Source organism: Solibacillus sp. FSL W7-1324 (assembly GCF_038008025.1).
Taxonomy (GTDB): domain Bacteria; phylum Bacillota; class Bacilli; order Bacillales_A; family Planococcaceae; genus Solibacillus.
In genome coordinates this window covers 1-112,500 of sequence record NZ_JBBOYH010000001.1, presented here as the reverse complement: position 1 = coordinate 112,500, position 112,500 = coordinate 1, and the positions used below count along the sequence as shown (strand labels likewise).

Genomic DNA, 112,500 nt, shown 5'->3' with positions numbered 1-112,500 from the left:
GAACCGCTGACCTCCTGCGTGCAAGGCAGGCGCTCTCCCAGCTGAGCTAAGGCCCCATAAATGATGGTCGGAATGACAGGATTCGAACCTACGACCCCTTGGTCCCAAACCAAGTGCTCTACCAAGCTGAGCTACATTCCGAAATAATATGGCGCGCCCGGCAGGAGTCGAACCCACAACCTTCTGATCCGTAGTCAGACGCTCTATCCAATTGAGCTACGGGCGCATATTGTTTATTGTAAAGATGGTGCCGAGGGCCGGAATCGAACCGGCACGGTGATCACTCACCGCAGGATTTTAAGTCCTGTGCGTCTGCCAGTTCCGCCACCCCGGCATTTTTTGGAGCGGAAGACGAGGTTCGAACTCGCGACCCCCACCTTGGCAAGGTGGTGTTCTACCACTGAACTACTTCCGCAAAATGCTTAAGATATTTTTTACTCTGACAGTAATATGAAATTAAAATGGTGCGGGTGAAGGGAGTCGAACCCCCACGCCTTGCGGCGCTAGATCCTAAGTCTAGTGCGTCTGCCAATTCCGCCACACCCGCTAAGCAGTATAAAATATAAACTGGTGAGCCATGAAGGACTCGAACCTTCGACCCTCTGATTAAAAGTCAGATGCTCTACCAACTGAGCTAATGGCTCTCTAAATGGTGCCGGCGAAAGGAGTCGAACCCTCGACCTACTGATTACAAGTCAGTTGCTCTACCAACTGAGCTACACCGGCATTTAGAAATGGTGGAGGATGACGGGCTCGAACCGCCGACCCCCTGCTTGTAAGGCAGGTGCTCTCCCAGCTGAGCTAATCCTCCTGGGTAATACAGCCTAGCGACGTCCTACTCTCACAGGGGGAAGCCCCCAACTACCATCGGCGCTAAAGAGCTTAACTTCCGTGTTCGGTATGGGAACGGGTGTGACCTCTTTGCTATCATCACTAGACTATTTTCTTTAAAAGACATTATTCATTATAACATACTTTTCTTATACGTCAAGTACTTTTTTAATGAATTTCATTCTTTCAAAACTGGATAAACGTTTCATTGAGTTGTGCAATAAAATGTGGTTAAGTCCTCGACCGATTAGTATTCGTCAGCTGCATGCGTCACCGCACTTCCACCTCGAACCTATCTACCTGATCGTCTTTCAGGGGTCTTACTTACTTGCGTAATGGGAAATCTCATCTTGAGGGGGGCTTCATGCTTAGATGCTTTCAGCACTTATCCCGTCCATACATAGCTACCCAGCGATGCCTTTGGCAAGACAACTGGTACACCAGCGGTATGTCCATCCCGGTCCTCTCGTACTAAGGACAGCTCCTCTCAAATTTCCTACGCCCACGACGGATAGGGACCGAACTGTCTCACGACGTTCTGAACCCAGCTCGCGTACCGCTTTAATGGGCGAACAGCCCAACCCTTGGGACCGACTACAGCCCCAGGATGCGATGAGCCGACATCGAGGTGCCAAACCTCCCCGTCGATGTGGACTCTTGGGGGAGATAAGCCTGTTATCCCCGGGGTAGCTTTTATCCGTTGAGCGATGGCCCTTCCATGCGGAACCACCGGATCACTAAGCCCGTCTTTCGACCCTGCTCGACTTGTAGGTCTCGCAGTCAAGCTCCCTTATGCCTTTACACTCTACGAATGATTTCCAACCATTCTGAGGGAACCTTTGGGCGCCTCCGTTACTCTTTAGGAGGCGACCGCCCCAGTCAAACTGTCCGCCTGACACTGTCTCCTACCCCGCTAAGGGGCATGGGTTAGAAGTTCAATACAACCAGGGTAGTATCCCACCGACGCCTCCTTCGAAGCTGGCGCTCCGAGATCTCTGGCTCCTACCTATCCTGTACAAGTTGTACCAAAATTCAATATCAGGCTACAGTAAAGCTCCACGGGGTCTTTCCGTCCTGTCGCGGGTAACCTGCATCTTCACAGGTACTATAATTTCACCGAGTCTCTCGTTGAGACAGTGCCCAGATCGTTACGCCTTTCGTGCGGGTCGGAACTTACCCGACAAGGAATTTCGCTACCTTAGGACCGTTATAGTTACGGCCGCCGTTTACTGGGGCTTCAATTCACAGCTTCGCTTGCGCTAACCGCTCCTCTTAACCTTCCAGCACCGGGCAGGCGTCAGCCCCTATACGTCACCTTACGGTTTTGCAGAGACCTGTGTTTTTGCTAAACAGTCGCCTGGGCCTATTCACTGCGGCTTCTCTAGGCTATGCACCCAAAGAAGCACCCCTTCTCCCGAAGTTACGGGGTCATTTTGCCGAGTTCCTTAACGAGAGTTCTCTCGCACACCTTAGGATTCTCTCCTCGACTACCTGTGTCGGTTTGCGGTACGGGCACCTCTCACCTCGATAGAGGCTTTTCTTGGCAGTGTGAAATCAGGAACTTCGCTCATACGAGCTCGTCATCACAGCTCAACGTTAAAGTATGCGGATTTGCCTACATACACGCCTTACTGCTTGAACACGCGCAACCAACGGCGTGCTTACCCTATCCTACTGCGTCCCCCCATTTCTCAAACGGTGAGGAGGTGGTACAGGAATATCAACCTGTTGTCCATCGCCTACGCCTATCGGCCTCGGCTTAGGTCCCGACTAACCCTGAGCGGACGAGCCTTCCTCAGGAAACCTTAGTCATACGGTGCATGGGATTCTCACCCATGTTTCGCTACTCATACCGGCATTCTCACTTCTAACCGCTCCACCAGTCCTTCCGGTCTGACTTCAACGCTGTTAGAACGCTCTCCTACCACGCATACTCAAAGTATGCATCCACAGCTTCGGTGAATCGTTTAGCCCCGATACATTTTCGGCGCAGCGTCACTCGACCAGTGAGCTATTACGCACTCTTTAAATGATGGCTGCTTCTAAGCCAACATCCTGGTTGTCTAAGCAACGCCACATCCTTTTCCACTTAACGATTACTTGGGGACCTTAGCTGGTGGTCTGGGCTGTTTCCCTCTTGACTACGGATCTTATCACTCGCAGTCTGACTCCCGTGTATAAATATCCGGCATTCGGAGTTTGTCTGAATTCGGTAAAGCGAGATGCCCCCCTAGTCCAAACAGTGCTCTACCTCCGGTATTCTCAATCACGAGGCTAGCCCTAAAGCTATTTCGGAGAGAACCAGCTATCTCCAGGTTCGATTGGAATTTCTCCGCTACCCACACCTCATCCCCGCACTTTTCAACGTGCGTGGGTTCGGGCCTCCAGTGAGTGTTACCTCACCTTCACCCTGGACATGGGTAGATCACCTGGTTTCGGGTCTACGACCACGTACTAATTCGCCCTATTCAGACTCGCTTTCGCTGCGGCTCCGTCTTCTCAACTTAACCTCGCACGTAATCGTAACTCGCCGGTTCATTCTACAAAAGGCACGCTATCACCCATTAACGGGCTCTAACTACTTGTAGGCACACGGTTTCAGGATCTATTTCACTCCCCTTCCGGGGTGCTTTTCACCTTTCCCTCACGGTACTGGTTCACTATCGGTCACTAGGTAGTATTTAGCCTTGGGAGATGGTCCTCCCGGATTCCGACGGAATTTCACGTGTTCCGCCGTACTCAGGATCCACTCTGGAGGGAATGAACTTTTGACTACAGGGCTTTTACCTCGTTTCGCGGACCTTTCCAAGTCGCTTCGTCTAGTTCATTCTTTTGTAACTCCGTATAGAGTGTCCTACAACCCCAAAGAGCAAGCTCTTTGGTTTGGGCTCTTCCCGTTTCGCTCGCCGCTACTCAGGGAATCGAATTTTCTTTCTGTTCCTGCAGGTACTTAGATGTTTCAGTTCTCTGCGTCTGTCTTCGACACGCTATGAATTCACGTGAAGATACTATCCGATTAAAGATAGTGGGTTCCCCCATTCGGAAATCCCCGGATCAAAGCTTACTTACAGCTCCCCGAGGCATATCGGTGTTAGTGCCGTCCTTCATCGACTCCTAGTGCCAAGGCATCCACCGTGCGCCCTTATTAACTTAACCAAAAGTTAACACTTGGAACGAGTCCAAGATTTAAGTTTACACGTCAATTGCTTGACTTGTTTAAATATCTATAAAATAGAAATTTGATTTATTGCTTTCAATGTCGTTTTATCCAGTTTTCAAAGAACAAAGCAGCTGACTTCAATCACATCGTGACAAAGCTTCACTGATTTTGCTTCATGCAGCTTTGCGACGAAAGCGCAAGCGTCAGGAGCAAGGTTTTGAAGTATTCCATTCAATTAAGAATGAACCTTCAAAACTGAACAGCAAACGTTAATGTTTCATTCCCCAAGGGAATGATTCCGAAAAATCCTTAGAAAGGAGGTGATCCAGCCGCACCTTCCGATACGGCTACCTTGTTACGACTTCACCCCAATCATCTATCCCACCTTCGGCGGCTGGCTCCAAAAGGTTACCTCACCGACTTCGGGTGTTACAAACTCTCGTGGTGTGACGGGCGGTGTGTACAAGGCCCGGGAACGTATTCACCGCGGCATGCTGATCCGCGATTACTAGCGATTCCGGCTTCATGTAGGCGAGTTGCAGCCTACAATCCGAACTGAGAACGGTTTTATCGGATTAGCTCCCCCTCGCGGGTTGGCAACCGTTTGTACCGTCCATTGTAGCACGTGTGTAGCCCAGGTCATAAGGGGCATGATGATTTGACGTCATCCCCACCTTCCTCCGGTTTATCACCGGCAGTCTCCTTAGAGTGCCCAACTGAATGATGGCAACTAAGAATAAGGGTTGCGCTCGTTGCGGGACTTAACCCAACATCTCACGACACGAGCTGACGACAACCATGCACCACCTGTCACCGTTGCCCCCGAAGGGGAAACTATGTCTCCATAGTGGTCACCGGGATGTCAAGACCTGGTAAGGTTCTTCGCGTTGCTTCGAATTAAACCACATGCTCCACCGCTTGTGCGGGCCCCCGTCAATTCCTTTGAGTTTCAGTCTTGCGACCGTACTCCCCAGGCGGAGTGCTTAATGCGTTAGCTGCAGCACTGAGGGGCGGAAACCCCCCAACACTTAGCACTCATCGTTTACGGCGTGGACTACCAGGGTATCTAATCCTGTTTGCTCCCCACGCTTTCGCGCCTCAGTGTCAGTTACAGACCAGACAGTCGCCTTCGCCACTGGTGTTCCTCCAAATCTCTACGCATTTCACCGCTACACTTGGAATTCCACTATCCTCTTCTGCACTCAAGTTCCCCAGTTTCCAATGACCCTCCCCGGTTGAGCCGGGGGCTTTCACATCAGACTTAAGGAACCACCTGCGCGCGCTTTACGCCCAATAATTCCGGACAACGCTTGCCACCTACGTATTACCGCGGCTGCTGGCACGTAGTTAGCCGTGGCTTTCTAACAAGGTACCGTCAAGGTAGCGCCAGTTACTACGCTACTTGTTCTTCCCTTGCAACAGAGTTTTACGAACCGAAATCCTTCTTCACTCACGCGGCGTTGCTCCATCAGACTTTCGTCCATTGTGGAAGATTCCCTACTGCTGCCTCCCGTAGGAGTCTGGGCCGTGTCTCAGTCCCAGTGTGGCCGATCACCCTCTCAGGTCGGCTACGCATCGTTGCCTTGGTGAGCCGTTACCTCACCAACTAGCTAATGCGCCGCGGGTCCATCTTATAGTGACAGCGAGATGCCGTCTTTCAACTTCAAAACATGTGTTAAAAAGTGTTATTCGGTATTAGCCCCGGTTTCCCGGAGTTATCCCAATCTATAAGGTAGGTTACCCACGTGTTACTCACCCGTCCGCCGCTAAAATTTTAAAGGTGCAAGCACCAATAAAATTTCCGCTCGACTTGCATGTATTAGGCACGCCGCCAGCGTTCGTCCTGAGCCAGGATCAAACTCTCCATAAAAGTAGTTTGAAAGCTCATTTGCTTTGCTAGCGATCCAACTTCGTTAGAAGTTGAAATCTATTGTTTGCTTCATTTAAGAAGCTTGTTTCATTAACGTTGCTTGTTCAGTTTTCAAGGTTCATTGTGTTGTCGTTGTGACAACTTTTATATCTTACCATTTACATAAGGTGAATGTCAACAACTTTTTTAAAAAGTTTTTAATTCATTTTTTCGATGTAAATTTAGTAACTTTTTTACTTTATCACTCTAAAGTCGAAAAGTAAAGATGTTTGTAATTTTTTGCGTCACGTTTTAGCGACAAGAAATAATATACCACCCTCACAACTATATTGCAATAGTTATTTCAAAAAAATATTACTTTTATCAAATTCTATATCCCTTCCCTTGATTCCTTTTAATTAATATAGAGTGGAATGCCTAACAGCTTCCCCATCTTTATATTTTTCTATACCTCTAACTGCCAACACACTCTCGCAGTCGCTCACAAACAAATAATAATGCCTTTCTTTCTATAATAAAGAAAAGAGCCCTGCGAATAACGCTGGACTCTTTTAAAATTAAACTTATTTCGCTGTATGACGCATTGTCGGGAATAATAAAACATCACGAATTGATGGTGAATTCGTCAATAGCATTACTAAGCGGTCGATACCGATACCTAAACCACCAGTTGGCGGCATACCGTATTCTAATGCTTCGATGAAATCATTATCCATTTCATGTGCTTCATCATTACCTGCTTCTTTCTCGGCCATTTGAGCTTCAAAGCGCTCGCGTTGATCGATTGGATCATTTAATTCTGTGAAGGCATTTGCATGCTCACGACGAACGATAAATAGCTCAAAACGGTCTGTGAAGCGTGGGTCTTCAGGATTTTTCTTCGCTAACGGAGAAATTTCCACTGGGTGACCTGTTACGAATGTAGGTTGTACTAATGTTTCTTCTACTTTTTGTTCAAAGAACTCATTAATGATGTGTCCCACTTCGTGCGTATCTTTAATTTCCACACCGTGTTCAGCAGCGAGTTTACGTGCTTCTTCTACAGTCATTGGTGCCCAGAAGTCTACACCTGTTGCTTCTTTAACTGCATCTACCATGTGTACGCGTTTCCAGCCAACACCTAATTCAATTGTATCTTCACCATATTGTACAGATGTTGTGCCAAGTACGTCTTGAGCCACATGTGCAATAAGGTTTTCTGTTAAATCCATAATATCGTTATAGTCTGCATATGCTTCATATAATTCAATCATTGTAAATTCCGGATTGTGACGAGTTGAAATACCTTCGTTACGGAATACACGGCCGATTTCATATACTTTCTCCAAGCCACCAACGATTAAGCGTTTTAAATGCAGCTCAATTGCGATACGCATATATAATTCCATATCCAATGCATTGTGATGTGTAATAAACGGACGAGCCGCCGCACCGCCTGCAATTGTATGCAGCATTGGTGTTTCCACTTCCAAATAACCATTGTTATCTAAATAGTTACGGATTGCGCGAATGATTTTTGAACGTTGGATGAATGTTGTTTTCGACTCATCATTTGTCATTAAGTCAACATAGCGTTGACGGTAACGTTGTTCTACATCTGTAAGACCGTGGAATTTATCAGGTAATGGGCGTAACGCTTTTGTTAGGAAAGTGAACGCTGTCGCTTTAACAGATAACTCTCCTACTTGTGTACGGAATACTTTACCTTTTACCCCTACGATATCTCCAAGATCTGCTTTGTTGAATAATTCATATGCTTCTTCACCGATTGCATCTTTACGTACATAAATTTGGATTTGGCCAGCTAAGTCCTGGATATGCGCAAAACCTGCTTTACCTTTACCGCGCTTTGTCATAATACGTCCAGCGATTACAACTTCGCGTGGGTTTTCTTCTAATTGCTCTTTATCAAATTGCTCATTTTCTGCAATAACTTCGTTCGATAAATGTGTGCGTTCAAAACGGCTGCCGAATGGGTCCATACCGTTTTCGCGAATATCTGTCATCTTCTGGCGTCTCACCAAAAGTTGGTCGTTTAATTCTTCGATATTTGACACGTATTTCACTCCTTAATGTTTTTGCGCTCCAAAACGGCACAATAGTCCATAATGTTTCCATTGTACAGCATTTCTTTTAGTGATTCACCTGTTTCGAATTAATTTTAAATATCAGATAATTCTGTTAAGCGAATTTCCTTTACATAATAAAAAGGCATCATAAGCTGATGCCTTTTACTACTGTTTATACTATAACCGCTTCTTCTTCGTATTCATCTGCAACACTGTTTAATAGAATACGTAATTCCTGCTCAGTCTCAGTTAGATTGATGGCATTACGGATTTTCCCGTTTCCGCGAATTCCTTTTAAATACCATGATGCATGTTTACGCATTTCTCTTACCGCTACTTTTTCACCTTTAAGTGCTTTTAAGCGTTCAAAATGTAGTAAACAAACGTCCATTTTTTCACGGATTGAAGGCTCTGGAATTTGAATACCTGATTCCAAGTATTTCACCGTTTGATAGATCATCCACGGATTCCCTAAAGCAGCACGACCAATCATAACGGCATCTGCATTCGTATGTTCCAGAATGCGCTTTGCATCTTCCGGTGTTTCCACGTCTCCATTTGCGATAAACGGGATGCTAATATTTTTCTTCACTTCAGCTAAGACATCCCAGTTTGCCTTACCTTCATACATTTGCACACGTGTTCGGCCGTGCATGGCAATTGCAGATGCACCTGCACGTTCTGCTGCTTGGGCATTTTCTACAGCGAATACACGCTCTTCATCCCATCCGATACGCATTTTTACCGAAACCGGTTTATCAACTGCATCGACAACAGCTGAAACCATCTCGTAAATTTTGTTCGGATCAAGAAGCCATTTTGCGCCGGCTTCACATTTAATAATTTTGTTTACAGGACATCCCATATTGATATCGATAATATCGGCTGTTGTATGTTTATCTACAAACTTTGCTGCCTCTACTAAATTTTCTTTGTCTCCTCCGAAAATTTGCAGTGTCATCGGATTTTCGCGCTCATCGATATAAAGCATGTCCAATGTTTTTTTGTTGCGGATATTCAACGCTTTATCACTGATCATTTCCGCGTATACTAACCCTGCTCCAAACTCTTTTACAGTTAAACGGAAAGCCGAGTTGCAAATTCCGGCCATCGGGGCAAGAACGACACGGTTATCCATAATAATATCGCCTATTTGGAATGGCTTTTGGTCGATGTTTGACACCTTTTTGTTCCCTCCACTAGGTTATTCACCTTTTAATTCGTTTATATCTATTTGTAATACATCTGCAATTGTTTGAAGTTGTTCTTCTGAGGCAATTTTCTCGCCTCGTTCAATACGCCCTAAAATGGTTACAGATATACCTATATGTTTTGCAAATTCGGTTTGCTGAATTCGTTTCAATTTTCGAAAGGCCCGAATTCTGCGACCGTATTGATTTTCTTCCACAGATTGACGCCTTCTTTCTCTATATCAAGTGCATGTAACGCTTTTTGCACGCCTACAAGCATATCATAGTTTTGCGTCATAATCTCTTCTAACGGTACAAGCACGAATGCACGCTCATACATACGAGGATGTGGAACCGTTAAATTTTCTGTTTCATACTGTTCTTGACCATACAGCAAAATGTCCAAATCGATAATTCGCGGTCCCCAACGGAATTCACGAATACGACCAAGATCATTTTCGATTTTTTGGCATTGCGCTAGAAGCTCGTAAGCATTTAGCTCTGTTTCAAGAGCGACGGCAATATTTAAAAAATCGGCCTGATCTGTATAGCCTACTGCTGCTGTTTCATAAATTGAAGAAATCGCTGTTACTTTAATCGCCTCTTGTGCAATGAGCAGTTTCACCGCGGCCTGTAAGTTTTGCTCACGCTCACCGATATTCGTACCAATCGATAAATACGCTGTCGTCGTCATACGAATTGCCCTCTTGTAATTTCGACTGCGACTTCTTTATAATGCCCCGGAATTGGAGGATCAGGCTTAATAATTTCGACGCGGCATCCAAAAATCTGATCTTCATACTGCGTTAAAATACTCGAAGCAACTTTTTCGGCAACCGCTTCAATTAACTTATACGGTTTCCCTTCAATCACTTCTTTACAAATATCATAAACGCCAACATAGCTTACCGTATGATCCAGCTCATCTGTCTCACCAGCAAGCTTCATATCAACAGCAAGCGAAACATTAGCACGAAAGCGTTGTCCTAATACGTTTTCTTCCGGTAATACACCGTGATAACCAAAAAACTGCATTTCTTTTAAATGAATGTAATCCATTGCAAACTCCTTAATGTCTCGGTGCCAATTCACCTTGTACTTCAAATTTCCCTACAAGTGCATCCATCATTTTCACTGTCCGCGCCACTTCCTTCACATCATGAACACGCATCATATGGCAGCCTTTTTGAACACCAAATGCACAAGTAGCGGCTGTCCCTTCCACTCGTTCCTCAACAGGTAATTCTAAAATTGATCCAATCATACGCTTGCGTGATGTCGCAAGCAATACCGGATATCCTAATGCAACGAGCTCATCGAGGCGCTGCATCGTTTCAATACTTTCACTTAGACTCTTCACAAAACCGATGCCCGGATCAAGGAAAATATGCTCATCACGTACTCCTGCTGCTTTTGCAATTGCAATGCTTTCCTGCATATCGGCCATATATTCGGCAAAGTAGTTATCATACTGATCTGATAGGCGGTTATGCATTAAAATGATCGGCACATCAAGTTCCGCTGCAACATTTGCCATTTCCGGATCTGCCTTTGCGCCCCATATGTCATTAATAATATGTGCACCTGCTTCAATTGCAGCCCGCGCTACATTGGATTTATACGTATCAATGGAGAGAATCGCAGGTACTTCTTTTAAAAGCGCTCGAATTACCGGTACGACACGTGCAATCTCTTCCTCATCGGAAATTCGTATATAGCCTGGGCGTGTTGATTCCCCGCCGACATCGATAATTTTCGCTCCATCTGCCACCATTTTTTTCGCCTGGGCAACAGCTTTTTCAACCGAATTGAACTTGCCGCCATCCGAAAATGAGTCTGGTGTTACATTTAAAATGCCCATCACGAACGTTTCTTTGCGAAAATCCAGTTCAATCCCATTTAATGTGAGTACTTTATAGTTTTCTAACATGACGGTCTCCTAAAAGCGTAATGATTTTCTGTAAATAACTTTGATGCAGCTTTTTATAAAGTCTGCCTTCGCTGCCGGCAAACTGTACCTTTCCTATACAAGAAATCGGTACAAGCTCCTGTACAGCCGTTGTAATAAAGCATTCATCCGCCTGTTCCAACTCCCATGCCATAAAGCGTCCTTCCCGCACCGGGATTTGGAGTTCAGCAGCGAGTTGAATGACTATTTTTCGGGTAATGCCCGGTAAAATGCCTAAATTAGTAGAAGGCGTATATAGTATACCATCTTTTATCCAAAAGACATTTGACGTAATGCCTTCTGCGACAACACCGTCCTGGTCGGTAAAGAAACCTTCCTGTGCAGCTAAACTTGTTAACTCTAAACGTGCCCGAACATTATTGCCGTAATGATGACTTTTATAGCGGATCTGTTGTTCAGGGGTATTCCGCACTGTTTTCAGCCAGACTGCTTCTTTTTCTTTACCACGTACCATATTCGGCAGTTCTTTACGAAACAGAATAACGGTTGGTTCAGTATATTCTGATGGGGCAAGTCCAATCGGATGTACACCAGCCGATACATTTAAACGAAAATACCCTTCTTTGCCGTCCTGTGCATTGAGCTTTTCAATGACTTCTCCTATGTCCTCTAGCGTATACGGAAAATGAATACGGTATTCTTTTAACGCTTCCAGCAGGCGGCTGAAATGTTCGCTCAAATAGATAGCCTTCCCTTCATATGTCCGAAACGTTTCAAAAAAACCAAGTCCATATAAAAAACCATGATCGAACGGGGAAATTTTCAATTCCTGCTCATCGATATACTGGCCATTCATCCAACAAAGCATTACCCATTCCTCCTAACAATACGTCTCAATAAATGTTCGTAACAGCTGCTTGCCGTCTTCAGTCATAATTGACTCCGGATGATATTGAACTCCTTCAATCGGATATTGTTTATGACGCAGACCCATAATTTCGCCTTCCTCTGTCCATGCCGTCACTTCGAGGCAGTCCGGTAATGTTGTAGGCTCTACAATCAGTGAATGGTATCGCGTTGCTAAAAACGGGTTCGCATTCTTTCTGTGCAGCCCCACTCCATTATGAAGAACAGGCGAAGTTTTTCCGTGCATCAATCTTTCCGCGCGTACTACATCACCGCCAAATACTTGTGCAATTGCCTGATGACCTAAGCACACACCTAAAATCGGAAGCTTCCCTGCGAAATGTTCGATAATGGATAGACTTTCTCCGGCATCATTTGGTGTACAAGGCCCTGGGGAAATAACAAGCATCATCGGTTGGAGCCTTTCAATTTCTTCTACTGTAATTTCGTCATTGCGCTTTACGACCAGTTCATGACCGAACTCACCGAAGTATTGCACTAAGTTATATGTAAACGAATCATAGTTATCAACCATTAAAATCATTTGCTCACCTCTTCTGCCATTGCTTTTGCCTGCCACATTGCTCTTGCTTTATTCATCGACTCAATATACTCGTTTTCCGGAATCGAATCGATGACTATTCCGGCACCCGCCTGAATGTATGCAATACCATCCTGAATATACGCTGTACGGATAACGATATTTAATTCCAGATCGCCTGTATAGCCAATCCAGCCGATCGATCCTGTGTATAGACCACGGCGTACCGGCTCAAGCTCTTCAATAATTTCCATCGTACGGATCTTCGGTGCTCCTGTAATCGTTCCACCCGGGAACATCGCCCGAATGACATCCGCATTTGTTTTTCCTTGCGCAATTTCCCCTCGAACATTCGAAACGATATGCATCACATGTGAATAATGCTCAATCACCATGAACTCATTTACTTCTACCGTTCCGTATTTGCTCACCCTTCCTAGATCATTGCGCTCCAGATCAACGAGCATGACATGTTCTGCACGTTCTTTTTCATGTTCGATAAGCTCATTGGCCAACGCCAAATCCTGTTCCTCCGATGATCCGCGCGGGCGTGTACCTGCAATCGGTCTTGTCGAAAGCTCAGTCCCTTTACGTTTTACGAGCAACTCCGGAGAACCGCTCACTACCGCAAAATCCTCGCTTTCAATATAAGCCATATACGGTGAAGGATTGAAAGAACGAACCGCCTCATACACCGCAATTGGTGCTGACGAAAGCTTTTTCGCCTGTCGCACAGACAAATTCACCTGGAACACATCGCCTTGTCCAATATAATGCTGAATTTTATGTATCGCAGTTTCAAATGCATCTCCGCTGAATGAAACTTGAAGTTCCGCCTCATCCTGCTGCATATTTTTTGCAGTTTCCTGATTAAAATGGCGCTTTTTCAAGCCGGTTTCGGCATGCTGCTGCCAATCTGTTTGCCATGAAAGTAAATCAACTTCACTAGTAGAGAATTTCATCAATGTCACTTCGCCCGTTTGGACATTATGTACTGCCCAATGATCGAACAAGTAAAAATAAAGATCCGGTACTTTTAAATCGTCTTCTGTCACATTTGGAAGCAACTCAATTGTGCGCGCATAATCATATGAAATAAATCCAATGGCTCCACCTTGAAAATCAGGAAGTGCCGGATTCGCTTCAAGCTTGTACTCGGCGATCACTTTTTCCAGCTCCGCGAGTGCTTCACCTGTTTTCAGCTCTGTCTCCCCACTTTTCCAAGTCAGCTCAAGACCTTGTGCCACTGACTTTGCCGTTGCGATTGGTTGCCATGCAGCGATTGAATAATGCCCTCCACGACCGCTTTCCAAAAACGCTCGTTGTTTTTCCGTTGTCGTCTGTTCCTGGAAACTATAATAAAATTCATCGTTTGTCATGTAAAATGTATGTGTTTCTAGTTGTTGCATCAATTTACACCTGCTTTGCCTTTTTCTTAATTAAACTCGATAACGCTGTAAAAATCCATTTTTAACTTAGCAGTTCCAAAGAAAAAAAGCCATTTTACGAGAGTGATTCTCGCAAAATGGCTTTTAAAAATCTGTTAGACAAATTTTAATTAGTCTTCAAATTGGTATAAAGGTGTTGATAAGTAGCGCTCACCGTTTGATGGGATAATCGCTAATACGTTTTTGCCTTTACCTAAACGTTTTGCTGTTTCGATTGCTGCGTAAATTGCTGCACCTGAAGAAATACCAGCTAAAATACCTTCTTCGCGTGCTACTTTACGTGCATATTCGAAAGCTGTTTCGTTTTCAACCGGTAATACAGAATCATATACTTCTGTGTTTAATACGTCCGGAATGAAACCTGCACCAATACCTTGGATTTTGTGTGGGCCAGGGTTACCGCCTGAAAGAATTGGAGAATCTTTAGGCTCAACAGCGATAATTTCGATTTCAGGGAATTTATTTTTCAATACTTCGCCTGCACCAGTAATTGTACCGCCAGTACCTACACCAGCAACAAATGCATCTAATTTTAAGCCTTCTTGCTCGAATGCTTCCGCAATTTCAGGACCTGTTGTTAAACGGTGAATTTCTGCGTTTGCTTCGTTTTTGAATTGTTGTGGCAAGAAGTAACCTTCTGATTTAGATAATTCTTCTGCTTTTGCAATTGCACCTTTCATACCTTCTGGACCTGGTGTTAATACTAAATCAGCACCATAAGCACGTAAAAGGTTGCGGCGCTCTAATGACATTGTTTCAGGCATTACTAAAACTGCTTTGTAGCCTTTAGCTGCAGCAATCATTGCTAGACCGATACCAGTGTTACCAGAAGTCGGCTCGATGATTGTACCACCTGGCTTTAATGTGCCGTCTTTTTCTGCTGCTTCAACCATAGCTAAAGCTAAGCGGTCTTTTACTGAAGAACCTGGGTTAAAGTATTCAAGTTTTACGTAAACTGTACCTTCATTTTCACTTGTTGCATTGTTTAATTTTACGATTGGTGTGCGACCTACTAAGTCCGCCACTGAATTTGCTAATTTACTCATTTTATCCATTCCTCTCCAAATCCCTACCAATTCAATAGGTTTTACTTAATTTGTATCTTATCAATTTTTGATGCTACTTGTCAATTAATTGAAACGATATTTTTGGAAAATTTCTGACTATTTCAGTTTATTTAATAAAAAAGGCATGGACAGCAAAATTGATTTCCATTCCGGGGACGCTTTCCGGGGGCACGGCCTGAGCCTGTAGTCTCAGGCTCGCGCTATTCCCCCAGGAGTCGCCCCTCCATTCCAATCAATTTTAAAAAGTAGCAGTTTCTCAATAAAAGTTCCCCTTTCACTAAAAACTTCAACTTCTGTCCTTGCCCGCCTTCAATCTTGCGTTAGTTTTTTGATTCTCCGTAGAACCATGTCGCATCAAATTCTGCCCAGAAAGCTTCCGGTGTAATCGATGGCGGCAGCTGCTCTAAAGCGAGCTGGCGTTTTACATGCCCTTCTACTTCATCAAAGCTGAATGACTGCCCTTCCATGTTCTCTGTCACGGTAACAATCGCATAGCGCCCATCGCTTAATACAAATGGTTTGGAAGTTTCTTTTTCCTTCAGTTTTTCCACTTCCGGTAAAATTGCCGGATCGACTGCCGATTGACTTGATGAAATAAAGCCAATATCGCCGCCTAAACTAGCCGAAGCTGTATCCAGTGAATGTTCGCGTGCCAAAACTGCAAAATCAGAGCCGTCCTTCAGCTCTTTTTCCACCCGCTCCGCGTCCTCTTTTGAATTCACGATTATGATACTAGTACGGTGGGTAGTCGGAATATTATAAATCGATTTATTGTCTTCATAATATTTTTTGGCTTCGTCCTCTTTTACTACAATATCATTTGTCAGTACTTTATCCAGAATAAGCTGTGCCCGCATTTTTTGGCGCAGTTGTTCTGGAGATAAACTATGTAAAGATGTATCGTTTGAATCTTGTGCCGAGCGTAATAAAGCAATTTCCAAATCTATTTCTTCTTCTTTTACTTCGAGCTTATATTTTTTGGCCGCTTTTTCCATAACAGCTTCATTTACTAAGCTCTGCAATGTTTCTTTTCCGTATCGGTTTTCCATTTCAGTAAGCCATTGTTGGCGTGTAATCGGTTCTCCCTCGACGGCAGCAATACTTTCGCCGCCGCCATCTGCTTTTTCTGATGTTTTTTCATCAGATGGGAGTAACCATAGCACAAACCAAAATAGATTTCCGACCAATAATATTAGTAATAACAGCAACGTAGGTTTTGTTTTTAAGCGTCGTTGTGTGTACGGTAAATTTTGTGTTGGTTGTGGTGTTTGGTGTAAATTACGATTGGATTTCATTCACAAAGCCTTCAAGTTCACTTTTATCGAAGTGGTACTTTTCTAAACAGAAGTGGCATTGCGCTTCTGCCTGACCATCTTCGTCAATCATTTCCTGAATTTCACCGACACCTAAACTGATAATTGCCGCACCAAAACGCTCTTTTGAACATTGACATTGGAACTGTACAGGCATTGACGAAAGGATTTGAACATTTCCTTCTCCTAATACCGCCTCTAAAATTTGCTCAGGTGAATATCCTTTTTCAATCATTTTTGATACAGGCTCAATTGAAGACAAACGTTTTTCGATTGCTTCGATCGTTTCTTCTTCACAGCCCGGCATTAATTGAATGATAAAGCCACCTGCAGCCAGAATTGTATTATCCGGATTTACCAGTACACCTAAACCTACTGATGAAGGTACCTGTTCAGATGAAGCGAAGTAATATGTGAAGTCTTCAGCGATTTCTCCTGAGACAATTGGTGTTTGACCTGAGAACATATCACGTAAACCTAAGTCTTTAACAACTGTCAGTGCCCCTTCAGAACCGACACCTGCACGTACATCAAGTTTTCCTTGTCCATTTAATTCAAAGTGAACATGCGGGTTTGTAACGAAGCCACGCACATCTCCTTTGGCATCTGCATCGATAACCATTGGACCGATTGGACCGTTTCCTTCGATTTTTACCGTAATTTTGTCGTCCCCTTTTAACATTGCACCCATCATTACAGATGCTGTCATTGAACGACCTAGCGCAGCAGATACAACCGGCCATGTATTATGACGGCGTTGTGCTTCTCCTACAGTTTCAGTTGTATTTGTTGCAAATGCACGAACTTGTCCGTCATATGCAATCCCTCTTACTAAGTAGTCTTTCATGTTGAAATTCCTCTTTTCTATTGATTTCTTTTATAAATCGTCGCTAGTCCCTTGAGTGTCAAAAATGGATCGACGACATCAATCATCTGGGTTTCATTCGCGATTAATTTTGCCAGCCCGCCAGTTGCTATAACGAGAGGCTCTTCTTTACTTTGAGCCTTCATACGACTGACGATGCCTTCTACTTGTCCTAAAAAACCGTAAAAAACACCTGCTTGCATAGCGGCTACCGTATTTTTTGCCACAACTTGCGATGTATGGGCAATTTCTATGCGGGGCAGCTTGGCAGCACGCGTATAGAGCGCCTCTGTTGAAATGGCAATGCCGGGTGCAATGGCCCCCCCTGCATAATCACCGCGCTCATTAATATAGCAATACGTGATTGCAGTACCAAAGTCGATAATAATCAGCGGTCTGCCACTATATTGCTGTAATGCAGCAACCGCATTCACAATACGGTCTGACCCTACTTCACGCGGATTTTCATACTTTATATTCAAGCCTGTTTTTACACCGGGCCCTACAATTAAAGGCTGGATATTGAAATATTTTTTACACATTAATTCAAGTGCAAACATGATAGGTGGCACAACTGAGGATATAATAATCCCTTTTACTTGTTCAAATGAAATGCCTTCATGAGCAAAAAATGCCTTAAACTGCATCGCATATTCATCTTCAGTTTTTCGTATGTTTGTTTCTGTCCGCCAATGATGGATAAGTTTATCCTGATGATAAATTCCTAAAATAATATTGGAGTTACCTGCATTCATTACTAAAATCACAAGTGGCACCTACTTTTCCTGTACTGAAAAAAATCATACCATATTTGGCCATCTACTATACAGTATTCAGTATTTTTAGCCGGCAATCCTTCCCTTTCAACAACATCCATTGATTTCCTGAGAGGGCAGATGCATTTCGCAACTTATTACGAAGAAAAAACTGACTATCTCCTTTTCCCAGGAAATAGTCAGTTTCGTTGTATTATTTTAAACGGTCTTCATCGATGCCTTGCGGGCGATCATCTGACGCGTCTTTCGGTAAATCTTCAACTGTCGGTGATTTCTTTTCACCTTGAACTTCGTTATTGATTGAAACATTACCAGCAGTTTCAATTGTTGGTGTTGCTTCATTTTTTTCATTTGGAAGCTCTGATTCTACTACCACCTCTTCAGGAGGTAATATACCGTGATCGCGTAAATGTTCGATTTGCTGTGCATTTAACGTTTCTTTTTCAATTAACGTGTTAGCGATTAAATCTAGTAAATCACGACGCTCGGTTAAAATACGTTTCGTACGAGCATATTGCTCATCCACGATACGCTGAACTTCTTTATCAATTTCGTATGCTACTGTATCAGAATAGTTTTGGTCTGAACCGAAGTCACGACCTAGGAACGGATTACCACCTTGGTTTGAACCGTATTGAACAGCACCAAGACTATTGCTCATTCCGTATTCTGTTACCATTGCACGCGCAATACTCGTTACTTTCTGGAAGTCATTATGTGCACCTGTTGATACTTCGCCAAGTACAATTTCCTCCGCAACACGTCCGCCAAGTAATCCGGCGATACGGTCAAGTAACTCTTGCTTCGTTGTGAAGAAACGCTCTTCTTTCGGTAACATGATGGCATAACCACCAGCTTGGCCACGAGGGACAATTGTTACTTTATGAACAGTATCAGCTTCATCCAATTCAAGACCGACAACTACGTGACCGGCTTCATGGAATGCAACAAGCTTTTTCTCTTTTGGAGAGTACACACGGCTTGCTTTTGCAGGACCGGCAATTACGCGGTCGGAAGCTTCATCAATATCTGCCATGTTAATCATTTTTTTGTTTTTACGAGCTGCTACAAGAGCTGCTTCGTTTAACAAGTTTTCTAAATCCGCACCTGAGAAGCCTGGTGTACGTTGTGCAACAGCAGCCAGATCAACTGTATCTGATAATGGCTTATTGCGTGCATGTACTTTAAGGATTGCTTCACGGCCTTTTACATCTGGGTGACCAACCGTAATTTGACGGTCAAAACGACCAGGACGTAATAATGCTTTATCTAGAATATCCGGGCGGTTTGTTGCAGCGATGATAATAATACCTTCGTTTGCACCGAAACCATCCATTTCAACTAGTAATTGGTTTAATGTTTGTTCACGCTCATCGTGTCCACCACCAAGACCTGCACCACGTTGACGACCTACTGCATCAATTTCATCGATGAAAATGATACATGGGGCATTTTTCTTAGCATTTTCAAATAAGTCACGAACACGAGATGCACCGACACCGACGAACATCTCTACGAAGTCAGAACCTGAGATCGAGAAGAATGGTACGCCCGCTTCACCGGCAACAGCACGTGCAAGTAATGTTTTACCCGTACCTGGAGGACCTACTAATAGAATCCCTTTTGGAATACGTGCACCGATATCAGTGAATTTACGGTGATCTTTTAAGAAATCTACTACTTCAACAAGTTCTTGTTTCTCTTCGTCGGCACCTGCCACGTCATTGAAACGAACTTTTTTCTTCGTGTCATCAAATAATTTTGCTTTTGATTTCCCGAAGTTCATCACCTTATTACCGCCACCTTGCGATTGGCTTAGTAAGAAGAAGAATAAAATAATAATGATGACAAATGGAATAATGCTCGTAAGGAATGTTACGAATCCACTTGTTTGTGGTTGTTCTAAAATTTCCAGTCCTGGATATTCGCCATTTGCAACTTGTTCTTCAATTTGCAAAATACGGTCTACAGAAGTTTGGTCATTTTGTAAAACGTTTACTGTGAAAGTTTCGCCATCTTCAGCGCCTTTCATCTGACCTACGATTTTATACACGCCTCTTTCAGGCTGTATTTCCATAGAAGCAATCTCATTGCTCTCTAAAGCCTCAAAAAACGCATAGTAATCAAGGTTTTCAGTTGTCTTTTTTCCACCATTAAATGTTCCAAAAATCCCGATGATCACGAGAAATATTAGTAAATAAAATATGGTGTATCGAAATATTCGATTCATCCCCAGCCTCCTCACAACGTTACAGAAAAACTATAAGTAAAATCTTAACATACGTTGAAATTTTCATACAATAAAAAGCACCGCACATTTTAATCGTTGAAACGAATTATGACAAAATCCGTCTTTTTACTATTTATGTCTGGATGTTTACCTCAAAATGAAGGTTTGTACAATCTAGAAAATATTAAAATGAGTATACTTCACGTTTTAAAATTCCAATGTAAGGTAAGTTACGATATTTCTCTGCGTAATCTAAGCCGTAGCCTACAACAAAACCGTCCGGTACTTCAAAGCCAACAACATCTGCATTCAATTCCACTTTACGGCCAGATGGCTTGTCCAGTAATGTTACGATTTTAATCGATTTTGCTTTACGGTATTTAAATAAATCTACTAAATAGCTTAATGTTAAACCACTGTCGATAATGTCTTCAATAATAATGACATCGCGACCTTCCACACTTGTATTCAAGTCTTTAAGAATTTTTACTTCCCCAGATGAAACGGTTGCATTCCCATATGAAGTAACATCCATGAAGTCCAATTCTATATAAGAATCGAAACGTTTCATTAGATCCGTCATAAATGGCATTGCACCTTTTAACACTCCGACAGCTAATGGGAACATATCTTTATATTCCTCTGTCAGTTGAGCACCAAGCTCTTTAATACGTTCCTGAATTTGTTCTTCTGTAATCATAATTTTTTCGATGTCATTTTGAATCATGAGTAGATTCCTCCTTTTATTGTTCAAACTTTCTAAAGACGTTCATTGCTATCGACAATAAGCACCATATCATGCACTGCCGACTTTACATTAGAAAATTTATTGTTAACGCGTACAGCTACTATCGCTAAAAGGTCATCATCAGCATCGACTAACAATGGCCAGCTAGCTCTTTTTGTTAAAGGAATCTTGTCATCAATAAAAACTCGAGATACTTTTTTCTGATGCTGCATACCTTGTAGCAAAATACGATCCCCTTGTTTTGGAGCTCTTACGTATAGTGGGAACGATACTGATGATGCGGCGAAAAAGTGATGCGGATACTTTTGCAGTAAGTCCTCATCACATCGTGCAAGTTCCCCAATATAGATGCGCATCGTTCCAAGTACACACCACTGATTCAACGTGATTTGTTGAACTGATGTTAGCAGATCTTGCTGCTTGTACTCAAATACAACTTCATCGTATTGTTGACGCGCAATAAAATTCTCCGGTAAATCAAGTGCACGACTTCCATTCGACGTTGAGAATAACGCCAAAATCGTCGTACAAAGTGCATAGCTTTGAATCGTATTTGAATCGTTATAAAGATAACTTAATAGTATTAAAATGAGCCTCCTTTGTAAAGCAAGCGGCTCTTTTTGTAATGCCGAAACTTTTACTTTATAACAATTTTTGTCGGCTTTATGAAAAAGCTTTGGAAAACGCTCTCCTGCAAGCTCCATTAAATACGAATCATCATCTGAAAGCTGCTGTGCAATGTGGACTGCATGTTGGGAAACAAGGGGGTTTTCTTCCTTCAAAACTGGTACAACATTGTGACGGTAACGGTTACGGGTATAGTCATCCTTAGCATTGCTCGGATCTTCACGGTATAAATGACCTTTACTATGTAAATATTCCCCAATTTCGTCTTTTGTAACCATCAAAAAAGGTCTGATTAATGTAAATTGTTGAAATTTACGTGACGGTAAAATTCCTTTCAACCCGTTTAGTGAACTCGCTTTCGTCAAGGCCATTAACATTGATTCCAACTGATCGTCCGCATGATGTGCCGTTACTAGTTTTGAAAACTTATGTTTATGCATGACGGTTTCAAAGAAATGATAGCGTTCCTTCCGGCAAATTGCCTGAATATTTCCTCCTTCCGCTTTGTGGATTTCTGCAATGGGTATCGCACAGCTATAGAATGGAATCGCCCAGTCACTGCATGCTTTCTCAACAAATTGGCGGTCTTCGGCAGATTGCTCGCCGCGCAGCATATGGTCTACATGCGCCACGGCGAGTTCAATTTTAAAATAGTGCCGGAAATGATAAAAAAAAGAAAGAAGCGCCATTGAATCAACGCCTCCTGAACAAGCAATTAGTAGTCTGTCTCCGCTTTTTATAAGCTCTTGCTCTTTTATATAAGCTAATACTTGATGTTCTAAAGTGTGCATTTACTCACCTCATATTACATTTCAATGTGTGATTGCTGGTCTGAATACTTGCCACGGTTTTATTACATGCTGCAAACGGAATAACATCACAGTGCAATCATCAGCAATTGGGTATCTTTGTTTAAATTGCATCATGACATCATATAGGACAACCTGGATGGAAGCACCATTTTCCAGCCCTTGACGAATCAGCCTGATAAATAATTGCTCCTGTGCATCCCATTGTGCAGATGGTGAAAATAACCCGTCCGAAATCATTAAAATAACATCCTCTGACAATAGTTGTGTCATTTCCGTATCAACTGCAAAGTTTGGTAAAAAACCAATCGGTGCACTTGTACTTTCGATCTTGAATAAATCGTTCCCTCTTAACACATAGGTCGTCATGCCTCCCGCTTTCCAACACCATAAGTGGCCGAACTGTAAATCGACAAGTGCAAAATCCATTGTTGCATACATGTCCGAATCGTTTTTCAGCGACATCACATAATGCATTGTGTGCATTGCTGTTTCAGGGTCCATATTGTAAGTAAGACAATCCTGCATCATTTGAATTAAACGTTCACTTTCTCGATTCGCCCTTACATTTGTCCCCATTCCATCGGACAGCATAATCGCCATTAGCCCCGGATGGATCGGGAATACACGGTAGGAATCACCGGAAATTGCATGGTTTGCATGGGAATACGTATATATATCATACTCCAACTGATAACGAATTGCTGAAGTAAACTTAATTTGACGATAAAAAATAGGCGAGTGCTGCTCGTAAATCTGTTCACCTTTTAATGGTTCATGCAAATATTCAAACAGTTGCTGTTCTAGCTGCTGGATAACGACATGTGCATCCCGATGATCTGCGACATAACACACGAACTCCCGGTTCCCTATTTCATTTTTTATCCACTGAATATGTAAACAGTGAATATCATTTTCTTTTAAAAATTGCTGCATCTCCCCATCCATTTCAGATGTGCCGATTTCTAGTCGCTGGCTGTTTAATAGTTTTTCAAAGTGGCTGCTTAAATCACGAAGCTGTAAGGCAATCATCTTTTTGCCATGATAGAACTGTCTTTCCATATGCTCTTTGTGTAAAGCTGACTCTAGTTCTTCCAGCAATTTAGAAGATTTGATGCATTTCCCTTTCAGCTGCTCTTCCACCCGAATCCAGCTGACCGGTTTCGTGCTTCTTTTCGCTAAACGCCACGAATCGATAATTCCCTCCATCTCCCCTTTTCTCCCCCAGCATTCTTCATATTTGAAACAGCTGGAGCAAATTAGAAACGGTTCTGCAGTTGTCTTATTTTTCGCCTTATTTTGTGTGAAATGATCGAATACAAGCTCTTTCATAAAGGAAACAAATTGCTGAAATTGCTTAAGCTGCACTTCCACTACTTCATTGCGGTTCACCTGAATGACACTGACTGTAGTTTGTTTATAGTACATTTTGCAGTATTCAAGTATATTTTTCGGTAACAGCAGGAAAATGATGGCCCCTGTAAGCATCGACATAAAATAAATACTATCAATCGGTAATGTCGCATCATAAAAGAAGAAAAAAATACTCGGCAAAAAACTAAATATCGCCACAATATAACGTCCCTGATTTTGTACAAAAGCAGCGACCAGTCCTGTACAGGCATATAAAATCATCATACCTGTGAATGATAAGTTTGCTAAACCGATAAAAAAGCCAAGAGATAATGAAAAGATGACTGTAGCACCAACCGTCGAGGAATAGGCTACAAGGCAAATGAGGAAGTGAAGGACGATCAGCGCCATTGAAAAGTAGAAAAGAGTCAAGTTTTCCATGCCGATCAGCATACCGGCCAAAACGACAATAATTGCCGTAATTTTTTCTCTTGTCCACTCAATGTTTCCATTTTCTTTACTTGGCATTGTCAAAATACGCATAAAGAATAGAATTGAAACCGCAAATAAACATTCATATACGATATAAAATAATGTCATGACAGATGGCATACCACTATGAAGTAGCATTTGCCACGCTAGTTGAACAGCTATAATGGTAGTCCCTAGCAAAAAATACGGGGAAATTTTTATAAACTTAAACCGTACGAGACATTCCATGAAGAAAAGCTGCACTAAAACAACCGCTGCTTGTCCAAAGCCTAGAAAGAGGGTTCCAAGTATTCCCCCTAGTAAAGCGCTCTTCTGAAATGAGACAAATCTCGTTCGAATAACTAGCCAAAAAGGTAAAAATAACGGAGTAACAGCTTCAAAGAAGACTGCCTGAGCAAAACAAAAAGCTGCAAACGCTATAACACTCGCTATTATTATTCTCGATTTTTCTTTATATAAGAATAAGTTTAAGTTTAGTGTTTGAAACTCATTTTGATTATTTAATGTCACCATTTTTACTATCACCTTTTCTTTTTAACGCTATTATATAAAGCTGAAAAAGTGAATTTTGTCTGTTTGTAGGATTGGCGCCAAAAAATTGTTCGACTGTTTTTTTACGGGAATATGCGCGTTTTTTCACTTTTTTTATTAGTAATTGCAAAAAATAATAAGCAGTAATTTTCAGTGTAGTTTGGTAGAGGAAATATTAAAAAAATAGTGTTGACACTCTATAGACTGCAATGTATTATTAGTTTTGTTGTTAATTTTGGCGGTGTAGCTCAGTTGGCTAGAGCACTCGGTTCATACCCGAAAGGTCGTGGGTTCGACTCCCTCTGCCGCCACCATTTATAGGCCCGTTGGTCAAGTGGTTAAGACACCGCCCTTTCACGGCGGTAACACGGGTTCGAATCCCGTACGGGTCATCTCAAAAGCTGTTTAGGAACATTGTCTTCCTAGGCGGCTTTTATTTTGCCCTTTTCCTTGCTTTGTAAATTACTGACACACTTTCTTTCTAATCCTTTATACTTATTGTATAGGAGGAGGCGTTTTCTTTGGTGCAGAACTTTACATATTTAGCTTTTCTTTGCGGCATTAGCATGCTTCTAGTTGTTGGAGGCGTCTTATTGACAAACTTGCCGCTCCCATTACAAATAATTATGATTGCAATCGGATTAATTGGCGGTATTTTTTGCTTTGTTACCCTTATTCGGGTACTCATCAAGCATAATGCCGAAAAAGAATGATTTAATCATGAGCCCCATTTCACAAGAAAAAGCGATGGATTGTAAGAATTACTCTTACAATCCATCGCTTTATCATCTATTTGACACTTTTTCTACGTTCAAACAGCCAGCAAAATTATCCTCTGCGAGCTCCACGGCCACCGCGCTTAGACTCAGTTGCACGCTTTAATGTAGTTAAACGCTCATCGCTATCTTTTAAGAAACGCGCCATCTTCTGTTCAAAGTTCTCTTTTGGTTGACGATCATTACGATCGTTAGAACGGTTGTTTTCGCGACGAGGACGCTGTGGACGCTCTGGTCGCTCAGCTTGAGGCTTTGCTTTACGAATTGAAAGACCGATCTTTCCATCCGCTTCAACATTCATCACTTTAACTTCGACTTCATCGCCTACTTTAAGATGCTCGTTAATATCTTTTACATAGTTATCTGCCACTTCACTGATGTGAACTAAACCTGTTTTACCATCTGGAAGCTCGACGAATGCACCGAAATTTGTGATGCCTGTTACCTTACCTTGTACTTTGCTGCCTACTTCAATTGACATAAAAAAAATGCTCCTCCTTAAATTTTAAGAGACTCTTCGATTGAAAAGCCATTTATCAATTATAATGAAACTTTTGTTGAATAGCTTCTTCTCTAATTATAGCTAACATAAAAAGAGTGTCAACAAGACACTCTACCTAAAGGCAATAAATACCAGGAATTTTAGCTTAATATTACCATGCTGACTGGTTTTTTATTAAATTTCAAAGTCACATTTTTCTTTGGATAACGATTAATACATTATTCTTTGTCATCTTCAGGCTTGTCTTTATTTTCTTTGTCCGATTTATTCGGTATTGTGAAAATAATTTCGCCCTCTTCAGAAAGGAAAAATTCTTTTCTTGCAAGCTTCGCAATATACTCATCATCTTCCAGCTTCGCAATCTGCAAATTTAATAGCTCTTGTCTGTGAAGCGCTTCTTCCAATCGTTCTTCAACCGCGGCTTTCGTTTCTTCCTTTGCGGCGAGGCGTTCACTCTGGACCATGTTTGCTTTTACTAATGCGGCAATTACTACAGTGGCTAAAATGAAAAATACTGCTAATCTTCTGCGACGACGTACAGCAATTTTTGCTTTAATTTGAGCTTTTGCTTGCGGATTTGAGCGGACATAGTCGTTATTCAACGACTGGACATTATGGTTATGTAGCTCTTCTTGCACATTTTTTCTTCCCATTTCCGTCTCCTCCCTCACAATCAATAGTTGTTATCATTATACGAGTTCATTGCTGTGTTTTAAAGTTTTTTAACAAATATTTCTTGAAAAACTTAATAAAGGGACGGCAAATAAATAATATAATCCCTATTATTAATTTTATAATATTTTTAACAAGCTTTATTACAACATGTCCAATAAAAAAAACCGGCTTCACAAATAAATTTATACACACTCTTCCAACAAAGCGGATAATTTTTTGGAACAGCAATTCATATGTTGCAATTCCGGCGATTTGGGCAAGTGGATCAACTACCCGCCATTGCCCTCCTTTTACTAAAAATAATAAATAAAACGTAGTAACCCCTAATATTAACCAGACTATCCATTCTAAAATCCAGGTAATACGTCGAATATTTTTTAGAGGGATACGATTTACATTAATTCGGATACAATCGATAATTGCACCTACAGCAACTCCGCTTATAAACATGACAAGAATGCTTATAAGCTGCGCACTCATCATCATCCAAACAATTTATGAAGGAAACTTTTCGATAAGCCACTCTCGCTTTCATCGTATTGGAATTGCTTCACTTCCCCTTCTAACGTTAGTAATCCCTTGTCCACGTCTAAATGAACAATACGCAGTTCCTCTCCACGAATCAATAAATGACCCTGTGATGTATTCACATAAAATTCTTCCTGATCAAATCGCTCGATACTTTTAACAGATGTCATGTCCATCCGTTTACGATTACGTACCGTTACTAAGTGATCCCCAGACGAAATGGTATAGCGCGCGCTTTCTTGATGAATAGTCAATGCAAGTCCCCCTTTGAGCTTATAGTTGTACACTATATGCAACAACGGAAAGAAGCATGACTTAAAAAGTTGGTCATGCCCTATTCTTATTCTTCATCATCTATAAATTCAGGTTCAACTTTCTCTAAACGCTCTTCTTTTATTATTGTAAACATTTTTAATGCATCTTCTTTTTTCACATTTTCACGAATCTCTTCGACACGTGCTGTAACGATTTTTTGACCGAAACGAATTGCCAGCTCATCGCCTACTTTTACAGTACTGCTTGCTTTTGCCACTTTATCATTAATTGTAATACGGCCTTGTACCGCTACTTCTTTCGCTAATGTACGGCGTTTAATTAAACGTGAAACTTTTAAAAATTTATCTAAGCGCATTCCATTACTCCCCTTTTTCCAGTTGTTTTGCTTCATTCCAAAAAGCATCCAGCTGTTCTAATGTAAAATCTTCGAACGACTTGCCGCTCTTTGCTACACTTTGCTCGACGAAATGAAAACGGCGGGCAAATTTTTCATTGGCATGCAGCATCGCTTCTTCAGGTGAAATTTTATAAAAGCGTGCGATGTTCACAAGTGTGAATAATACATCTCCGAATTCATCGGTACGGCTTATTTCGTTACCTTGCGTTATTTCTTCGCGGAATTCTTGCCATTCTTCCGTAAACTTCTCCCATGCATCATCAGCATTCGGCCAATCAAAACCGACTGTCGCCGCTTTTTTCTGGTAGTTGTATGAGGTTTGAAGCGATGAGTACGGACTATATTCGTTCTTTAATAATGGTTCGTCATCTGCATGCCCTTTTTCCTGCTTTTTAATTGCTTCCCAATTGGCTGTTACAGTTTCCGCATCCTCTGCCGTCACATCCCCAAATACATGCGGGTGACGTCGAATCATTTTTTCGCTAACCGATGCAAGCACTTCTTCCAATGTGAAATAACCGTTATCTTCCCCGATTTGTGCATGTAGAAACACTTGTAAAAGGACATCGCCAAGCTCTTCCACCATAGCAAAGTCATCTTCGGCATCGACCGCTGCTAAAAATTCATGCGCTTCTTCCAGTAAGTATTTCTTCAATGATTCATGCGTCTGTTTCTGATCCCAAGGACAGCCGTCTGGGCCGCGCAACGTGGCAATGATTTGTCGGAATGTTGTCCAGTCCCTTAATGCTTCCTCATCAGATTGAACAGGCGGCACATATACTGTCGTCAAATTATTGATTTCTGCTGCCTGATCAAGCTCATAAAGCGGGACAGTACGCAATGATTCCTGTGAAGATCCCGCTGCCGTAACAATCGTTACCGGGTAGTCATCGCGGTACTTCTCCATCAATGTAAGCTTTACTTCTGATGCACTGAACGAATCGTACACCTGAGCAATCAAAATATGCTGACGCATGTTCATATCATTGATAGACATGCTTGTCCCGTCCAATAGCTGAAACCCTTCTATCGGATCAATCTTTAAAGCCCCGAATATCGGGTCCAAAAAGCTTTGTCCGCCCTCAATTACAAGGCTGATCTGTCCGCTTTGGTCCGCTTCAATTAAGTGCTGGACAGTCTGCTCTGCTACGAGCGGATGACCTGGAACAGCATACATAATGTCCTCTTGTGCTACAGCTTCAATAAGACGCTTTGCAATTTCTTCATAAACGGGACCGAACGAGCCATGCTTAATATACACATCATCAAAGCTCGTAAACTCGATTCCTTCCATTTTTAAGTCCTGTATGACAGGATGATCCTCTGTTCGTACATATATTTTTTTGGCTGCTTTAATTTTTTTGTAAACACCCATTTGCATTTGTTCAAAATCGGCTGCTCCTAAACCGATAACAGTTAATTGATTCAAGTTATACACCTACTTCTTTCGATTTAACATTAATTGATAGGCAGCCATTCTCCTGCCGAGCGGGATTAAGAACCAATCCTTTTCTGTTAAGACACGCATTTTTGCGACTGCTGTAATGAAGGCACCTGCGCCGAGCACGACGAGCACACCACTGTAAATAAGTGCATCAAATCGACTGAACAGGCCGGTAAACAAGCTATTTAAGCTGTAAACAGCACCTTGTACGACAACGGTCATGACGAGACAGGCAATGGCCAGTTTTTTATAAAACGTACGATTCGCCAGGCGGATCGCCGTCAGTTTTTTTAAATAAATGATAAGTGCGGCAGCTGTAAAAATCAGTCCGATATTACTTGCTATTGCCGCGCCCAGCACATCATAATGCGGGATTAAAATAATGTTCCCTAAAAATTTTAATATGATTCCAAGCCCTAAAAAAATGGCAGGCCCTTTTAATTTACTATAGCCTTGTAAAATTGCTGTAAACGTTAAAATAATCGATAACGGAATAATTTGAAACGAATATAGCTTCAATACATTGGAATAGGCATCCGTCTTGAACAGCATTTGATTTACATATGGCATAACTAGTATTAATCCAAGTGCCGCAGCAACTCCAAATATAAGGGAGCTCCGGAAAGTCAATTGAATAAACGGCTTGGCGCCACGACCATTAGGCTGATTTGCCTTTAATGCGACGAGCGGCACAATGGCCAGCGATAAAGAAGTTGCAATAACGATTCCCAGCTGGACAAGCGGTTGACCGCGGTCATAAATTCCTTTCACTTCCATCGCTTCAAGGACAGGCATTCCCGCGTGGACAAGCATTTTATATATCGTAAAGGAATCTACAAGTTGAAAGCACAACAATAACAGCGCACTCATGCTGATTGCGATACTGTATAATGTCACCTCTTTTAAAATTGGCCAAACTTTCACTCGGACTATTTTTCCTGAAGGTACATACTGTCTTTTCAAAAAGTAGAGCAACAGGATAATACCCGCTATTTCTCCGATAACTGTACCGAGCATCGCCATTTTCCCTGCAGCATAAACAGATTGCGTATATTGCAGCAAAACAATCGTTCCGACTAATATTATCGATACCCGGATCATTTGTTCGAACACTTGGGCATAGGCAACAGGCTGCATCTTACTTTCCGATTGGAAGTTGCCCTTTAAAACTGCAAGAAGCGGCATACATAACGTAATAAATGAGCCAACTTGCAATAACCCCGCTAGCTGAGGATCTTCCATCAAATTTGCTAAAGGCTGTGCACCAAAAAATAAAAGACAGAAAAAAATAAGGGCCAATGCTGTTAAATAGTAAAAAATAATGCGTGATACAGACCGTTTCTCCTCATATGTACCGCCACGTCCTTCAATATCTGCGAGCATTTTGGAAATAGCAACAGCAAACCCGCTTGATGTCCATACGACAAAAAACGAGATAAAAGGATACACTTGCTGATACACATAAAATCCTTGATCACCTACTAAGTTTTGATAAGGAACCCGGTAGATGGCACTTAATATTTTTACTAAAAGGGCCGCTACAGTCAGAAGAAGAGCGCCCTTCATATAATTTTTCATACCATAGCTTTGCGAAGTCATTCTATTTCCTTCCTCTATTTCATACAATGTACTAATTATATCATGAAAACCATTTGCTAATTTTACTCGAGGAATTAAAAAAACGCCCATTACTATGGACGTTTTGAAGTGATTTTAGTTTTCCATTTGTTTTGCTAAAAAATGAGCTGCTGTTTCAGCAGTTTTTTGCTCTACTTCACCGATGAAATGGGCCCGTGATATTAAATAAATAGCACCAATCGGATCTCCATTCGAAACTATCGGTACGATGCAATACGATTTCACTTGTTCATACTGTCCTGCTACAAGTTCAATCGACATCTCCAGCTTTTCACTTACAGGTGACCTGTTTTTAATAATATCTTCTGCAAACACAGTTAAACGTCTCGCAACATAATCTTTTTTCGAAACGCCTGCAACAGCAATTACTTCATCTCGGTCACTTATTAATGTCGGGGTACCTAATGTTTCAAATAATGATTCCGCATATTGTTGTGCGAATTCGCCTAAATCATTAATCGGCGAGTATTTTTTTAAAATCACTTCTCCTTCGCGGTCCGTATAAATTTCAAGGGGATCCCCTTCCCGGATGCGAAGCGTTCTTCTAATTTCTTTTGGGATAACAACACGACCTAAATCATCGATGCGGCGAACTATTCCTGTTGCTTTCATCGTTCATGTTCCCTCACTTTCCATCAATTCACAGCATGATGCTCCTAGTATGGAAAGAAATACATGAAACTATGCATTGTTCGAGACGGATAAAATAATTTTTCTCTATGCAGGAACAAACATGATGATTTACCTAATTTTCTGTAAATGGATATAGGAAATTACAACGTTTTCATTCATATTATGTTTTATTTTTGTAAAAAAGGCTATTAACAAAATAAACAGGTTTTTTTGGAGGTGCAATAATGGTAAGAGTTGATCCTATTACATCAACACCTGATGCATATCGTCAGCAGCAATATTATGCAGGAACTCATTTAGCTTATTACCCTGATTTATCGAAAGAACGTGCAACAGCTATTTCAAAATTTGAAAATGGCATTTTTAAGCGTTACCTTGAAAAGTCAAATGGTCAGCGCGATTTAGTATTTGCCTCCACTACAAGAGAAAAACAGTTTTTAGAAAAGCGTGAAGAGCATCATAATCGCGAAGAACTGCTCCAACGCTTAAATTATTCGAACGGAGTACATTATAGTGTGCAACAATCTTTCCTGTGATTCATTTATTGTATCCAAAATAAAAGAGAGGAAATGTTAAAAGTCCAATACTTTTAAGATTCCCTCTCTTTTTTTATGATTCTTTTTTGGCAGCTGCGATAATTTGCATCATTTTTTCTACTACTTCAAATGGCAGGTGATTGCCGCATTTATTGTAATCTACTGTAATGACTAACTGTGTTCCTTCCATCCCAAAGCCGACCGCACGACCAAACTCCATTGATTGCTCAACGATTTGTGCACCGTTAGTATTGGCCGTTCCTTCTTCTGAAAGAATAATAGATACAACTTGCTGCTTTTCTTTTATTGAAAGCACATTCGCTTCTTTAGCCCAAACTTTCATACGGGCCACACGCATCAGACGCTCTGTTTCAACCGGTAAATCTCCAAAGCGATCTTGCAGTTCATCGATAATTTCCAGATAATCCTCTATACGTTCCATCGCTTTAATCCGCTTATACATTTGGATTTTTTGGTAGCCATCCGGAATGTACGCATCCGGAATGTACGCATCAACATGCAGCATAATCTCGACATCCTGCTTCTCTTCTCTCTTCACACCCGTGCGACGCTCTTCAACGGCTTCTTCCAGCATTTGCGAGTACAGATCAAAACCGATTGAATCGATAAAGCCATGCTGCTGAGCACCAAGTAAATTCCCGGCACCACGAATCGATAAGTCACGCATTGCAATTTTGAAACCTGACCCTAATTCCGTAAATTCTTTTACTGCCTGCAGACGCTGCTCCGCCACTTCAGTAAGAACTTTATCACGCTCATACATAAAATATGCATAGGCAATACGATTTGAACGCCCTACACGTCCTCGCAGCTGATACAGCTGGGAAAGTCCCATACGATCCGCATCATGGACAATTAAAGTATTTACATTTGGAATATCTACACCTGTTTCAATAATCGTTGTTGTGACAAGTACATCATACTCACCTTCGATAAACGATAAAATAACCGATTCAAGCTTCGCCTCCGTCATTTTCCCGTGCGCAAAGGCAACTCGTGCATCCGGAACAAGCATCTGAATTTCTTCTACTCTTCTTGTAATATCCTCTACACGATTATATAAATAGAACACTTGTCCGCCACGCGCCATTTCACGTTCAATTGCTTCACGTACAAGGGCTCCGTTATGCTCCATTACATATGTTTGTACAGGGAAACGGTTTTGTGGTGGTGTTTCGATAACAGACAAGTCACGCACCCCTACCATCGACATATGCAGTGTACGCGGAATTGGCGTTGCTGTTAATGTCAGTACATCGACATTCGTTCGAAGCTGCTTAATCTTCTCTTTATGTGTAACACCGAAACGCTGCTCCTCATCGACGATAAGCAGTCCTAAATCCTGATATACTACATCCTTCGATAAAATACGGTGCGTACCGATCACCATATCCACTGTACCTTCTTTTAAGCCTTTTAATGTCTCTGTTTGCTGCTTTTTCGTGCGGAAACGACTAAGTAGCCCTACATTGATCGCATAGTCTTCAAAGCGCTTTGAAATCGTTTCATAGTGCTGTTGTGCCAAAATCGTAGTCGGCACTAAAAAAGCCACTTGCTTCCCATCTAAAATAGCTTTAAATGCAGCACGAATAGCAACTTCCGTCTTTCCGTATCCTACATCACCGCAAACGAGGCGATCCATTGGACGTTCCCGTTCCATATCCTTTTTCACTTCAGCAATAGTACGTAATTGATCTTCTGTTTCCTCATACGGGAAAGCCGCCTCGAAACTTCGTTGTTCATCCGAATCCGGAGAAAAGGCATAACCTTTTTCTGCTTCCCGTTTTGCATAAAGTTTGATTAAATCATCTGCAATATCCTGTACTGCATTCGAAACTTTCTTATGTGTTTTCTTCCATTCCGTGCCGCCGAGTTTATGAAGTTTCGGTTCTTTTTCACCGGATGGTACATAACGCTGAATCAGTTCGATTTGATCGACAGGTACATATAACTTATCATCTTCACGGTATCGTACATGCAAATAATCTTGATGTGTACCATTCACAACAAGTGTTTCAATACCAATATATTTTCCGATCCCATGATGTACGTGAACAACATAGTCGCCTGATTTAATTTCTGTATATGATTTGATCCGCTCAGCATTTGTCATTTGCTGCGGGCGTGATTTTTTCTTTGCCTGCTGTTTAAAGAGCTCATCATCCGTAACAACCGCTATTTTCTGTAATGGCAGCTCAAAACCTGACGACAATGGCGTATTAACTAAATAAATACCCGGTGCATCGGCATAACCGATTGTTGACGCGATATGGTAGTCATTCAGTAAATTCTGCATCGCCTTTATCCGGCTTTCCGAACTCGCTGTAAATAATACAATGAACTTGTCGTTTGACCAACGTTCGATCTCATTTTGCAGCAAAGCAATTTGACCGTGGAATTGCTGCATCGGTTTACATGAAATGTTGATCGTCTTTTTAAGTGTGATGCCGGCAAATGTTCTTGTGAATAATGCGAAATACATTTTCTGCTGTTTCAGCATTGAAAGTACTTCTTTTAATGAATAGGATGGCTTTACATCATGAAGCATTTTGCCGCCTTCAATCAATGAAATAAACCATTCATTTTCTTCACGTTCCCAGGCTTCCATCACTTCCTGAATACGGCCGAGTTCATCAAATAAAACAAGACCATCTTCTTTAAAGTAATCGCCTAAAAAATACTGCTTCTCAAATAAGAGCGAGCCATATTTTGCGATATGATCCGGCAGATGACCAAGCCTCAGCAGATCAATATCATGCTGAATATTTTGCATGAGCAATTCCTGTGTTTCCTTTTTACGCACTTTTTTTAAACTAGCAGCCAATGATTCTTCCAGACGTTCTGCAAGTTTTATACGCTCTTCTTTCGTTAAAAGAAGTTCTGCGGCAGGGAAAATTTTAATTTCATTTAATTTTTCAATTGAGCGCTGATTGTCGGCAGAAAAAGTACGGATTGAATCCACTTCTGTATCAAACAACTCGATACGGATTGGGTCTTGTGCGTATGGTGGATAAATATCCATAATTCCGCCGCGCATCGCAAACTCACCTGGCGTTGTAACCATTTCACTTCTCGTATAACCCATTTCAACAAGCTTATCCAACCAAATAGTGATGTCGACATCCTGACCAATGGAGGTGTTAAGTTCGTAACCAAGCCATTTTTCGGGTGAGCTTAGAATGCTGCGCATACCTGCAGCCGGAATAATATAGATTCCGCGCTCCTGATTGACTAAACGGCCTATTGTAGCGATACGCTGTGCACGCAGCTCATGGGAAGACGTCGTCATATTTGCAGCGATAAACTCCTCGGCAGGATAATAATGAACATGCCCTTCACCAACTAATGCAGTCAAATCATCTACTAACTTTTGTGCCTGCAATAGATTTGAGGACACGATATAAATCGATTTATTTGTCTCTTGATAGATTGTATGGATCAATGCAGGTCTTGCGCTTCCCGTTAGTCCGGTAATAAGATGATCGTTTGCTTGACCCTTTTGAATATGGTCTATCATATTATCAATCTGTTTATCTTTTTTAAATATTTGATGTATCGTATCCACGTCTAGTCCCCCTTCTCTTTTTCGATAATTGAAAACGTAAATGGAAAAAGCCTTGGCGCAGTTTATGCGACCAAAGCAACTCCTCTACTGTAACCATCTTTTTAACGCATAGTAATCGGGAAACTGACGCAATGATTCTTCACAATGCTCACAAATGCTGTAAACGGTCGTTTCTCCCCGTTCATTTTTTTTGATGAATTCATCGATTTCACCTATTTCAAACAGATGAAGCTTTTGAACCGTTTCTTCTGCATCGAAAGGCAAAGTACCAATCTCTACCTCACAATGTCTACAGCGGTAGCGTACAGGCATCTCCCATGGCCTCCTTTAAACACTTATGTATATTAAAGTCTAACCATTTTTTGATTAAATTATGCGCCGTTAAATTTATTCATAACTTCTAAGAACGGCTTTGTTAAAGCTGTTTCCACAGCATCACAGCTCTTTTCGACAGCTTCTTTTACAATTGGCTGATCCTCTTTTGAAAATTTGGCCAATACGTAATCCGCAACTTTCATACCAGCTGGCGGACGGCTTACTCCGACACGGATTCGGTTAAATTCCTGTGTTCCCAAGTGCTGAATTAATGACTTAATTCCGTTATGTCCACCGGCACTTCCTTTGCCGCGTAATCTTAACTTACCCGTTTCCAGATCTAAATCATCATAAATAACAATAATATCTTCAATTTCTATATCAAAATAATCCATTAGAGGTCTAACACATTCTCCTGATAAATTCATATATGTTAATGGCTTCAATAAAATGACTTTTCCTTCAGGACGATGAACTGTTGCATACATACCATTAAATTTAGTTTGGTTTAATGGTGCATTCCATCGATCGGCTAATTCATCAATCACATCAAAACCTATATTATGGCGTGTATGTTCATATGGTTTTCCCGGATTTCCTAAACCAATAATTAATTTCACTAGTAATCGCATCCTTTTTCTCTAATCGCCTTTATTTTATCATATATCCTTCTGAAAAGTATGTATCGTCCCCTAGTATTGAGCCAATGATCTTGCACGCATTTTCCTTACAATGTACAGCAACAAAAATCCTACTGCTGCGAAAAAGCGAACGGCTGTCGACAAATACATCGCTGTTTCCATCGAGTAGGTTTCCAGCAGCCAAATTCCGATTTGCGGAGAAGAAAAGGCGATGACGGCAAGCAGCACATTGTAAGTTGTAATACAATATGTGCGGACTTCCTGCGGTGAATTTTCCAGCAATAAATTAAATAATATTAAAACCGTCCCTGAAACAAACAGCCCTGAAAGAAAGGACATCGCGGCTAAATAATACAGGTTAGTCGATAAAACCATCAGCAATGGCGCTGTCGACATACCAAAAGCAACCCAGACGAACACACTCATATTGCCATATTTTTGCGACCATTTACGCCAAAGCGAAAATGAAAAGATTTGTGCAATCATATTGGCGACATTGAACATACTAATCCAAAAAATTGTTGCTTCCGCATAACGGACATTATAAATATTGAAAACACCCCATGCCATTTGCCAGCCAAAGTTAAATACAAGTGCAACAATTAAAAACAGGACATATTTATTGTTTTTAAATATTGACCAATCCATTGCGCGTTTCTTTTCTGTATTCAGTTCACGCTCCGGTTCATCATGCTTTAGCAAAAAGTAAAGTTCCACAATTCCGACTGCAAATGTAAACATGAACAGTATTTGATAAGCTATCCTGTTGGAGGTCATGTCTTTCATGACAATGCCGATTGTTAATGTAACGAATAAACCTACGACTGTCAGCAAGCGATTGCGATCACTGAAAAACTGAGCTCGCCGTGATTCTTCAATAATATTCCCGATAAAAGACTGCCAGCCCATATTAGCCATCGTATTCGGGACGCTCATCGCTGCAATCAGACCAAGCAGCAACCATGAACCAAAACTTCCCGGCACATAACTGATGAAGGCAATTAACAGAAAAACAAAGCGTGCTGCCAATACAGAGAAAGCAACAAGCCTTTTTTGCTCGAATGCACGGTTTAATAAAATGGCAGCCGGCAATGTCATAAGCAGTGTAATTAGCGGTGGCAAGGAACTGATCAATCCCACTTGATAGTTCGTCGCACCAAGAATCGTCATTGCAAAAATCGGGATATAGCTGTTTGAAGTATTTTGTGCAACAGCAGATGCCATCCCGTGATAAATACTCATTTTTTCATTATGTGTTCTCATAAAGACCTCTAATTATTCATAATATTTACTCATCTCCATCTTATTATACTTATTTTCTTTCGGATGTCGAAGTATTTTTTCGGCATTAAAAAACCGCTCTATATAATAGAGCGGCCTGTCCAATTGCTTAATCTTCTCTACCTGGTTTTTCAGGCGATAATTTTTCTCCCGTTGCATCAAGATCATCGGCTGTTACATTCTCTGCATCTGCATCAACATCTTCAACTGGTGCTGCTGGCGGTGTTACCGTTGCTAATGTAAAGTCATCATTATCTACAATCGTAAACGCTGTAAATTGATCACGCACATTACCCACAGATAACGATTCACCAACTGCTAATTCGGATACATCGATTTCAACTGTGTCTGGAATTTCACTTGGATTCACTTTAATTTTCAATGTATGGTTAGGTTGAGTAATGACTCCACCTTCTTTAACACCAACTGAAGTTCCGATTAATGCGATTGGAACATCCACCTCAAGTTCTTCTTTCATATTGATAGCAAGGAAGTCAACGTGCTTCACATGTCCTTTTAGTGCATCACGTTGGATATCAGTAAGTACTGCATTTACTCTTTTCCCGCCTACTTCAATTTTAAACACGCTTGTTGAACCATATGTTTGTACTGCTTTAGCAGTATCTCTATAATCCAACGAAATTGGTGTTGTCTCAGTTTCATAGCCATAAAGCACACCTGCCAATTGGCCTTCATTTCTAAGTTGGGTTAATATCGAACGTTTCCCAGTTTCTCGCTTAGTTGCTTGTAATACTGTAGTCATATTCCATCGTCCCCCTTAATTAATTATACAAAGGTACATTTACCCTACCCTTGTCTACACTAAACATATTAAATTGTCAGATTTTTTGCAAATATTTGCATATAGGGAAAATAGGACATAAAAAAACCAGCTTAGGAAATAAAATTCCTAAGCTGGTTTGCAATCGATTAGTCAAATAATGTACTAACAGATTTGTTTTCGTAAATACGTGAGATTGCATCTGCCATTAATTTCGCAACTGATAGTTGTTGAATTTTTGGAGATAATTTTTCTTCAGATAATTGAATAGTGTTTGTTACAACTAATTCCTTAATAGGAGAATTTTCAATACGCTCAATTGCCGGACCTGATAATACAGGGTGTGAACAACATGCGTAAACTTCTTTAGCACCGCTCTTAATTAATGCCTCTGCACCAATCGTAATCGTACCTGCCGTATCGATAATATCATCGATTAAAATACATACTTTACCTTCTACATTACCAACAATGTTCATTACTTCTGCCACGTTCGGTTTTGGACGACGCTTATCGATAATAGCGATCGGAGCTTTTAAGCGCTCTGCTAATTTACGCGCACGAGTTACACCACCATGGTCTGGAGAAACAATAACCAATTCCTCTTCATTGAAACCTTTTGTTCCGAAATGTTCAGCAAGTAGTGGTACAGCCACTAAATGGTCGATTAAAATATCAAAGAAACCTTGAATTTGAGGTGCATGTAAATCCAATACGATTACACGAGTTGCACCGGCAGTTTCAAGTAAGTTTGCTACTAATTTAGCAGTGATTGGTTCACGCGCTTTTGCTTTACGGTCTTGACGTGCATAGCCATAGTAAGGCATAACAACGTTTACTGTACGAGCAGACGCACGTTTAACAGCATCAATCATAATTAAAAGTTCCATTAAATGCTCATTTACAGGTGCAGAAGTAGATTGAACGATAAATACATCCATTCCTCGAATACTTTCTTCAATGCTAATTTGGACTTCTCCATCACTGAAGTGTTTAACGGATGATTTCCCTAGTTCTAGACCCATTTCATCAGCAATCTCTTTGGCAAGTGGATTGTTAGAATTTAATGAGAAGATTTTTAATTTTGAGTCAGCGTATTGATACGGCATGATGGCCTCCTGTATTTTAGTTAATTTTATTTTGAATTTAATTTACTCACATAGCCTAATTTATTTTCCTGACGAGCACGTGCAATTGCCAATGCATCTTCCGGAACTTCTTTAGTAATTGTCGATCCTGCTGCAATGAAAGAACCTTTTTTCAATGTTACCGGAGCAACTAAGTTCGAATTACATCCAATGAATACATCGTCTTCAATAATTGTTTTATATTTGTTCTTACCGTCATAGTTAACAGTGATTGAACCGCAGCCAATATTTACGTTACTGCCGACTTCTGCATCGCCAATATAGCTTAAATGAGACACTTTCGTATCATCACCTAGCGTACTCTTCTTCACTTCAACGAAATTACCGATTTTTACATGGTTTCCTAATGAAGATTCCGGACGTAAATGTGCAAACGGACCTACTGCTGTTTCACTGCCGACTTGGCTGTTTAGCACAACTGAACTATGAATCGTTGTCGCATTGCCAATTTGACTGTCAACAATATGACTATTTGGACCAATTTTACAATCTTCGCCAATAACCGTTTTTCCTTCAATGATCACTCCAGGTAGAAGAACCGTATCACTTCCGATTACCGCGTCTGCACTAATATGTGTAGAAATCGGATTTATAATCGTTACACCATTGCGCATATGACGTTCATTAATACGTGCACGCATAAGCTCCTCTGCCTGAGACAGAGCAAAACGGTCATTTACGCCAAGTGTTTCATCAAAGTTTTCTGTTACATAAGCGGCAACTGTTTCACCTTGCTTTTGTAAAATTTCAATAACATCAGGTAAATAGAATTCACCTTGTGCATTTTCATTTTTAACGAGCTTAAGTGCTTCAAACAGTGCTTCATTATCAAAGCAGTATGTGCCTGTATTAATTTCTTTCACAAGCTGCTGTTCAGAAGTAGCATCCTTTTGTTCAACAATTTGTGACACTTGTCCATGTTCGTTACGTAAAATACGGCCATAGCCAGTCGGATCATCTGTAACCGCTGTCAAAATAGTTGCTTTTGCATTTTGTGATGCATGTTCATCAAGCAGTGCCTGCATTGTTTCAGGGCGAATTAAAGGAGTATCACCACATACTACAAGTGTAGTTCCGCTAAGTCCGCTTAAAATCGGCTCAGCTTGCTGAACTGCATGCGCTGTACCTAGTTGTTCTTCTTGTAAAACATACTCACTCTTATTTCCTAGTGTTTCTTTTACCAGCTCTGCACCATGTCCTACAACAGTTACGACACGCTCAACATTTAATGAGCTGATATGATCGATTACATGTTCCACCATAGGCTTTCCGCATACTGGGTGAAGCACTTTATATAATTTGGACTTCATTCGTGTACCTTGACCAGCCGCTAGCACGACCGCAAAAATATTCGTCATATTACAAGTCCTCCAATTTAGCTCATTTTCTCTTATGACTATAAAGCAATTTCATAATCTTTTCAAGGTATTCAGACTTGACAAATGTTTGAATTTAAAATATCTATAGTAGTTTGACACATTTTCTTTTGTGTACTAATTCAGCAAAAAATTACGTTAAAAAGTAAATAATCAGTATATTTTCGATCTTATTGTAGTTTTTACTTTTCTGTTATAGAACATTTCTGTCTATAAAAATTCACAAAAAAAAGAGCCCCCTCATATGAGTGACCCTAATTAACATTAAACATTCACTTCTTCAAGCTCCAAAGTTCCCTCTGTGTTTTCTTCAGCAGATGCATGGAAAGCTTCCAAAACGATTTCTTGAATTTTATTGCGCGTATTCGAATTAATCGGATGTGCAATATCACGGAATTCGCCGTCTGGTGTTCTTTTGCTAGGCATCGCTACAAATAAACCAGTATTCCCGTCAATTACACGAATGTCATGAATAACAAACTCATCATCTAGCGTAATTGAGGCAATTGCACGCATACGTCCTTCTGTTTGAACACGTCGTAATCTTACGTCAGTTACTTCCATTATTTATACCCCCTGTAGTTTGATTTGTAATTTTTAGTATTCGGGATGAAAAACTATAATCCTTCTATCATCCATTAAATTTCTAAAAATACATCATTTATCAATAGAATACAATATAATGTAATTTTTTTCTATCTACAATTTTTATAATTATTAAAATAAACTAAATATTCTACTTATTTATAAAGATTTTCTTAATAACTGCTATAAATAGAGTCAAAATATTTTTCCAATAAAAAAAATCCACGTCTTTTCTATAATTAGAAAGTCGCGGATTTAAGCTATAAACAATATAAGAATGAAGAATTTATTATTTTACTAATGCAATAACTTCAATTTCAACTTTTACGTCTTTTGGTAAACGAGCAACTTCTACTGCCGAACGAGCTGGCTTGTGCTCACCAAAATGACTTGCATACACTTCATTCATTATAGCGAAATCATTCATGTCTTTCATAAACACTGTTGTTTTTACAACTTGGTTTAAAGAAGAGCCGGCTGCTGCTAAAACAGCTTTTAAGTTTTCGAATACTTGATTTGTCTGTACTTCGATATCGCCATCTACAAGTTCCCCTGAAGCTGTCAGTGGAATTTGGCCTGAAGAATAAAACATGTTATTTACTACAATACCTTGTGCATATGGACCGATTGCTGCTGGTGCATTTGTTGTTGAAACAGTTTTCATTTTAATTTCTCTCCTTTTGAAAAAAATTACCTTCACTTAATGCAATTGTGCGATCTTTCTCATTTACTTCCTTCAGTTTTACTAAAGAATAGTAATCATCCACTAATGTAACATCAGCATGCTGTGCTTCTACTAATACCGCGATACCTGCCAACTCACATTCGAATTCTTCCAGTAGGTTCTTCATACCATTCATCGTGCCGCCGACTTTCATAAAATCATCGGTAATTAAAACACGCTGGCCACTTTTCATACTGCGTTTTGATAAAACCATCGTTTGAATACGACGAGAAGACCCTGATACATAATTAATACTCACTGTTGAACCTTCCGTCACTTTGCTGTCACGACGTACAACAACAACCGGCACATTCAAATGTCTTGCAATCGCATGTGCAATTGAAATTCCCTTTGTCGCTACCGTCATAATGACATCAATTTGACGATCTGCAAACACGCTCGCAAATACTTTACCTACACGGTTCATCAATTCCGGATTCCCTAATAGATCCGTCATAAATAAATAGCCGCCAGGTAATAGTCGATCGGATTGACTAAGTTCTCCCATAAATTCCCCAATTATATCACGAACTTCTTGTTCCGCCATTTTAGGGATATATTTAACACCGCCTGCTGCACCAGGTACGGTAATTAAAAGCCCAATTCCTTTTTCTTCGAATGTTTCCTTTACAATTGTTAAATCTTCACTGATTGAAGACTTTGCAGAACTGTAAAGCTCAGAAAAATAAGTTAGCGGGATCAACTGATGCGGATGCTCAAGCAGATAATAAGTCATATCTACAAGGCGTTCACTGCGCTTCCATTTCATGCGACCCTCTCCTAAACATTAATAATTAAAATACGAATATTTAATAGTCAAATTACCATAATTATACGTATTTATGCAAGTGGATTTCGTTCCCCTAACATACGTACTACATAAACTTCCTCACAAAAACCACGTAATCCATTATAAATTCGGCTAACACGTGCTTCATTTTCCACCAGCCCAAATACTGTCGGACCACTGCCGCTCATTAGTACCGCGTCGGCACCAAAGCGCTGCATTTGCTCTTTAATTGTTATAACTTCCGGATGAAGCTTAAATGTTACAGTTTCCAAAACATTTCCAAGTGAATTGCACATTAGTTCATAATCTTCGGTTTCTATTGCTTTAATCATTTCTTTCGTGTTCGGGTGCTGTAGACCTTCAATATTCAATCCACCATATACATCCGCTGTCGATACGCCAATTTTCGGCTTGGCCAAAACGACCCAGCAAGTTGGAGGTGCAGATAGTTCTTTAATCTTTTCCCCGCGTCCTGTCGCTAAAGCTGTACCGCCATAGACGCAGAACGATACGTCAGAACCGATTTTCGCTCCATGTTCTGCAAGCTCGTCCAACGTTAAATTTAGTTCCCACAACTCATTTAACCCGCGCAATGTAGCCGCTGCATCGCTGCTTCCACCCGCTAGACCCGCAGCTATAGGAATTTGCTTCTCGATTGAAATCGTTACGCCATCTTTAATACCGTATGTATTTTTTAAAAGCTCTGCTGCCTGGTATGCAAAATTCCGCTGATCATCCGGAACAAAATTATCGGTTGAAACGATTTTAATTTGACCGTCTGCTCGTGATTCCAGTCCAATTCGATCCGCCAAATCGACCGTTGTCATAATCATTTCCACTTCATGATAATTATCCGGACGTTTATAAAGCACATCGAGTGTTAAGTTGATTTTTGCGGGTGCTTTTACGTATAACATTGAAAATTCCTCCTACTGTATAAGGCACGCATAATATGTAATACGCGATTAAAATTCTATTGCCCCTATTTTACCATACGGGAGCCTTGTATTATGCACGAAAACATTCACTTTTCTTCGCAAATTATCGTAAAAAAACGCATGCCGGGCAATACAGTAGTAAGACATTCTAAGTATTAGGTAATTTCATTTCCTCACATCAAAATAACACCACCGTAAGCGAGAACCTACGATGGTGCCATCTTTGTGTCAACTTATTTTTGGTTGTTTTGCGATTGTTTAGCCAAGCCTTCCTGAGCCATTTCAACCGCACGTTTTACCATGTTTCCTGCATCACGAGCTCTAATTCCGCCCCAACCTTCACGTTGAACTACGTCATAAAATCCAAGTTCTTTTGCAATCTCTTCCTTTAGACGACTGGACATAATTTTTTGTCTTGCCATGCAAAAAACCTCCTTTTCGTTGACGCTTTTAGCATGTGCAAAAAAGAAAAAAACACTCACTTTAAATGAGCGCTTTTTTAAAAATATTAAAATAAGTACTAGAAAAACTATTTGATGGTAGCTACAGCATCATCTAAAAAAGTAATCTCTACTGCTTCGGTAAGTATATCTGTGTAACTGTAAGATACGCGTTTACACGCATTATCTTCCTGCTTTAGTTCAATAACGAACACTGCATGGTAAGTGTCACTTAAGACGCCTTCGCATTCAATTGTTTTCTTGCGACCACCATTTGCTTTTAATTGCAAACGTTTACCCAAATGACTATCCAATGATTTTTTAATGTCTGCTAACGTTTTTGGCATTTTCGCATACACCTCACTGTAAAACAGTATACCATGATGTAGATAATATGTCAATAAAATATAATATTTTATCACCGTGATACAGAGTCGTCAACTTTTTTCTTAAGATTTCTTAAAAATTTTTAATGTGAAATTCACTTTATTGTCGTACACAAAAATTAGGATGTAAGCAGTCCGCTAATTTGCCAAATTCTTGAATTGACAATGTTTCACCACGACGTGATGGTTCAATTCCGGCTTCTTCCAATGCTTGAAGGATAAGCTCTTTATTTTGCTTACCATTAACAAGTCCATTTTGTAAATTATTTAAAATTGTTTTACGACGTTGTGCAAATGACGCTCGGGATACTTCAAATAAGAAGTCCTCATCAATTACTTTTACTGGAGGGTTTTCATGTTTGATTAAGCGGATTACCGCCGAGTCCACATTTGGCTGTGGCATAAATACCGTTTTCGGCACAACCATCGCAATTTCCGCTGTTACGTAATACTGAATGGCAATCGATAAAGAGCCATATGCCTTCGTACCCGGTTTTGCGGTAATACGATCCGCCACTTCTTTCTGCATCATCACGACAAAGCCGCGAATCGGTAAGCGATCATTTAATAACTTCATTAAAATTGGTGTTGTTACATAGTAAGGTAAATTAGCCACGACCATAATATCTTCAATACCTGGCATTTCTTCTGCGATTACTTGTGCAACATCCGCTTTTAAAATATCTGAATGGACAATCTTTACATTGTCATAAGGGCTCAATGTATCTTCCAGAACAGGTAAAAGGCGTTGGTCGATTTCAAATGATACAACCTTCTTTGCTTCGCGCGCCAAATGCTCTGTCAAAGCCCCTATACCAGGTCCAACTTCAATCGCTCCACTGTTTTCCGTTAAATTAGCGTGACTGACAATATTACGTAAAATATTCGGGTCGATTAAGAAGTTCTGTCCTAAGCTCTTTTTAAATGAAAATCCGTATTTTTCTAAAATTTCTTTTGTACGTACCGGTGTAGCAATGTCTTTATGCATGCGTATCCTCCTGATCTAATTGCGAAATGGCCTCTGCAAACTGCTCAATTGTTATTTGAAACATCATCAGTCTTTTGTGAAGCTGTTTACCGTTTGTCATGCCTATATTTAAAATTTCACCTAACTGGTCCCGGCGTTTTTTGGATTGCGGGTGGCCTATCAGTTTGGCTGTCATTAAATCTTCCAGTGTAATTTTCTCTTCGATTTGTGAATCCGCTAATGTATAGACATTGCTTAATGCTTCACGGATGTCCTCATCATTTGCGTGTTCAATCCCTAAACCTTTGCCGTTTTTGGCGATTGTTTTCGCCTTTGCTAAAAACGCATGCTTCACACCTGGTATCCGCTCTTCTATAATTGCGCGAATACGGCGGCCCGGGTAATCAGGGTCCGTAAATACAATGACGCCTCTCTTTTTCTGGGCATGTGCAATACGGCGCAATACTTCATCAGAGATTGCAGAACCGTTTGTTTCTATAGTATCTGCTCCTGTCGCACGCTTAATCGCTGTTGTATCGTCTTTTCCTTCAACAACAATAATCTCTTGTATATCCAAGAAACGTTCCTCATTTCTAACATAGTCTTTCGCTATTTTACCACAGATCGCACTTTGTTACCGCTGTGCTAACTTCAAGAACAAAAGTGCTCAAGCGCCCGTTTAGCTCCGAGTGGGCAAAACGCCACATCCATGTGGCATGCCCCCAATGACTCACGTCGTGTGAGCCGCAAGACTAGGAGAGCCGGACGCAAAAGTAAACGCTCCACCCCTTTTGCACGAGGGACCGAAATGGTGCGAGGAGCTGGCGCTTTAGCCTAGACGGGGACAAAACTTTCTTACAAAGTTATAACCATTGCTAAAATCTAGATTTCCTTCACAATGAAAAAAGCTCCCTCGCCATCAGTCAAAAAGCGAGAAAGCCGATATACATTTTGGATTGTTGAACATACAAAACAGCTGAATAAACAATTATGCCTCGGCATGATTGTATTCAGATTTCCCTTGAAGAATAGCAAGTCGGTCAGCTTTTATCACAAAAAATATGTGTTTAGTGACTTCCATCACTTTCTCAAAGGTTCTTCCACTTCAGCTTGAAATTGCAAAAAATCATTTAGTTCAATACTTTAATACGAACTTTTTTACGTCCCCAGCTTTTTGCTTTGGACGTTGTCGGTACTAAAACATCAATTTTTTTACCTTTTATAGCTCCGCCTGTATCAGCAGCTACAGCATTCCCGTAGCCTTCAACCCATACTTTTGTTCCTAATGGAATAACTTTTGGGTCTACTGCAATAACTTTCATATCCGGATTTGCGCGCAGGTTAAGACCTGCTGCCGAAATACCTGAGCAGCCTGCACAATTTGGTGTATATGCTGTTGCAGTTACATAAAACTCTTTCCCTGAACTTGGTTCACTAGATCGGGAAACATTTGCAGTGACAACTTTTGTCCCTACAGATACAACTTTTGTTTTTGGTTTTTCAACTACTTTTTCAGAAGCAAGCTTTTTCGATACGACTTTACCATTCTCTTTAACGATAGAATATGTGCGTTCTACTTTACCTTTTTTACCTTCTGAAACAACCTTTTCTTTGCCCTTTAATAAAGAAGAATCATTTTTCTTTTCAATTGCGAAATCTACTGATTCTTCCACTACATCGGTAACCTTTTCTACGCGAACAACTGCGATTTTATCGTTTGGAGTGATAACTTCCTCCAAACCTTTGTCGACCCGATCCGATTCTCCTAATTGAACCTCTTGTTGTTTTAAAAAGTTAGCGACCGTAGTCGAAGTGGACCATACTTGTCTCTCTTTTTTGCCATCGACAAGCGTTAACTGAAACGCTTTTTGAATATCGATTTTGTTATCGGCTCCTACTTCTGTATCTAAGCTTTGTGATACAAGATCATGCTCTGTTACTTCAATATTTGCTTCTTCCAAAATGTTCTTCACTACATTTTCAGTTGTCCAAACTTTAGACTGATTTCCATCAACTGAAATTACTACTTCTTTTGCCTGTTCCCATTCTATTGACATTCCACTATCAATACTGGTACTCAGTGAGGGTGATACTTTATCGTATTTTGTATAATCTATATTTTGAGCTGTCAGTAGCTCATCAACCGTAGTTGCGTGTGTATAAATTTTTGTGGTTTCTCCGTCAACTGTTAACGTGACAGGAGTTTTAGTTCCATGGTATAGAACAAATGCAATTACAGATACAAACAGGACTACAGAAAGAATTCGGACCCCTGTTTGCTTACTCCTCAATGATCCTAAGAACTGGCTTTTCATGGATTGATTTGACATGAAAATAACGCCTCCTTAATACAAAGTTGGATTATACGTACTAGTTTTCTTACTGTCAATAAAAAAGAATTTATCAAAAATTGGGCATTTTGCTTGAACTCGTACTGCAACTAGTATTGGAGGCGACTTATCATCTTAAAGCTTTTGCACTTAGAAAAACAATCCTAACGTAAAAATCCGAAATTAATTTCTACTGTTTTTTAGAGTTTTTCATCATTGAATTTTAAAGAAGCGCTTGGCATTTTCCGTAGTTTTTTTAGCAACTTCTTCCACAGGCAATTCCTTCAGGCGAGCAATTTCCTCTGCCACCAATGTAACGAATGCCGGTTCATTTCGTTTTCCTCGAAATGGATGCGGAGCTAAATACGGCGCATCTGTTTCAATCAGCAAATGTTCCAGTGGAATTTCTGCCGCGACTTCTTTTGGCTGACGTGCATTTTTAAATGTTACCGGTCCCCCAAGACTAATCATGAAATTCATGTTTATACATTCGCGAGCTGTTTCAACACTACCGCCGAAACAATGCATAATCCCGCCCACAGCTGCTGCATCTTCTTCTTTTAAAATCTGCACAACATCTCCTGTTGCGTCACGATTATGAATAATAATTGGCAATTCGAGCTTTTTTGCTAATTGAATCTGCTTACGGAACCAATACTGCTGTATATCTTTCGGAGATTTATCCCAGTAATAATCCAAACCAGTCTCACCGATTCCAACAACTTTAGGGTGCTGCGCAAGCTGTTCGATCCAGTTTAAAAACTCATCTGTACAATCAACTGCATCTACCGGGTGCCAACCGATTACTGCGTAAATAAAATCATAATCCTCTATTAGTTGCATCGCACGCTCTATCGTTTTTTTATCGAAGCCGATTACAACCATCCTTTCAACATTTGCAGCAATAGCACGGTCTATAACTTCCTGTAAATCTTCATCATACTGATCTGCGTTTAAATGGACATGTGTATCTATAAATGTTTTCATCTTCATTTCTCCTATCGTGTATTGTACTCATAGATCATATTTCTTAGTTTTCAGTATTATTACATATAGATTACAAAATACTCTTTTATTATTGTTTACATATTATAAAACGATAACCATTATCCCAGTAATCCACTTATCATCCTTTTTCATCCAAAATTAAATTATATTTATATAATTTATTATTATATATTATTAAGTAAATGAAAAAGTCTGCTGAACTTTTCGGGTCCAACAGACTGTTTTCACATTACTTTACTTGTGCACCATTTGCTAATTTCGGATCAACAGTAGCCAATGTTAAAACTCCGTCATGTGAGCCTGCTAAAATCATCCCTTGAGATAATTCGCCGCGTAATGTAACAGGTTTTAAATTTGCAACGACAATTACCTTTTTACCGATAAGTTCTTCCGGTTTGTAATGCTCTGCAATACCCGATACAACTTGACGTTGTTCATAACCTAAATCAACCTGAAGCTTTAATAATTTCTTGGCTTTCGCAACTGGTTCACATGCTACTACTGTTGCAACACGTAAATCTACTTTCATGAAATCGTCAATTGTAATTTCTTCTGTATCCGGTGCTTCAACCGTTGTTGTTTCCTCTTCCTGTACTGTTTTTACAGAGCTCTGCATTTGCTCACGAATGTAAGCAACTTCCACTTCTGTATCAAGACGCGGGAAAATTGGTGTTCCTTTTTCAGCAACTTTTATGTTTTTCGGAATAACATTGCCGAATGTTTCAATTGTGTCCCAATGTAATGATTTTTCATCAAGACCTAATTGTTCAATAATTTGTTTTGGCGCATTTGTCATAAATGGCTGAATCATCACTGCAATATGACGTAAGCTTTCTGCCAAATTGTTCATAACAGCGGCAAGTTTATTTTTGTCAGATTCCTCTTTTGCCAATACCCATGGAGAAGTTTCATCAATATATTTATTTGTGCGTGAAACTAATGACCATATTTCAGAAAGTACGACACTAAACTGCATTTTTTCCATACTTTCTTCATATTTAACACGTACATTTTCAGCATGTTCTTTTAATGCTGCATCATATTGTGTTGCTTCCAAGTTTTCAGTAGGAATTACCCCATCGAAATACTTATTCATCATGGAAACTGTTCTATTTAAAAGATTTCCTAAATCGTTTGCCAAGTCGAAATTTGTACGCTCAACAAATGATTCAGGTGAAAATACGCCATCTTGACCAAATGGCAGCTCACGCAATAAGAAATAACGTGTTGCATCTAAACCATATCGCTCGATTAACATTTCCGGATACACGACATTCCCTTTAGATTTCGACATTTTTCCGTCTTTCATCATAATGAAACCGTGTGCAAAAATTTTCTTAGGTAAGGGTAAATCCAATGCCATTAAGAAAATCGGCCAGTAAATTGTATGGAAACGAACAATATCTTTCCCTACTACATGGACATCTGCCGGCCAGTATTTATTGAATAGTTCTTCATTGTCAGAACCGTATCCTAATGAAGTAATATAGTTCGATAATGCATCGACCCATACGTAAATAACGTGTTTCGGATTCCCTGGTACTTTAATTCCCCAGTCAAATGAAGTACGTGAAACAGATAAATCTTCCAGACCCGGTTTAATGAAGTTATTGATCATTTCATTTTTGCGAGATTCCGGCTCGATAAACTCTAAATTATTTTCATAATAAGCAAGCAGGCGGTCTGCGTATTTCTTCATATTAAAGAAATATGACTCTTCTTTAACTTTTTGCACATCTCGTCCACAATCCGGGCACTTTCCATCGACTAATTGCGTCTCAGTATAGTAGGACTCGCAAGGGACACAATAAAGTCCTTCATATTCACCTTTGTAAATGTCGCCGTTGTCCAAAAACTTCTGGAAAATTTTCTCTACAGAATCTTTATGACGTGATTCAGTGGTTTGAATAAAGTCATTATAGGAAATATCCATAGTATTCCATAATTTTTTGGCACCTTCAGCAATTTCATTTACATAATCTTGTGGATGCATATTTGCTTCCTGTGCTTTTTCTTGAATTTTTTGTCCGTGTTCATCCATGCCTGTTAAAAAGCGGACATCAAATCCTTTTAAACGCTTATATCGCGCTATTGCATCAGATGCAACTGTCGTATATGCAGTACCGATATGGAATTTTCCACTCGGGTAATAAATTGGGGTTGTTATATAGAATGTTTGTTGTTCACTCACGAAAGTGCCTCCATTTGTTTGTTAAGTATAAGTCTTATTCTAACGAAGTACGAAAATTGTTTCAATGAAAGTTTATCGGAATTCAGATTTGTCGAAAAATCAAAACTAAATATTGGGAAATGGTTAAATCTTTCCGACTATTCACAATTTTCTATGGTAATTTTTTTTTATAATTTCCTTAAAAAGTACAAATATGACAAAAAAGTTCCTTAAATGAAGGAAATATGAATGCTAAATTATTGACGTTTATGGTATTAGTTGGTATGATTTTAACTAGATCAGGATGATGTCGAATTTTGACGAATTTAAATAACTTTTTTATATAGGAGGAAATATTAATATGAAATCAACAGGTATCGTACGTAAAGTAGACGAATTAGGACGTGTAGTTATTCCAATCGAATTACGCCGTACATTAGGTATTGCTGAAAAAGACGCTTTAGAAATTTATGTGGATGACGACAAAATCATCTTAAAAAAATACATGCCTAATATGACATGTGCAGTAACTGGTGAAGTTTCTGATGAAAACATGCGTTTAGTAGGCGGTAAATTAATCTTGTCTTCTGAAGGTGCCGAAGCACTAATGAAAGAAATTCAAGAAAACTTAAAAAAATAATACCACTTACTTAAATAACTGAAGCGGCTACGCGTTTACTAAATTAAGTAAAGTAAAGTATTATATTACCAAATAAAAAAAGCGTTGAAAAGTATGTTGACTTTTCAACGCTTTTTTATTGATGGTATGCCTGATAAACGTCACGTTTCGGTAAATTGCGTAATTTGGCCACTTCTTTAATGGCTTCTTTTGAAGAAATTTGAGTTTCTTCTATTATATAAGTAACATGGTCTTCCAATGACATAGACGTCCAGTACGCTTCTTCTTCTTCATCGACCTCACCGGAAGTATTCCCTTCCAGCACGATGCAGAACTCACCGCGTATTTCATTTTCATTTGCCCAAATGATCGCTTCGTCTATTGTACCTCGTAAAAACTCTTCAAATTTCTTTGTTAATTCCCGTGCCAGGGTAATTTTGCGGTCACCTAATACGAGTTGTAAGTCTTTCAATGTCTCCTTCAAACGATGTGGCGCTTCATAAAAGATCAGCGTCTCTTCACGTTTCGACAATTTTTCCAACTGTTCTCGGCGTTCCTTTTTATTTCGTTTTAAAAATCCGAAGAAATAAAATGGCTGTGGAGAAAGTCCTGATGCAATCAAAGCGGTTAAAGCGGCATTGGCTCCAGGGATTGGTACAACAGCAAACCCTTCCGCGACTGCTTTTACGACAATATCCGCACCAGGATCCGAAATACATGGTAAACCTGCATCACTTACTAACGCAATGGATTTTCCTTCTTGTAAATAGCCCAGCAGTTTCTCTCCGCCTACTTCAATATTATGTTCATGATAACTAATAAGCGGTGTTTGAATATCGAAATAATTACATAGCTTTTTCGTATTGCGCGTATCTTCTGCAGCAATAATATCGACTTCTTTTAATATACGCAGTGCACGCATCGTCATATCTTCTAAATTGCCAATAGGTGTCGCTACTAAGTATAGGCAGCTTCCTTGTTCGTGCTGGCTACTTTTTTGTGAGTTCATCTGTAGCACTCCTTATATACTTTATTTTTTGGGGACGCTTTAATTGTTTAAAGGCATATTCCGCGGACATGGCCTGCTGTTTTGTTTCAAATGTTTCAAAATAAATACATGTTACCGGTCCGCGTGCCCGTGTATATTTTGCCCCTTTACCTGCATTATGTGCTGCAATTCGCTTTTCTAAATTATTCGTATAGCCTGCATATAGTGATGCATCACTGCACTCTACCACATAAAAGTAATGTTTATTTTCCTTCTCCATATAATAGTGCCCTCACTTCTGGCGTATACTCATTGTTATCCTCATATACGTATAATGGTGGCAATACTTTCAAGTCCGGCTTTCCGTCTTTAATTGCTTCAATCAACAATGTATTCGCTTCTTTTCCGCGTTTCGGATAAACAAACTGAATACGCTTCGGCTCCAGACGATTTGCACGCATCGCACTAACAATATCCAAAAGCCTGCCTGGTCTGTGTACAAAGGCTGCCTTTCCACCTTGTTTTAATAGACGGCTTGTTGCTTCGACTGCTTCATCAAGTGTTAAATAAAGCTCGTGTCTAGCAATCGCATAGTGCTCGCTCGTATTTTTTTCACTTAATTCATGTGCCAAAAAATAAGGAGGGTTACATGTGACAGCATCATATTTTTCAATACCAAGTGTACCAGGTGCATCTTTTACATCACCTAGCTGCATGTCGATCTGTTGTGCCAAGTCATTGTATGCAATGCTGCGTGTTGCCATATCATGCAACCGCGGCTGCAGTTCTACACCTGTAATTTTTGCATTTGTCCGCGCACTCAAAAAAAGAGGAATTACCCCATTGCCTGAACATAAATCAATAATATGTCCTTTATTTTTTGGGACTTGTACAAAACGCGCCAGCAATACTGCATCCAATGAGAACGAAAAGACAGACGGGCTTTGAATAATCCGTAAATCTTCCGCCAGTAAATAATCTAATCGTTCATCATCCTTCAACCATTGTTCCACTATTAAATCCTCCACTTAACGGCTATTTTAATCAGCCTTTTCTAAACAAAAGACTGATATCTACTTTAGCAGATTCAGCCTTTTGTTTTAACCATTTTGTTTATTTAAAAATGATAGACAGAACAAACAATCTTCACCTTTACGTGAGCTTCCAAAATGCACATGACATACGTGGAAACCTTCATTATAAAGCCTTGCTAAATTATCGTACCCTTCGCCAATATCTACTGGTTCTTTTTTCAGCTCTTCTACTACTCGTTTACTTGCAGTTGCTTCATTCGCTAATAATTCTTCTAAGCGCGTACGTAGGTGAAGGTTTTCTGTTTGAAGCGTCTGATGCTCCTCCATCATATGCGCAACAAATTGCTTAAGTGCGCTAAATTGCTGTTGCATTGATTCAAGCTGTTGTTCGAACTCCATAACAGTATCCAAAAAATTACGGTCCTTCACTCAAGCCACCCCATTAATTCTATCTATATCAGATTTTTCTCATATTGCATAAGCTCTTCAAGCGTATATTCAACCATACGCTCCTGCTTCGTCAAATATACTTGAATGAGTCGCTCTAATACATTTAATCCGACGACTTTGCCTTCGCCTTCTGGTGTCATTGATAAATCACCGATGTCTGGCATACCTTCTTTTGCAATTTCATAATCATCATTTTCGTATTTTAGACAACACATTAAACGTCCGCATAAACCGGAGATTTTTGTCGGATTCAGCGATAAATTCTGGTCCTTTGCCATTTTAATCGACACCGGCTCAAAATCACCTAAAAATGTCGAACAGCAAAGCATTCTTCCACATGGACCAATCCCGCCAAGCAGTTTCGCTTCATCACGAACACCAATTTGACGTAGCTCGATTCGCGTACGGAACACACTAGCTAAATCCTTTACTAATTCCCGGAAATCTACACGTCCTTCTGCTGTAAAATAAAAAATAATTTTATTACGATCAAATGTATATTCAACGTCAACGAGCTTCATATCCAACGAATGCTCCACAATTTTCGTATTCGCTAACTCAAAGGCACGCTTTGACTCAATAGTGTTTTCTTCTACCTGGAAACGATCACGTTCATTGGCTGGGCGAACTACTTGTTTTAATGGTAAAACAACATCATTTTCCCCGACTTGTCGCATTGGTACAACGACCTTGCCATATTCAATTCCCCGCGCAGTTTCTACGATTACATATTCGCCAACTTCCAAAATATAAGCGGCTGGATCAAAATAATATATTTTACCCGCTTTTTTAAAGCGAACTCCGACTACATTATACAAATGTATACCCCTCCTGAAGATTCAGCATAAGCTGTTCCATCAATAACGTACGATTCATATTACGATTTAAATTCGTGCGGGCCTGCAAAATAGACTGCATTTGTCGTGACAGCTTTTCATATGTCAATACGAGCGCCATTTCATTAAATCGTTGATACATATCGGGATACGTGCACTTTGCTTGCTGATTCGCTTTAATCGCTACAATATCGCGGTACGCAAACAGCAGCAAATCCAGTGCTAGCTCCATATCTTCTTTTTCTTTGAAGAGTGGTAGCCATTCTTCATGAATATATAATAGTGCTTCATGAACATTTTGATGAACAATCTCTACTAATTTTAACACTGTTTTTCGTGCAAGTACAAATTGCTCATCATTTGCAAGTGCAATAGCTGTTTCAAGATCATTTGTCACCATGCTTGTTGTCGATGCCATTGAATTTGTAATTCCCTGTTCTACTAGCTGATCGAGCAGCGTAGTACGAGGTGCTTTAGCAAATTTAATGTGCTGACAACGAGAACGAATCGTCGGAATGATAGATTGAATTTGCTCAGTTAATAAAATTGCCACGACCTGTCCGTCCGGTTCTTCTAAAAACTTTAAAAGCATATTAGCAGAAGCAATGTTTAATTTATCTGCATGGTGCAGCACATAAATTTTCTTGCCTTCCTCTACACCTGTCATCTTCATTTCAGCAACTAAATCTCTTATTTGATCAATTTTAATAAATTGTCCATCAGGCTCTACTTGCCAAATATTCGGATGATTTCCCGAATCGACCCGTCTGCAATTTCGACATGTTTCACATGGAACATTTTCTGACAAATTTCCGCAAAGAAGAAGTTTCATAAAAAAAGAGACGACATCACGTTTGCCCGTACCTTTTTCACCATCAAATATATAGGCATGTGCTAAACGATCTTTATCTACAATTGTTTGTAGTTGCTTCATCACTACAGGTTGCAGCTTTGTAAGCTCTTCAATAGTTCGTGTCAATTCCCTCACCTTTTTCATTTCCTGCTTCTATTTATTTGAATGCCCTATGTACAATTCAAACAATATATATTCTGCCTGGAAAAATGCCCGTGTCTAGTGCACATCAAAGACACGGGCATTTATTACATATACAGATTTATTAAAAGTCCCTTAATCTCGCCAATTTTCGCTAATAACTCAATAGACTCTTTTTCTTCATTTAAAATATCTTCTGCCAATTCGACAAGATGCTCATCAATTGTTTCGACAATTTTTAAGCGGCGGCCTTCACCAAATCGGTTCCATGTATGTGATTGCTTCGTCTCAAGTCCATAATCTACAGCTTCCTGCAAAAAACGTTTCACAAGCATTTTAAAGCGTGCCAATTCACGTAAATTCCGTGATCGTGCTACACGGTCTCCCGCTGTAGAAATATCGCCCATTAATCTTGTGAGCTGCTCTGACTGCATTTTCGACTCTTGCTTTACAATCATGTCACCAAAGCGATTGCCGTTTTGATTTGCCGGACGCAAATCATTGCGATTCGCATTTAAATTTGTGCGGAGATCTTGATTAATCTTCATTTACCATTCGCCTCCAAAAAAATAACGCCCCACTATACTTACTACCGAACTCGGTTGTATACGCGCAAGTCATGTTGGCTGCGCAAATTTACCAATACCGACTGGGGCTTCAATTTCCTTCAGTCTGTTGAAAGAAATTAAAAATGATGGAATTGTTCGATTGGTAATACAAATACAATCGCTCCTCCAACTTCAACTTCAACAGGGTACGGGATGTAAGAATCTGCGTTACCCCCCATTGGAGATACAGGAGCAACCATTTGCTCACGTGACCGGCAATTTTCACGAATAATATCTAATAACTTCGGAATTAAAGAATCATCCGTACCTATTAAAAATGTCGTATTCCCCGATCGTAAAAATCCACCTGTACTCGCTAATTTTGTCGCACGATAGTTGTTTTTCGTTAATGCATTCGATAAGCGGTTGCTATCTTGATCTTGCACTACTGCTACTACTAACTTCATCCGTACTCACCCCTTCATTGAATTGGTTCCTCTATTATATCATAAATAAAAGGTACACTTCATTTACTTTTACCCTAATAGCGGATTTAAAATCCCCCATACTTCTTCTACCACCATCTCGATAGGCTGGTCGGCATTCACCATTTTAAAACGGTTAGGGTATCGTCTCATCGCTTCCTCGTACCCTTCATATACTTTTTTATGAAATGCCAGACCTTCCGTATCCAATCTGTTAATTTCATCGCTGCGTGTCGCATGAATTCGTGCTAATCCTTTTTCAGGTGCAATATTAAAGAAAATCGTTATATCCGGAAGACGCTTTCCTATCGCAAATTCATTAATGGCAAGTACATCATCAACTCCGATTTCCCGTGCATAGCCCTGATATGCCAATGATGAGTCAATAAATCGATCGCATAGTACATGCTTTCCTTGTTCCAATGCAGGCATAATTTTTTCGTAGAAGTGCTGTGCCCGTGCTGCAGCATATAATAATGCTTCTGTTCGCTCATGCATTTTTGTATGTGCCGGGTCTAAAACAACGGCCCGGATTTTCTCAGCGATTTCAATCCCGCCTGGCTCACGTGTTAGTAATGCCTCAATACGCTTTTCTTTTAAACGCTCGCCAACTGCCTTTAATACACTCGTTTTTCCGGCACCTTCCCCGCCTTCAAACGTAATAAATAAATTCCTTTGCATTTTTATATTCTCCCTGCATCTATATTATGACTTGTATTAATTTCTCCTGTAATCTATGATCTCCCTGGAACATTGCCCCGATGGCAAGCAGCTCCTCTAACTGGCCAATTTGTACTCCCGTAATTTTTTCACCTTGTACAAGTAATGGAATTCCAGGAGGATACGGAATAAGTGTTGTAGCTGCAATACGTCCGATAGCTCGGTTGTAGGGAATCCATTCTTTTTCTGCCTTCTCTATTTCATCAAAGCTATACTGAGGTTGTGTAATAGCCGTCGTTTCGAAGCTTTCGATTTCATTTGTATTTTCAATGGTTGGAAACTTTTTTAAATGTGTATATGCCTCTTTCATACGGTTACATATATCCGCAATTGAATAAGAGTCTCCCTGCTTTAACAACGGTAAAATTAAAAGTACTTGTTTTGCATCTGCCAATTCTACATATACATGAAATTTCTCTAATGCCTCTTTTAATTGAAATCCTGTATAACCCGGAGCACGGACTAATAGTTTTAATGAATCGTTTACCTCTATAACCTGTAAATCTGTAGAAGTTGTCAAAGATTCAATCAATTGCTTGCGCTTCTCCATGAGATACGCATAATCAGTTTCCGTATAATTCGCCACATAACTTCTTGCATCATCTAGGGAAGCTAACAGTAAATACGACGGACTACTCGATTGTAACATACGTAAATAACGGTTTACTTTCTGCTCACTTACTAATGATGATTTCATATGTAAAAAGGAAGCCATGGTCATAGCAGGTAATGTTTTATGTGCGGACTGGACAACAATATCTGCACCTAACCCCAGTGCCGATGCGGGCAGCTTCTCAGATACAGTTAAGTGGGCTCCATGTGCCTCATCAACTAGAACAGGAATGTTATATACGTGACACAATTCAATTTGTTTTGCCAAATCATCTGCTGTTACACCGTAATACGTCGGATACGTAAAAATAGCGGCTTTCGCATTGGGATAGCTCGCTACCGCTTGCTCTAATGTTTTAAAATCAATACAACCTGCTGTCTGACTTTTTATATCCCATTTTGGTGAAACATATACAGGGTTCACTCCTACAAGTTCCAATGCATGAAAAATAGATTTATGTGCATTTCTTTGAACAAGTACTGTATCTCCCTTTTCACATGTTGCATAGATCATAGCCAAATTTCCAACTGTTGAGCCATTCACTAAAAAGAAACTACGACTTGCTCCATATGTTGATGCGAGAAGCTGCTCTGCCTGTTGAATGGCTTCTTCTGGATGATGGAAGTCATCCAGTCCTGTCAGTTCGGTTACATCGTACTTTAATGCCTGTTTTATTTCGTTGGGTAAATTCGAAAGCAACCCATATTTGTGTCCAGGCACATGAAAAGATTGCGGATCATCCGCAACAAACTTTTTTAATGCTTGAACGATTGGTCGATCATTGTTCACCACGTTCACCTCATTTTCATTGTCCTTCTATTATAAGATGCATCCGTCTTTCAGACCACCATTGGCGTTGGAATTACGACTATTAGTAACTGCATCCATCATTGCTTCTAGGCTTTCATTTCCCCAATACTCAATGACAACAAAACCCTTTTTTGAACAAATTATAATGGTTACTTTCTGCAGTAAAATAATATATAGTATTAGCTTTTAAACAAAACAAAAAACCCACTGATTTCTCAGTGGGTTTACATGTGCGAAGCGACGTCCTACTCTCACAGGGGGAAGCCCCCAACTACCATCGGCGCTAAAGAGCTTAACTTCCGTGTTCGGTATGGGAACGGGTGTGACCTCTTTGCCATCATCACTTCACTATAGTGGGCTTTAAAAACCCTTGAAAAGAATTTTCATTCTTTCAAAACTGGATAAACGTTTCATTGAGTTGTGCAATAAAATGTGGTTAAGTCCTCGACCGATTAGTATTCGTCAGCTGCATGCGTCACCGCACTTCCACCTCGAACCTATCTACCTGATCGTCTTTCAGGGGTCTTACTTACTTGCGTAATGGGAAATCTCATCTTGAGGGGGGCTTCATGCTTAGATGCTTTCAGCACTTATCCCGTCCATACATAGCTACCCAGCGATGCCTTTGGCAAGACAACTGGTACACCAGCGGTATGTCCATCCCGGTCCTCTCGTACTAAGGACAGCTCCTCTCAAATTTCCTACGCCCACGACGGATAGGGACCGAACTGTCTCACGACGTTCTGAACCCAGCTCGCGTACCGCTTTAATGGGCGAACAGCCCAACCCTTGGGACCGACTACAGCCCCAGGATGCGATGAGCCGACATCGAGGTGCCAAACCTCCCCGTCGATGTGGACTCTTGGGGGAGATAAGCCTGTTATCCCCGGGGTAGCTTTTATCCGTTGAGCGATGGCCCTTCCATGCGGAACCACCGGATCACTAAGCCCGTCTTTCGACCCTGCTCGACTTGTAGGTCTCGCAGTCAAGCTCCCTTATGCCTTTACACTCTACGAATGATTTCCAACCATTCTGAGGGAACCTTTGGGCGCCTCCGTTACTCTTTAGGAGGCGACCGCCCCAGTCAAACTGTCCGCCTGACACTGTCTCCTACCCCGCTAAGGGGCATGGGTTAGAAGTTCAATACAACCAGGGTAGTATCCCACCGACGCCTCCTTCGAAGCTGGCGCTCCGAGATCTCTGGCTCCTACCTATCCTGTACAAGTTGTACCAAAATTCAATATCAGGCTACAGTAAAGCTCCACGGGGTCTTTCCGTCCTGTCGCGGGTAACCTGCATCTTCACAGGTACTATAATTTCACCGAGTCTCTCGTTGAGACAGTGCCCAGATCGTTACGCCTTTCGTGCGGGTCGGAACTTACCCGACAAGGAATTTCGCTACCTTAGGACCGTTATAGTTACGGCCGCCGTTTACTGGGGCTTCAATTCACAGCTTCGCTTGCGCTAACCGCTCCTCTTAACCTTCCAGCACCGGGCAGGCGTCAGCCCCTATACGTCACCTTACGGTTTTGCAGAGACCTGTGTTTTTGCTAAACAGTCGCCTGGGCCTATTCACTGCGGCTTCTCTAGGCTATGCACCCAAAGAAGCACCCCTTCTCCCGAAGTTACGGGGTCATTTTGCCGAGTTCCTTAACGAGAGTTCTCTCGCACACCTTAGGATTCTCTCCTCGACTACCTGTGTCGGTTTGCGGTACGGGCACCTCTCACCTCGATAGAGGCTTTTCTTGGCAGTGTGAAATCAGGAACTTCGCTCATACGAGCTCGTCATCACAGCTCAACGTTAAAGTATGCGGATTTGCCTACATACACGCCTTACTGCTTGAACACGCGCAACCAACGGCGTGCTTACCCTATCCTACTGCGTCCCCCCATTTCTCAAACGGTGAGGAGGTGGTACAGGAATATCAACCTGTTGTCCATCGCCTACGCCTATCGGCCTCGGCTTAGGTCCCGACTAACCCTGAGCGGACGAGCCTTCCTCAGGAAACCTTAGTCATACGGTGCATGGGATTCTCACCCATGTTTCGCTACTCATACCGGCATTCTCACTTCTAACCGCTCCACCAGTCCTTCCGGTCTGACTTCAACGCTGTTAGAACGCTCTCCTACCACGCATACTCAAAGTATGCATCCACAGCTTCGGTGAATCGTTTAGCCCCGATACATTTTCGGCGCAGCGTCACTCGACCAGTGAGCTATTACGCACTCTTTAAATGATGGCTGCTTCTAAGCCAACATCCTGGTTGTCTAAGCAACGCCACATCCTTTTCCACTTAACGATTACTTGGGGACCTTAGCTGGTGGTCTGGGCTGTTTCCCTCTTGACTACGGATCTTATCACTCGCAGTCTGACTCCCGTGTATAAATATCCGGCATTCGGAGTTTGTCTGAATTCGGTAAAGCGAGATGCCCCCCTAGTCCAAACAGTGCTCTACCTCCGGTATTCTCAATCACGAGGCTAGCCCTAAAGCTATTTCGGAGAGAACCAGCTATCTCCAGGTTCGATTGGAATTTCTCCGCTACCCACACCTCATCCCCGCACTTTTCAACGTGCGTGGGTTCGGGCCTCCAGTGAGTGTTACCTCACCTTCACCCTGGACATGGGTAGATCACCTGGTTTCGGGTCTACGACCACGTACTAATTCGCCCTATTCAGACTCGCTTTCGCTGCGGCTCCGTCTTCTCAACTTAACCTCGCACGTAATCGTAACTCGCCGGTTCATTCTACAAAAGGCACGCTATCACCCATTAACGGGCTCTAACTACTTGTAGGCACACGGTTTCAGGATCTATTTCACTCCCCTTCCGGGGTGCTTTTCACCTTTCCCTCACGGTACTGGTTCACTATCGGTCACTAGGTAGTATTTAGCCTTGGGAGATGGTCCTCCCGGATTCCGACGGAATTTCACGTGTTCCGCCGTACTCAGGATCCACTCTGGAGGGAATGAACTTTTGACTACAGGGCTTTTACCTCGTTTCGCGGACCTTTCCAAGTCGCTTCGTCTAGTTCATTCTTTTGTAACTCCGTATAGAGTGTCCTACAACCCCAAAGAGCAAGCTCTTTGGTTTGGGCTCTTCCCGTTTCGCTCGCCGCTACTCAGGGAATCGAATTTTCTTTCTGTTCCTGCAGGTACTTAGATGTTTCAGTTCTCTGCGTCTGTCTTCGACACGCTATGAATTCACGTGAAGATACTATCCGATTAAAGATAGTGGGTTCCCCCATTCGGAAATCCCCGGATCAAAGCTTACTTACAGCTCCCCGAGGCATATCGGTGTTAGTGCCGTCCTTCATCGACTCCTAGTGCCAAGGCATCCACCGTGCGCCCTTATTAACTTAACCAAAAGTTAACACTTGGAACGAGTCCAAGATTTAAGTTTACACGTCAATTGCTTGACTTGTTTAAAAATCTATAAAATAGAAATTTGATTTATTGCTTTCAATGTCGTTTTATCCAGTTTTCAAAGAACAAATGTTTTGAAGTATTTCATTCATTTAAGAATGAACCTTCAAAACTGAACAGCAAACGTTAATGTTTCATTCCCCGAGGGAATGATTCCGAAAAATCCTTAGAAAGGAGGTGATCCAGCCGCACCTTCCGATACGGCTACCTTGTTACGACTTCACCCCAATCATCTATCCCACCTTCGGCGGCTGGCTCCAAAAGGTTACCTCACCGACTTCGGGTGTTACAAACTCTCGTGGTGTGACGGGCGGTGTGTACAAGGCCCGGGAACGTATTCACCGCGGCATGCTGATCCGCGATTACTAGCGATTCCGGCTTCATGTAGGCGAGTTGCAGCCTACAATCCGAACTGAGAACGGTTTTATCGGATTAGCTCCCCCTCGCGGGTTGGCAACCGTTTGTACCGTCCATTGTAGCACGTGTGTAGCCCAGGTCATAAGGGGCATGATGATTTGACGTCATCCCCACCTTCCTCCGGTTTATCACCGGCAGTCTCCTTAGAGTGCCCAACTGAATGATGGCAACTAAGAATAAGGGTTGCGCTCGTTGCGGGACTTAACCCAACATCTCACGACACGAGCTGACGACAACCATGCACCACCTGTCACCGTTGCCCCCGAAGGGGAAACTATGTCTCCATAGTGGTCACCGGGATGTCAAGACCTGGTAAGGTTCTTCGCGTTGCTTCGAATTAAACCACATGCTCCACCGCTTGTGCGGGCCCCCGTCAATTCCTTTGAGTTTCAGTCTTGCGACCGTACTCCCCAGGCGGAGTGCTTAATGCGTTAGCTGCAGCACTGAGGGGCGGAAACCCCCCAACACTTAGCACTCATCGTTTACGGCGTGGACTACCAGGGTATCTAATCCTGTTTGCTCCCCACGCTTTCGCGCCTCAGTGTCAGTTACAGACCAGACAGTCGCCTTCGCCACTGGTGTTCCTCCAAATCTCTACGCATTTCACCGCTACACTTGGAATTCCACTATCCTCTTCTGCACTCAAGTTCCCCAGTTTCCAATGACCCTCCCCGGTTGAGCCGGGGGCTTTCACATCAGACTTAAGGAACCACCTGCGCGCGCTTTACGCCCAATAATTCCGGACAACGCTTGCCACCTACGTATTACCGCGGCTGCTGGCACGTAGTTAGCCGTGGCTTTCTAACAAGGTACCGTCAAGGTAGCGCCAGTTACTACGCTACTTGTTCTTCCCTTGCAACAGAGTTTTACGAACCGAAATCCTTCTTCACTCACGCGGCGTTGCTCCATCAGACTTTCGTCCATTGTGGAAGATTCCCTACTGCTGCCTCCCGTAGGAGTCTGGGCCGTGTCTCAGTCCCAGTGTGGCCGATCACCCTCTCAGGTCGGCTACGCATCGTTGCCTTGGTGAGCCGTTACCTCACCAACTAGCTAATGCGCCGCGGGTCCATCTTATAGTGACAGCCGAAACCGTCTTTCAACTTCAAAACATGTGTTAAAAAGTGTTATTCGGTATTAGCCCCGGTTTCCCGGAGTTATCCCAATCTATAAGGTAGGTTACCCACGTGTTACTCACCCGTCCGCCGCTAAAATTTTAAAGGTGCAAGCACCAATAAAATTTCCGCTCGACTTGCATGTATTAGGCACGCCGCCAGCGTTCGTCCTGAGCCAGGATCAAACTCTCCATAAAAGTAGTTTGAAAGCTCATTTGCTTTGCTAGCGATCCAACTTCGTTAGAAGTTGAAATCTATTGTTTGCTTCATTTAAGAAGCTTGTTTCATTAACGTTGCTTGTTCAGTTTTCAAGGTTCATTGTGTCGCCTCAGTGACAACTTTTATATCTTACCATTTCAAAAATGTTATGTCAACATTTATTTTGAAATGTTTTTTCGATATTCATTGTCGTCGTTGCGACTTATAATAATATATCATGATATTATTCACTTAGCAATAGTTTTTTATAACTTTTTTTGATTTAGTATACTAAACGCATTTATTTTGTGTTTCTATCAACAACTAAGGCAAACTCAGTATAATATTCTTCATATAAATCAATCTCATATTTTTCATTGTCCTGCACAGAAGTTTCGGTTAAGAATTCTCCCCTTTTTAAAGTATGTTGTTACCCCTTTAATCTTCCAATTACTATAATCAATTTTACGCTGTCTGTACCTTCGAACTTAAAGCCTTCTTCATAATGAAAGTTTCTAACTCTTTTACGAGAAATACAAACTATTGAAATTAAAATTATACGTAATAAAAATTGTAACTTTTTTACAAAATATACGTATATACATTATATAACAAAAGGAGGAAATTAATATGACACCTATTGAAGATCAAAAATGCAAAAACTGTGGAGGTACTGAACTAGATGAAGCTACAGATTACTTGTTACTAAGGAAAAGTAAAGTTTCGTTTGTTGGATCTGAAAAGATTTATACTTTTTGTACAAACTGCGGGGAAGTCCAATCAATTCGCCTTACCAATCCAAATGTTTTTAAAAAGTAAAATAGACAAGGGGCCTTTCTAAATACTTTAGGAAGGCCCCTTTATAATGATCAGCAAATTAATTGAGCCAAGATTCCTTCACTTCCCTCAATATAATAGAAGTTTCCTATATCCCTCTTTTTTCAATTGTTTCAGAAATAACAGTTATCACTAAAAAAAGCAACTTCAAAAATTCTTGATCATTCCATACTTTAATTAACTTATAAAATATCTTTTCAACTCTTTTTAAAAAATTGGTATAAAACTGAACGATTAAGAATAGAAAAAAGTAGAGAAGTAAATTTAGCAAAGCATAGAATAGAAAAATTCCCCGTAGAACAGGAGAGAAGAAAAAATGGAACAAACGATTTCGATAGAGAACCGTATTAAAGAAATTTTTGCAGATGATCCGCTGTATTTAGTGATTAAAGAAACACCAACTGAACAACTCTTTTTATCGGAACCTTATTTGTCCAACCTCATCGAAAAAAAATTCTATTCCACACCTGAAGTGGCCAGCTGGTTTGATGTCACTGATGCACAGATACGTTACTATATTAAACCGTTTGAAGAGTATCTCTTTGATGATGAGGCCTCAAATCCTACTACCGCATCCGTTATCCGTTTAGACTTCAAAGCCGTTTTAAAATTGCGCATGATTTTACTGCTAAAAGACGAATATCGAGTAAAAGGTTTAAAGCAGCTGTTACGTATTAATAAGGACGGCCATATTGTCAAAAAGAGAACTTCAACCACAACTGAAGTCGGAATGCCTGATAACATTGAGTACAGACTCAATGCCATGAGCCAAGCACTAGAGCAGATTATGAAGACAGGTTTATTTAAAATGGAACATAATGAAGAGACCAAGCAAATGCAGCTAAGCTTGAACCACGATTTCTTTAAACAGGAAATTAAAGCCCTCCCTCCAGAACCTTCGCAGGAATTGGGAGAAATACAAATGGCTACTAAAAAGCTTGAACAGGAAAATACGGAATTGAAAATGAAGGTAGAAGAAATCATGGCTTCGAATAAAGAGGATATCGCAATTCGAATTAGGGAAAAAGCGATCGAGCAGCTTGTGCTTAGCCGTTTGCAAAATGAAGCAGTTCAACAGTACTCTCAACAAAAAAAGCCGACTCTTTTCCAAAAACTTTTTCGTTCTGCGCAATTGGAAGTCGATAAAAAGCTTTACATCGCAGCATACATTGAAGAAAAATTTACTAAACAATTAACCCAGGCACTCCTGGAATACCATGAACAATCTTTAAGCTATCAAGATGAGTGATTCAAAGCGCTTCCTTATTTAAGGGAGCGCTTTGAAATTACGTAAATAATATGCTAAAAGGCTATAGAAACATTTCAATTCTAATTTTTTCTGTAAGCACAGCTTATTATCTTTATTTCCTTTCTGGAAATATCTTAGTTACTCTAAATTTAAAGCTAAAGTTGATTACATTTTAATTTAAACAAAACAAAAAAACCCACTGATTTCTCAGTGGGTTTACATATGCGAAGCGACGTCCTACTCTCACAGGGGGAAGCCCCCAACTACCATCGGCGCTAAAGAGCTTAACTTCCGTGTTCGGTATGGGAACGGGTGTGACCTCTTTGCCATCATCACTTCACTATAGTGGGCTTTAAAAACCCTTGAAAGAATTTTCATTCTTTCAAAACTGGATAAACGTTTCATTGAGTTATGCAATAAAATGTGGTTAAGTCCTCGACCGATTAGTATTCGTCAGCTGCATGCGTCACCGCACTTCCACCTCGAACCTATCTACCTGATCGTCTTTCAGGGGTCTTACTTACTTGCGTAATGGGAAATCTCATCTTGAGGGGGGCTTCATGCTTAGATGCTTTCAGCACTTATCCCGTCCATACATAGCTACCCAGCGATGCCTTTGGCAAGACAACTGGTACACCAGCGGTATGTCCATCCCGGTCCTCTCGTACTAAGGACAGCTCCTCTCAAATTTCCTACGCCCACGACGGATAGGGACCGAACTGTCTCACGACGTTCTGAACCCAGCTCGCGTACCGCTTTAATGGGCGAACAGCCCAACCCTTGGGACCGACTACAGCCCCAGGATGCGATGAGCCGACATCGAGGTGCCAAACCTCCCCGTCGATGTGGACTCTTGGGGGAGATAAGCCTGTTATCCCCGGGGTAGCTTTTATCCGTTGAGCGATGGCCCTTCCATGCGGAACCACCGGATCACTAAGCCCGTCTTTCGACCCTGCTCGACTTGTAGGTCTCGCAGTCAAGCTCCCTTATGCCTTTACACTCTACGAATGATTTCCAACCATTCTGAGGGAACCTTTGGGCGCCTCCGTTACTCTTTAGGAGGCGACCGCCCCAGTCAAACTGTCCGCCTGACACTGTCTCCTACCCCGCTAAGGGGCATGGGTTAGAAGTTCAATACAACCAGGGTAGTATCCCACCGACGCCTCCTTCGAAGCTGGCGCTCCGAGATCTCTGGCTCCTACCTATCCTGTACAAGTTGTACCAAAATTCAATATCAGGCTACAGTAAAGCTCCACGGGGTCTTTCCGTCCTGTCGCGGGTAACCTGCATCTTCACAGGTACTATAATTTCACCGAGTCTCTCGTTGAGACAGTGCCCAGATCGTTACGCCTTTCGTGCGGGTCGGAACTTACCCGACAAGGAATTTCGCTACCTTAGGACCGTTATAGTTACGGCCGCCGTTTACTGGGGCTTCAATTCACAGCTTCGCTTGCGCTAACCGCTCCTCTTAACCTTCCAGCACCGGGCAGGCGTCAGCCCCTATACGTCACCTTACGGTTTTGCAGAGACCTGTGTTTTTGCTAAACAGTCGCCTGGGCCTATTCACTGCGGCTTCTCTAGGCTATGCACCCAAAGAAGCACCCCTTCTCCCGAAGTTACGGGGTCATTTTGCCGAGTTCCTTAACGAGAGTTCTCTCGCACACCTTAGGATTCTCTCCTCGACTACCTGTGTCGGTTTGCGGTACGGGCACCTCTCACCTCGATAGAGGCTTTTCTTGGCAGTGTGAAATCAGGAACTTCGCTCATACGAGCTCGTCATCACAGCTCAACGTTAAAGTATGCGGATTTGCCTACATACACGCCTTACTGCTTGAACACGCGCAACCAACGGCGTGCTTACCCTATCCTACTGCGTCCCCCCATTTCTCAAACGGTGAGGAGGTGGTACAGGAATATCAACCTGTTGTCCATCGCCTACGCCTATCGGCCTCGGCTTAGGTCCCGACTAACCCTGAGCGGACGAGCCTTCCTCAGGAAACCTTAGTCATACGGTGCATGGGATTCTCACCCATGTTTCGCTACTCATACCGGCATTCTCACTTCTAACCGCTCCACCAGTCCTTCCGGTCTGACTTCAACGCTGTTAGAACGCTCTCCTACCACGCATACTCAAAGTATGCATCCACAGCTTCGGTGAATCGTTTAGCCCCGATACATTTTCGGCGCAGCGTCACTCGACCAGTGAGCTATTACGCACTCTTTAAATGATGGCTGCTTCTAAGCCAACATCCTGGTTGTCTAAGCAACGCCACATCCTTTTCCACTTAACGATTACTTGGGGACCTTAGCTGGTGGTCTGGGCTGTTTCCCTCTTGACTACGGATCTTATCACTCGCAGTCTGACTCCCGTGTATAAATATCCGGCATTCGGAGTTTGTCTGAATTCGGTAAAGCGAGATGCCCCCCTAGTCCAAACAGTGCTCTACCTCCGGTATTCTCAATCACGAGGCTAGCCCTAAAGCTATTTCGGAGAGAACCAGCTATCTCCAGGTTCGATTGGAATTTCTCCGCTACCCACACCTCATCCCCGCACTTTTCAACGTGCGTGGGTTCGGGCCTCCAGTGAGTGTTACCTCACCTTCACCCTGGACATGGGTAGATCACCTGGTTTCGGGTCTACGACCACGTACTAATTCGCCCTATTCAGACTCGCTTTCGCTGCGGCTCCGTCTTCTCAACTTAACCTCGCACGTAATCGTAACTCGCCGGTTCATTCTACAAAAGGCACGCTATCACCCATTAACGGGCTCTAACTACTTGTAGGCACACGGTTTCAGGATCTATTTCACTCCCCTTCCGGGGTGCTTTTCACCTTTCCCTCACGGTACTGGTTCACTATCGGTCACTAGGTAGTATTTAGCCTTGGGAGATGGTCCTCCCGGATTCCGACGGAATTTCACGTGTTCCGCCGTACTCAGGATCCACTCTGGAGGGAATGAACTTTTGACTACAGGGCTTTTACCTCGTTTCGCGGACCTTTCCAAGTCGCTTCGTCTAGTTCATTCTTTTGTAACTCCGTATAGAGTGTCCTACAACCCCAAAGAGCAAGCTCTTTGGTTTGGGCTCTTCCCGTTTCGCTCGCCGCTACTCAGGGAATCGAATTTTCTTTCTGTTCCTGCAGGTACTTAGATGTTTCAGTTCTCTGCGTCTGTCTTCGACACGCTATGAATTCACGTGAAGATACTATCCGATTAAAGATAGTGGGTTCCCCCATTCGGAAATCCCCGGATCAAAGCTTACTTACAGCTCCCCGAGGCATATCGGTGTTAGTGCCGTCCTTCATCGACTCCTAGTGCCAAGGCATCCACCGTGCGCCCTTATTAACTTAACCAAAAGTTAACACTTGGAACGAGTCCAAGATTTAAGTTTACACGTCAATTGCTTGACTTGTTTAAAAATCTATAAAATAGAAATTTGATTTATTGCTTTCAATGTCGTTTTATCCAGTTTTCAAAGAACGAGTGTTTTGAAGTATTTCATTCATTTAAGAATGAACCTTCAAAACTGAACAGCAAACGTTAATGTTTCATTCCCCAAGGGAATGATTCCGAAAAATCCTTAGAAAGGAGGTGATCCAGCCGCACCTTCCGATACGGCTACCTTGTTACGACTTCACCCCAATCATCTATCCCACCTTCGGCGGCTGGCTCCAAAAGGTTACCTCACCGACTTCGGGTGTTACAAACTCTCGTGGTGTGACGGGCGGTGTGTACAAGGCCCGGGAACGTATTCACCGCGGCATGCTGATCCGCGATTACTAGCGATTCCGGCTTCATGTAGGCGAGTTGCAGCCTACAATCCGAACTGAGAACGGTTTTATCGGATTAGCTCCCCCTCGCGGGTTGGCAACCGTTTGTACCGTCCATTGTAGCACGTGTGTAGCCCAGGTCATAAGGGGCATGATGATTTGACGTCATCCCCACCTTCCTCCGGTTTATCACCGGCAGTCTCCTTAGAGTGCCCAACTGAATGATGGCAACTAAGAATAAGGGTTGCGCTCGTTGCGGGACTTAACCCAACATCTCACGACACGAGCTGACGACAACCATGCACCACCTGTCACCGTTGCCCCCGAAGGGGAAACTATGTCTCCATAGTGGTCACCGGGATGTCAAGACCTGGTAAGGTTCTTCGCGTTGCTTCGAATTAAACCACATGCTCCACCGCTTGTGCGGGCCCCCGTCAATTCCTTTGAGTTTCAGTCTTGCGACCGTACTCCCCAGGCGGAGTGCTTAATGCGTTAGCTGCAGCACTGAGGGGCGGAAACCCCCCAACACTTAGCACTCATCGTTTACGGCGTGGACTACCAGGGTATCTAATCCTGTTTGCTCCCCACGCTTTCGCGCCTCAGTGTCAGTTACAGACCAGACAGTCGCCTTCGCCACTGGTGTTCCTCCAAATCTCTACGCATTTCACCGCTACACTTGGAATTCCACTATCCTCTTCTGCACTCAAGTTCCCCAGTTTCCAATGACCCTCCCCGGTTGAGCCGGGGGCTTTCACATCAGACTTAAGGAACCACCTGCGCGCGCTTTACGCCCAATAATTCCGGACAACGCTTGCCACCTACGTATTACCGCGGCTGCTGGCACGTAGTTAGCCGTGGCTTTCTAACAAGGTACCGTCAAGGTAGCGCCAGTTACTACGCTACTTGTTCTTCCCTTGCAACAGAGTTTTACGAACCGAAATCCTTCTTCACTCACGCGGCGTTGCTCCATCAGACTTTCGTCCATTGTGGAAGATTCCCTACTGCTGCCTCCCGTAGGAGTCTGGGCCGTGTCTCAGTCCCAGTGTGGCCGATCACCCTCTCAGGTCGGCTACGCATCGTTGCCTTGGTGAGCCGTTACCTCACCAACTAGCTAATGCGCCGCGGGTCCATCTTATAGTGACAGCAAGACCGTCTTTCAACTTTAAAACATGTGTTAAAAAGTGTTATTCGGTATTAGCCCCGGTTTCCCGGAGTTATCCCAATCTATAAGGTAGGTTACCCACGTGTTACTCACCCGTCCGCCGCTAAAATTTTAAAGGTGCAAGCACCAATAAAATTTCCGCTCGACTTGCATGTATTAGGCACGCCGCCAGCGTTCGTCCTGAGCCAGGATCAAACTCTCCATAAAAGTAGTTTGAAAGCTCATTTGCTTTGCTAGCGATCCAACTTCGTTAGAAGTTGAAATCTATTGTTTGCTTCATTTAAGAAGCTTGTTTCATTAACGTTGCTTGTTCAGTTTTCAAGGTTCATTGCGTCGTTTAAGTGACAACTTTTATATCTTACTATTCTTATAATGTTATGTCAACATTTATTTTGAAATGTTTTTTCGATATTCGTTGTCGTCGTTGCGACTTATAATAATATATCACGATATTATTCACTTAGCAATAGTTTTTATTATTTTTATTTAAATAGTATTAATAATGTTACGCACATCATACCAGGAATGCCTAAGATAGCGATTGTAAGGACCGAAAAGAAGTTGATAGGCACATAAAAAAGAAACCCTGCTGCCCCAATCATTAAGTTCCCTAAAAATAGAACGACGATAACAACTGCAATTTTAAACCAGAACCAGGCAAAGTACTCCCACACTTTCCCTCTTGCATTTTTGTTTAATAAAAAAAGAAACAAGACAACAAAACACACCATAGCTATAACTATGTATTGCATAGCACCATCCTTTTTTATTTAGTGGTAACATATGCAACTGCTTCGCTTCTTATTTCTAAAAGATTATTTAATTAATACACGACGTACACGCGCTTCTTTATATAAGTAATAATGTATGCTTTCGGCTTTTTTTCGTTCGGCAATTACACTTAAGTTATAATCGTCGGTCAATCCTTCAATTACCTTCGCACTTTGTAAAGCTTCTTTTGTCTCTTTAATAGAAGAAACTAGTTTCTCATCGAATTCTTTTTTGAGTTTCCCTTTTCGAGAAAATAACATGGGGCTTCCTCCTATATTACAGCTCGCGACGACCTTCCAGCGCTTTTGATAATGTTACTTCATCTGCATATTCTAAATCTCCGCCAACAGGTAATCCGTGTGCAATACGTGTAGTGCGAATACCTGATGGTTTAACAAGGCGGGAAATATACATCGCTGTCGCTTCCCCTTCTATTGTCGGGTTCGTCGCTAAAATTAACTCTTGGACACGCTCATCATGCAAGCGCCCCAATAAAGAAGCTACATTAATATCTTCAGGCCCTATACCGTCCATCGGTGAAATTGCACCGTGTAACACATGATAAAGACCTTGGTAATCACGCATTTTCTCCATAGCTATTACATCTTTCGGATCTTGTACAACACAAATTGTTGATACATCACGTTGTTTATCTGAACAAATATGACAAGGGTCGATATCTGTTATATGACCACATTGAGAGCAATAAAGTAGGTTACGTTTTGCGTCAACAAGTGCTTTTGCAAATGTCGATACAGTATCTTCTTTCATTGTTAATACGTGAAACGCAAGTCGAGCAGCTGTTTTCGGACCAATGCCCGGCAACTTCATGAAGCTGTCTATTAATCGAGATATCGGTTCTGGATAATGCATTCTGTTCCCCCTTCTTTAAAAAGGCACATCCCAATATTTGAGATGTGCGCTACGTTCTACTTGATTCAACTTAGAAAGGAAGGTTCATTCCTTGTGTGAATTTACCCATTGTAGAATTCGTTGTCTCTTCAACTTTTTTCAATGCTTCATTTGTTGCAATAACCATTAAATCTTGAAGCATTTCAATATCTTCCGGATCTACTACAGACTCATCTAAATTTACTTCAAGCATTTGACGTTGGCCGTTCATTACTACCTTTACCATTCCGCCGCCTGCTGCACCTTCAAATACCTGTGCATTTAAAGCCTCTTGTGCTTCCATCATTTCTTTTTGCATCTTTTGCATTTTTTTCATCATGCCTTGCATATTACCCATACCACGCATCTTATTTCCTCCTTAAAATGTGTATTTATTCTTCGATAACCTCAACAAAGTCTTTTCCAAAACGCTTTTCGGCTTCTGTAATGAGCGGATCTTGCGCTTCCATTACTTGAACATCGTCAAGGAAAGGGGGCTCCTCATTTAAATCCTCCACCGGATTTACTTCATCCGATGGCGATTTTTTTTGATTTAAGCCATTTTCATTTATAAAGTTTTCACGCAAACGAATCCAAGCTGGTTCCGGTATACATAAAAGCTCATATTGAATCCCTATTTCCGAAGCGATCTGCTGTGTAAACAATGAAACAAGTGCATTGTTGTCAGCTACCATTTGACAATGTATATCATACTTGAATTTTATCACAAAAGCACTTGCATTTGCGGCTACAGGCTCTGCATCCGCCAATAAAGCTGCATGTGATTTTTGCAAGCTTGCCAAACCACCCGCCCACGCAGATTTCACTTTTTGCAGATCGGGTTTCGTTGCAGTCTTTAATACTTCCTGAATACGGCCTGTCGGAGCATTATATTGATTTCCTTGTGGACGTACACGCTGGCGGGACTGTTCCTTTTGTTGAACAGGTGCGCCCCCTCCACCATTTTGAAGCTGTTGAGTCAGTTGACCTAATCGGCTTTCAAGTGAGGCTACCTTACCTTCAATAGCCGGATCGACTGCTGCCGTCGCTTGCGGTGATGCTTTATATTGAGCCATTTTTAAAAGGGCCGTTTCTAAATATATTTTCGTATGATGCGAAAACCGCATTTCTTGCTGGGTCTTCGCCAAAATATCGATAAAACCGTAAAGTGTATTAGCTTCAAACTGAGCCGCTAATGATAAAAACTTTTCTTCCGGTGAAATAAACTCCAATAACTCCTCTAACGTACCGTCTGTCTTTAATAGAAGCAGATCTCGGAAGAACGTAATAAAATCTTCCGCAAGGCGTAATGGTTCTTTCCCGTCAGCAATCAGGTTTTCGACACTACCTAATACTTGGGCAACATCCTTTTCCTGAAGGGAAACCGCAATATCATAAAATGCATCCTGGCTTACAGAACCTGTTACAAGAAGCACATCGTCCAATTGAACGTGTTCATTACTAAATGAAACAACCTGATCAAGTAAGCTTAATGCATCACGCATACCCCCTGCTGCAGCTTGGGCGATTGCCTTTAATGCCTGCTCATCATAGCCCATACCGATATCCTCTAATACAACCTTCATACGCTCTACTATATCTATAGAAGAAAGTCGTTTAAAATCAAATCGCTGACAGCGGGAAATAATTGTTGCTGGTAGTTTATGAGGCTCTGTTGTCGCCAAAATAAATACCGCATGCTCAGGTGGCTCTTCAAGTGTTTTTAATAATGCATTGAATGCGCTCGTAGAAAGCATATGCACCTCATCTATAATGTACACTTTAAAACGTGCATTAGCCGGGGCAAAACGGACTTTTTCAATAATATCGCGCATTTCTTCCACTCTCGAATTGGAAGCAGCATCAAATTCTATTACATCTGTATGTGAACCTTCCGTAATACTTATACATGTAGGGCATTCATTGCATGGCTCACTTGCCGGGGCGTTTTCACAGTTCAATGCTTTTGCGAAAATTTTTGCAGTACTCGTTTTCCCTGTTCCTCGAGGACCGGAAAATAGATAGGCATGTGTTGTCTTGCTTGCGAGGAGAGCATTTTGAAGGGTCCTCTTTACATGTGTCTGACCTGACATTTCTCTGAATGACTGGGGTCTATAAACACGATAAAACGCTTGATATGTCAACCTTTCCCCTCTCCCTTCCATTTAAAAATACATATATTCAGTATAGCATAAAGTAAGTATAAACTCTTTTGAAATGAGATGAATAATTAATCTGTAACATCCGTCAGGACATACTTTATTCAGCAGCCATTTGATAGCACATTGACCAAAGTTAAACTCTTTTTTTCATATAAAAAACGCACCCACCAATAAATGATGGATGCGTTTGAAATGGTAATTTAATACCGTGCACCTTTCTTCGACTGCCGCACATAAGCGTTACTCTTGTCGCCAGCTCGGGTTAGGCTACCCCGCGGCACATAAGTGATACCACTTAATGCTGCTTCCTTCCGGACCTGACATGGTTCATGGGTACTTATTGCGCAGGACCCAACCGTCAACACTACGTGCAAAAGGCAGGCCAAACAATACGGACAGCCTCAGAAAAGGAATTCAATCTTGCTAGAGCGGATTGCAAGTTACAGGGCACCGCTACCTCCCCATCTAGCACGGCAAGTATTAGTATACTAAGCAAGCTATCAAATTGCAATGAATTGCTTTAATTAATTTTTTCCAATCCAAAAATTTTAGAGATTTTTTTATCCAAATTTTATTGACGCAAAACGGATTACGTGGTAAATTAATCTTTGTCGAAAAGACATCTTATATTTTGGAGGTATACCCAAGTCTGGCTGAAGGGATCGGTCTTGAAAACCGACAGGCGGGTAACACCGCGCGGGGGTTCGAATCCCTCTACCTCCTCCATTTTTGAACTTTCATCCGCTACTTAGTTGAGCGGGTTTTTTTATATCTAAATTCGCTTTTAAGTACTATTTCTACTCGTTGGAAATAGTACTTTTTTGTATTTATAGATAACTTTCTTGTACAATTAAGTACTATGTCATGTTTGTAAAGGGCGGTATATCAAAATTGGAATCAACACAGCCACATATTAAAACAACTAAACTTTTTCTATTTATGCTACTTGTCGGCTTATTGACGGCTGTTGGTGGAGAAATTAAAATAATACCTTTTGAAGAAGGACCTTTTCGGTTCGGTTTAGGAAGTATTATATTCTTTTTCGCTTTACTGATTCGTCCCATACCGATTGTATCTACGGGTTTATTGACTGCACTAATCGTTATTGTCGGTCGATCGTTACTGGATATTTTTATATATGGACAAAGCTTCCTTTCTCAAATTATTGAACATTTGCCGGCAGGGGCTTTCTATATAATGTTCGCACTCTGCTTTAAGCTAATTCCGCTGGACGAGTTAAAAAAACAACCGCTTACGCTTGGTTTGTTGGCAACTGCTTCCGAAGTAATCTCCAACACCATTGAACATATATTAACGGACATTCTGCTTGTTTCTGATTTGGAAAATGTTACTTCCTTTTTATTATTCATTCTCGTTGGATTACTGCGCAGTTATTTTGTTGTTGGCATTTACAGCATGATTACGATGTCGGAACAGAAGAAACAGCTGAAACAGCTCATGACGATTCACTCGGAACTATATGTAGAAGCGTTATATCTTCAAAAAACGATGACCCAAATCGAGCAACTTACAGCAAACAGTTACCAGCTTTATAAAAAGCTGAAATCAAATGAAGCACAGCTAGCTTCCGATGCTTTACATATTGCCCAGGAAATTCATGAAGTAAAAAAAGATAATGAACGCATTCATGCCGGGATTTCTAAAATTACGTCGAGAAATTACCCGTCTAATTTTCTATTGACTGATTTACTAAGCTTTATTGTGGAGGCAAATGAAAATTATGCAGCCTATTTAAATAAATCAATTTCCTTTACACTGATTTGTCCAAATGATTTTCAAACAAAAAATCATATAGCGCTATTTGCTATTTTGAATAATTTAATGGCTAACGCTGTGGAGGCAATTGAAGAGAGCGGATTTATTACATTGAATGTTGCAGTTGAACAGGATACGATTTCTTTTATTGTAGAAGATAATGGAGTTGGTATTGATGCAGCACTCATACCAATCATTTTTGATCCAGGTTATACATCCAAGTTTAACGAACAAGGCCAAGGTTCTACAGGAATCGGTCTTTCCCATACAAAAACAATTGTTGAAAATCTTAAAGGGAATATTCACGTAACGAGCAATACATCGACTTGTTTTGTTGTGCAAATTCCTACAAAAAGTATTCAAAAGGAGAATTACTAATGCGCTATTTTATAGTAGATGATGACCGGGCAAGCCGTATGATGCTCAGTAATATTATTAACGACTGTGAACTCGGAGCTGTTATTGGAGAGGCCAAAAACGGTCTGGATGCCATTCCACAAATTTTAATGATGCAGCCGGAGTTTGTATTAATTGATTTACTTATGCCGCAGTTGGATGGAATTGAAACTATTGAACGCCTTCAACAAAATGGATTTAAAGGTCAGTTTATTATGATCTCACAAGTTGTTAATAAAGAAATGGTCGCTGAAGGCTATTCAAAAGGAATTGAATTTTTTATTCATAAGCCTATTAATAAGGTCGAAGTACAAATGGTATTAAAACGGACAACTGAGCAATACTTATTAAGAAATTCTTTGCAAGTTATTCGTCAGTCCCTGACAAACTTTGATATTACGGATGTGACACATACAAAGAAGACGGCACGGGAACATATTCAGTCGATCTTAAATGATATGGGCATTGTCGCTGAAGTCGGCAGTGAAGACATTATTAAAATTATTGAACAGCTATTAATCGAAAAACATAAAATTGCGCCGCTTCCTCCATTAAAGGAAGTATATGAACGTGTAGCCATGCTGACGAAAAATACGCCGGACGATATTGTAAAAGAAAGTAAAGCGATTGAACAGCGTGTACGCCGAACGATATTAGCCGCAATGATTAACTTGGCGAACTTAGGGATTGTCGATTATACAAACTCTGAATTTGAATATTATACCCCACGCTATTTTGACCTGACGGATATCCGTCATTTAATGAATCAAATAGAGAAAAACGAGCAACGTAAAGCAAAAGTGAACATAAAAAAATTCATCCAAGTTTTATATTCAGAAATTATTAGTAAAGTTGATTAGTCGGTTTTTGTCGGATTTTGTATGTATCTAATAAAATTAGTTTTAGGCTAGTCCTGAATCTGATTTTTTAGGAGGAACTATATTTTGAAAAAGTTTAAAATTAGTTTAGCCGCGCAAATTTTAATCGGTCTTGTACTCGGTGTTATCGTAGGTGCTGTGTTCTTCGGTAATGAAAATGTACAGTCATACTTACAGCCACTTGGCGATATTTTCTTAAACTTAATTAAGATGATCGTTGTACCGATTATTATTTCGACACTGATTGTTGGGGTTGCCGGAACTGGTGACATGAAACAATTAGGTCGTCTTGGCGGTAAAACACTTATTTACTTCGAAGTTATTACAACAGTCGCGATTGTTGTTGGTTTATTAGCAGCTAACCTATTCCAACCAGGTGCTGGAATTGATATGAGTTCATTAGAGAAATCTGATATTTCTTCTTATGTACAAACAACGGAAGCTGAAGAAGACAAAAGCAAAATGCAAATTATTGTAGATATCGTTCCTAAAAACATTGTAAATGCAATGGCAGAAGGCGATATGCTAGCAATTATTTTCTTCTCTGTAATTTTCGGTTTAGGTGTAGCAGCAATTGGTGATCGCGGAAAACCAGTGCTCGCATTCTTCCAAGGTACCGCAGACGCCATGTTCTGGGTCACAAACTTAGTAATGAAGTTCGCACCAATTGGTGTATTTGCACTTATAGGTGTAACCGTTTCCAAATTCGGTGTAGAATCCCTAATACCATTAGGTAAATTGGCAATTTTAGTTTATGCAACAATGATTTTCTTCGTAATTGTTGTATTAGGTCTTACTGCCCGTATTTTCGGTATTAATATCTTTAAATTAATTCGCATGATTAAGGACGAGCTATTACTGGCTTATACGACTTCTTCATCAGAGACAGTATTACCTCGTATTATGTTGAAAACAGAAAAAATGGGTGCACCGAAAGATATCGTATCATTCGTAATCCCGACAGGTTATTCATTCAACTTAGACGGTTCTACTCTTTACCAGGCGATTGCAGCAATCTTCATTGCGCAAATGTACGGTATTGACCTTTCAATTATGGAGCAGATTACATTAATGCTTGTATTAATGGTAACATCTAAAGGCATTGCAGGTGTTCCAGGGGTATCTTTCGTAGTACTTCTTGCAACATTAGGTTCTGTAGGTATTCCACTTGAAGGTTTAGCATTCATTGCAGGTATTGACCGTATTTTAGATATGGCCCGTACAGCTGTAAACGTAGTAGGTAACACATTGGCAGCACTTGTAATGGCAAAATGGGAAAAACGTTTCGACGAGAAGCAATTTGCTGAATACCAAGCTGCAAACTTAAAATAAAATTATAAAATGGCGTAGTGAACGATAACTTCACTACGCCATTTTTTATTTCACTACTTTTGCTAAATAAGCGCGGATCGATGCTTCCCCATTATGTAATGCCTCTTGTGCACGCTCTTCATCTTTTGCAACTTTTGCTTCTGCAGCTTCAATAATCTTTTCAACATCCTGCTGAGGGATGATAACGACCCCATCGCTATCACCTACTACATAATCGCCTGTTTGAACAGCCACGTTTCCTACAGATACGGCTATGCCTACTGTCCCGCCACCGTGTTTATTGCCTGCTGCCACTGTTGTACCTAATGCAAATACCGGAAAATCAATTTCTTTTGCAGCTGCTATATCGCGAATAACCCCGTCCACGACAAAACCTTGTACACCGACACCTTGCGCCAGTTGCATAACAAAATCCCCTGCTACAGCGCGATTCGTATTGCCTTTAGCATCAATGACTAAAATTTCCCCTTTTTCAGCCTGACTGATTGCTTCTAGTACTGCGCCATTTTCCCCATCCGGCAGGCGGACCGTTCTTGCTTGTCCGGCAATTTTAAAGTGTTCGGCAAGCGGTTTAATTGCGGATGCTACATTCGTATGTCCCCCTGTTGCATCGGAAATCGCTGTCGTCGGTAATGCCCGTAAACGCTCTACCATCGATAAAGTCATATTCCCATCCCCTTTTCGCTATACTGTTACAAACCGTAAAAATTTGTAACTACAACAAGCATAAACGATATAACTTTTCCTTCGCAATATTTTTTAAAGTCGTTACAAATATACTTATATTGGGAATACTATTAATAAAAGGAGGGAACTATATTGAACAACTCGCTCATTGAAACGGTAACGGATGAAAGTGGGAAGAAAACTTATAAAATGAAGACCTTCGATATCCAAGTTACGGCCCGGCTGACAGGTGGTCTTGCCCCTACAATCACATATATGCATCGAGATAAAGACGTTACAGATGATATTCGTGCGATTCGCTTTCATTTTGAAAACCCGGTATCATATATCGAAGACTATGCTTCTTTCCAAAGAATGCTTTATGAAAGAGAACAGCGTGCAGTGAATGAACTCTACGAATCCATCAGTATGAAACCTAAAAATATGACGACTGGTAAACAGGTTTTATGGAGCTTTTTTGTCTTTATGCTGATCATGACCCCAATTTTTATTATCGTTTGGACAAAATGAAAAAGACTGATTTCCGCTCTCATACAGAAATCAGTCCTTTTTTTATTATTTTCGTAAATGACTTGTTTGTTCAAGCATATAACCGATACGTGCTACGACATCCTCAACTTGTGCAGGATTTTTCATTAAATCGTAATCGTTAATATCAATACGCAGTACTGGACATGCATTGAAGTTGTTAATCCAGTCTTCATAGCGTCCGTGCATTTCTTCCCAGTACGAATGAGGTGTTTGCTGTTCCATCTCGCGTCCACGTTCATGAATACGTCCAATCACATCATCAATTGGCCCTTCCAAATATACAAGTAAATCCGGATGCGGGAAATATGGTGTCATAACCATTGCATCAAACAGATTTGTATATGTTTCATAATCTGTCGGTGTCATTGTACCTTTGTCATAATGCATCTTCGCAAAAATACCTGTATCTTCGTAAATAGAACGGTCCTGTATAAAGCCCCCGCCATATTCAAAAATACGCTTCTGTTCTTTAAAACGTTCAGCAAGGAAATATACTTGCAAATGGAAGCTCCACTTTTCAAAATCATCATAAAATTTATCTAAATAAGGGTTTGTATCAACCTTTTCATATGAGGTACGGAAGTTTAAGCTATGTGATAACGCTTTTGTCATTGTTGATTTTCCGACACCGACTGTTCCTGCAATTGTAATCACTGCATTAGCAGGAATATTGTACTTCTCTCTTAAGTTCATTTCTGATGCAAACTCCTTTGTTGTAACTTTTCTTCTACTAATCGTAGTACGTACTGTAAATCTTCTTCATTTTTCACAAAATCAAGCTCATCTCCATTTAATGAGATGACAGGAATTTCTGGATGCATCTTTTCAAAATGTCCGATAAATTGATGATAATCGCTTGAAAGTTGTTCCATATATTCTCGTGAAATATTCTTTTCCATTTCACGACCGCGCATCGCGATCCGTTTCATTAATGTATCTAAGCTTGCATGTAAATAAATGACCATATTTGGCTTTGGCATATCAGCAGTTAAAATTCGGTAGATCGACTCGTACTTTTCATACTCTGTCGGCTTCAAAGTACGCTTTGCAAAGATCAAATTTTTAAATATATGATAATCAGCCACTACTGGCCCTTGTGCTCCAAGAATTTCGTGAATATCAGATAATTGTTTATAGCGATTGCACAGGAAAAACATTTCCGTTTGGAAGCTCCATTCACTAATATCTTCATAGAACTTACCTAGAAATGGATTTTCATCTACAATCTCTTTTAATAAATGATAGTCAAACGTTTGTGATACGGCCTTAGATAATGAGGTCTTCCCAACACCAATCGGACCTTCTACTGTTATAAATGGCACAGACATTAGAAGTGCTCCTTCTCTTTTTATAGTCAATGCTTTTAATTTTATCACAACGTTCTTTAGACAACAAAGTAAACTATTCTATTTTACCGAATTCGTGCATAGCCAATTTCTACTAATCAAATTGTGCCAGCGCTTGCTCCTGTAATTTGAATAACTTTTCACGCTGCTCATCATAATCAGCATTTATTTTTTCTTGCTGGGTAAATACCATTTCCTGAAGAGACTGTTCTTTTTCCATAAAATTTTGTTCGATTTGCTCATAGTTTTTCTCTGTTTTTTCGGATAAATCCTGCAATGCCTCGAATAACTGGTCATCCAGCTGGCTTTGTGAAGCAGCCTCATTGTCGATGAGGGTTTCGATGGCCTCATCACGCCTTTGTTCAAGCCCGTGGCATCTCTCTTCAAACAGCTGTTCTGCATCCTCGAACTGCTGATTATATTTTATCAAGATGTCTGTTAGCTCCTGATGTAAATTATCGATTTCCCGTTCCATTGCATCTGTCAGGCCTGAAGCGTATGTAAATTGTGATAGTAGCTTTTGTTGCTCGTTAGTGTAGGATTGAAACTTTCTGCGTTCTTCTGCTTGTTTTTGCTCAAGAAGTTCCATCTTATTGACTTGATAGTTTTTCTTTTCTTCTTCAAAAGCGTTTTTAAAGTTATCCAATATAACTTTTCTTTTGTTGGTGAATAACATTTCAATTTTCTCGATTGCTTGATCACGATTTTGCTTAAGTTTGTTTTCTTCCTGTTCATGCTGCAGTGCAATGGCAGCCTTTTGCTGTTCATATTGCTTCTTCAATGTAAGAGCTACTTGCTGCTCATTACTTTCAATCATCAACAATTTCTGTTCATACTCAATATCTAGATCAGCCAATGCTGTTTCAAAATAATTATTTACTTCTTCCAAGGTTTGAAATGATTTCATTGCTGTTCTCCTTCAAACTTTTCCTCCATCATAGCATGATTTATTTCTTGTCGCCCAACTATTCAATGGCATGCTAAACTAGGTTTTAAGGAGTGATAGATGAATGCTCGAAAATAAAGATCACCATTACATGCAGGAAGCATTGGAAGAAGCGAAAAAAGCTGCAGCCCTTGGAGAAGTACCGATCGGCGCGGTTATTGTATATAAAGATGAAATAATTGCACGTGCACATAATCTACGTGAAACAACCCAAAATGCACTGACACATGCGGAAAGCATGGCTATTGAGGAAGCATGCAGCAAAATAGGCAGCTGGCGTTTAGAAGAGACTACTTTATACGTTACACTTGAGCCTTGCCCGATGTGTGCAGGAGCCATTTTACAGTCACGCGTACCACGGGTTGTATATGGTGCCCGTGATGTAAAGGCAGGCTGTGTCGACTCATTATACCGTCTGCTCAATGACCCTCGATTTAATCATGAATGTACTGTAACGGAAGGTGTGATGGCGGAAGAGTGCGGACAAATTTTAACGGACTTTTTCAAAGCGCTTCGCGACCGTAAAAAAGCAGAAAAGTTAGCGAGAAAACAACAATCTGAAAAGTAAAGAATTCTCATTGATACATTAATACAAGAATAGGCTGGGACATAAATGAATTATTGTTAAATAATAAGTAAGCCTTTATTAGGAAACGGATATATTGCAAATTTGATTGGAATATAGGGCGAGTGTTCGTGCTGACGGCTACGCCTTTCGCTACAAGATTTTCTCTGTGACGAAAGCGTAAGCGTCAGTCACAAGCAAAGCTTCCTGCGGGAATAGCGTGAAGCCTGAAACTAGGAACAAAAGCTAAGAACGCCACGTCTGTGTCAACGCTTTTGCGACCAACATCCTGTTGGCCTCACACCCGCGGAAAGCGTCCTGGAATGGAAATCAATTTTTAACGTTCAGCAAAAAAGCTATTTTTCTAAGAGAAAAATAGCTTTTTGGGTTATGTCCCAGCTCTTTTGTTGTAATTTTTTTAATCTATAGGCTTTACTAGTAAATTAAGTTGGGAATTGGTTCATTTTTTACTAACGCAATTAAAGAATCAATATTTAGTTGCATCATCGCATCACGGGTGCCTATTGTAGCACTTCCTATATGCGGTGTTGCCACAAAATTTTCAAGTTGAAGGAGTTGATGTTTATTACTAATCGGTTCTTCCTCAAACACATCAAAGCCTGCAGCCCAAATCTTCTTTTCCTTTAGGGCAATGTACAGATCCTTTTCATTTACTATTCCACCTCGGGCAACATTTATTAAAATTGCAGTGGACTTCATTAATTTAAGTTGCTCTAAAGTAATAAGGTTTCTTGTTTCAGGAGTAAGCGGTGTAAATATAATAATAAAATCAGATTGAGTTAAGAGAGTATTTAAATCACAGTAAGTAGCGTTATACTTTCTTTCTAACTCTTCTTTTCGATTACGGTTATAATATAGAATTTCCATATCAAATCCTAAAGAGCGTTTTGCTACAGTTTCTCCAATTTTCCCCATACCGATAATTCCTAATTTTTTATTCGAGATATCTACTCCCGCACCCTGGTAAGGACTCCACCCTGTCCACTTGTTCTGCTCAATACACTTCATATTTTGAGGAATTAGACGTGCAGTAGATAACATTAATGCAAACGCCAGATCTGCTGTAGCATCATTCAAAACATTCGGCGTATTTGTAACCAGTATATTTTGCGTTTTCATCAAATCAATATCTAAATTATTGTAACCGACCCCAAAATTTGCGACCAATTTTAAGTTTTTTGCATTTGACAGTACCTGAGAGGAGAATGAATCACCCCCGACACACCACACTGCATCCGCATCCTTTATAGCTTCCTCAGTAAATTTAGCCGGGGCTGAAGTCGATACTTCATTCCACTGAACAATTTCATAATACGGAACTAATTGTTGAACCATATGTTCTGGCATTTTTCGTGTTATAAATAATTTTTTCATTTTAGTCACATAAAAACCCCTTATTAATATTTTATAATTTCTGTTTTTAAAATTTCAGTGTGAAGAAATATCAATTTTCATAGTGCTTCTTAATTTACCTATATAATTTCAGCCCCCCTTAAACTAAGCTATAAGCGAAATTTGCCACATCCTTTAATTTTTCCAGACGGATATTTGTTTTTACTTCCATCGATTCAAACAGCTCCACCACTTTCTCTGTTGCTACATTTCCTGTAGCTCCAGGTGAAAACGGACATCCGCCAAGTCCAGCAATCGAACTATCAAACTTTTCAATTCCTGCGTTTAATGCCGCAACAATATTTGCATAGGCAAAACCGTTTGTATCATGGAAATGAGCCACAAATGTAGTATTCGGGAAATCTCTTTTCAATGCACTGAACCGTTCATACACAATGCGCGGATTTGCCTGTCCATTTGTATCTCCGATGGAAATTTCGTCAGCCCCATCATTTACAAATTGCGCTACGACCCGTTTTACTTGCTCATAGGAGATAGCGCCCTCATACGGACAACTAAAACACATCGACACATAGCCGCGAATAAACTTTTGCTGCGCTTTTGCATGCCGGAACATTTCGCTGCACTCCGCCAAAGAATCTTCAATGGAACGCTTAATATTTTTTTGGTTGAATGTCTCACTGGCCCCGACAAATACCGCAATCTGCGGCACACGTGCATCAATTGCCCTTTCCAGCGCCTTCATATTTGGGGTTAAAGCAATATATTCCATCCCCAGTTCATTGCAAAATGCCGTAATTTCCTGTGCATCTGCCATTTGGGGAACAATTTTCGGATGGACAAATGAAGCCGTTTCAATACGCTGGAAACCTGCTTCATATAATTGCTTGATTAATTGTTTCTTTTCTTCTGTTGGTACAAAGCGTGATTCATTTTGTAAACCATCGCGTGGACCTACTTCAATAATTTCAACTTGCTCTGGAAAGTGCATGATTTTCACCTCAATAAGATTTTGGAAGTTTTAATATATGTTCTCCGACGTATGATAATATCAAGTTCGTTGATATTGGTGCTACTTGATAGAGACGTGTCTCTTTAAATTTCCGTTCAATATCGTATTCTGCCGCAAAACCAAAGCCACCATATGTTTGAATGGCTACATTGGCTGCCTCCCATGATGCATCTGCAGCAAGTAACTTCGCCATATTGGCCTCTGCCCCGCAAGCTTGCTGACGATCATAAAGTTCCGCCGCTTTTATGCGCATTAAATCCGCTGCTTCAATATGAATATGCGCCTGGGCAATCGGAAACTGTATCCCCTGGTTTTGGCCGATCGGACGATCAAAAACAACGCGTTCTTTTGCATAATTCGTTGCCCGTTCGATAAACCAGCGACCATCACCGATACATTCCGCAGCAATTAAAATCCGCTCAGCATTCATTCCGTCTAAAATATAGCGGAATCCTTTTCCTTCTTCGCCAATCAGATTTTCTACGGGTACCTTTAAATTGTCGATAAATAATTCCGTTGTCGCATGGTTCATCATCGTTTTAATCGGGCGTATTTCTAATCCATTTCCAACTGCTTCATTCAGATCAACAATTAGCACGGACAGGCCTTCACTCTTTTTAACGCATTGATCTTTCGGCGTTGTACGCACTAGTAAAATCATTAAATCCGAATGTTCCGCACGAGAAATGAATACCTTTTGACCATTCACGATATAATGGTCGCCATCGCGTCTCGCAAACGTTTTTAAGTTTGTTGTGTCCGTACCCGTATTAGGTTCCGTTACTCCAAATGCTTGTAAACGAAGCGACCCGTCCGCAATCTTCGGCAAATATTTTTCCTTTTGTGCAGGAGAGCCATGCCGTAAAATTGTACCCATCGTATACATTTGTGCATGACACGCGCCTGCGTTCCCGCCTGATCGATTAATCTCTTCTAAAATTACAGATGCCTCCAGTATTCCTAAACCGGAACCACCATATTGTTCTGGTATTAAAGCCCCTAAAAAGCCCGCCTGAGTAATTGCCTCCACAAATTCGGTCGGATAACCGTCGATCTCATCCAATTTACGCCAATAATCACCCTCAAATCGTTTGCAAACTGCTCTTACACCTTCACGAAGTTCTTCTAAAAATGCCAGATTCTCTGTTAACATCATATGAGATCCTCCTACCGTCCGATAAAATTAGGTTTTCTTTTTTCATTGAAGGCTAAAATACCTTCCATTCGATCCTCAGAAGCGATAACCTCGTTGTATGTTTCGATTTCAATCCGAAATGCCTCAGATGCTTCCAATGAACTGATTTCTGCTACTTTTTTTACCCCTTGAACTCCTAATGGTGCATTGCCTGCAATTTTTTCAGCTAACTCAATTGCGGTACTCATTACTTCTTCTGATTCGACAACTCGATTAAATAACCCTGCGTTGTGTGCTTCTTCTGCCGAAACAATTCGTCCTGTAAACAGCCATTCTTTTGCAATATGGAGCGGTACACGTTTTGGCAGTAATCGTGCTCCACCTCCGCCCGGCATAATACCCCGAGTGACCTCAGTTAGGCCCACTTTTGCATTTTTACCAGCTACGATTAAATCTGTATTCAATGCAAGTTCAAACCCTCCTGCAAGCGTATAGCCATTGATCGCAGCAATGGTAGGCTGTTTGCAATTGGCTACTGCCTGAAACATTTGTTCAAATAAATGATGCTGCTCTGTCCATTCTGCCTCGTTCATCCCTCTACGCTCTTTTAAATCAGCGCCTGAACAAAAGGCATCTTCAGTAGAGGAAGTTAAAATAACGACGCGAACCGGCTGCTCATTGAATGACTGAAACACAGATAACAGCTGCTTCGCCATTTCCGTATTAAATGCATGGCGCATTTCCGGTCGGTTTAACGTAACAATCGCAATTTTTTCTTCATATTCATATGAAACTTGGATATATTCCATTCGTTCAATCATCCTCCTGGGAGTTTCATTATTTTCAAGTGAGTTTTTTGTGAGACTGAGGGTATTAATGGAAAGAGGGAGCAATAAGAAATAAATATTAGCGTTATTAGGAAAGAATCTTTTTTCTCTTTTTTTACTATAATATGTATATTATTTTCTCGAATATAACAAAATACTATAAAATTGTAAATGAATTACTAACTTCTTCTTTAAAAAGAAAAAAGCATGTTGAAATTGTTCATTCAACACACTTTTTTAATTTATATGAAATTATTTTACAGTAATGACTTCTAGGCCACCCATGTATGGTCGTAACACTTCTGGAATAACAACAGAACCGTCTTCTTGTTGGTAGTTTTCCAGAATTGCTGCTACTGTACGGCCAATTGCCAGACCTGAACCGTTTAGCGTGTGAACGAATTCCGGTTTTGCTCCTGCTTCACGACGGAAACGGATATTGGCACGACGCGCTTGGAAATCTTCGAAGTTTGAACAAGAAGAAATTTCGCGGTACATGTTTTGAGCAGGAATCCATACTTCTAAATCGTACTTTTTCGCAGCTGTGAAACCTAAATCTGCTGTACACATTTTTAATTTGCGGTACGGTAAACCTAATAGTTGTAATACCTTTTCAGCATGACCAGTTAAAAGTTCAAGTTGCTCATAAGATTCTTCCGGTTTAACAAAGCGCACTAATTCTACTTTGTTGAACTGGTGCTGACGGATCAGTCCACGTGTATCACGACCTGCAGATCCTGCTTCTGAACGGAAGTTAGCGCTGAATGCAGAGAAAGCCTGCGGAAGCATATCTGCTGATAAAATTTCATCACGGTAGTAGTTTGTTACCGGAACTTCAGCAGTTGGAATCAGGTAATAATCCATTTCATCTTCTTCACGAACTAATTTAAATACATCTTCTTCAAACTTCGGTAATTGGCCTGTACCTGTCAGTGAATCGCGGTTAACGATTTGCGGTGGCAGCATTTCTGTATAGCCATGCTGATCTGAATGAAGGTCCATCATGAAGTTCAGTAAAGCACGCTCTAAACGTGCACCTAAACCTTTATAGAATAAGAAACGGCTTCCCGTAACTTTAGCTCCGCGCTCAAAATCCACAATATCTAAATCTTTTGCGATATCCCAGTGTGCTTTCGTTTCAAAATCAAACGCCGGTACATCGCCCCAAGTGTATTCTTCCACATTGTCATCTTCTTCTGTGCCAACAGGTACTGATTCGTGCGGGATATTCGGCAAACGCATCATCATATTTTTGAATTCTTCTTCAATTGCGTTTAACTCAGCATCCAATGCTTTAATTTCATCGCCTACTTCACGCATACGTGCAATTACTTCTGTTGCATCTTCTTTGTTGCGCTTCATAACAGAAATTTGTTCAGATACTTTATTGCGCTCTGCTTTCAGTACTTCTGTTTTAGCGATTAATTCACGACGCTTTGTATCTAAGTTTTCAAAGTTATCGAGATTCCCTAAATCCTCATTACGTGTAAGAAGCATACGTTTTACTTCTTCAAAATTGTCGCGGACGCGTTTAATATCTAACATAGTTTTTTCCTCCTAGAATTTATGAAATGATGATCTTGAGCACTTTAACGCGTTAATGTATTAGCGGAATAAATACAAAAAAGCCCTCAATCCCTATGAAAGGGACGAGAGCTACCCGCGTTGCCACCCTAATTGAATAGAAAAATCTATTCCTCTTAACAATTAACGACTTTGGTAAGCCGGCTTCCACCTACTATTATTTCGGAAAAAGCATCTCAAGGACGGATTCACAAGTGTTTTTATCAGCTCCCACCGACCGCTGACTCTCTAAAAAAAACGTGCTTGCTACTACTTCCTATCATCGAATTCATTTATAAATTTAACCATACTGTACTATAAAACCATATACATTTGCAAGTTCCTATGAAAACGTTCACTAATTTTCTACATCATGCTATACTTTTCTGACACTATCAACATTAGTTAAAAGTGAAATTTCAATAAGGTTACATAAGGAGGAAGTAAAGTGCTTTTCTTTCAGCTTCATAAGGACCATACAATTCCACTATATGAACAACTGTATATCGGCATAAAAAATGCAATTACCAACAACCAGCTCGCTGTTGGTGTACGTCTCCCTTCCAAAAGAGAACTTGCAGATTTTTTCAATATAAGTCAAACTACCGTCGAACTTGCATATTCACAGCTGTTGGCGGAAGGCTATATTATGTCAAAACCGCGTGTCGGTTATTTTGTTGAAGAGATCGATTCATTACCTTACCGCCAAAGTGAAACAGCAAACAATGAAATAAAAAAAACAGCGAAAACTACGGAATATAAAATTGATTTCTCTTCTGCAAAAATTGATGAGGAAGCTTTTCCTTTTACAATATGGAGAAAATACGCAAAAGACGTGCTCGATAGGCCGTTCAAACATTTACTTCAGACAGGAGAACGCCAAGGTGAACTTGCATTACGTATTGAAATTGCAAACTATTTACACCAATCACGTGGCATCGAATGCCAGCCAGAGCAAATCGTCATTGGATCCGGTACTGAGCAGTTACTGCCCATGATTTTAAAAATTTTAGATGCTGATTCTAAGCTTGCCTTTGAAAATCCAGGCTATTCACCTATTCCCCGTCATCAATTAGGGCAACTCGCCATTCCGATTTCTGTTGATACAGATGGTATTGTAGTGGAGGAATTACAGAAATCAAATGCAAATGTCGTTTACATTACACCTTCACATCAATTCCCGACAGGTGCGGTTCTTTCAGCCAACCGTCGCACACAATTATTAAATTGGGCTGCTAAAACACCGGACCGCTTTATAATCGAAGATGATTACGACAGCGAATTTCGCTATATTGGAAAGCCCATACCCGCACTCAGAGGGCTTGATGCCAATGACCGGGTCATTTATTTAAGTACTTTTACGAAATCTCTGATGCCATCCTTGCGTGTTGCCTTTTTCGTCTTGCCGCCAACACTTGTTCAGCGCTATCAGGAACATTTTAATTACTATTCTTCTACTGTTCCTCGTTTTGAACAGCATATTTTAGCGAATTTTATGAAGGACGGACACTTTGCCAAACATTTAAATCGGATGCGTAAAATTTACCGTAAAAAACATGATAAATGTATTGAAGTCTTTTCAAATCATTACTCTCAAATAACAATATCCGGAGACGCTGCCGGTACGAACATCCTTGTTGCATTCCGTCATGAGAAATCTGAACGGGAACTGCAACAGATTGCACGTGAACACGGGATTCATATTTTACCGTTGTCAAATTATTATTTAACAGAGCAGCATTATTCCAAAAGGACATTTTTATTAGGGTTTGGTAATTTACAGCTTGCAGATATTGAGCCGAACATTCATCAGTTAATGGACATTTGGGGAATTTCTAAAAGTTAAAGAGACGTTCCATATAGGAACATCTCTTTATGTTGAAATAATATTAATCCGGTATTGTTCAACCCAATCATGCAATTGTATAAAGTATGCAATGAGTTGCGGTCCTGCCATTAACTGGCCAAACCAAGGTATATGAAATGATTGACCGTTTGTAGCTAATAATCGTTCTAACTGCTCCTTCTCGAATAATTCATGAAGAACGGAGTGTTTCTGCCGTAAAATTTGCTCCAGCCGGTTGTGGACGAGTTCTGTATATTTAGGATGGTACGTTTTCGGATACGGGTTTTTCTTACGTTCCACAACTTCCTTCGGTAAAAGGTCCTGAAACGCTTTTCGTAAAATCCCCTTTTCCATGCCGCCGCTGTTTTTCATTTCCCAAGGAATATTCCATACGTATTCGATTATTGTATGATCGGCAAACGGTACACGAACTTCCATACTTGCACCCATTGTCATCCGGTCATTTCTTTCCAATAATGTCTGCATAAAGAACTGGTTATTTAAATAAAACAGCTGCTGGCGTTCCTGCTCTTCTTTAGTCCCTATAAATGACGGCATCCCCTTTACCGCCTCTTCATAGGTGCTTTGCATAAACTGCGGTAACTGCAGACGTTTTTGCCAATCTGATTTAAATAACTGTTCACGTTCCTTTGTAGAACGAAGCCATGGGAAAATCGTTTCTCTTTTCCCTTCATAAAACCATGGATAACCGCCAAAAACTTCGTCAGCACATTCACCCGACAGCGCTACAGTATGTTCTTTTTTCATTTCTTTGCAGAATAAATAAAATGAGCTATCAATATCGGCCATACTCGGCATGTCTTTTAAGCGCATTGCCTGTTCTAAAGCATCTACTAACTCTTGTTGGGTCAGCGTCACTTGGCGGTGCTTTGTCTGAAATGCCTGTTGCATTTTCCCGATCCAGTATTCATCCTGTGACGTCTGAAATGAGTTTTTCGTGAAGTGATAGTCATTTTCCTCAAATGCTACAGAATAAGTCGACAATGTTTTCTGCTCTTTTGCTAGATGTTGTGCTGCAACCGCCGTAATGATACTTGAATCGAGTCCACCTGAAAGCATTGTGCTTAGCGGTACATCACTTATTAACTGACGAATAATTGCATTTGTTACGAGCTCCCGGACATTTTCAATTGTTTCTGCCTCTGAATGCTCATGTTGTTTACTTTCGATATCCCAGTAATGCCAGCTTTTTCTGAAACCGCTCCGCACCATCATTGCGTATGCGGGCTTAACTTCCTTAATTCCTTTAAATATGGCATGCCCCACAATACGTGATGGACCAAGACTGAATAAAGCAGCAAGTCCTTCTGCATCCACTTCCGCCTTTACAGCAGGATGTGCCAGTATCCCTTTTATTTCTGAGCTGAACAATAGCCCATCCGGAAGCTCATAATAAAACAATGGCTTTACCCCTAGCCGGTCTCGACATAGAAATAAAGACTGCTCCTGCTCGTTCCATACCGCAAAAGCAAAGATCCCATTTAAGTACTCCATACAGCGCTCTTTCCATTCAACATATGCCATTAAAATAACTTCTGTATCGGATGTCGTATAAAAGGAATGCCCTAAATTTTTAAGCTGTTCACGCAACTCGTTTGCATTGTAAACTTCGCCATTATATACGATGGTCAAATCGCCGCGAGTCATCGGCTGATTACCTGTCACTAAATCAATGATTGCAAGCCGTTTATGGCCGAGTAAAGCATGTTTGCTTATAAAGTACCCTTCACTATCCGGACCTCGATGTAAAAGCGTCCTCGTCATTTTTTTTATCATTGCTTCTTCATTTACTAAGTGAGTCGAATAGTCAATCCAACCAGATATTCCACACATAATTAATCCCTCCATGTATCAATGTATGTTTTGCATGGTTTATCGACAAATTGTCCCATTCGAAAAAATGATTTTAGACGAAAAAAAAGCTTTTCTACAAGTAATTACTTATAGAAAAGCCCATTCATTATTTAATTAAGTTACCTGCAAATCCAAATACACCATTCCATAAATTACCGAAAAAGCTTCCGATACCTTGGAACATCAATGAGATTTTACCTGCACGTTCTACCGCTTCTGTCGTTACGACATCTGCTGTAATAGGATTACCGTCAATATAGCCGAAATCCACACCTTCTTTAGGTGCAAGTACAGCCTGGCCTACTACTTGGTCTTTCTCAATTCCTGCTTCAAGTTCTTTCTTGTCCAATGTCAATGTCGGAACGTATGAATCTTTTTCGCTCGTCTTAACCATTACAGAAACCGGCTCTTTTACACCGATTTTGACAGAGTCCTCTTTCCCTTTAATGACAGGGATTGATTTTTGATCTTCAAATACATAATTACCTGGAAGAAGTTCTACCTTTGAAAATTGACCAAATCCATAATCGAATAACTTCGCTGTCGCATCAAAACGTGCTTTATAAGAGCCAACACCTTTTGAATCCACTGCTTTCATTACTACCGCGATTAAACGTGTATCACCGCGTTTAGCTGTACCTGTAAACGTATGACCGGCAAAATCAGTTGTTCCTGTTTTTAAGCCGTCTACGCCTTCATATTCATAAACAAGACCTGGTAGCATGAAGTTCCAGTTGGACATGCTAATTGCATCCGAAGTTCCTTCACGGAATACTTTCTTCGGAATTTTTGCTGTTTCTAACATGTCAGGATGATCTTTTAATAAGTTGTACGCCAATTTCGCTACAGAACGAGCTGGCATTACGTTTTCATCCTTTTCTCCTGTACCTTCTGGATGCATGCCTTGTAAATCGGCATTATTCAAACCTGTTGCATTTACAAATTTGTAATTTTCCAAGCCAAGTTCTTCTGCTTTTTTATCCATCAATTTCAGGAATTCTTTTTCTGTACCTGCAATTGTTTCAGCAATTGCAATTGTAGCAGCATTTGCAGAATAGATTGCCATTGCTTCATACAACTCTCTAATCGAATACGTACCATCAGCACGTAACGGAACATTACTCAATAAACGGTTTTGGGAAACTTTATATGTATACTCTGATACATTATATTGCTGATCCCATGAAATTGAGCCTTCTTCTATTGCATCAAGTAATAGATACTCTGTCATCATTTTTGTCATACTTGCAATACCTAAAGCTGTCTCTGCGTTTTGCTCATATAAAATTTTTCCTGTGTCTGCATCAATTAAAATTGCTGCATCTACCGTTAATCCCAAATCCGTTGCTGCGTTCGTCTTAGCAGGTTTCATCGCCAGCATGCTAAGTATTAAAATCGGGATTAAGACAATGCTTAATACCGTTTGCTTTCTTACCTTCTTCACAAAGCTACCTCCAATTTTTATTCTTGTCTAACGTCATTTTATCATACATAAGTAGTTGTATGTGACCTTCTGTTAATAAAAAAACGTTACTATCTTCAATTTGACGATAGTAACGTTTGAAAGTTTCCTAGTAATTATTGTAAAGAGTAGTTTGGTGATTCCTTCGTGATTTGTACATCATGTGGATGTGATTCACGTAAGCCTGCACCCGACATTTTAATGAACTGTGAATTTTCACGTAAATGTTCTAAATCCGGTGCACCGCAGTAACCCATTCCGGCACGTACACCACCAACTAATTGGTGAATTGTATCTGCTAAAGGTCCTTTGTATGGTAAACGTCCTTCAATTCCTTCTGGTACAAGCTTTTTCGCATCTTCTTGGAAGTAACGGTCTTTAGAACCTTTTTCCATTGCACCTAGTGAACCCATTCCGCGGTACACTTTAAAGCGACGTCCTTGGAAAATTTCCGTTTCACCTGGAGATTCAGATGTTCCTGCTAATAATGAACCTAGCATTACAGTATGTCCACCTGCAGCTAATGCTTTTACGATATCGCCTGAATACTTGATACCGCCATCCGCAATAATTGTTTTACCTAATTCACGGGCAACTGATGCTGCATCGTATACAGCTGTAATTTGGGGTACACCAACACCTGCAACAACACGAGTTGTACAAATTGAACCAGGTCCGATTCCTACTTTTACAACATCGGCACCAGCTTCAAATAATGCACGTGTCCCTTCAGCTGTTGCAACATTCCCTGCAATAATATCCAAGTCCGGGTAAGCTGCACGAATGTCTTTAATTGTATTTAAAACGCCTTGAGAATGACCATGTGCTGTATCAATTACAACGATGTCCACTTGCGCTTCGACTAGCTTGGCAATACGCATCATTGTATCTTTAGAAACACCAACTGCTGCTCCTACAACTAAACGGCCATGGCTGTCTTTTGCTGCATTCGGGAATTCGATTACTTTTTCGATATCTTTGATTGTGATTAAGCCAGTTAATTTTCCTGCTTCATCAACAATCGGTAATTTTTCAATTTTATACTGTTGAAGAATTTTTTCAGCATCTTCTAAAGTTGTCCCAACAGGAGCAATGATTAAATCTTCTTTTGTCATTACCTCATCAATTTTTAATGAGTAATCTGAAATGAAGCGTAAATCACGGTTAGTAATAATACCAACTAACTTCTGATCTTCCATGTTATTTACAATAGGGACACCTGAAATGCGGTATTTGCCCATTAAATGCTCTGCATCGAAAACTTGATGTTCTGGTGTAAGGAAGAAAGGATTTGTAATAACGCCATTTTCAGAGCGTTTTACTTTTTCAACTTCTTCTGCTTGTTCATCAATACTCATATTTTTATGAATAATACCAATTCCACCTTGTCGAGCCATAGCAATTGCCATTTTCGATTCGGTTACAGTATCCATACCTGCAGAGATTAACGGAATGTTTAACTTAATGTTGTCAGTTAGATTTACAGATAAATTAACATCTTTCGGTAACACTTCAGAGTGACCTGGCACTAATAGTACATCATCAAATGTTAAACCTTCTTTAGCAAATTTTGTTTCCCACATTGTTAAGAATGCCTCCTATTTAGAAAAGAATATTATTGTAAGGTTAACTCCGAGGGACATCACTGTCAAGATTCTTTAAAAAGTAAAATAATTCGGAATATTATATTATTAATGTTTTTCTTCTTAAAGAAAGAAAAAAAGTATTTTATAACAAAAAACCCACTGATTTCTCAGTGGGTTTTTACATGTGCGAAGCGACGTCCTACTCTCACAGGGGGAAGCCCCCAACTACCATCGGCGCTAAAGAGCTTAACTTCCGTGTTCGGTATGGGAACGGGTGTGACCTCTTTGCCATCATCACTTCACTATTACGGTTTCCAATACACGGCGCTATCCTTCGTCAACTTCCTTCGTTCTTTCAGTCACGTACTTGAGTACGCTCCTTCAATCACTCAGTCGTTTCCTCGACTAGCTTGTGTCTTGAAACCCTTGAAAAGAATTTTCATTCTTTCAAAACTGGATAAACGTTTCATTGAGTTGTGCAATAAAATGTGGTTAAGTCCTCGACCGATTAGTATTCGTCAGCTGCATGCGTCACCGCACTTCCACCTCGAACCTATCTACCTGATCGTCTTTCAGGGGTCTTACTTACTTGCGTAATGGGAAATCTCATCTTGAGGGGGGCTTCATGCTTAGATGCTTTCAGCACTTATCCCGTCCATACATAGCTACCCAGCGATGCCTTTGGCAAGACAACTGGTACACCAGCGGTATGTCCATCCCGGTCCTCTCGTACTAAGGACAGCTCCTCTCAAATTTCCTACGCCCACGACGGATAGGGACCGAACTGTCTCACGACGTTCTGAACCCAGCTCGCGTACCGCTTTAATGGGCGAACAGCCCAACCCTTGGGACCGACTACAGCCCCAGGATGCGATGAGCCGACATCGAGGTGCCAAACCTCCCCGTCGATGTGGACTCTTGGGGGAGATAAGCCTGTTATCCCCGGGGTAGCTTTTATCCGTTGAGCGATGGCCCTTCCATGCGGAACCACCGGATCACTAAGCCCGTCTTTCGACCCTGCTCGACTTGTAGGTCTCGCAGTCAAGCTCCCTTATGCCTTTACACTCTACGAATGATTTCCAACCATTCTGAGGGAACCTTTGGGCGCCTCCGTTACTCTTTAGGAGGCGACCGCCCCAGTCAAACTGTCCGCCTGACACTGTCTCCTACCCCGCTAAGGGGCATGGGTTAGAAGTTCAATACAACCAGGGTAGTATCCCACCGACGCCTCCTTCGAAGCTGGCGCTCCGAGATCTCTGGCTCCTACCTATCCTGTACAAGTTGTACCAAAATTCAATATCAGGCTACAGTAAAGCTCCACGGGGTCTTTCCGTCCTGTCGCGGGTAACCTGCATCTTCACAGGTACTATAATTTCACCGAGTCTCTCGTTGAGACAGTGCCCAGATCGTTACGCCTTTCGTGCGGGTCGGAACTTACCCGACAAGGAATTTCGCTACCTTAGGACCGTTATAGTTACGGCCGCCGTTTACTGGGGCTTCAATTCACAGCTTCGCTTGCGCTAACCGCTCCTCTTAACCTTCCAGCACCGGGCAGGCGTCAGCCCCTATACGTCACCTTACGGTTTTGCAGAGACCTGTGTTTTTGCTAAACAGTCGCCTGGGCCTATTCACTGCGGCTTCTCTAGGCTATGCACCCAAAGAAGCACCCCTTCTCCCGAAGTTACGGGGTCATTTTGCCGAGTTCCTTAACGAGAGTTCTCTCGCACACCTTAGGATTCTCTCCTCGACTACCTGTGTCGGTTTGCGGTACGGGCACCTCTCACCTCGATAGAGGCTTTTCTTGGCAGTGTGAAATCAGGAACTTCGCTCATACGAGCTCGTCATCACAGCTCAACGTTAAAGTATGCGGATTTGCCTACATACACGCCTTACTGCTTGAACACGCGCAACCAACGGCGTGCTTACCCTATCCTACTGCGTCCCCCCATTTCTCAAACGGTGAGGAGGTGGTACAGGAATATCAACCTGTTGTCCATCGCCTACGCCTATCGGCCTCGGCTTAGGTCCCGACTAACCCTGAGCGGACGAGCCTTCCTCAGGAAACCTTAGTCATACGGTGCATGGGATTCTCACCCATGTTTCGCTACTCATACCGGCATTCTCACTTCTAACCGCTCCACCAGTCCTTCCGGTCTGACTTCAACGCTGTTAGAACGCTCTCCTACCACGCATACTCAAAGTATGCATCCACAGCTTCGGTGAATCGTTTAGCCCCGATACATTTTCGGCGCAGCGTCACTCGACCAGTGAGCTATTACGCACTCTTTAAATGATGGCTGCTTCTAAGCCAACATCCTGGTTGTCTAAGCAACGCCACATCCTTTTCCACTTAACGATTACTTGGGGACCTTAGCTGGTGGTCTGGGCTGTTTCCCTCTTGACTACGGATCTTATCACTCGCAGTCTGACTCCCGTGTATAAATATCCGGCATTCGGAGTTTGTCTGAATTCGGTAAAGCGAGATGCCCCCCTAGTCCAAACAGTGCTCTACCTCCGGTATTCTCAATCACGAGGCTAGCCCTAAAGCTATTTCGGAGAGAACCAGCTATCTCCAGGTTCGATTGGAATTTCTCCGCTACCCACACCTCATCCCCGCACTTTTCAACGTGCGTGGGTTCGGGCCTCCAGTGAGTGTTACCTCACCTTCACCCTGGACATGGGTAGATCACCTGGTTTCGGGTCTACGACCACGTACTAATTCGCCCTATTCAGACTCGCTTTCGCTGCGGCTCCGTCTTCTCAACTTAACCTCGCACGTAATCGTAACTCGCCGGTTCATTCTACAAAAGGCACGCTATCACCCATTAACGGGCTCTAACTACTTGTAGGCACACGGTTTCAGGATCTATTTCACTCCCCTTCCGGGGTGCTTTTCACCTTTCCCTCACGGTACTGGTTCACTATCGGTCACTAGGTAGTATTTAGCCTTGGGAGATGGTCCTCCCGGATTCCGACGGAATTTCACGTGTTCCGCCGTACTCAGGATCCACTCTGGAGGGAATGAACTTTTGACTACAGGGCTTTTACCTCGTTTCGCGGACCTTTCCAAGTCGCTTCGTCTAGTTCATTCTTTTGTAACTCCGTATAGAGTGTCCTACAACCCCAAAGAGCAAGCTCTTTGGTTTGGGCTCTTCCCGTTTCGCTCGCCGCTACTCAGGGAATCGAATTTTCTTTCTGTTCCTGCAGGTACTTAGATGTTTCAGTTCTCTGCGTCTGTCTTCGACACGCTATGAATTCACGTGAAGATACTATCCGATTAAAGATAGTGGGTTCCCCCATTCGGAAATCCCCGGATCAAAGCTTACTTACAGCTCCCCGAGGCATATCGGTGTTAGTGCCGTCCTTCATCGACTCCTAGTGCCAAGGCATCCACCGTGCGCCCTTATTAACTTAACCAAAAGTTAACACTTGGAACGAGTCCAAGATTTAAGTTTACACGTCAATTGCTTGACTTGTTTAAAAATCTATAAAATAGAAATTTGATTTATTGCTTTCAATGTCGTTTTATCCAGTTTTCAAAGAACAAATGTTTTGAAGTATTTCATTCATTTAAGAATGAACCTTCAAAACTGAACAGCAACCGTTAATGTTTCATTCCCCAAGGGAATGATTCCGAAAAATCCTTAGAAAGGAGGTGATCCAGCCGCACCTTCCGATACGGCTACCTTGTTACGACTTCACCCCAATCATCTATCCCACCTTCGGCGGCTGGCTCCAAAAGGTTACCTCACCGACTTCGGGTGTTACAAACTCTCGTGGTGTGACGGGCGGTGTGTACAAGGCCCGGGAACGTATTCACCGCGGCATGCTGATCCGCGATTACTAGCGATTCCGGCTTCATGTAGGCGAGTTGCAGCCTACAATCCGAACTGAGAACGGTTTTATCGGATTAGCTCCCCCTCGCGGGTTGGCAACCGTTTGTACCGTCCATTGTAGCACGTGTGTAGCCCAGGTCATAAGGGGCATGATGATTTGACGTCATCCCCACCTTCCTCCGGTTTATCACCGGCAGTCTCCTTAGAGTGCCCAACTGAATGATGGCAACTAAGAATAAGGGTTGCGCTCGTTGCGGGACTTAACCCAACATCTCACGACACGAGCTGACGACAACCATGCACCACCTGTCACCGTTGCCCCCGAAGGGGAAACTATGTCTCCATAGTGGTCACCGGGATGTCAAGACCTGGTAAGGTTCTTCGCGTTGCTTCGAATTAAACCACATGCTCCACCGCTTGTGCGGGCCCCCGTCAATTCCTTTGAGTTTCAGTCTTGCGACCGTACTCCCCAGGCGGAGTGCTTAATGCGTTAGCTGCAGCACTGAGGGGCGGAAACCCCCCAACACTTAGCACTCATCGTTTACGGCGTGGACTACCAGGGTATCTAATCCTGTTTGCTCCCCACGCTTTCGCGCCTCAGTGTCAGTTACAGACCAGACAGTCGCCTTCGCCACTGGTGTTCCTCCAAATCTCTACGCATTTCACCGCTACACTTGGAATTCCACTATCCTCTTCTGCACTCAAGTTCCCCAGTTTCCAATGACCCTCCCCGGTTGAGCCGGGGGCTTTCACATCAGACTTAAGGAACCACCTGCGCGCGCTTTACGCCCAATAATTCCGGACAACGCTTGCCACCTACGTATTACCGCGGCTGCTGGCACGTAGTTAGCCGTGGCTTTCTAACAAGGTACCGTCAAGGTAGCGCCAGTTACTACGCTACTTGTTCTTCCCTTGCAACAGAGTTTTACGAACCGAAATCCTTCTTCACTCACGCGGCGTTGCTCCATCAGACTTTCGTCCATTGTGGAAGATTCCCTACTGCTGCCTCCCGTAGGAGTCTGGGCCGTGTCTCAGTCCCAGTGTGGCCGATCACCCTCTCAGGTCGGCTACGCATCGTTGCCTTGGTGAGCCGTTACCTCACCAACTAGCTAATGCGCCGCGGGTCCATCTTATAGTGACAGCAAGACCGTCTTTCAACTTTAAAACATGTGTTAAAAAGTATTATTCGGTATTAGCCCCGGTTTCCCGGAGTTATCCCAATCTATAAGGTAGGTTACCCACGTGTTACTCACCCGTCCGCCGCTAAAATTTTAAAGGTGCAAGCACCAATAAAATTTCCGCTCGACTTGCATGTATTAGGCACGCCGCCAGCGTTCGTCCTGAGCCAGGATCAAACTCTCCATAAAAGTAGTTTGAAAGCTCATTTGCTTTGCTAGCGATCCAACTTCGTTAGAAGTTGAAATCTATTGTTTGCTTCATTTAAGAAGCTTGTTTCATTAACGTTGCTTGTTCAGTTTTCAAGGTTCATTGTGTTGTCTCGGTGACAACTTTTATATCTTATCATTATTCAATGTTGTTTGTCAACACTTTTAATGAAAAGTTTTTTGTTGTCGAAGCATTTTGCTTTCATGCGACAACTTTTATTATTCTACAGCATCCTTAAACTTAAGTCAACATTTATTTGAAATTTGTTTTTCATAAGATGTTATCTTGTAAGGACTTTTAATATAATAACATTTGTATTTCTAATCGTCAACAATTTCTTCGACTTTTTTCTATTTCAATTTACACCTATTTAATCATGCAAAACTAATATAAAAAAAGAGGGTATTTCTTCTAATAAGAAAAGACCCCCTTAGCGATTAATTCATTCAATTTTTATCCTTGAGTAATGACACGTGAAATATAAAAGCTTCTATTAGAAGAAAGATCTACAATTTCTCCTGTACGCGTTAATTTAACAAGTGGACGTGTTGGTGAATATTTATTGATGAACATTACTTCACCCAGTTCTAGATTGGATAACTCAATTTTTGTTCCTATTGGTAAATCGACGATAATATCCATTAAAGCTTGAACAACTTTAATATCGAATTTTCCAAACTCCTCTTCCTTAATCATCTCGATTACTTTAAAAGGAGACTGCATGGAACGATACATCCTTTCACTCGTCATCGCATGGAATACATCTGCTACCGCAATGATTTGAGCAAAGATCGAAATAGATCCGCTTCGATCACCTTTTGGATAGCCACTGCCATCCAGCCGTTCATGGTGCTGATACACAGCTACTTTCATAATATCCTTTATAGCTGTTACGTTTTTAATGAGTAAGTAACTATAGTAGGGATGTTTTCGTACTTCCCCAAATTCGGCTTCTGTTAAAGCGCTTTTCTTATCCCGAATACGTGAAGGAATTCTGGACATTCCACTATCTGCTAACATTCCGGCGATGGCCAGCTGAATTGTGTCCCCACGCTCGTATCCCATTTTCTTTGCAATGACTGCAGCTATTAAACCTGTAGCAATACTATGGTGGTATAAATAGTCCTTTGCATTCGAATAACTGTTCAGATCAAATATATAAGTTCGGTTCTCTAAAGCCCTATCCATTAACGGAATTATGATATTTCTTACTTTTGTCAGGTCCACTCTTCCGCCGGCTTCCCAATTTGAAAATTCCTTTTTCAATTGCGCGATTCCATCAAGATAGGATTTTTCAAAACTTGTGGATTGCTGTATTGGTAAATCTATAGGAATAGGGTTATCTAACTTTTCTTCAATTATCTCTGGTTCTTCAACTTCGATTTCATTATGTACTAATACCGTTTTTAAATTAAATAGTTCAAATACGCGTAAATGCTCTGGCTTTACTTTTGTATTTTTATAGATAATCGGATATTGTGTATTGGCAAAAATATCTTCAGCAATTACTTTACCTAATCGCAATTCCTCAACTCTTATCAATATTGCTTCCAATTTCACAACCCCTTAAGCTCGTTATCGGTTATAAAGTAAGGATAAATTCACATTCATTGAATTACTCTTTCTAAATAACTACTAATTTTTTCATATTAACGTTAATTATAACGAATGGAAAATAAATTACAACCAAAAAAAGTAATCTAGATAGTCTAAACTAACTAGATTACTTTTCAAATTACTCTTCTATAGCTGAATTTGACTCTTCTTCAGTTTCAGAATCCATTTCTTCTTCATCCGGAGCGTCATCTTCTTTTTTCACACGTGCAACAGTTGCTACATGTTCGCCTTCAGCAAGTCTGATTAAACGAACACCTTGTGTGCTACGGCCAATAACAGAAATATCATTTACGTCCATACGGATTAACATACCATTAATCGTAATCAGCATAATGTCCTCTGATCCATCCACAGCCTTTACCGCGCACATCTTACCGTTCTTATCAGTAATCTGCATCGTTTTCAGACCTAAACCGCCTCGGCTTTGCAAACGGTATTCGGATTCAGGTGTACGTTTACCGTAACCATTTTCTGTGACAACTAAAATTTCCTGACCTGGTTCAAGAATTTCCATTCCTACTACAAAGTCACCTTCACGAAGTTTAATACCGCGTACCCCGGCAGCTGAACGACCCATCGAACGGATATCGTCCTCTTTAAATCGTACTAACATACCATCGCTTGTACCGATAATAATTTCCTTTGTGCCATCTGTTAAGTGGACCGAAATTAAATCATCGTCTTCACGCAATGTAATGGCGATTAAACCATTCGTACGGATATTCGCAAACTGATCAACAGGTGTACGTTTCGTTACCCCTGTTTTTGTAGTAAAGATAAAGTAAGCATCTTCTTTGAATTCTGTTACGCGAATCATTGCCGTAACATGCTCACCTTTATCGATATTAAGCAAGTTTACAATCGGCAGTCCCTTCGCTTGGCGACCGAACTCCGGAATTTCATATCCTTTTGCACGGAATACTTTCCCTTTTGAAGTGAAGAAAAGAATTGTATCGTGTGTAGAAGTGAATAATAAATGTTCTACGAAATCATCTTCGTTCGTTCCCATACCTTGTACACCACGGCCGCCACGTTTTTGCGAGCGATATGTGTTCGCTGCCAAACGTTTAATATAACCGTTATGTGTTAATGTAAGTACCGAGTTTTCACGAGGAATTAAATCTTCGTCTTCGATCATTTCTAAGCCGCCAGCTGTAATTTCTGTACGGCGGTCATCACTGTAGCGCTCTTTAATATCCGTCATTTCTGTGCGGATAATTTCAATCACTTTCGCTTCGTCCGCTAAAATCGCTTTTAATTCATCGATTAACTTTAGAAGTTCCTGGTACTCAGCCTCAATTTTTTCGCGTTCCAATCCGCTTAAACGTACAAGACGCATATCTAAAATCGCTTGCGCCTGGCGTTCAGATAAATTAAAGCGCTCCATTAATTGTGGTCTTGCTTCTTCACCGCTGCGAGAAGCACGGATAATCGAAATAATTTCATCAATATGATCAAGCGCAATACGTAAACCTTCTAAAATATGTGCACGTTCTTCTGCTTTTCGAAGCTCGAATGCAGTACGACGTTTAATAACTACTTTCTGGTGTTCTAAGTAATGATAAAGCACTTCTTTTAGACTTAATACTTTTGGCTGTCCATCGACTAATGCAAGCATATTTACACCAAAGCTTGACTGCATCGCTGTTTGTTTAAACAAATTGTTCAGTACGACATTTGCATTTGCATCACGGCGTACTTCAATAACGATACGCATACCATTACGGTCAGATTCATCACGTAAATTAGTAATGCCATCAATTTTTTTATCGCGTACTAACTCGGCAATTTTTTCAATTAGCTTTGCTTTGTTAACTTGGTACGGTAATTCGTGCACTAAAATTGTCTCTTTACCGTTTGAAGCTTGTTCAATTTCCACTTTAGCACGAATTGTCAGTGAGCCACGACCCGATTCATAGGCACGGCGAATACCACTGCGTCCTAAAATAATTCCCCCTGTTGGGAAATCCGGACCTGGAATAATTTCCATTAGCTCTTCTGTCGTAATGCCTGGATTATCTGCTACTGCTAATACACCATCAATTGTTTCTCCAAGATGATGTGGCGGAATATTTGTAGCCATACCTACTGCAATACCAGAAGCACCATTCACCAATAGATTCGGATAGCGTGCCGGCAATACTAAAGGTTCGTTTTCACTGCCATCATAGTTTGGTCCATAATCAATTGTATCTTTGTTAATATCGCGCAGCATTTCCATCGCGATTTTTGACATACGTGATTCTGTATAACGCATTGCTGCAGCACCGTCGCCATCAACTGAACCAAAGTTACCATGGCCGTCCACTAGCATATAACGATAGCTGAAATCCTGCGCCATACGCACCATTGCATCATAAATCGATGAGTCACCGTGAGGGTGGTATTTACCCATTACGTCCCCAACGATACGGGCACTCTTTTTATATGGTTTATCTGAAGTATTTCCTAGCTCCTGCATACCATACAAAATACGGCGATGTACTGGTTTAAGTCCATCACGCACATCCGGTAAGGCACGCGAAACGATAACGCTCATCGCATAGCTTAGGAAAGATGATTTAATTTCTGTTGTAATATTTCTAGATTCAATATGTCCATGCTGAATGTCAGACAAAATGAGGACCTCCTTCCAATTGCACTAACTAATCAATTATGTCCAAGCATAATTGCATCCCTCTGCGGGTGTTTAAAACCCGCAGAAGGATGTTAAATATCCAAGTCTTGCACGTATACTGCATTTTCTTCGATAAAATCACGACGAGGTGCAACTTCATCACCCATTAAGTGATCGAAAATTTTATCCGCTTCAATTGCATCATCCAATTCTACTCGAATTAAAGTACGGTGCTCTGGATCCATTGTTGTATCCCATAATTGTGTTGCATTCATTTCCCCTAAACCTTTATAACGCTGTACATTAGGCTTCGGTAATTTTGGAAGACGGTTTAAAATATCTTCTAATTCCTGATCTGAGTAGCAGTATTCAACATGTTTCCCTTGTTTTACCTGATATAGAGGCGGCTTTGCTGCATATACATAACCTGCTTCGATTAATGGACGCATGAAACGGAAGAAGAATGTCAGCAATAGTACACGAATATGTGCACCATCGACATCGGCATCCGTCATAATGACGATTTTGTGATAACGTGCTTTTTCTAAATTAAACTCTTCCCCAATACCAGTACCGAATGCTGTAATCATTGCACGGATTTCGGCATTCGATAAAATACGGTCCAAGCGTGCTTTTTCAACGTTAAGAATTTTTCCGCGCAGTGGCAAGATCGCCTGGAAATGACGGTCACGGCCTGATTTAGCAGATCCGCCGGCAGAGTCACCCTCTACGATATAAATCTCAGATTCAGCAGGGTTTGTCGAAGAACAGTCTGCTAATTTACCTGGTAAACTTGAAACTTCAAGTGCAGATTTACGACGTGTAAATTCACGAGCCTTTTTCGCTGCTACACGTGCACGTGCCGCCATTGTACCTTTTTCGATAACTTGGCGTGCAACCGATGGATTTTCAAGCAGGAAACGTTCAAATCCGTCTGAGAATAAAGCATTTGTAATCTGACTTACTTCAGAGTTTCCAAGTTTAGTTTTTGTTTGACCCTCAAATTGAGGTTCTGGATGTTTTATTGATACGATTGCCGTTAAACCTTCACGAACATCTTCACCAGTAAGATTGGCATCCGATTCTTTAATCAGGTTTGCTTTGCGGGCATAGTCGTTGATCACACGTGTTAAGGCAGTTTTAAAGCCTGATTCGTGCGTACCACCCTCATACGTATTGATGTTGTTGGCAAAAGACATAATATTGGAACTGAAGCCTGCATTATACTGCATCGCAATTTCAACCGTAATGCCTTCTTTTTCTCCCAACACATCAATCGGTACATGGATAGGTTCTTTATTTTCGTTTATATGCTCAACATATTCACGAATACCACCTTCGAAGTGGAATGTTTCAGAACGTTCTTGTCCTATACGTTCATCAGCGATTGTAAGGCTGATGCCACGATTTAAGTAAGCCAATTCACGGATACGTGTCGCTAAAATATCGTATTCATAAACTGTTGTTTCTTTGAAAATCTCGCCATCCGCTTTAAATCGTGTTGTTGTACCTGTATGGTCTGTTTCACCAACCACTGTTAACTTTTGAACCGTTTGGCCGCGTTCAAAAATGATTTCATGGATTTTACCATCGCGGTGTACTTGAACAATTGTCTGACTCGATAGTGCGTTTACTACAGAGGCACCAACACCGTGAAGACCGCCTGATACTTTGTAGCCTCCACCGCCGAATTTACCGCCTGCATGAAGTACTGTCATAATTACTTCAACAGCAGGCATACCCATTTTTTCCTGAATATCTACGGGAATACCACGACCGTTATCTTCTACGCGAATCCAATTGTCTTGTTCAATTGTCACTGTGATTCCTGTACAATAACCTGCTAAAGCCTCATCAATACTATTATCAACAATCTCCCAAACTAAATGGTGCAATCCTTTTGAACTTGTTGAACCAATATACATACCAGGACGTTTTCGAACAGCCTCTAATCCTTCTAATACCTGTATCTGATCCGCATCATAAGATTGCTGGACTTTATTATCTTCTAAAGCCACTATTGTTCACCTACTCTTTCATAACTATCAGTATGCTTCTTTTTTACGTATTTCAATGCACTATGGTTGTTCAATTGTTCCCTGTGTTACTTGGAACAATTTTGCGTGCTGTATTGTGTCATGGTGAATTCCTTCTACACTCGTTGTTGTAACGAATGTCTGGACTTCACCTTGAATTGTATTTAATAAATGTGATTGGCGATAATCGTCCAATTCAGATAAAACATCATCCAATAAAAGAATCGGCGTTTCTTTCGTTTCCTGTTTGATAAGTTCGATTTCGGCAAGTTTCAAAGATAATGCCGTTGTTCGCTGCTGGCCTTGTGAGCCGTAAACTTGAACATCGTAATCATTGACAAAAAACTGAAGGTCGTCCCGATGAGGGCCTATAAGTGTTACGCCTCTTTCAATTTCACGCTGCTTCACTTCTTCTAGTTTCTTCGTTAAGTAATCCGCCATTTCTTCGGCAGTCCAGCTTGCTTCCATCCCTGTTACAGGACGGTATTTTATAACAAGCTTTTCTAATCCGCGCGAAATACCGAAGTGAATCGGCTCAGCCCAATCTTGTAAAAGCTCGATAAACTGAAATCTTTTACGGATAATTTGAATTGCCGCCTGCACATATTGTTCTGTATAAATTTCAAACATCACATCGGATGCGAGTGATTGTTTTCCCGCATTCTTTTTTAGTAAATGATTACGTTGTTTCAAAATCTTTTGGAATGTTAGTAAATCATGTAAGTAAACAGGGGAAATTTGCCCGATTTCCATATCGATGAATCTTCGGCGAATTTGGGGGCTGCCCTTTACGATATTCAAATCTTCTGGTGCAAACATTACTACATTCATCTGTCCGATATAATTGCTTAGTTTCGTCTGTTCAAGATGATTGATTTTGCCCTTTTTGCCTTTTTTTGAAATCGTTAATTCGATAGGAACGCCACCGTAACGCTTATTTACCACACCTTCTATTTTACCATAATCCGCATCCCAACGTATTAATTCTTTATCGTTCGCGGTACGATGAGATTTGGCCATCGCTAGTACATAGATTGATTCCATTACATTTGTTTTTCCTTGAGCATTTTCCCCAATAAAAACATTAATTTTATCTGAAAAATCCAGTGTTAACGATTCGTAGTTACGATAATCTGTTAGCTGCAAGCGCTCGATGTTCATGAATTAATTTTCTCCGTTTTCAATAAATGCATCGACAATTTTATAGCGTCCTACTCCTGGAATATTAATCACATCTCCATGACGCAGTTTTTTCCCGCGGCGATCTTCGACTTCTCCATTTACATACACTTCATGTTCACTTAAAAACCACTTTGCCATACCGCCAGAGCTAATTGCATCTGTCATTTTCAGCGCTTGACCAAGCGTTATATATTCTGTATCAATTACTAATTCATTCAACGTAATTCATCCTCCACTTAAATAAAGTCTTATCATTCTATCATACCTAAAAATTGTCCATAAGTAAAAAAGGAACGGTCTCAATAACAAGTTAAGACCGTTCCTTTTAAAAAATTTATTGAATTTTAGTAAGTACGTACCGGTAAAATCAGCTGCAGTATTGCATCATCCGCTACTGATCGTAAGATGAACGGGCGCATTGCACCTGTAAATTCGATTACTACATCTTGTCCATCAATCGCTTTTAGGGCTTCCATCATATATTTCGCACTAAATGAAATCTTTAATGTTTCGCCTTCCAGACTTTCCACTTGGATCTGCTCTTCAACTTTACCAATCTCAGGTGAATTTGATGAAATTTCGACTGTTTGATTTTCCAATGTTTCAAAACGAACAACATTATTGCGGTCTTCACGTGCTAAAAGCGAAGCACGGTCAATTGCCTGCAATAAAGATTTGCCGTTAATCGTAATCATTGTTTTAAACTCTTCCGGAATTAGACGTGATGTATCCGGATAATTGCCTTCTAATAGACGAGAGAAGAACAGGACATCATCTGTTTTAAACAATACATGCTGGTTTGTCAGTACGATTTGAACAGGATTATTTGTGTCCTCTAAAATTTTGTTCAATTCATTTAAGCTTTTACCTGGAATTACTACTGAAGTAATATCATTTGGTAAATTTTCAAGATTCACTTTACGACGCGCTAAACGATGACTATCCGTTGCAACGCATATTAATGCATCGCCTTCTACTTTCCAGTTTACACCTGTCAACACCGGACGGCTTTCCGATGTCGCTACAGCAAAGACAGTTTCTCTAATAACTGATTTTAGTAAATCTGTTGGAATCGTAAATTGGCGGTCTGCAGCAATTTCAGGTAGCTGTGGATATTCTGTTGCATCTGAGCCAATAAGGTGGAACTCAGACTTACCTGAACGAATAATCGTTGCATATCCGTTTGTAATTTCGATTTCTACTTCATTAGTAGGCAATTTACGGATAATTTCATTGTACATACGAGCTTGCAGCACAATAGAACCTGTTTGTGTAATATCCATAATCTGTTCGCCATTTTCTTCTACAGGAATGAATGTCTGGATTGTAATGTCTGCATCACTACCAGTTAACGTCATACCTTCGTTTGTAACATCAATTTTAATCCCCGTTAAAATAGGGATCGTTGTTTTTGAACTTACAGCTTTCATTACATCGTTCAAACCTGCTAAAAGACGATCACGCAAAATAGTAAATTTCATTAGTTTACCTCTCTTATATGATTAATTATTTATTTAAAGATATTAATAGATATAGTAATAGGGCCTGTGAATTTGTGGATAACCCCTATTTTACACATATGGGGCGCACTATCCACATGTTGATAAGTTGTGTATAGACTTGTGCGGAAAGGAGAAAGTTATACACAGAGTTTATTTACCTAACATACTACGAATTTGTTTAATATCCTGCTGAAGCTGCTGATCTGTTTTAAGTAAAGAAGAGATCTTTTCATGGGCATGGATTACCGTAGTATGATCACGACCCCCAAATTCTTCGCCAATTTTCGGCAAAGAAAAGTCGGTCAATTCACGAGATAAGTACATTGCAACTTGTCTTGGGAAAGCAATGGATTTTGTACGGCGTTTTGCCGAAAAGTCTTCCAGTCGAATATTAAAATGCTCTCCGGTTGCTGTTTGAATATCCAAAATGGAAATCATGCGCGGTTTTGAGTTTGGCATAATATCTTTTAGAGCTTCGGCAGCAAGTTCAGGCGAAACATCCATATTTACCAAAGATGAATAGGCGACAACGCGGATCAGCGCCCCTTCAAGTTCACGAATATTCGTATCAACCTGATTGGCAATATAAAGCATGACTTCATTTGGAATATCGAGCCCATCTGCTTTTGCTTTTTTACGTAAAATCGCAATACGCGTTTCTAAATCAGGCGGTGCAATATCAGTAATCAGTCCCCATTCAAAGCGCGAACGCAAACGATCCTCTAAAGTTGGTATTTCCTTTGGAGGACGGTCACTTGAGATGACAATCTGCTTTGATTCTTCATGTAGTGTATTGAATGTATGGAAGAATTCCTCTTGTGTCGATTCCTTACCAGCCAAAAATTGAATATCATCTATTAGCAGTACATCAACATTTCGGTATTTATTTCGAAAATCGATTGTCTTATTATCACGAATTGAGTTAATGAACTCATTTGTGAACTTTTCAGATGATAAATAAACGACATTTGCTGTCGGATTGTGTTCTTTTACGTAATGTCCAATTGCGTGCATTAAGTGAGTTTTGCCTAATCCTACCCCCCCGTAAATAAAGAACGGGTTGTAAGCTTTTGCAGGTGCTTCCGCTACAGCTAAGCTCGCTGCATGGGCAAAACGGTTACCGGAACCAATAACGAATGTATCAAATGTGTACTTTGGATTGAGCATACCTGGGGTAATGTCATGGTGTTCACTTGATTTTGCTTGAGTAATTGGGGGCGGTAATTCAAAGTCATCAGCGGCCTGATCTTTCTGGACCACGAAATTAATGACTAAATCCTCTCCTGTTAACTCGTTTAGTATTCCTGTAATCATATGGATGTAGTATTGTTCAAGCCAATCGCGGGCAAAAGAGTTAGGCGCGGAAATCGTCACTTTTGTGCCACTATGTGCAAGAAGTTTTGTTGATTTCAGCCAAGTATCAAAGCTCGGTTTCGAGATTTTCTGTTCAGCTTGGGCAAGGACGGCATTCCATAGGTTTTCTAAATGTTCCAA

88 protein-coding genes, 12 tRNA genes, 12 rRNA genes, 1 other RNA gene and 1 other annotated feature (1 of these 114 only partly in view) are annotated in these 112,500 nt (G+C 41.1%); of the genes, 14 read left to right on the top strand and 99 right to left on the bottom strand.

All coding sequences use genetic code 11. The annotated features are described in order from the left end of the window. From MKY71_RS00565 to MKY71_RS00425, 29 genes are all read right to left on the bottom strand, one after another. A tRNA-Ala gene (locus tag MKY71_RS00565) sits at positions 1 to 56 on the bottom strand (it extends 20 nt beyond the left edge of the window). Positions 57 to 64: 8 nt separating this feature from the next. Beyond that, positions 65 to 141, bottom strand: a tRNA-Pro gene (locus tag MKY71_RS00560). An 8-nt stretch (positions 142 to 149) separates the two neighbouring features. Further along, positions 150 to 226 (bottom strand) — tRNA-Arg (locus MKY71_RS00555). A gap of 19 nt (positions 227 to 245) precedes the next feature. Beyond that, positions 246 to 334, bottom strand: a tRNA-Leu gene (locus MKY71_RS00550). A gap of 6 nt (positions 335 to 340) precedes the next feature. After that, positions 341 to 415 (bottom strand) — tRNA-Gly (locus MKY71_RS00545). A gap of 47 nt (positions 416 to 462) precedes the next feature. Then, positions 463 to 547, bottom strand: a tRNA-Leu gene (locus tag MKY71_RS00540). Between the two features lie 21 nt (positions 548 to 568). Then, a tRNA-Lys gene (locus MKY71_RS00535) sits at positions 569 to 644 on the bottom strand. Positions 645 to 650: 6 nt separating this feature from the next. Beyond that, positions 651 to 726 (bottom strand) — tRNA-Thr (locus MKY71_RS00530). A 9-nt stretch (positions 727 to 735) separates the two neighbouring features. Continuing rightward, a tRNA-Val gene (locus MKY71_RS00525) sits at positions 736 to 811 on the bottom strand. A gap of 11 nt (positions 812 to 822) precedes the next feature. Then, positions 823 to 938, bottom strand: a 5S ribosomal RNA gene (gene rrf, locus MKY71_RS00520). Positions 939 to 1,058: 120 nt separating this feature from the next. Next, positions 1,059 to 3,987: ribosomal RNA gene (locus tag MKY71_RS00515) — 23S ribosomal RNA — on the bottom strand. Positions 3,988 to 4,304: 317 nt separating this feature from the next. Beyond that, positions 4,305 to 5,861: ribosomal RNA gene (locus tag MKY71_RS00510) — 16S ribosomal RNA — on the bottom strand. Together the 16S, 23S and 5S rRNA genes with 9 tRNA genes alongside form the textbook arrangement of a ribosomal RNA operon. Positions 5,862 to 6,424: 563 nt before the next feature. Next, positions 6,425 to 7,927 (bottom strand): lysine--tRNA ligase, encoded by a 1,503-nt coding sequence (gene lysS / locus MKY71_RS00505; RefSeq protein ID WP_339174692.1) that lies wholly within the window; start codon positions 7,925 to 7,927, stop codon positions 6,425 to 6,427. 175 nt (positions 7,928 to 8,102) lie between these two features. Beyond that, on the bottom strand, positions 8,103 to 9,113 hold the full coding sequence (dusB, locus tag MKY71_RS00500) for a tRNA dihydrouridine synthase DusB (protein WP_340731217.1): 1,011 nt from the start codon (positions 9,111 to 9,113) through the stop codon (positions 8,103 to 8,105). A 21-nt stretch (positions 9,114 to 9,134) separates the two neighbouring features. Further along, positions 9,135 to 9,338 carry a helix-turn-helix domain-containing protein gene (locus MKY71_RS00495; protein ID WP_339174689.1) on the bottom strand — a complete coding sequence of 68 codons (204 nt, stop codon included), beginning with the start codon at positions 9,336 to 9,338 and terminating at the stop codon, positions 9,135 to 9,137. Beyond that, a complete protein-coding gene (folK, locus tag MKY71_RS00490) occupies positions 9,290 to 9,814 on the bottom strand; it encodes a 2-amino-4-hydroxy-6-hydroxymethyldihydropteridine diphosphokinase (protein WP_339174688.1) in 525 nt (174 codons plus the stop codon). The genes MKY71_RS00495 and folK overlap by 49 nt, the downstream gene beginning before the upstream one ends. Next, positions 9,811 to 10,179, bottom strand: coding sequence for a dihydroneopterin aldolase (gene folB, locus MKY71_RS00485; RefSeq protein ID WP_339174686.1), 369 nt, complete (start codon positions 10,177 to 10,179; stop codon positions 9,811 to 9,813). The genes folK and folB overlap by 4 nt, the downstream gene beginning before the upstream one ends. 10 nt (positions 10,180 to 10,189) lie before the next feature. Continuing rightward, entirely contained in the window at positions 10,190 to 11,050 is an 861-nt protein-coding gene (gene folP / locus MKY71_RS00480) for a dihydropteroate synthase (RefSeq protein ID WP_339174684.1), read from the bottom strand. Continuing rightward, complete coding sequence (gene pabC, locus MKY71_RS00475; protein ID WP_340731216.1) at positions 11,034 to 11,897, bottom strand: aminodeoxychorismate lyase; 864 nt, start codon at positions 11,895 to 11,897, stop codon at positions 11,034 to 11,036. The genes folP and pabC overlap by 17 nt, the downstream gene beginning before the upstream one ends. Positions 11,898 to 11,909: 12 nt before the next feature. After that, the gene (pabA, locus tag MKY71_RS00470) at positions 11,910 to 12,479 is read right to left on the bottom strand and encodes an aminodeoxychorismate/anthranilate synthase component II (RefSeq protein WP_339174681.1); all 570 of its coding nucleotides are present in this window, start codon (positions 12,477 to 12,479) and stop codon (positions 11,910 to 11,912) included. Next, positions 12,476 to 13,885 (bottom strand): anthranilate synthase component I family protein, encoded by a 1,410-nt coding sequence (locus tag MKY71_RS00465; RefSeq protein WP_340731215.1) that lies wholly within the window; start codon positions 13,883 to 13,885, stop codon positions 12,476 to 12,478. Before MKY71_RS00465 ends, pabA begins: the two co-directional genes overlap by 4 nt. A 149-nt stretch (positions 13,886 to 14,034) precedes the next feature. Then, positions 14,035 to 14,970: a cysteine synthase A gene (gene cysK / locus MKY71_RS00460; protein WP_251691514.1), complete on the bottom strand. Its 936-nt coding sequence runs from the start codon at positions 14,968 to 14,970 to the stop codon at positions 14,035 to 14,037. Positions 14,971 to 15,311: 341 nt separating this feature from the next. After that, positions 15,312 to 16,286: a peptidyl-prolyl cis-trans isomerase gene (locus MKY71_RS00455; RefSeq protein WP_340731213.1), complete on the bottom strand. Its 975-nt coding sequence runs from the start codon at positions 16,284 to 16,286 to the stop codon at positions 15,312 to 15,314. After that, positions 16,270 to 17,151, bottom strand: a complete 882-nt coding sequence (gene hslO, locus MKY71_RS00450) for an Hsp33 family molecular chaperone HslO (protein WP_339174678.1) — start codon at positions 17,149 to 17,151, stop codon at positions 16,270 to 16,272. Before hslO ends, MKY71_RS00455 begins: the two co-directional genes overlap by 17 nt. A 17-nt stretch (positions 17,152 to 17,168) precedes the next feature. Continuing rightward, positions 17,169 to 17,936 carry a type III pantothenate kinase gene (locus MKY71_RS00445; protein ID WP_339174677.1) on the bottom strand — a complete coding sequence of 256 codons (768 nt, stop codon included), beginning with the start codon at positions 17,934 to 17,936 and terminating at the stop codon, positions 17,169 to 17,171. 202 nt (positions 17,937 to 18,138) lie between these two features. Beyond that, entirely contained in the window at positions 18,139 to 20,175 is a 2,037-nt protein-coding gene (ftsH, locus tag MKY71_RS00440; RefSeq protein WP_339174676.1) for an ATP-dependent zinc metalloprotease FtsH, read from the bottom strand. 184 nt (positions 20,176 to 20,359) lie between these two features. After that, entirely contained in the window at positions 20,360 to 20,902 is a 543-nt protein-coding gene (hpt, locus tag MKY71_RS00435) for a hypoxanthine phosphoribosyltransferase (RefSeq protein ID WP_339174675.1), read from the bottom strand. A 32-nt stretch (positions 20,903 to 20,934) separates the two neighbouring features. Continuing rightward, positions 20,935 to 22,341 (bottom strand): tRNA lysidine(34) synthetase TilS, encoded by a 1,407-nt coding sequence (gene tilS, locus MKY71_RS00430; RefSeq protein WP_339174674.1) that lies wholly within the window; start codon positions 22,339 to 22,341, stop codon positions 20,935 to 20,937. Positions 22,342 to 22,362: 21 nt separating this feature from the next. Beyond that, positions 22,363 to 24,717, bottom strand: a complete 2,355-nt coding sequence (locus tag MKY71_RS00425; protein ID WP_339174673.1) for a SpoIIE family protein phosphatase — start codon at positions 24,715 to 24,717, stop codon at positions 22,363 to 22,365. Between the two features lie 255 nt (positions 24,718 to 24,972). Between MKY71_RS00425 and MKY71_RS00420 the strand changes: the two genes are divergently transcribed. The 3 genes from MKY71_RS00420 (at position 24,973) to MKY71_RS00410 (ending at position 25,448) form a co-directional block, all read left to right on the top strand. Continuing rightward, a tRNA-Met gene (locus MKY71_RS00420) sits at positions 24,973 to 25,049 on the top strand. 6 nt (positions 25,050 to 25,055) lie between these two features. Continuing rightward, a tRNA-Glu gene (locus MKY71_RS00415) sits at positions 25,056 to 25,127 on the top strand. Positions 25,128 to 25,259: 132 nt separating this feature from the next. Further along, on the top strand, positions 25,260 to 25,448 hold the full coding sequence (locus MKY71_RS00410; protein WP_340731212.1) for a sodium:potassium antiporter: 189 nt from the start codon (positions 25,260 to 25,262) through the stop codon (positions 25,446 to 25,448). A 115-nt stretch (positions 25,449 to 25,563) separates the two neighbouring features. Here MKY71_RS00410 and MKY71_RS00405 read toward each other — a convergent pair whose 3' ends face one another. The 8 genes from MKY71_RS00405 to spoVT form a co-directional block, all read right to left on the bottom strand. Next, on the bottom strand, positions 25,564 to 25,992 hold the full coding sequence (locus MKY71_RS00405; RefSeq protein WP_008408265.1) for a S1 domain-containing RNA-binding protein: 429 nt from the start codon (positions 25,990 to 25,992) through the stop codon (positions 25,564 to 25,566). Between the two features lie 239 nt (positions 25,993 to 26,231). Further along, complete coding sequence (locus MKY71_RS00400) at positions 26,232 to 26,666, bottom strand: FtsB family cell division protein (RefSeq protein WP_339174671.1); 435 nt, start codon at positions 26,664 to 26,666, stop codon at positions 26,232 to 26,234. A 46-nt stretch (positions 26,667 to 26,712) separates the two neighbouring features. Beyond that, entirely contained in the window at positions 26,713 to 27,171 is a 459-nt protein-coding gene (gene yabQ / locus MKY71_RS00395; protein WP_340731211.1) for a spore cortex biosynthesis protein YabQ, read from the bottom strand. After that, on the bottom strand, positions 27,171 to 27,470 hold the full coding sequence (yabP, locus tag MKY71_RS00390; RefSeq protein WP_008408271.1) for a sporulation protein YabP: 300 nt from the start codon (positions 27,468 to 27,470) through the stop codon (positions 27,171 to 27,173). Before yabP ends, yabQ begins: the two co-directional genes overlap by 1 nt. 86 nt (positions 27,471 to 27,556) lie before the next feature. Next, positions 27,557 to 27,847 carry an RNA-binding S4 domain-containing protein gene (locus MKY71_RS00385; RefSeq protein ID WP_079523123.1) on the bottom strand — a complete coding sequence of 97 codons (291 nt, stop codon included), beginning with the start codon at positions 27,845 to 27,847 and terminating at the stop codon, positions 27,557 to 27,559. 4 nt (positions 27,848 to 27,851) lie between these two features. Continuing rightward, positions 27,852 to 29,318, bottom strand: coding sequence for a nucleoside triphosphate pyrophosphohydrolase (gene mazG / locus MKY71_RS00380; RefSeq protein ID WP_339174668.1), 1,467 nt, complete (start codon positions 29,316 to 29,318; stop codon positions 27,852 to 27,854). 9 nt (positions 29,319 to 29,327) lie between these two features. After that, a complete protein-coding gene (locus MKY71_RS00375) occupies positions 29,328 to 30,932 on the bottom strand; it encodes a putative polysaccharide biosynthesis protein (RefSeq protein ID WP_339174667.1) in 1,605 nt (534 codons plus the stop codon). 114 nt (positions 30,933 to 31,046) lie between these two features. Then, entirely contained in the window at positions 31,047 to 31,583 is a 537-nt protein-coding gene (gene spoVT / locus MKY71_RS00370) for a stage V sporulation protein T (protein WP_339174666.1), read from the bottom strand. Between the two features lie 245 nt (positions 31,584 to 31,828). Between spoVT and MKY71_RS00365 the strand changes: the two genes are divergently transcribed. After that, positions 31,829 to 32,140, top strand: coding sequence for a hypothetical protein (locus MKY71_RS00365; protein ID WP_339174665.1), 312 nt, complete (start codon positions 31,829 to 31,831; stop codon positions 32,138 to 32,140). 73 nt (positions 32,141 to 32,213) lie between these two features. Here MKY71_RS00365 and mfd read toward each other — a convergent pair whose 3' ends face one another. The 18 genes from mfd to metG form a co-directional block, all read right to left on the bottom strand. Then, positions 32,214 to 35,726 carry a transcription-repair coupling factor gene (gene mfd / locus MKY71_RS00360; protein ID WP_340731210.1) on the bottom strand — a complete coding sequence of 1,171 codons (3,513 nt, stop codon included), beginning with the start codon at positions 35,724 to 35,726 and terminating at the stop codon, positions 32,214 to 32,216. A gap of 84 nt (positions 35,727 to 35,810) precedes the next feature. After that, complete coding sequence (locus MKY71_RS00355) at positions 35,811 to 36,038, bottom strand: anti-sigma-F factor Fin family protein (RefSeq protein WP_008408283.1); 228 nt, start codon at positions 36,036 to 36,038, stop codon at positions 35,811 to 35,813. 59 nt (positions 36,039 to 36,097) lie between these two features. Then, positions 36,098 to 36,661: an aminoacyl-tRNA hydrolase gene (gene pth, locus MKY71_RS00350; RefSeq protein WP_339174663.1), complete on the bottom strand. Its 564-nt coding sequence runs from the start codon at positions 36,659 to 36,661 to the stop codon at positions 36,098 to 36,100. Between the two features lie 72 nt (positions 36,662 to 36,733). After that, on the bottom strand, positions 36,734 to 37,945 hold the full coding sequence (locus MKY71_RS00345; RefSeq protein WP_339174662.1) for an MFS transporter: 1,212 nt from the start codon (positions 37,943 to 37,945) through the stop codon (positions 36,734 to 36,736). A gap of 127 nt (positions 37,946 to 38,072) precedes the next feature. Beyond that, positions 38,073 to 38,726 carry a 50S ribosomal protein L25/general stress protein Ctc gene (locus MKY71_RS00340; protein WP_339174661.1) on the bottom strand — a complete coding sequence of 218 codons (654 nt, stop codon included), beginning with the start codon at positions 38,724 to 38,726 and terminating at the stop codon, positions 38,073 to 38,075. 167 nt (positions 38,727 to 38,893) lie between these two features. After that, positions 38,894 to 39,853: a ribose-phosphate diphosphokinase gene (locus MKY71_RS00335; protein WP_339174660.1), complete on the bottom strand. Its 960-nt coding sequence runs from the start codon at positions 39,851 to 39,853 to the stop codon at positions 38,894 to 38,896. A gap of 26 nt (positions 39,854 to 39,879) precedes the next feature. Then, positions 39,880 to 41,250, bottom strand: coding sequence for a bifunctional UDP-N-acetylglucosamine diphosphorylase/glucosamine-1-phosphate N-acetyltransferase GlmU (glmU, locus tag MKY71_RS00330; RefSeq protein ID WP_339174659.1), 1,371 nt, complete (start codon positions 41,248 to 41,250; stop codon positions 39,880 to 39,882). 282 nt (positions 41,251 to 41,532) lie between these two features. Further along, positions 41,533 to 41,832, bottom strand: coding sequence for a septation regulator SpoVG (gene spoVG / locus MKY71_RS00325; RefSeq protein WP_339174658.1), 300 nt, complete (start codon positions 41,830 to 41,832; stop codon positions 41,533 to 41,535). Positions 41,833 to 42,142: 310 nt separating this feature from the next. After that, positions 42,143 to 42,517, bottom strand: coding sequence for a RidA family protein (locus MKY71_RS00320; RefSeq protein WP_339174657.1), 375 nt, complete (start codon positions 42,515 to 42,517; stop codon positions 42,143 to 42,145). A 1-nt stretch (position 42,518) separates the two neighbouring features. Further along, a complete protein-coding gene (purR, locus tag MKY71_RS00315) occupies positions 42,519 to 43,346 on the bottom strand; it encodes a pur operon repressor (protein WP_339174656.1) in 828 nt (275 codons plus the stop codon). Between the two features lie 71 nt (positions 43,347 to 43,417). After that, entirely contained in the window at positions 43,418 to 44,284 is an 867-nt protein-coding gene (ispE, locus tag MKY71_RS00310) for a 4-(cytidine 5'-diphospho)-2-C-methyl-D-erythritol kinase (protein WP_339196791.1), read from the bottom strand. Positions 44,285 to 44,538: 254 nt separating this feature from the next. Further along, positions 44,539 to 44,727, bottom strand: a complete 189-nt coding sequence (locus tag MKY71_RS00305) for a small, acid-soluble spore protein, alpha/beta type (protein ID WP_339174654.1) — start codon at positions 44,725 to 44,727, stop codon at positions 44,539 to 44,541. 107 nt (positions 44,728 to 44,834) lie between these two features. After that, positions 44,835 to 45,092 carry a biofilm formation stimulator Veg gene (gene veg / locus MKY71_RS00300; protein ID WP_008408296.1) on the bottom strand — a complete coding sequence of 86 codons (258 nt, stop codon included), beginning with the start codon at positions 45,090 to 45,092 and terminating at the stop codon, positions 44,835 to 44,837. A 139-nt stretch (positions 45,093 to 45,231) separates the two neighbouring features. Then, positions 45,232 to 46,119, bottom strand: a complete 888-nt coding sequence (gene rsmA, locus MKY71_RS00295) for a 16S rRNA (adenine(1518)-N(6)/adenine(1519)-N(6))-dimethyltransferase RsmA (RefSeq protein ID WP_339174653.1) — start codon at positions 46,117 to 46,119, stop codon at positions 45,232 to 45,234. Further along, positions 46,112 to 46,675 carry a ribonuclease M5 gene (gene rnmV, locus MKY71_RS00290; protein ID WP_039967429.1) on the bottom strand — a complete coding sequence of 188 codons (564 nt, stop codon included), beginning with the start codon at positions 46,673 to 46,675 and terminating at the stop codon, positions 46,112 to 46,114. Before rnmV ends, rsmA begins: the two co-directional genes overlap by 8 nt. A gap of 553 nt (positions 46,676 to 47,228) precedes the next feature. After that, positions 47,229 to 48,428 carry a ubiquitin-like domain-containing protein gene (locus MKY71_RS00285; RefSeq protein WP_339174652.1) on the bottom strand — a complete coding sequence of 400 codons (1,200 nt, stop codon included), beginning with the start codon at positions 48,426 to 48,428 and terminating at the stop codon, positions 47,229 to 47,231. Positions 48,429 to 48,641: 213 nt separating this feature from the next. Continuing rightward, the gene (locus MKY71_RS00280; protein ID WP_339174651.1) at positions 48,642 to 49,415 is read right to left on the bottom strand and encodes a TatD family hydrolase; all 774 of its coding nucleotides are present in this window, start codon (positions 49,413 to 49,415) and stop codon (positions 48,642 to 48,644) included. A gap of 250 nt (positions 49,416 to 49,665) precedes the next feature. After that, positions 49,666 to 51,627, bottom strand: a complete 1,962-nt coding sequence (gene metG, locus MKY71_RS00275) for a methionine--tRNA ligase (protein ID WP_339196783.1) — start codon at positions 51,625 to 51,627, stop codon at positions 49,666 to 49,668. Between the two features lie 340 nt (positions 51,628 to 51,967). Here metG and MKY71_RS00270 point away from each other — a divergent pair, with 340 nt between their 5' ends. Continuing rightward, complete coding sequence (locus MKY71_RS00270; RefSeq protein WP_008408305.1) at positions 51,968 to 52,246, top strand: AbrB/MazE/SpoVT family DNA-binding domain-containing protein; 279 nt, start codon at positions 51,968 to 51,970, stop codon at positions 52,244 to 52,246. Positions 52,247 to 52,361: 115 nt separating this feature from the next. On the opposite strand, the gene rsmI is transcribed toward MKY71_RS00270, so the two are convergent. The 13 genes from rsmI to MKY71_RS00205 form a co-directional block, all read right to left on the bottom strand. Beyond that, a complete protein-coding gene (gene rsmI, locus MKY71_RS00265; RefSeq protein WP_339174649.1) occupies positions 52,362 to 53,234 on the bottom strand; it encodes a 16S rRNA (cytidine(1402)-2'-O)-methyltransferase in 873 nt (290 codons plus the stop codon). Continuing rightward, positions 53,215 to 53,493, bottom strand: a complete 279-nt coding sequence (locus MKY71_RS00260) for a GIY-YIG nuclease family protein (protein WP_339174648.1) — start codon at positions 53,491 to 53,493, stop codon at positions 53,215 to 53,217. The genes rsmI and MKY71_RS00260 overlap by 20 nt, the downstream gene beginning before the upstream one ends. Continuing rightward, a complete protein-coding gene (locus MKY71_RS00255; protein WP_339174647.1) occupies positions 53,477 to 54,226 on the bottom strand; it encodes a tRNA1(Val) (adenine(37)-N6)-methyltransferase in 750 nt (249 codons plus the stop codon). Before MKY71_RS00255 ends, MKY71_RS00260 begins: the two co-directional genes overlap by 17 nt. 87 nt (positions 54,227 to 54,313) lie before the next feature. Next, a complete protein-coding gene (yabA, locus tag MKY71_RS00250; RefSeq protein WP_339174646.1) occupies positions 54,314 to 54,676 on the bottom strand; it encodes a DNA replication initiation control protein YabA in 363 nt (120 codons plus the stop codon). 23 nt (positions 54,677 to 54,699) lie between these two features. After that, positions 54,700 to 55,515 (bottom strand): PSP1 domain-containing protein, encoded by an 816-nt coding sequence (locus MKY71_RS00245; protein WP_339174645.1) that lies wholly within the window; start codon positions 55,513 to 55,515, stop codon positions 54,700 to 54,702. After that, positions 55,508 to 56,530, bottom strand: coding sequence for a DNA polymerase III subunit delta' (gene holB, locus MKY71_RS00240; protein ID WP_445683726.1), 1,023 nt, complete (start codon positions 56,528 to 56,530; stop codon positions 55,508 to 55,510). The genes MKY71_RS00245 and holB overlap by 8 nt, the downstream gene beginning before the upstream one ends. A 104-nt stretch (positions 56,531 to 56,634) precedes the next feature. Next, a complete protein-coding gene (locus MKY71_RS00235; RefSeq protein WP_339174643.1) occupies positions 56,635 to 57,075 on the bottom strand; it encodes a YaaR family protein in 441 nt (146 codons plus the stop codon). A 137-nt stretch (positions 57,076 to 57,212) separates the two neighbouring features. Further along, positions 57,213 to 57,542, bottom strand: coding sequence for a cyclic-di-AMP receptor (locus MKY71_RS00230; RefSeq protein WP_079523149.1), 330 nt, complete (start codon positions 57,540 to 57,542; stop codon positions 57,213 to 57,215). A gap of 69 nt (positions 57,543 to 57,611) precedes the next feature. Then, the gene (gene tmk, locus MKY71_RS00225) at positions 57,612 to 58,241 is read right to left on the bottom strand and encodes a dTMP kinase (RefSeq protein WP_339174641.1); all 630 of its coding nucleotides are present in this window, start codon (positions 58,239 to 58,241) and stop codon (positions 57,612 to 57,614) included. 19 nt (positions 58,242 to 58,260) lie between these two features. Beyond that, entirely contained in the window at positions 58,261 to 59,682 is a 1,422-nt protein-coding gene (locus MKY71_RS00220) for an aminotransferase class I/II-fold pyridoxal phosphate-dependent enzyme (RefSeq protein ID WP_340731208.1), read from the bottom strand. 253 nt (positions 59,683 to 59,935) lie between these two features. Further along, positions 59,936 to 60,051 (bottom strand): 5S ribosomal RNA (rrf, locus tag MKY71_RS00215). Positions 60,052 to 60,135: 84 nt separating this feature from the next. Beyond that, positions 60,136 to 63,064: ribosomal RNA gene (locus tag MKY71_RS00210) — 23S ribosomal RNA — on the bottom strand. 231 nt (positions 63,065 to 63,295) lie between these two features. After that, positions 63,296 to 64,851: ribosomal RNA gene (locus MKY71_RS00205) — 16S ribosomal RNA — on the bottom strand. A gap of 631 nt (positions 64,852 to 65,482) precedes the next feature. Here MKY71_RS00205 and MKY71_RS00200 point away from each other — a divergent pair. Then, the gene (locus MKY71_RS00200; protein ID WP_339174638.1) at positions 65,483 to 65,671 is read left to right on the top strand and encodes a hypothetical protein; all 189 of its coding nucleotides are present in this window, start codon (positions 65,483 to 65,485) and stop codon (positions 65,669 to 65,671) included. A gap of 334 nt (positions 65,672 to 66,005) precedes the next feature. Beyond that, a complete protein-coding gene (locus MKY71_RS00195) occupies positions 66,006 to 66,938 on the top strand; it encodes a DNA primase (RefSeq protein ID WP_339174637.1) in 933 nt (310 codons plus the stop codon). 224 nt (positions 66,939 to 67,162) lie between these two features. Here MKY71_RS00195 and rrf (MKY71_RS00190) read toward each other — a convergent pair. The 9 genes from rrf (MKY71_RS00190) to ffs all read right to left on the bottom strand — a co-directional run bounded on the left by rrf (MKY71_RS00190) (position 67,163) and on the right by ffs (position 76,167). After that, positions 67,163 to 67,278: ribosomal RNA gene (gene rrf / locus MKY71_RS00190) — 5S ribosomal RNA — on the bottom strand. Between the two features lie 83 nt (positions 67,279 to 67,361). Next, positions 67,362 to 70,290: ribosomal RNA gene (locus MKY71_RS00185) — 23S ribosomal RNA — on the bottom strand. Between the two features lie 231 nt (positions 70,291 to 70,521). After that, positions 70,522 to 72,076 (bottom strand): 16S ribosomal RNA (locus MKY71_RS00180). A gap of 275 nt (positions 72,077 to 72,351) precedes the next feature. After that, complete coding sequence (locus MKY71_RS00175) at positions 72,352 to 72,600, bottom strand: pro-sigmaK processing inhibitor BofA family protein (protein ID WP_231918680.1); 249 nt, start codon at positions 72,598 to 72,600, stop codon at positions 72,352 to 72,354. Positions 72,601 to 72,684: 84 nt separating this feature from the next. Further along, a complete protein-coding gene (locus MKY71_RS00170) occupies positions 72,685 to 72,900 on the bottom strand; it encodes a YaaL family protein (protein WP_339174635.1) in 216 nt (71 codons plus the stop codon). 16 nt (positions 72,901 to 72,916) lie between these two features. Then, complete coding sequence (gene recR, locus MKY71_RS00165) at positions 72,917 to 73,513, bottom strand: recombination mediator RecR (RefSeq protein WP_079523431.1); 597 nt, start codon at positions 73,511 to 73,513, stop codon at positions 72,917 to 72,919. Positions 73,514 to 73,583: 70 nt separating this feature from the next. After that, the gene (locus MKY71_RS00160) at positions 73,584 to 73,898 is read right to left on the bottom strand and encodes a YbaB/EbfC family nucleoid-associated protein (RefSeq protein ID WP_339174634.1); all 315 of its coding nucleotides are present in this window, start codon (positions 73,896 to 73,898) and stop codon (positions 73,584 to 73,586) included. Positions 73,899 to 73,923: 25 nt separating this feature from the next. Beyond that, positions 73,924 to 75,675 carry a DNA polymerase III subunit gamma/tau gene (gene dnaX, locus MKY71_RS00155; protein WP_339174632.1) on the bottom strand — a complete coding sequence of 584 codons (1,752 nt, stop codon included), beginning with the start codon at positions 75,673 to 75,675 and terminating at the stop codon, positions 73,924 to 73,926. A gap of 224 nt (positions 75,676 to 75,899) precedes the next feature. Further along, positions 75,900 to 76,167: signal recognition particle sRNA large type (gene ffs / locus MKY71_RS00150), an RNA gene on the bottom strand. Between the two features lie 159 nt (positions 76,168 to 76,326). Here ffs and MKY71_RS00145 point away from each other — a divergent pair. The 4 genes from MKY71_RS00145 to MKY71_RS00130 all read left to right on the top strand — a co-directional run bounded on the left by MKY71_RS00145 (position 76,327) and on the right by MKY71_RS00130 (position 80,075). Beyond that, positions 76,327 to 76,419: transfer RNA gene (locus tag MKY71_RS00145), tRNA-Ser, on the top strand. Positions 76,420 to 76,584: 165 nt separating this feature from the next. After that, entirely contained in the window at positions 76,585 to 77,847 is a 1,263-nt protein-coding gene (locus tag MKY71_RS00140) for an ATP-binding protein (RefSeq protein WP_340731207.1), read from the top strand. Further along, positions 77,847 to 78,725, top strand: coding sequence for a response regulator (locus tag MKY71_RS00135; RefSeq protein WP_340731206.1), 879 nt, complete (start codon positions 77,847 to 77,849; stop codon positions 78,723 to 78,725). The genes MKY71_RS00140 and MKY71_RS00135 overlap by 1 nt, the downstream gene beginning before the upstream one ends. An 81-nt stretch (positions 78,726 to 78,806) precedes the next feature. Further along, on the top strand, positions 78,807 to 80,075 hold the full coding sequence (locus tag MKY71_RS00130; RefSeq protein ID WP_340733591.1) for a cation:dicarboxylate symporter family transporter: 1,269 nt from the start codon (positions 78,807 to 78,809) through the stop codon (positions 80,073 to 80,075). Positions 80,076 to 80,120: 45 nt separating this feature from the next. Here the strand turns inward: MKY71_RS00130 and MKY71_RS00125 are convergent, their stop codons facing one another. Next, the gene (locus MKY71_RS00125) at positions 80,121 to 80,741 is read right to left on the bottom strand and encodes an RraA family protein (protein ID WP_339174625.1); all 621 of its coding nucleotides are present in this window, start codon (positions 80,739 to 80,741) and stop codon (positions 80,121 to 80,123) included. Between the two features lie 153 nt (positions 80,742 to 80,894). On the opposite strand from MKY71_RS00125, the gene MKY71_RS00120 reads away from it, so the two are divergent. After that, positions 80,895 to 81,272, top strand: coding sequence for a sodium:proton antiporter (locus MKY71_RS00120; protein WP_340731205.1), 378 nt, complete (start codon positions 80,895 to 80,897; stop codon positions 81,270 to 81,272). Positions 81,273 to 81,317: 45 nt separating this feature from the next. Here the strand turns inward: MKY71_RS00120 and MKY71_RS00115 are convergent, their stop codons facing one another. The 3 genes from MKY71_RS00115 to MKY71_RS00105 form a co-directional block, all read right to left on the bottom strand. Beyond that, entirely contained in the window at positions 81,318 to 81,986 is a 669-nt protein-coding gene (locus MKY71_RS00115) for a deoxynucleoside kinase (protein WP_339174622.1), read from the bottom strand. Then, on the bottom strand, positions 81,983 to 82,621 hold the full coding sequence (locus MKY71_RS00110; protein ID WP_339196761.1) for a deoxynucleoside kinase: 639 nt from the start codon (positions 82,619 to 82,621) through the stop codon (positions 81,983 to 81,985). Before MKY71_RS00110 ends, MKY71_RS00115 begins: the two co-directional genes overlap by 4 nt. Positions 82,622 to 82,733: 112 nt before the next feature. Next, positions 82,734 to 83,546: a hypothetical protein gene (locus tag MKY71_RS00105; RefSeq protein WP_340731204.1), complete on the bottom strand. Its 813-nt coding sequence runs from the start codon at positions 83,544 to 83,546 to the stop codon at positions 82,734 to 82,736. 103 nt (positions 83,547 to 83,649) lie between these two features. Between MKY71_RS00105 and tadA the strand changes: the two genes are divergently transcribed. Further along, positions 83,650 to 84,153 (top strand): tRNA adenosine(34) deaminase TadA, encoded by a 504-nt coding sequence (tadA, locus tag MKY71_RS00100; protein WP_340731203.1) that lies wholly within the window; start codon positions 83,650 to 83,652, stop codon positions 84,151 to 84,153. Positions 84,154 to 84,585: 432 nt separating this feature from the next. Here the strand turns inward: tadA and MKY71_RS00095 are convergent, their stop codons facing one another. The 5 genes from MKY71_RS00095 to serS form a co-directional block, all read right to left on the bottom strand. Further along, positions 84,586 to 85,545, bottom strand: coding sequence for a 2-hydroxyacid dehydrogenase (locus tag MKY71_RS00095; RefSeq protein ID WP_340733590.1), 960 nt, complete (start codon positions 85,543 to 85,545; stop codon positions 84,586 to 84,588). A gap of 118 nt (positions 85,546 to 85,663) precedes the next feature. Then, on the bottom strand, positions 85,664 to 86,515 hold the full coding sequence (locus tag MKY71_RS00090; protein ID WP_340731202.1) for a hydroxymethylglutaryl-CoA lyase: 852 nt from the start codon (positions 86,513 to 86,515) through the stop codon (positions 85,664 to 85,666). A gap of 10 nt (positions 86,516 to 86,525) precedes the next feature. Next, a complete protein-coding gene (locus MKY71_RS00085) occupies positions 86,526 to 87,692 on the bottom strand; it encodes an acyl-CoA dehydrogenase family protein (RefSeq protein ID WP_340731201.1) in 1,167 nt (388 codons plus the stop codon). An 11-nt stretch (positions 87,693 to 87,703) separates the two neighbouring features. After that, positions 87,704 to 88,480, bottom strand: a complete 777-nt coding sequence (locus tag MKY71_RS00080; protein ID WP_340731200.1) for an enoyl-CoA hydratase/isomerase family protein — start codon at positions 88,478 to 88,480, stop codon at positions 87,704 to 87,706. 270 nt (positions 88,481 to 88,750) lie between these two features. After that, a complete protein-coding gene (gene serS, locus MKY71_RS00075) occupies positions 88,751 to 90,043 on the bottom strand; it encodes a serine--tRNA ligase (protein ID WP_340731199.1) in 1,293 nt (430 codons plus the stop codon). 97 nt (positions 90,044 to 90,140) lie between these two features. After that, positions 90,141 to 90,354, bottom strand: a binding site (T-box leader). 155 nt (positions 90,355 to 90,509) lie between these two features. On the opposite strand from serS, the gene pdxR reads away from it, so the two are divergent. After that, positions 90,510 to 91,907 (top strand): MocR-like pyridoxine biosynthesis transcription factor PdxR, encoded by a 1,398-nt coding sequence (gene pdxR / locus MKY71_RS00070; RefSeq protein ID WP_340731198.1) that lies wholly within the window; start codon positions 90,510 to 90,512, stop codon positions 91,905 to 91,907. Positions 91,908 to 91,934: 27 nt separating this feature from the next. On the opposite strand, the gene asnB is transcribed toward pdxR, so the two are convergent. The 13 genes from asnB to dnaA form a co-directional block, all read right to left on the bottom strand. Continuing rightward, entirely contained in the window at positions 91,935 to 93,761 is a 1,827-nt protein-coding gene (asnB, locus tag MKY71_RS00065; RefSeq protein ID WP_340731197.1) for an asparagine synthase (glutamine-hydrolyzing), read from the bottom strand. Between the two features lie 127 nt (positions 93,762 to 93,888). Then, positions 93,889 to 95,226 carry a D-alanyl-D-alanine carboxypeptidase family protein gene (locus MKY71_RS00060; RefSeq protein ID WP_340731196.1) on the bottom strand — a complete coding sequence of 446 codons (1,338 nt, stop codon included), beginning with the start codon at positions 95,224 to 95,226 and terminating at the stop codon, positions 93,889 to 93,891. 134 nt (positions 95,227 to 95,360) lie between these two features. Next, positions 95,361 to 96,827, bottom strand: a complete 1,467-nt coding sequence (guaB, locus tag MKY71_RS00055; RefSeq protein WP_340731194.1) for an IMP dehydrogenase — start codon at positions 96,825 to 96,827, stop codon at positions 95,361 to 95,363. A gap of 189 nt (positions 96,828 to 97,016) precedes the next feature. Continuing rightward, positions 97,017 to 97,132 (bottom strand): 5S ribosomal RNA (gene rrf, locus MKY71_RS00050). Positions 97,133 to 97,318: 186 nt separating this feature from the next. Beyond that, positions 97,319 to 100,247: ribosomal RNA gene (locus MKY71_RS00045) — 23S ribosomal RNA — on the bottom strand. Between the two features lie 231 nt (positions 100,248 to 100,478). Beyond that, positions 100,479 to 102,033, bottom strand: a 16S ribosomal RNA gene (locus MKY71_RS00040). Between the two features lie 472 nt (positions 102,034 to 102,505). Then, the gene (locus MKY71_RS00035; protein WP_445683725.1) at positions 102,506 to 103,612 is read right to left on the bottom strand and encodes an HD-GYP domain-containing protein; all 1,107 of its coding nucleotides are present in this window, start codon (positions 103,610 to 103,612) and stop codon (positions 102,506 to 102,508) included. Positions 103,613 to 103,787: 175 nt separating this feature from the next. After that, positions 103,788 to 106,286 carry a DNA gyrase subunit A gene (gene gyrA, locus MKY71_RS00030; protein ID WP_340731192.1) on the bottom strand — a complete coding sequence of 833 codons (2,499 nt, stop codon included), beginning with the start codon at positions 106,284 to 106,286 and terminating at the stop codon, positions 103,788 to 103,790. A 92-nt stretch (positions 106,287 to 106,378) separates the two neighbouring features. Further along, positions 106,379 to 108,304: a DNA topoisomerase (ATP-hydrolyzing) subunit B gene (gene gyrB / locus MKY71_RS00025; protein WP_339196737.1), complete on the bottom strand. Its 1,926-nt coding sequence runs from the start codon at positions 108,302 to 108,304 to the stop codon at positions 106,379 to 106,381. A gap of 60 nt (positions 108,305 to 108,364) precedes the next feature. Next, on the bottom strand, positions 108,365 to 109,483 hold the full coding sequence (recF, locus tag MKY71_RS00020) for a DNA replication/repair protein RecF (RefSeq protein WP_339196734.1): 1,119 nt from the start codon (positions 109,481 to 109,483) through the stop codon (positions 108,365 to 108,367). 3 nt (positions 109,484 to 109,486) lie between these two features. Next, positions 109,487 to 109,723, bottom strand: coding sequence for a S4 domain-containing protein YaaA (gene yaaA / locus MKY71_RS00015; RefSeq protein WP_339174585.1), 237 nt, complete (start codon positions 109,721 to 109,723; stop codon positions 109,487 to 109,489). Positions 109,724 to 109,848: 125 nt separating this feature from the next. Beyond that, positions 109,849 to 110,985, bottom strand: coding sequence for a DNA polymerase III subunit beta (gene dnaN / locus MKY71_RS00010; protein WP_079523597.1), 1,137 nt, complete (start codon positions 110,983 to 110,985; stop codon positions 109,849 to 109,851). A 171-nt stretch (positions 110,986 to 111,156) separates the two neighbouring features. Beyond that, positions 111,157 to 112,500: a chromosomal replication initiator protein DnaA gene (gene dnaA, locus MKY71_RS00005; protein ID WP_079523596.1), complete on the bottom strand. Its 1,344-nt coding sequence runs from the start codon at positions 112,498 to 112,500 to the stop codon at positions 111,157 to 111,159.

Excerpts from the sequence above, each read along its gene's own strand:
- folK (WP_339174688.1), bottom strand. The coding sequence starts at position 9,814 with ATGACGACGACAGCGTATTTATCGATTGGTACGAATATCGGTGAGCGT.
- folB (WP_339174686.1), bottom strand. The coding sequence starts at position 10,179 with ATGGATTACATTCATTTAAAAGAAATGCAGTTTTTTGGTTATCACGGT.
- folP (WP_339174684.1), bottom strand. The coding sequence starts at position 11,050 with ATGTTAGAAAACTATAAAGTACTCACATTAAATGGGATTGAACTGGAT.
- pabC (WP_340731216.1), bottom strand. The coding sequence starts at position 11,897 with ATGCTTTGTTGGATGAATGGCCAGTATATCGATGAGCAGGAATTGAAA.
- pabA (WP_339174681.1), bottom strand. The coding sequence starts at position 12,479 with ATGATTTTAATGGTTGATAACTATGATTCGTTTACATATAACTTAGTG.
- MKY71_RS00465 (WP_340731215.1), bottom strand. The coding sequence starts at position 13,885 with ATGCAACAACTAGAAACACATACATTTTACATGACAAACGATGAATTT.
- cysK (WP_251691514.1), bottom strand. The coding sequence starts at position 14,970 with ATGAGTAAATTAGCAAATTCAGTGGCGGACTTAGTAGGTCGCACACCA.
- MKY71_RS00455 (WP_340731213.1), bottom strand. The coding sequence starts at position 16,286 with ATGAAATCCAATCGTAATTTACACCAAACACCACAACCAACACAAAAT.
- hslO (WP_339174678.1), bottom strand. The coding sequence starts at position 17,151 with ATGAAAGACTACTTAGTAAGAGGGATTGCATATGACGGACAAGTTCGT.
- ftsH (WP_339174676.1), bottom strand. The coding sequence starts at position 20,175 with ATGAATCGAATATTTCGATACACCATATTTTATTTACTAATATTTCTC.
- hpt (WP_339174675.1), bottom strand. The coding sequence starts at position 20,902 with ATGATTCAAAATGACATCGAAAAAATTATGATTACAGAAGAACAAATT.
- tilS (WP_339174674.1), bottom strand. The coding sequence starts at position 22,341 with ATGCACACTTTAGAACATCAAGTATTAGCTTATATAAAAGAGCAAGAG.
- MKY71_RS00425 (WP_339174673.1), bottom strand. The coding sequence starts at position 24,717 with ATGGTGACATTAAATAATCAAAATGAGTTTCAAACACTAAACTTAAAC.
- MKY71_RS00405 (WP_008408265.1), bottom strand. The coding sequence starts at position 25,992 with ATGTCAATTGAAGTAGGCAGCAAAGTACAAGGTAAGGTAACAGGCATC.
- MKY71_RS00400 (WP_339174671.1), bottom strand. The coding sequence starts at position 26,666 with ATGGGAAGAAAAAATGTGCAAGAAGAGCTACATAACCATAATGTCCAG.
- yabQ (WP_340731211.1), bottom strand. The coding sequence starts at position 27,171 with ATGATGAGTGCGCAGCTTATAAGCATTCTTGTCATGTTTATAAGCGGA.
- MKY71_RS00385 (WP_079523123.1), bottom strand. The coding sequence starts at position 27,847 with ATGCGCTTAGATAAATTTTTAAAAGTTTCACGTTTAATTAAACGCCGT.
- MKY71_RS00375 (WP_339174667.1), bottom strand. The coding sequence starts at position 30,932 with ATGACTTCGCAAAGCTATGGTATGAAAAATTATATGAAGGGCGCTCTT.
- spoVT (WP_339174666.1), bottom strand. The coding sequence starts at position 31,583 with ATGAAAGCAACAGGAATAGTTCGCCGCATCGATGATTTAGGTCGTGTT.
- MKY71_RS00365 (WP_339174665.1), top strand. The coding sequence starts at position 31,829 with ATGGTAAGAGTTGATCCTATTACATCAACACCTGATGCATATCGTCAG.
- MKY71_RS00355 (WP_008408283.1), bottom strand. The coding sequence starts at position 36,038 with ATGCCTGTACGCTACCGCTGTAGACATTGTGAGGTAGAGATTGGTACT.
- MKY71_RS00345 (WP_339174662.1), bottom strand. The coding sequence starts at position 37,945 with ATGAGAACACATAATGAAAAAATGAGTATTTATCACGGGATGGCATCT.
- MKY71_RS00340 (WP_339174661.1), bottom strand. The coding sequence starts at position 38,726 with ATGACTACAGTATTACAAGCAACTAAGCGAGAAACTGGGAAACGTTCG.
- MKY71_RS00335 (WP_339174660.1), bottom strand. The coding sequence starts at position 39,853 with ATGCCGTATCAATACGCTGACTCAAAATTAAAAATCTTCTCATTAAAT.
- glmU (WP_339174659.1), bottom strand. The coding sequence starts at position 41,250 with ATGACGAATATTTTTGCGGTCGTGCTAGCGGCTGGTCAAGGTACACGA.
- spoVG (WP_339174658.1), bottom strand. The coding sequence starts at position 41,832 with ATGGAAGTAACTGACGTAAGATTACGACGTGTTCAAACAGAAGGACGT.
- MKY71_RS00320 (WP_339174657.1), bottom strand. The coding sequence starts at position 42,517 with ATGAAAACTGTTTCAACAACAAATGCACCAGCAGCAATCGGTCCATAT.
- purR (WP_339174656.1), bottom strand. The coding sequence starts at position 43,346 with ATGAAATGGAAGCGCAGTGAACGCCTTGTAGATATGACTTATTATCTG.
- ispE (WP_339196791.1), bottom strand. The coding sequence starts at position 44,284 with ATGTTATACGTAAAAGCACCCGCAAAAATCAACTTAACACTCGATGTG.
- MKY71_RS00305 (WP_339174654.1), bottom strand. The coding sequence starts at position 44,727 with ATGGCAAGACAAAAAATTATGTCCAGTCGTCTAAAGGAAGAGATTGCA.
- veg (WP_008408296.1), bottom strand. The coding sequence starts at position 45,092 with ATGCCAAAAACGTTAGCAGACATTAAAAAATCATTGGATAGTCATTTG.
- rsmA (WP_339174653.1), bottom strand. The coding sequence starts at position 46,119 with ATGCATAAAGACATTGCTACACCGGTACGTACAAAAGAAATTTTAGAA.
- MKY71_RS00285 (WP_339174652.1), bottom strand. The coding sequence starts at position 48,428 with ATGTCAAATCAATCCATGAAAAGCCAGTTCTTAGGATCATTGAGGAGT.
- MKY71_RS00280 (WP_339174651.1), bottom strand. The coding sequence starts at position 49,415 with ATGAAAACATTTATAGATACACATGTCCATTTAAACGCAGATCAGTAT.
- MKY71_RS00270 (WP_008408305.1), top strand. The coding sequence starts at position 51,968 with ATGAAATCAACAGGTATCGTACGTAAAGTAGACGAATTAGGACGTGTA.
- rsmI (WP_339174649.1), bottom strand. The coding sequence starts at position 53,234 with ATGAACTCACAAAAAAGTAGCCAGCACGAACAAGGAAGCTGCCTATAC.
- MKY71_RS00260 (WP_339174648.1), bottom strand. The coding sequence starts at position 53,493 with ATGGAGAAGGAAAATAAACATTACTTTTATGTGGTAGAGTGCAGTGAT.
- holB (WP_445683726.1), bottom strand. The coding sequence starts at position 56,530 with ATGAAAAAGGTGAGGGAATTGACACGAACTATTGAAGAGCTTACAAAG.
- MKY71_RS00235 (WP_339174643.1), bottom strand. The coding sequence starts at position 57,075 with ATGAAGATTAATCAAGATCTCCGCACAAATTTAAATGCGAATCGCAAT.
- MKY71_RS00230 (WP_079523149.1), bottom strand. The coding sequence starts at position 57,542 with ATGAAGTTAGTAGTAGCAGTAGTGCAAGATCAAGATAGCAACCGCTTA.
- tmk (WP_339174641.1), bottom strand. The coding sequence starts at position 58,241 with ATGCAAAGGAATTTATTTATTACGTTTGAAGGCGGGGAAGGTGCCGGA.
- MKY71_RS00200 (WP_339174638.1), top strand. The coding sequence starts at position 65,483 with ATGACACCTATTGAAGATCAAAAATGCAAAAACTGTGGAGGTACTGAA.
- MKY71_RS00195 (WP_339174637.1), top strand. The coding sequence starts at position 66,006 with ATGGAACAAACGATTTCGATAGAGAACCGTATTAAAGAAATTTTTGCA.
- MKY71_RS00175 (WP_231918680.1), bottom strand. The coding sequence starts at position 72,600 with ATGGTGTGTTTTGTTGTCTTGTTTCTTTTTTTATTAAACAAAAATGCA.
- MKY71_RS00170 (WP_339174635.1), bottom strand. The coding sequence starts at position 72,900 with ATGTTATTTTCTCGAAAAGGGAAACTCAAAAAAGAATTCGATGAGAAA.
- recR (WP_079523431.1), bottom strand. The coding sequence starts at position 73,513 with ATGCATTATCCAGAACCGATATCTCGATTAATAGACAGCTTCATGAAG.
- MKY71_RS00160 (WP_339174634.1), bottom strand. The coding sequence starts at position 73,898 with ATGCGTGGTATGGGTAATATGCAAGGCATGATGAAAAAAATGCAAAAG.
- MKY71_RS00135 (WP_340731206.1), top strand. The coding sequence starts at position 77,847 with ATGCGCTATTTTATAGTAGATGATGACCGGGCAAGCCGTATGATGCTC.
- MKY71_RS00125 (WP_339174625.1), bottom strand. The coding sequence starts at position 80,741 with ATGACTTTATCGATGGTAGAGCGTTTACGGGCATTACCGACGACAGCG.
- MKY71_RS00115 (WP_339174622.1), bottom strand. The coding sequence starts at position 81,986 with ATGAACTTAAGAGAGAAGTACAATATTCCTGCTAATGCAGTGATTACA.
- MKY71_RS00110 (WP_339196761.1), bottom strand. The coding sequence starts at position 82,621 with ATGTCTGTGCCATTTATAACAGTAGAAGGTCCGATTGGTGTTGGGAAG.
- MKY71_RS00105 (WP_340731204.1), bottom strand. The coding sequence starts at position 83,546 with ATGAAATCATTTCAAACCTTGGAAGAAGTAAATAATTATTTTGAAACA.
- tadA (WP_340731203.1), top strand. The coding sequence starts at position 83,650 with ATGCTCGAAAATAAAGATCACCATTACATGCAGGAAGCATTGGAAGAA.
- MKY71_RS00095 (WP_340733590.1), bottom strand. The coding sequence starts at position 85,545 with ATGAAAAAATTATTTATAACACGAAAAATGCCAGAACATATGGTTCAA.
- MKY71_RS00090 (WP_340731202.1), bottom strand. The coding sequence starts at position 86,515 with ATGCACTTTCCAGAGCAAGTTGAAATTATTGAAGTAGGTCCACGCGAT.
- MKY71_RS00085 (WP_340731201.1), bottom strand. The coding sequence starts at position 87,692 with ATGATGTTAACAGAGAATCTGGCATTTTTAGAAGAACTTCGTGAAGGT.
- MKY71_RS00080 (WP_340731200.1), bottom strand. The coding sequence starts at position 88,480 with ATGGAATATATCCAAGTTTCATATGAATATGAAGAAAAAATTGCGATT.
- serS (WP_340731199.1), bottom strand. The coding sequence starts at position 90,043 with ATGTTAGATATTAAACGCGTCCGCGACAATTTTGAAGAAGTAAAACGT.
- asnB (WP_340731197.1), bottom strand. The coding sequence starts at position 93,761 with ATGTGTGGAATATCTGGTTGGATTGACTATTCGACTCACTTAGTAAAT.
- guaB (WP_340731194.1), bottom strand. The coding sequence starts at position 96,827 with ATGTGGGAAACAAAATTTGCTAAAGAAGGTTTAACATTTGATGATGTA.
- recF (WP_339196734.1), bottom strand. The coding sequence starts at position 109,483 with ATGAACATCGAGCGCTTGCAGCTAACAGATTATCGTAACTACGAATCG.
- dnaN (WP_079523597.1), bottom strand. The coding sequence starts at position 110,985 with ATGAAATTTACTATTTTGCGTGATCGTCTTTTAGCAGGTTTGAACGAT.